Origin of the sequence: Vibrio sp. B181a, assembly GCF_030248375.1 — a bacterium.
GTDB classification, from domain to species: Bacteria; Pseudomonadota; Gammaproteobacteria; order Enterobacterales; family Vibrionaceae; genus Vibrio; species Vibrio campbellii.
Map to the genome: position 1 here is coordinate 1 of NZ_JAHGAD010000019.1, position 115343 is coordinate 115343.

The following is a 115343-nucleotide window of genomic DNA, read 5'->3' on the forward strand; positions in this document are numbered from 1 at the left end:
ACCGAAGGCTCCGATCGCTCTGCCATTGCCAACATGCCGTATGACCCGTTCATCTTCGCCACACCAAATACTTATCATGGTGAAGGGCTTCCATTCCAACCTGGACGAACATTGGAGATCCACCTGCCAGGCCAGGCTCCTACGGAACAATTCGATACGAGTTTATACGGTATCGGTGTCGATGCTAGCTTGAATGGCTCCAACAACTACTTTAAAACCGCTACCTACCTGCCTTGGGCACTGCTCATCGTTGAAGATTGGGAATGGCCACTGGAGCGCGTTGATATTGTCGAAGCCTACCCTGAGTTCCAAGATTGGGCAGAATCCGGCGGCACAACAAACCAAAACTGGCATCAATCACCTGCCACTGACAAAACTTACGATCTACCATAGGGAGAGGATACGATGAAATATATAATTGCAATTCTTATGGGGGTTATCCTACTCGCGCTCACCGCCTGTGGGGGCGGTGATGGCTCTGGCGGTGGAAGCAGCGATGACGACAGCTCTACTCCGCCCCCTGTTACCATTGTTGAACCAGATGAGCCAGATGATCCGACAACAGCGCAGGACTTAGTTGTCCCTGAGGGCTTTGACTACAACCCAGTAAAACCGGGTACACTGAGTGTGGATATTAGCGGCTTTTCGACACAACGAGCACAGCTGAGTTTGTACAAGCAATTTAGCGAAGACAACGCTGGTAACTACCGAGCTCATTACGCAAGTAAAGTGGTTTCTGTTCCATTAGCCAGTGGGAAAGTGGATTTCGACTTTAATGTATCTGACAGCCAGAAAGACTTGCTGGTCGAGATTTGGTTTTATGATGGCTCAGAACCGGTAAAACGTATTATCTCTGTCAATGACACTAGCTTGAAGCTGTAAGGCTATCTAGCTATCTGGCTTTCTAGCTCTACGGGCAGTTAAGCACCACTTTAAAAATCGCATGCTTCTTCCGAACATGCGATTTTTTTTGAATTGGGAGAATACATCATAAATTAGGATATCGCTCTCACTCGTAGCAACTTACCGTAACTTCCAGCAAGTCAGTTCCGATTATCCTTCAAAGAGCCAAATTCACATCAGGCGTGTTCATATGTGGCGAATGGTTCATCGTCAGAATTAACATTTAACATTCGCCACACACATAAAAATCAACCACACATTTACCAACAAAATAAACCTCAATAAAACCCCACCAGCCTTTAATAACAATCACATCAGTTATTATTGATATTACTTCTCAGTTGCACTAACATTCGCAACTTCTTCCTGTATGGACACACTTCCTTACAAATCAAAACTTCATAACGGAATAGTTAAATGGGCCTTATCCATAGAGCAATCGCATTGGTGCTGTGTACTCTCACCTCATTTGGATCTTTCGCGACTAATGAACGTTCGGTCACAGATGAAAGAGGAACGTTCACGATCACAGGGACACCTCAACGCGTCGTTGCTTTGGAGTATTCTTTTGTCGACGCCCTAGCCTCTGTCGGAGTTTCTCCTGTTGGCGTTGCGGATGATAAAGATGTAAACCGAATTCTTAAATCGATTCGAGACCAAGTGGCACCTTGGACTTCTGTTGGTATGCGCCCCCAGCCAAGCCTAGAAGTTATCTCTCAATTGAAGCCTGACCTTATCATTGCCGATGTTCAACGACATTCGTCTGCCTATGACGCTCTGTCTAAGATTGCCCCAACACTGCTTCTGAAAAGCCGTGGTGAGAACTATGAACAGAACCTAGATGCCGCAATGAAAATCGGTATTGTTCTAAACAAGGAAAAAGAGATGAAGTCGCGCATTGCGCAACACAAAAAGGTGATGGCTGAATTCAAGACGAAGTTTGCGAGCTCCGACACTATGCAGTTCGCGGTTGCAACAGAGAAAGGCATGTGGCTACATGGCCCAAAATCGTACGCGGGAAGCGTGTTAACTTGCCTAGGTATCCAGAGCCCAATTCCAAATGAGAAAGAGCGTGCTTACGTTGAAGTGAGCTTAGAGCAGTTGCTAAAAACCAACCCGGACTGGCTTCTGATCGGACCATACAGTGAGAAAACCATCGCAGACACATGGAAACAGAGCCCTCTTTTCAATCTCCTTAACGCACGCAAGCGCCAACAGGTTGTGAATGTTTCGCCACAAGCTTGGTCTCTTAACCGAGGTATGCATGCTGCCGAACAAATCGCACAAGATCTTTCTGAATTACTAAACAAATAGATGTCTTTTATTAATGTTATGCAAAGTAGAAAAACGCTATTTGGCTGTTTCGTTGTTTTTTTAGCACTCAGTTTGGGGACGGTTGCATCTATGATCAGCTACTCCTCTTTTGAGCTTAAGATCCACGACTTATTTGGGTTCTGGTTTAGCTTTGATGAAGCAAATATAAAACATCAGATTCTCTCATCGTTGAGAGCACCCCGTGTACTGGCCTCTATCCTGATTGGTATCAATCTCGCGATTGCTGGGCTTCTTATGCAAGGGCTAACAGCAAACCCACTGGCGTCTCCAAGCATTTTGGGGATCAACGCCGGGGCATCTTGTTTTATCGCTATCTCTTCCATGAATTTGGTTTTCTTGCCTGAATTACCACTTTCCGTTAATGCATTGCTTGGTGGCGCGGTAAGCGGACTGCTCGTACTTTCTTTAGGTGGTTTCTTTGCTGGCAAGTCACATCCAATTAAGTTGGTATTGGCCGGCATTGCCGTTAACGCCCTGTTAGTTGGTATTACGAGAAGTGCATTGATCCTAGCCGATGATATGGCCTATAGCGTTTTGAACTGGCTGGCGGGGTCGATCGCGAACATCACTTGGGAAGACTGGGCACAATTTTGGCCTGTGAGCTTGGTTGGAATCGTTTTGACCATATCACTCGCTCGTAGTCTTAACTTGCTGACTCTTGGCGACGATATTGCCACCGGACTTGGTGTGAACCTCAACCGTACACGTGTTATTGCTTGTATTTCCGTGCTGTTGCTAACCACATCGAGTGTCGCTATCGCGGGACCTATCGCTTTTGTTGGCCTACTTGTTCCTCATATCGCCCGCAAGCTTGTTGGCACCAATCACTTTATTTTGCTGCCTGTCACCGCGATGCTTGGCGCAAGCCTTTTGGTGTGGTCTGACGTTATTTCACGCATGGTCGGGTTCCCAGCAGAAACGCCAGTAGGGGTTATTACTGCATTGATTGGTTCGCCATTCTTCATCGCACTGGCCGTTAGGAGCAAAGTGTCATGAACCAGACCAAAGCAATCGCGTTAACCATTTTATTAATTGCTTGTGCGATAGGCAGCTTATTCGTCGGTAGAGTCTCCCTTTCCTTAAGTGACGTGGTAACCACATTACTTCACGGTGGCGACTTCGATTTCATTATTAATCAATACCGACTGCCACGTTTTATCTTAGCGATTGGCGTTGGTGCTGGACTCGGGCTTTCTGGAGCATTGATCCAAGGAGTCTTGAGAAACCCTCTCGCCTCACCAGATTTAATGGGTATCAGCGCGGGTACTGGTTTTGCTGCAACCTTGCTGCTTGTTTATGTGCCAGACGCATCATTGCCGTTACTCGCCTCTGTTGCCATTGCCGGAGGGGTTACCGCCGCGCTTGGTATTATTGGTATCAGCTATAAATACAACCCCACCCCAGCAAGGCTCGCATTGATTGGCATTGCAATCAGCACCTTCATTTCTAGCGGTATCGATTTTCTGCTGATTGTTAACCCGGTAGAAATTAATACGGCAATGGTCTGGTTAACCGGAAGCTTATGGGGGCGTAACTGGTCACAAGTGCCATTGATTTGGATATCACTGGCCATCTTACTGCCTCTTGCGTTGCGACTGGCTTGGAAACTCGACTTAATGGGGCTTGGGGAAGAAGCTGCCACCACAATAGGTGCTCAACCAGAGCGCACACGCTTTATCGCATTGGTTCTTTCCGTTCTCCTTGCCAGTATTAGCGTTGCAGTATGTGGGACGATCAGCTTCGTGGGCTTGCTATCTCCTCATTTAGCTCGCTTATTGTTTGGACACAATCACAAGTACTTGCTCCCTATGTCTGGTGTGATTGGGGCTTTACTTGTGGTTGTCGCAGACGCCGCCGCTCGTGGTATTGCTCCCCCACTTGAACTTCCGGCTGGAGTACTGACTTCGCTCATTGGTGCACCTTACTTCATCTTCTTACTTCAACGCTATAAAGGTTGGAAATAATGCTTAAAACACATCAGCTGTCTATTTCTTATGGCAAAGAAAACATTATTCATAACCTCGATCTCGACATTCCAGAAGGAAAGATCACAGCATTAATTGGTCCCAACGGAAGTGGTAAGTCGACGTTGCTTAAAACCTTATGTCGCATCAACAAACAATTTGATGGCTCACTCACTGTCTACGATAAGTCGATTAAAGATTACGCCGACAAAGAGCTGTCTCGATACATTTCATTGCTGCCCCAAGTGTTGACAACGCCAGAAGATATTACGGTGAGAAGACTCGTTGAATACGGTCGCTCGCCCTATTTATCTTACTGGGGGCGTTTGACTCAAGACGACCACGAAAAAGTAGACAAAGCCATTGCCGAAACACAGATAGAGGAATTGGTCGACAAGAAGGTAGATGCTCTATCCGGCGGTCAGCGCCAACGTGTTTGGATAGCGATGGTTTTGGCACAAGACACACCGATTGTCATGCTTGATGAACCGACCACTTACCTCGATTTATCTCACCAAGTAGAGCTGATGAAGTTGATTCAAAAGCTAAATGCGGCAGGAAAAACCGTGATTGTCGTTCTTCATGATTTGAACCAAGCCTGCCGTTACTGCGATCACTTGGTGGTACTGAAGAAGGGGCAAGTTACCCATCAAGGTGCACCTGAAGAGATATTCACTCAATCGTTGCTCAAGGATGTTTTCGATCTTGATGCAATGATCATGAATGACCCCGTTTCAAACAAACCTATGTGTATAAACCTATAAAAACAATCGACATAGCCTTAATTTAAATACTCAAGACAGGATATGAAAATGAGTAAACTTCCTTTCACTCTTTCAGTATTAGCACTTTCAATCGCGAGTGCACACGCTGAGACAGATACGCAAAACGAAGGCGTACAAGAGATGGAAACCATGGTGGTAACAGCGACCCGTTATACCCAAACGCCAGATAAAATTGCAGGTGCGGTCACCGTCATCGATGCTGAGGATATTGAAGAACAATCTATCATCTCTGACGACCTGACCAGCATTCTTGCTACCTTGGTTCCGGGTATTACACCAAGTCGCCAAAAGATGTCTAACCAAGGCGAAAACCTGCGTGGTCGCCAAGCGCTCATCATGATTGATGGTGTACCTCAAGTGAATCCTCTTCGAAACGGCAACCGTTACGGCTATACGATTGATCCATCAATGGTTGAACGAATCGAGGTCGTGAATGGTGCAAGTGCGGTTCAAGGTATGGGAGCTACAGGCGGTATCATCAACTACATCACGAAAGGTGCAAAACCGGGTGATGATTGGAAACAAACGGTTGGTACTCGTGTGACTTCAAGTTTCGATAACGACAGCACTGGCGGAAAAGTTTTCTACAACGTCAGTAAGTACGATGACGAATTTGACCTGTTCTTTGGTGGTTCTTGGGATCAACAAGGCCTTTACTACGATGGTAATGGTAACCCTATTGGAATGAACGACATTCAGGGTGAAACGCAAGACAGCACAGCGACGGACCTTTTCTTTAAAGGTGGCTACAACTTTGATGACGGTAATCAGCGTATCGAATTGACGGCTAACACCTATACGATCGAGGCCAATGGTAACTATAAAGGTGTCAAAGGTGATTTCGAGAATGGAATTCCTGGGACTGTAGAGCCGGGCTCTCCTTCAGGTGAACCAGTGAGCAATGAAGCTCAGTTATTCAACCTACAATACACGAATTACGATCTGGGCAATGGTATGCTTACCGCTCAGATGTTCTACCAAAACTACGATGCGGTGTTTGGTGAAGCAACGTGGTACCCAACCGAAACCAAAGTTAACGACCAAGGCGCTATCTCTTCTCAAAAGACTGGCTTTAAAGTCGGTTACGAAACCTATGACCTGCTCGACCTCGATGATACTTGGGTATTTGGCTTAGATGGCCTACATGATCAAACGGAGCAAACGCTCGATCAGTCAGGTTTGAACGTAACGCCTCTTATGGAATATTACAGCCTAGCGCCGTTCGTTCAAGGTGACTTCCTAGTGACGGATGCGCTCCGCCTATCGACCGGCGTTCGCTATGAAAGCATCCGAGTAAAAGTAAGCGATGGTCAAACTATCTATGGCTACGGTGTCGATGGACACAACTCTGAGATCATTGGTGGCACACAGGATTCTTCAAAAGCGGTATTCAACGTAGGCGCCGTTTATACTTTTACAGATGAATTCAGCACGTTTGCTAGCTTCAACCAAGGGTTTGGCCTACCAGATATTGGCCGTATCCTACGTGGTAACTGGGTTGGTAATGCAAACCCTGGCCAAAACGGTACGCCAATTGATTTCAATACAATGCCAGCTGTAGAACCGGTTGTAACAGACAACTATGAGCTAGGCCTTAACTATCGCGGAGACAAGTTGTTTGTTAGTGCAAGCACCTACATGTCTATTGCAAAAGATGGCGCTAACCTAGCACTCAACAACAATGGTACCTACGATGTAGAACGCCAACGCACCGACATCATGGGTTACGAACTGACCTCAACCTACCAAGTGCTCGACTCAACTAAGCTGAGTGCTATGTACGCGCACGTTGAAGGTGAAGTCGATACTACAGGCAATGGCAGTGTTGACTCTGACATGGATCTAAAAAACCTGACACCAGATCGCCTACTGCTTGCCGTTAACCATAATTTCTCTGATGTGCTAGCGAGCCGAATTCAATACAACTACCTATTCGACAGCAAGAAAAGTGCAAACAATGTTGGCGCAGAGCAAAACTTTGATGGCTACGGGTTGGTTGATTTCAGTACGCATTACGACATGCGTGATAAAGGCCGTATCGCCTTTGGTATTGAAAACGTAATGGATGAGCAATACATCAACTACTTCAGCCAAATTCGTAATAACAGCTCTTACTACTTCTCTGGTCGTGGCCGAACATTCAGCTTAAGTTACGAGCTTGATTTCTAACTCTGATTTTTCTTATAAGCACTGTCCCACAGACAAAGAATGAAAATCAAAAAAGGCGAACCACATGGTTCGCCTTTTCAATTTAAAGCTAGTTGATTAGTTCGCTTTAGATGCGGCGTGCTGCGCTGCCATAAACGAAATGACTTCTTCGTTTAAGCAAGATTTGCTGATGTATTGGCGTTGTTTACCAAGATGAAGAATGAAGCCCAAATCGGTTTGTTCGAGCTGGTCGATTTCTTTCCATGCTAGGCTGCGATCGATTTTACCGCTTTTGTAGCGCACGCCATCCGCATTCACTTCAAACACCACTTTGCTGCCACGGCTTGAGCTGATGGTCTGACGCCACAGCCACCAAGTTCTTTTGAAGTAAACGCTGCATGCTTCAATCACACTCAATACGATAAAGAACCAACCGACATAACCGTTAGGTAACAGCTCGAACTCTAATAAGACCACACCAAAAATAAGAAAGAGCAATCCTTTCAAATACGCTTGTGGGAACTTAGTCGGCTGGCTAGTTTGGTCATAACACTCAGCAAAGAAAGGCTTGTCGAGTATGTATTCTGTGGTGAATTCGAAATCTTTAGACATGTATGGTTACTTTAAGGTTTCTGTGAATGAGTATTCTCGGTTGCGCTCTTGCAACACCTGCATTGTAGCGCTTCTCAGACGTTATCTTTAGCAATTTTGATTCTGTTTTGTAAATCAATAATAACGAAACATTCGAAGACCCTGATGCACTTGCCAAGATCAAACAAGGCGAACCATTTTGCTCGCCTTATTGTAATTTACCGATGTGACTTCTTGAGTTTTCTACTTTAGAGGGTCGTTGTCTGGCAACGCACTGTGTATCCATACTGCCAGTCGGTGTTTGATGCTTGCACCGTCTAGCTTGCTTTCCGGTAGTGGTGTGATCTGTTTTGCATCGACCAAGAATAGATAAATCGCTTTTACTCTTAGAGGCTGTGGTGACTGAGGAAGGTCAAAACCTTGTAGTTTCGCCATCTTCCCACCTATCTCTAGTGCCTTCTTAACCAGTTTGTCTTCATTGTGAAGCTTGGAGCTTTTTGACATTGATAAATCCTCTTCTTCGCTTCAATTAAGAATACATTAAGTGTCACGCATGGCATGTTAGTAAGCTCGCATATTGATAAGTTTATGCGTTATTGCCAAGTAACCGGTTGAAAAACCAACTTAATTCTTCATCATTAACATTGCATACATAATCACCAATATACCATTAAAAAATGGTACACCCCCGTGCTTCCCCCGAGTGGGCACAAATTTGTTTAAGAATGCTTTATGCTGAGCAAAGATCATGCTCGCCGTACACGAGCCATTTCGGCAAATATGCGGCTTCTGGGATCGTCCAGCCATACTTATCGTATGCCAATGCAGCAAGACCAGTCAGTTTCAGAGAAACATTGCCTTTTGGCGAATAACGAACATCTTCATTCATATAGAACTGGTAATGCGCCTCTAACGCATCTCTCAGTGCTTCTTGATAATGTGCCTCATCGCCATCGATAATGGCAATAAACACATTCACAAATGGAATAAACAAAGAGTGTACATATGGCACTCTGGTTGATTCTAAATATTGTGGGGAGGATTTCTCCATCACCGTTTGCAATAACTCAGGTAACGCTGATGAATTGCTAAATACACCGTTAACGAACTCGACCAGCGCAACATCGAAAGGATCTTTTAAACGCACTAACGACTCATCCATGATGGTCATCAGCTCTACACAGCGCCAATCTCTCGCGGCCATCGCTAAACAGATTTCATCCAACCATGCATCCATTGTTCCTTCTGCAATAGAACGGTTACCCACTTCCGAAAAGTGTCGGTGCCCAACGGAGAATTCAACCACTTGGTCTGAATGATTGGCCAGCAGGTACACGTTATTCAGTAACTCGAGCGCCCTTTTTATATAAGCTGGCGAGGCCTGGTGTTGTCCGTATTTTGAAGCGGTAAAGAATACCTCAAGCGAATCCCAAGCATCGCCTTTCATTCTTTTCAGAGGGTGCTTATAAAAAGATTGATTGTCATCAAGCATTCTTTCCCAGAAGCTGTAAAAATTTTCATCTTCTTCACGAAAAATACGCAATTTTCTTTCTTCAGGTATATCTAAATAGTGATTTTTTATTAGTTCCATCAATTCCTAGCCCGTTATAAATCGTTATATTTTTGTACTGCAACAACGCAAAAATTTAAAGTTCAGGCTGAGAATGATGCCGACATCAATTGATAATATCAATGCTTAATCAGTTAGTTATAGAGAGAATGCCAAACCCAACCCGACCGAAAATCACTCGCATTATTGTGTTACATTGATGTCTTAATCGTTGAAAAATCTTACTGCCAAGGAGAACAAATGCAGATGAAAACCATTAGTAAAGGAATACTGGGCACTGCGTTAGCAGCGACGTTGGGCATCAGCCCTTTGGTACACGCAGAACAGCCGGTCTACGTGCAAGCGTCTAAAGGCAGTTTTAATGACGCCGCTATCACTCAGTTATTTACCCAGCATCCAGAACTCAAAGCGCCTGTAGATTTTGCAGGCACACCGACAAATACCTTTAAAATGGCAAACGAACGCGGCGGACTGGCCTTTAGCGCCGTAGAAAACTCAACCATTGATGGGCGTCTAGTACAGGCGACAGTGGAAGCCTTTCAGCAATACAAACCTGTCGATTTGAAAGGTTTTATCACAACTCCAATCGAAATGTGTGTATTAATGAACACCGAAGATGTGAAAACTAAGCAGCCAATCACAATAATTGCTTCTCACCCCGCTGCGTTAAAACAAATCAATTTATGGAAAACAAAGCAGACCAAAGCCAAAGAGCTTGCTGTACCTGAAGGCACTGCTGCTGCGGCAAAACAGGTGTCTGAACGTCAACTCCCAGCGGGCAGCGTGGCGATTGGAGCGTGTGTACTTGAATCGACGTATACCAACTTAACGGTCATAGAAAAAGGAGTACAAGACAATAAAGACAACAAGACATCATTTTTGCTGATGGACATTAGCAAGCGTGAGACGCCGATAACAGAAGCTCAAGCACGCAAAGCCTTGATTGCAGCAATCAAACAGGGAAAAGCGTTGGCTAAGTAAATACGAAAAGAACCCCGTAGATAGCTTAGCGAAAAGCCTCCGTCTTGGCCTTTCGCTAATGAAATACGCAACAGCAACTTACTCTGCTTCAGGTCGAATACTTTTGTTGGTCAGCTTTGCGATTAACCCACCTATCTTTCTTCGCATATCACGTCTCTCGACAATCATATCTAATGCGCCATGCTCCAGAAGGAACTCACTTTGTTGGAAACCATCCGGCAGTTTTTCTCGCACGGTTTGCTCGATTACGCGACGCCCTGCAAACCCAATTCTTGCCTCTGGTTCACCGATATTGATATCCCCCAACATTGCGATGCTTGCCGATACGCCACCAAACGTTTGATCGGTCAACACCGAAATATAGGGCAAGCCCGCACGGGATAAGTGATCCAACGCCGCACTGGTTTTGGCCATTTGCATCAATGCCATCAAAGACTCTTGCATCCTTGCACCGCCGCAGGCAGAAAAGCAGACTAAGCCGCGGTTTTCTTCAATGGCAATATCGACGGCCTCAACAAACTTTGCCCCTACTACCGAGCCCATTGAGCCAGCCATAAAAGAAAACTCAAATGCGCAAGCAACGATGGGTAACCCTAATAGCTCGCCTTTCATCGCAACCAGTGCATCTTTCTCTCCAGTGCTTTTTTGAGCAAGGGCGATACGCTCTTTATAGCGTTTCTTGTCTTTAAAATTGAGCACATCTTTCGGCTCATACTCGCAGGCAATCTCGCTTTGCTTCTGTTTATCCAAGAAGCTGTCCAATCGATGGCGCGCAGTCATCCGCATGTGATGGTTGCATTTAGGGCACACTTCCAAGTTTTCTTTTAGCGCTATTCGATACAACACTTGTTCACAAGACGGGCACTTGGACCAAACGCCTTCGGGGATCGATGCTTTACGCGTGTTAATAATGTTGTTTTTATCTAATAACTTTTCTAACCAACTCATAAGAAACCTTTATCCAGAAACGACGTTGGTGAGCATTGTACAAACCTTATTTTGGTAATAAAGTGGGCTTAATTGGCTTTATAATCCAACAAAATGGGATTAACTGAGATGCTTGATAAGATAGACCCGCAATGGCTTAAGAGTTTCCACTGTGTTTACGAGAACAACAGCTTTAAACGAGCCGCGGAGTTCTTGTGTTTACCGACATCTAATATCAGCCGTCACATTGCTCTACTCGAAGAGCAACTTGATGTGCGATTATTTGATAGAACCACAAGACGTATTTGCGCTACCGAAGCCGGAGAGCAACTCTACCTTCGCACGCAGCCATTGTTCGACAAACTCAATGACGCTCTTGAAGAGGTCACTCAGCACTCGCACGAAGTCATGGGACAACTCAATATCCTGATGCCTGATTCACCAGAACTGGCTAAAGCTGTTGTCTCGTTTTGTACTCAATATCCTTCGATTACATTAAATTGCGAGACCAACCTGAGCCCGAAAGAGGACTTGCTGGACGGGTTTGACGTGATCTTAAGTTTTCATCGAGGGAAGTTAGAAGACAGCAATTGGGTTGCCAAAGAAATTAAGCGCTGGCCAAGTGTTGTTGTGGCATCGCCGAAACTGCTACAAACTTGCCAAAAGCCGTTTCAGGTTACCGATTTAAAACACGTCCCTTGCATCAGCAGCTTTACCGCCTTGAAAGGTACACCATGGGTTTTCAAAACAGCAGATGGCTCCTTGATAACTCAGAGAGTGGCATCGTCATTTAAGGTCAACAGCGGACAGTTCGCTAAAACGGGGGCACTGGCTGGACTTGGGTTTGCAATACTGCCCACTGGCTTTTGCCATCAAGAAATCGATTCTGGTGAGCTAGAAGTGATCGAGCTGGAATACGAACCAGAAGATTTGGTGCTGTATGCCTTTTACGCGTCGCGAAAACATTTAGCGAAGAAGATACCCGTATTTATCGAACACATTAGAAAGCAAGCAAATGAATAGCAAGGGTTGAGACAATACCAACCTTGTTATTTAAAAATATCGAATAATAAAGATAAGAAAAATAAAAGCATCCCAAATATATTAAACAGCCGACACAGTGTGCCGGCTTATATTTCTATTTGATAAAAAATGCTATTTAGAAAAAGGTGTAATTGAGCGACAAATATGCGGTCATGCTATCTGTTTCTGAAAGGATTGGGCTTTTTTTCAAATCATCTTCAAGGCTCACGTAACGAACGCTACCTGAAATACTGATTTTTTTGGTCAAGAACATATAGCCATTCAAGCCAATGAAGTAATCACCCTCATAGTCCATGGAATATTCATCAAATCGAGTACGAGTCGCCTCTTCACGAGATACACCGTAAAGGTGATTATTAAGATCTGCGCTGTTTATTTGATAACCGATTGAAGGTGTGATACCAAACGAACCCATTATTATCGGATAGGCCGCTTTGATCTCTCCATAATGACCATTATGAACTCCACTGATATCGGTTGCGATCGTGCTTTCTAGAAACGCGGTGGTTCCGGGAAAGTTGAATCTCACCCCTGCTCCACCCATGAAGGATGTCTTACGCTTGTCTAGCTTCTGCATGTCTAAATCACTCGAATCCGAAGGTCGCATAATCCTAGGATCGAAGCCCACTTTCGCAAAGTACTCAATCGGTGCGCCTCGGCCATTAAAGCTGTAACTTGCTGTCGTACCCTCAACGCTCACGTGCTTATCTCGATAAACAATCGAAGGTAAAGGTGTAAACTGCGTATCCATTCCAATATATGGAGAAGGAGAATAAAGCGCACCAATACCAAGAGACAAAGAGCTATCGGCGTGAGAATAAGCGCTAAATAATAATGTCGGTACAAGTAATAAGGTTTTATTCATGTTGAGCTCCAATTTTTAATTGGCCGAGATTCTACGAATAATTAAAACCGACTCAACAAACTTTATATAATTTTATCTAAATTGTTAGTTTGTTTTATAAATGCATTTTAGGTTGAAAAATGTCGTTATTTATCAGAGCCCTCCCTATAAAATTCAGAAATAAATCATAGAAACAGAGCCAACAAAACTTGAATAAATAAACCAGAGATGCTCTTAATCTCGTGCTTGAGTACGGTTATGTACCTATGCTTTTAAAAATAAAAAAGTCCGACATGGTCGTTGCCATATCGGACTTTTTTCCAATGCACTTTGGCTCCTAATGTACTTTTGTAACTAATGTACCTTTCGTTCCCAAAATGCCTTTGTTCTCAATGTGCTGTGAAAAGCGCTACAGGATTATTGCCCTGCCGCCAACTGCATCAATAGACCGCTAATGTAAGCACCGTATGTGCCAAGTGCATAACCTAGTACGGCCATTAGAATGCCCACTGGCGCAAGTGCTGGGTGGAATGCCGCCGCAACAACCGGAGCAGAAGCCGCACCGCCAACGTTCGCTTGGCTACCTACAGCCATAAAGAACAACGGCGCACGAATAAGTTTCGCAACAGCGATCATCAGTACTGCATGGATGGTTAGCCATACGATGCCGATAAAGAAGTAACCTGGGTTGTCGAAGATTGCGGTCACGTCCATTTGCATACCAATGGTCGCAACAAGGATGTAGATAAAGGTTGAACCGATTTTAGATGCACCGCCATGCTCAAGGCTGCGTGTTGATTTAAAACAAGAAGCAATCAGCGCAAAAGTCGTTACCAATACGATCAACCAGAAGAAACCTGACGTTAGGCTGTATTTCGCCAGTTCTGGGGCATTGGTTGAAATCCAAGGCGCAATCATATCGCTGAAGTAATGAGCCAGCCCCGTTAAACCAAACGCAATCGCGGCAATTTTAACCAAATCTGTTGTTGTCGTTGGACGATCGTTTTCTTCTTGATACTTAGAAACGGTTTCTTTCAGTTCGTCAATAGATGATGTGTCTGCTTTTAGCCAAGCGTCGACTTTCTTTTGACGACCAACCATGATTAGCAAGATTGCCATCCAGACGTTGGCACAGATAACGTCCACAGTGATCATCGCCGAGAATAGCTGGTCGTTCACTTCGAATACTTCTTTCATCGCTGCTTGGTTAGCACCACCGCCAATCCAAGAGCCTGCGACTGTGGTTAGACCGCGCCAAACATCACCAGAAACAAGATCCGGAGAGACTTGGTCGATAATAAGAATCGCCAATGGACCACCGATGATGATACCCGCCGTGCCCGTTAAGAACATGATGACGGCTTTTGGGCCAAGGCCAATGATTTTGCGAAGGTCAGCAGAAATGATCAGAAGTACCAGTGCACTTGGCAACAAGTAACGGCTTGCTACGAAGTACAGCTTAGAGTTTGACGCATCAATAATACCGAAACTGTTTAGTAGTGACGGAACAAAGTAGCAAAGCAAAAGACCAGGAATGATCGAATAGAATTTTTTTAGTGCGCTGTTTTGGCTGCTTTCCGTAATGAAGATACCGCCAAGTATCACCGCTAACATGCCCATGATTACTGCATCATTAGAAATCATTATAGTTCTTCCTTTAATTTGAGCGTAAATGTCTACTTTTTGAGAGGGAGAACCATACAGATAACGCATTAATGTTACAATATGTAACAGCAGAAACACTTTGAAATATCCTTGCAACATCACAACAATTGCTCGCAAACCCTTTATTTATAAAGCGATTGCGTTATTTTCATTTAACTCAAAAAAATTTCCTCATTATCGCCTTCCTATGTTTCGTGGTTTATAGCCAAGCATTAATGTTTATAAGCAAGACATTCATTAGGTAAATATTGATAAGTTTTTGTATGGCAAAAGTCCGACTCGTTTTCGGCCAAAGCTAGCTTAAATAGAACCGAAAAGCTGCTCACCGAGTTCGCCCTAACTATCAGCAATGAGCTGGTTCAAAAGCTAAGGGCATGAACTAAAATCAACGCCAATGCGTAATAAAGAAAGGTCTTAACTAGAGGATTTATGGATGTTTTCTTTTTTCAAAAACAATTCGGTTAAAAAGCTCAAAAAGCGTCACTCTATACTGTGTGAGCAAGCCATGCAGGCACAGCGTCGCGGTGATATTAAAACGTACTCGTTGTTAACTGCAGAAGCAGAAGAAGTATTTGAGCAAATCAAAACACTGAACACGCCACAGAACTAATGCCTTGCTAAACAGTTGAAATAACAAAGCCCAGCGAGCACGCCGGGCTTTGTGAGTTTAACGCTTTGGACCTTTTATAATTTGTATAGCGTTTATAGTTTGTATCGCTTTCAAACGTTTTGGCTATAAAGCTTCACGTTGTCGCGGTTGCTTAAAGGTCTATCTATCGCTCTTGTGATTTAACGAACGTTTTCGTGCAATCAATCCAGCTAAGAGAACGATCAACCAATGCCAGCCGATAGTGCCGCCTGACGACTCTGAATCTTCCGCTTCTTGAGCTGGGGTGAAATTGAGTTCGTTTGTAATCAGCTCATCGGTGTACGTCATATTTTCTATGGTTACCTTACCGTTGTGCGCAGCGCCCAGACCACCTTTCTTGTACATAATCATAAAGCTGTTATCTGCGTCTCTGACCATCGGTAAATCCACTCTTCCCGAAATCTCACCCGGAACCTGAACCACTTGAAAACCATTGATATAGATTTCTAAGATGTCGTGGTCCTCTTCTGCAAACACTGAAAGATCCATCGATACGGTACCAGTGGGAATCCCTTCAACAATCAACGCCGCTGACCCGTCGTGCTCTAGAACTGGCGATGAAATTGAAGCTTCTATGGTTGTCCACTTTTGAGTGCTGTACACACCACTATTCGGGAAATCGACGAGGTCACTCACCTCCCGCTGAGCTGCGTTCGCCCCCAAAACATAAGCTCTTGGCGTAAACGTCGTTAGCAACGAGTTGGTATGAACTTGCACGCCAAATTCATGCATACCGACTGAATCTAGGTCGTAACCGACACTTACCTCGCAGCTTTCACCAACTGAGAGTGTCTGACAGTTGTTATTGGTGATACTTGCACTCATATTATTAATGGTTGGCGAGTTATGAACAAATGATGGCGAAACCTTTGAGATTTCAATCTCTTGATCTGAATTATTTGTAAGTTCAAAAGTGTGTGAGATTAAACCAAGAGAACGGACGCCCAGTACCTCTTTAGCACGGTAATTTAGACCCACTGTTTGCTGTTCGATCCAATCCTCAAAATAGCTCACGTTCGTGTAAACCCCATAGGCGTTGGGCTGCGCGCACCCTTCCCCCCAACTCACAATACCCAGTTGTTCATATTTTCCGTTATTAGGGAGCATTAACGGACCGCCGCTATCGCCACTGCAAGCATCTCGCCCCCCTTCTGTATAGCCAGCGCAGAAAGCATCATCGCCGATCTCAGCATAACCATCATGAGGGACTTGAGTACATTGGTCCTGGTCAACAAGGGGAACATTGACTTTATGTAACTCACTGGTCTGGGAGACTTCTTCTTCTGACGGGTTCTGATCTCCCCAGCCCATTACCGTGAGTACCTGACCTACTGCCAGATTTCCGCGAGCATAACCATCAACGAGAGTCACTTTAGACTCCGACGGAGCCTGAGCAAGTTCAATAATCGCGATATCATTGCTAACAGGCTCTTTGCTGTAACTCTCATGGGCATATATATGTTCGACAGCGTAACGATGTTTCGCTGTATCTGGGGAGGACAGATCCGATACGCCAATCACTACTTCCACGCCTTCATGACTTTTCGCTTCAATACAATGTGCAGCGGTGAGTACATATCGGTCACCAATAAAACTCGCGCCGCAAAAGTGGCCTTTATAAGCGTCCATATTTTTCGAAACCAGCGCCACCATAAATGGCCAATTGCCTTGTGTTACCTCTTCACCGTTTATGATTTTAGTTTTAATCTCCGCCAATACAGACGGAGAAGACAGACTTACTGCGCAGATACCAAGCGGTAACCATTTTGTCTGATTTGTGTTCATGATCTAGCCTTTTATACACACCCAAAAAGTCGTGCAGGCTATTTTATAAAGTTAACATATGAAACACGATTAACACCAAAGTGTGACAACGCTCTACTTAATTACAGGTAATTGTCTTTCACGTGGTAGAAACTAAAGATTTGCGTTTAGTCCCTATACATAGTTACTTATCGAATCAATGAATAGTCATGATATTGCATTTCAGTTTCGAGCAATATCATGTTCCGCCAACGAGCGAGGTAGAAAAATCGATGGATTGGATATGTTCATATATGCTTATTCTTGTGAACTGCAATCAATAAGACTTCACACATTCTATAAATAACAACAAAGGACTGTGTTATGCCACAAACGTTAGATCAGGCTGTTCAGGTTTTAGACCGAGATTTAGAGGAATTTCTACTTCGCTTCCCACTGTCCATTACGAGCGCGGGCCAATCAAAAGGTGCTATGAGGTTTTACCTGTATAGTCTTGGGGATACCGCTTTCGGAATAAACCAAGGGGTTAAGATGAAGGAGATGCGTTTCCGCCTTGGCCCAAAATCGTTAGCTAAAAACGCGAAAGCACTTCAATGTATTCATATCCCTGTCTCTCCTTTTGAACAACTTAAACCCGACTCCATTTCTAAAGTCACCCACTATGATGCAGCGGACTACTTGGTCACTACTCAATTGACCGGCTGTACCTTTGCTATCCGTAAAGCAAAAGGAGGCGGGCTTGAGTTTTTGCATGTGCAACCAAAGGGGGACTTTAACGGCATGGAAGTACAACGTGCTGTCCAAAAAGAATTTCAAGTCTCTTTTGGCAGAGGAACTGGTAAGGACAACACCACTTACGGTGAAAATACCCGAGTTACGGTTATGGGCGCACGAATAAATGGGCTATGGACCGTCTATGCTCAATATCAAGATTCGAGTGGCAGCGTGACAAAAGTAGACTGCATTTACAAAGAACCAAGCTCTGTGGCTTACGTTGATTAACGTCCGTTAGGCTCAAGTTCGTATCAGCTGAAAACGTAGATAAAGTGAGTTGGCCTAGCTGGCTAACTCACTCTGATTACCCACCTTTTTGATAAATTTACAATCAAACAGACCCTGGTTCTTTTCCACAAAGGATCCTCTGCCCATTGCCATAGACCTCTGGTCTCCCTCTTAAAAGTCGCTTACTATGCCTGTTACCTATAACGCTTTGTGAGCCACTCATGAGCAGAAAAAATAATAAAAATCTCAGCATTCTTCTAAAACTCAACACCTTCATTTCGCCTCATAAATGGCGAGTTGCCGCAGCTTTGGTTGCCCTGTTCGCAACAGCAAGTCTAACGCTATCCGTGGGTTACGGCGTTCGTATGTTGATAGATCAAGGCTTCGCCCAACAATCACAACAAGAACTCACTAACGCGATACAGTTCATCATCGGCGTGACACTGTGTATTGCTGCGGGCACGTTTTTCCGTTTCTATCTGGTTTCCTCGGTCGGCGAGCGCGTGAGTGCGGATATTCGTCTTGCGGTGTTTAACCATGTAATGACACTGCACCCTAGTTACTTTGAGACTAATAGCAGCGGCGACATTATGTCTCGGCTCACCACAGACACAACGCTATTGCAAAGCATTATCGGGTCCTCATTTTCGATGGCCATGCGCAGCGCAATCATGTGTGTTGGTGCCATCATCATGCTGTTTGCGACTAACTTTAAGCTCACTTTGATTGTGCTGGCCTCCGTGCCGTTTGTTTTGGTTCCTATTTTGGTTTTCGGGAGACGAGTACGCGCCCTATCTCGGAAAAGCCAAGACACGATGGCAGATGTAGGCAGCTACGCTGGTGAAGCGATTGAGCATATCAAAACCGTGCAGAGCTTTAGCTCAGAGCAACATGAGCGCGCGGCATTTGCAGTAGAAGTAGAGAAAGCTTATGAGGTTGGCAGACAGCGAGTCAAACAACGCGCGATTCTGATTTCCGGCGTTATCGTGATCGTATTCAGTGCTATTGCCGGGATGCTTTGGGTCGGCGGCAGTGACGTTATTCACGGTAAGATGTCGGGCGGCGATCTAGCGGCATTTGTGTTCTATGCCATTATGGTTGCATCCTCTACAGCGACGATTTCGGAAGTCATGGGCGAACTGCAAAGAGCTGCAGGTGCCACAGAGAGGTTGATTGAGATTCTACAAGTGGAAAGTGACATCACGGCACCAACTAATCACATGCCGATCACCGACACTATGCCTGCGGAAGTAACGTTTGATTCAGTGAACTTCAACTACCCTTCCCGCCCAGACCAGCCTGCAGTGAAAGGATTAAACCTAACGGCTGAACGAGGTAAAGTGTTGGCTCTGGTTGGCCCATCAGGTGCAGGTAAAACGACGTTGTTCGAACTACTACAACGCTTTTATGACCCGCAGCAAGGGCGAGTCTTATTCGGTGGTGAAGACATTCGTCAGTTCGATCCAAACGATCTTCGTGGTCAAATGGCATTGGTGCCGCAACAACCGGCTTTGTTTAGTCACGATGTTTTCCATAATATCCGCTACGGTAATCCGGATGCTACTGACGAGCAGGTCATTGAAGCAGCGAAGAAAGCACATGCTCATGAGTTTATCGAAAAGCTACCGGATGGTTACCACAGCTTTTTGGGCGAGCGTGGCGTGAGATTGTCTGGCGGACAAAAACAGCGCATCGCCATTGCTCGTGCCATTTTGAAAGACCCTAAAATCCTATTGCTTGATGAAGCCACCAGCGCACTAGACAGTGAAAGTGAACATCATGTTCAGCAGGCACTTGAGGCTCTGATGAAAGACAGAACGACGCTAATCATTGCCCACCGACTGTCGACTATCCAACATGCGGATAAGATAGCCGTGTTAGATGGTGGAGAGTTGATTGATATCGGTAACCACCAATCGTTGATGCAAAGCTGTGAGTTGTACCAGCGCTTAGTGGCGTTACAGTTTAAGCACTTAGAGTAACCATAACACAAAGCCCGCTATCCTTAGCGGGCTTTGTGTTTCTCTGTCGATAACTATAACCAAGTCGCACTTTGTAAGCTTAGATAAAAGCTGCGCGATCAACCGATCGACGGCATCTTAACGCAACGCTTTTTCCATCGATAAGTGCACAATTCCAGCCGATAGAAACTCATCACCAAAAGGCGTAAAGCCCAGCTTGGCATAGAAATCAATCGCATGCTTTTGCGCACCAAGATAAACACGGGGATAACCCTTATTCTGTGCTTCTTGAACCAGAGACAACACAATTTTTGCACCTAAGCCCTGACCTCGGAAATCACTAAGGATTGCGATACGTCCAATGTGGCCGTCAGTTAAAATTCGTCCGGTGCCTACGGGTTCACCATTACACAGAATCAATGAATGCATTGCCACATTATCGAGTCCATCGAATTCAATTTCCGGGGAGATAGCCTGCTCGTTGATAAAAACACGTTCACGAATGGAACGAATATGCTGTTCATTTTCACCTTCAAAAGTGACGTTTACTACTTCAATCATCATTTACCTTTTTATTGCAATAACGCGGGGAATGCTGAGATAAAAGCAGCTTGTAGCTCCCCGCTTGACGCCACTATACATAGCCTTTAGGTATTTTATAAGTGCCTAAAAACACAATTTTTGTTGAATACGTTTGAGCCCGTGTAGCAATGAATGAAGCACCCAAGGCTTTGGAGAAATTCAACGTATTTACGTCGCTATTTTCTTAAGAACACTTCCATGTTTTATCCGTTTCACTAACTAGAGGTTGCATGACATTTTTAACTTCGATATCACGCCCTGTAAGCGTGCACAAAACAATTCCAGGCTCTCTTATATCGGCACGCTCAATGCGTTCACCTTGTGGATTCCAGATCGTACTCTTACCACACGTCTCCCAACCACCTGTTTTTGAAATGTGATTACTTAAAAGCACTGGTATTCTTTGTTCCACCGCGATTTCGGATAAGATAATTGAATCTGGTGCGTAGCCGCCTTCAGAAATAAGAGCACTTGCGATATAGATATCAGCCCCTGACTCTCCAGCCCGTTTGGCATGATCCTTATGAACAAAATCCGCACAGATGGCTAATGCTGCTTTGTGTCCATTAATATTAAAAAAGTAATCAGAGGAGCCAGACGAGCAATACGTTTGTTCACCTTCATGCAGATATTGCTTGGCGTAAAAGGATACACGGCCATCAGGGAAACAAATCACGGCTCCGATTGCTGGCTTTTTTGTATTGGCGTACTTGAGAGGGCAACCCACGATGACAATGATCTTGTTTTCTACAGCGGCTCTGGATAATTGTTGAAAGTTTTCAGGTTCCGGCGCAAGAGCAAGCTCCTCTGCGAGATCGAGTTCATAACCCGTCAGTGATAGCTCAGGAAATACGACGACATCAGCACCATTACACGACGACAACGCGATCATATTGAGATGACTGGTAAGATTGTACTCAACCTCTCCTCTTTCAACAGGAATTTGAGCCAGACTGATTGTTACTGCGGTTTTCACATTCTTTCCTTAATAGCTTAAGCAGCGGTAAAGTATGGTTCGAGAGAAAAAACGGCGGATAGAAGAGACGTATACACTCTCTATCCCAGCAGCAACAAACGTTGCAACCATGATTTTTTTACTCAAAATGCTTACCCTGCTTGTTTAACCCAAGTCACATTTTCGCTGTCCGTTGGAATCTCGAACCAAGACCAAAATAGGTCCAGCATTTCTGGTGTCATATGATAAGACTTACTGTTTAGGTCTGCGTTACGCAAAGAGGCTCTTTGCTTACATGTATCAAAGGTACGTCGAGATAATGAACTTCACTCTCAATACCAATGTCTGATGCCCATTTGATAAAGCTTTCGCGACCTGATCTACGCCAGAAGCCGAAATCAAAAATAACAGGGACTCCGAGAGAAAACAGTTGTTGCGCTGATTCTTTGAAGAGGTCTTGCAGTGTCGCCAATCGTTTATCGAAGACTTCACGCTCCATGTGTTCGCCATACAAAGGAATCATCCATTCATCGATAGAGAAACGAAAAGCACCATGCTTTTCTGCAAGGGCTTTTGAATACGTTGTTTTACCAGAACCAATAAAGCCACATACGAGATAGATTTGGGTCATACGCTCCCCTCAATGAACCGAAAAACACCATTAGATAACAATTTAATGCCATACTAAACAGTTGCTTTATGCAAAGTTTTCTAGCTTGTTATCTTCTTTAAGTAAGTTAATCAACGGTAGAAACAGTGGCTCTGGTAAATCATCTAACCGACACCATTTCCATTGCTTACATTTATCCGGCTCAGTGACTTGTGGTTCGCCACTGCTACTCGATGCAACTACAAACAAGGTGACGTAGTGCTTACCTTCTTTCTCAAAGATATCATTCGTAAAAGTGAACTTTTCAATTGAATCAACGATTAGGCCGGTTTCTTCAAGCACTTCTCGCTTCGCACAATCTTCTATACTTTCACCGAGTTCAAGGTGCCCGCCGGGTGTAGCCCAAGTATTCGCACCATGAGATCCAACTCTCTCACCGAGTAATATTGCCCCATCACGAAGGATGATGGTCGCCACTCCAACTCTTACTTGTTTATTCATGTATCGTCCATTTCAAACCGCTACGTCCACTTTATTGGCTTGTCGAGCGTAGCATTTTAATTCGTTTATTATTGCGCTACCGTTTTAGCGTTAGGCTCTGGCTTGGACCATTTTATGATCGCTCTCAAATTCATCGAGAAGAAAATAACGTTAGCGATGATCATAGCGACACTGCCCGTCAAATAGCCAACGGCCACCCAACTAGTATTGCCGCACATCATCAATATGAATCCAATTTTGTTTTTGTTACCGATCTGCCAAATCGCGAGAAATGTGAGCACCATTGCTACCCAATCGATGCCATAGTATTGAAAGTATTGCATGTGATATTTTCTTTTTGTAATAAAGCCAATAATCACTCATTGATTTTGGCTGTTGGTAACAAGAATTTTTCTTTAAGTATCTTTATCTATTGCTCACTGATTGCGACTTTTCCTGCTAATCCAATAAGTAACGCACCTGATACACCTTCTAGCGCTCGTGTGTAGATCCGAGAATTTGGTCGGTTGAAAACCCAACAACCAACCGAGGCGTATAACACGTTACAAGCTGTCGCTAATGCGCTAAACACCAAACCTAGCACAAATAATTGTGTCGATACTGAGCCTAAAGAAGGCTCAATAAATTGTGGTAAGAAAGAGAGAAAGAAAAGTGCCACTTTCGGATTCAATACACTGACAATGACGCCTTGAACGAACACATTTTTGTTGGCTTCAACGCTTTCATCAAATTTTAAGTTACTATCACCACGCCACATAGAAAAGAGCGACTGGATGCCCAAGTACATCAAGTATGCCGCTCCCATCCATTTTACAATGCTAAATGCTAACGCCGAGCTAAGCACGATAGCAGAAAGACCCAAGCATGCTGCTAAAGTATGGGCGAAATAACCGACACCGAGCCCTAACGCAGCTTTCATGCCACTGGCCATTTTCCCTTTCATAGTATTAGAAACGATATAGATAACATCGGGCCCTGGAATCATATTGATACCAAGGCAAGCGACGGCAAACAGTAAAATTGAGCTCAGATCCATTTTTTACTCCATGAGACTTTATAAAACATGTACTATTTATCAGGGCTATAGTGCCGATCAAATTAAATAAACTCAAGCTATACATTAATAATTTAAACCATTAATATCAGACACTTAAATAACAATAAGCACATTAAGAGATATCTTTTTTGTTCGAGAAAAATAGCTGAAAAACATTGAAGTCACGCTTGCAGCATTGAAATATTATGTTACATTCATACTCAGCTTGATCACAACCAAGTGCCGGGAAAAGCCGACCTTGCGTAACACTCCTCTCCATTACGCAACATCCCACCAACAAAACCTAACTCATACTCAATGCCCCGTTTTGCGGAGCATGTATTTCTTGTTATTAGAATAATCACAGTGGATTAACTATGTTTTTCATATCTCATGAGGGAAAGTGGTTTCGATTTTTAATGGTGTTTATCTTCCTTGGTGCCGCAATGGAGACGGATATCTATTTACCAACATTTCCCGATATACTCAGCGATTTCAACACCAATGCTGTTATGGTTCAGCGCATTTTGAGCTACAACTTTATTGGTATCTGTCTCGGCTCTTTATTATACGGTCCTCTATCCGATCATTTTGGCCGCAGAAAGGTGTTAATGTTTGGTTTTAGCATTTTTCTTACCGCAAGCATTGGCTGTATCTTTTCGACAAGTATTGAACAGCTGCTGGCATTTCGACTATTGCAAGGCTTCGGAAGCTCAGCATGTGTGATAGTGGGTACGGCAATGATCTTCGATTTATTCGAGGAAGAATCAGCAGCAAAACTCATTTCAGACTTAAACACATTGGTGGTTAGTCTCATGGCTTTTGCTCCACTCATTGGTGGATGGATCAGCTTACATATGGGCTATAAAGCAAACTTCGTTTTTATCGCAGTTCTCGTACTTATTTCCGCACTCAAATGTTTCCTGTTCTTGCCAGAATCTCTCGCTGTGAACAAAAGAAAGAAACTAGCACCAAAGCGTATTCTCAGTGATTATAAGACGGTCTTATCTTCCACTGAGTTTTGGTACAACACATTAGTCACCAGTTTGATCCTTGGTGCCTACATGATTTATGTGTCAAACATGTCCTTGCTGTATATCGATAAGTTGGGGGTTAGCCCAAAGCAGTTCCCGTTTTACCAAATGGCGACACTCGGCACATTTGTCTTGGTAAGTTTGAACAACTCACGCTTGATAGATAAGTTCGGTGTTGAAAAGCTTAAAGCAACTGGCCTTGGACTGATATTCGCTAATACCCTGATATTTTTCATATCACCGTCGAATTTACTGGATTCACCAGTATTCTTAACGGCAACCATGTGTTTGTTTTCGATTGGTGCAGGATTATCGATAGGTTTGTTTTTTGCAAAGTCAATGCAGGTATTTCCAGAACTCACGGGCATTGCGGCATCTCTAGTGACAGCGATAAGACTGTTTATAGTATCTGCCGCTATCGATATTGGCAGTAATGCTTACAAGGGAACATCGCAGTCAGTCGTCCAAATCATGACGCTTGTCGTTCTCGTTTTGGCTACCCTTTGGCTGGCGAATTATGTGCGCGTGAAAACAACGTCAGGTTTATCAGACGCCAACTAATCACTCGTAAATAAAACAAGGAGAGCATGTCAACGCTCTCCTTTTCACTGTAGGGTACTTTTAGATTCTTAATGATCTACTTGGAACGATGTTGGGAATAAACTCGCTCTAGTTTATCCAAAAACGTATGGAGCTTCTGGTTCATTTCTTGATAGTCATGGTTCAACAATACCTCTGGCTCCTCAACGAATCTTTGGTATTTTGCATCGCTGAGGTCGTCGTTTTTAATGAGTGCAGCAACGATTTCTTTATTCAGCTCCATGTGGCACTGAAAGCCAAACACCCTGTCGCTGTAAGCAACAATTTGTCTTGGGCAACCTTCACTGTGCGCGATAACCCTAGACTTATCCGTTAAGCCCGGCATGTCGTTATGCCAGTGCCCAACCTCTATTACACTGCCAAAATGCTCGAACATAGGATCTGTTGTGCCCTCCTCGGTTAATGTTATCGGGAATTTACCAATCTCACGCTCAGGGCTGTGCTCATATTTCGCCCCCAAAGATTCACCAATAAGTTGAGCTCCCAAGCAGACACCCAGCACAACTTTGTCGAATAAGACCGCCTTTAAGATCACCTGCTGTTCTGCTTTGGAATCAAAATGGGCGCATTGTTCACGTGTCACACTCGGATCCTGTGGTCCTCCCATAATAATAAGAAAATCGATATCTTCTATTTTCTGAGGTAGCGGTTCCCCTTCGTACACACGCGAATAAGTAATACTGTGGCCACGCTGTTGTGCCCAAGTTTCATAGGCTCCGGGGGCTTCAAAACTTTCATGGATAATAAAGTGAATACGCATCTCTTTTCCTTTTTATATAACGTTTCACCCCAGATGTTATATAAAATCCCAATGACCAACTTTATACTAAATGACCATTAACATAGATAAGCCGCCAAACATGCAAGCAAACGAACTCATACGACTTAACGCAGATAAACAGCTGATAACCAAAGCCACAACTATGGTGGCTGGCTACATCGATGACGTTCATACCCATCCTTGGCATCAGATAATCTTTCCCTTGAAAGGCTTGTTACAATCAAGCATCGACGACAAATGCCTGATCCTTCCGCATAACGGCATGCTTTACATTCCCGCATACACCATCCACAAATCTATTGCGGTAACGGAAACACAATTTCTGGCGATTTATCTCAACCCAGATAAGTTTGTGCAATACGCAGAGACGCCTAAATACTGCCTAGTGAAAGCCTTCATTAAAGAGCTGATACTTTTGCTGTTTGAAAAAGAGACGGTCTCACAACCTGAATCGAATATCACGCATTTACTCACCGTATTGAGAGACCAAATTGGCGCCTCCGACCGTTACGAGTTGCCCCTACTGATTCCGAAAGATAAACGTCTGCTGGCCATCTTTTCACAAATTAGGCAGCAACCTGATCTGCCCTTTACATTGAAGCAATGGGCGACAAAAGTAGGCGCATCGGAACGCACTTTGTCTCGTATATGCGCGCGAGAATTCTCTCAGTCATTTTCATTGTGGCGACAAAATTTAAGGCTAGTGTTATCGCTACAGTTGTTGGCAACAAACAAGAGTATTCAAGAAATTGCGTTAGATCTGGGGTATGGTTCTGACTCCGCCTATATCTATGCTTTCAAACAAATTTTTAACCAGACTCCAAGCAAGTATCGGAATGAGAGCTTAAAATATGACGCGGTTATCAGTACACTCTTGAACTGATAATCGGGGTCTTATATAGACAATCAGATAAAACAAAGGCGAGCTAAAACGCTCGCCTTTGTAATGTTGAATTTGGCAACCCAGATTAATCTTGTGGGTTTTCTTTCGCGTTGATCTCTGCGTATGTGTGCAGAAGCTCTGTCAGAGTTTTCACCCAAGCGAAAACATCTGTTGGTGTGTTTTCTAGTAGCTTTTCTACTTGTTCACAATGGGTTTCCAATGTGATTGCTTCTTCAAGACGGAATGAAATTGCGTAGAAGTGCCAAAGGACTAGACGCGTCATTCGCTCGCTGTTTTGCTTCGCGTTATCCGATTCATCAAACGCTTGTTGAATTTCACTTAGCGCGATTGCTGTCATACGTAACATCGCATCTAGGCGCGCCGACAACATGCGGTCTTCACTGTCTACTTCTTCTTGATCAAAGGTAAACAGCTCGTTCATCACGTCTTCTGGTACCATTTTGCCGATCATGCGCGCACTGAACTCTTCCAGTTCATGGCGTGGCATAGTCACTAGACAATCGAATGTGTAATCACGAAGCATAAAATCACTCTACATTAGTTATCACTTTTAGGGTGCGCATTCTAAAGACTGTGGCTTCAATTACCAGCGTTTATTATCTTTGATGTAAATACAAACGCAGATAACAGAGGTTAATCGGAAGATTTGCTCTTCTGAAAATACTGGAAAACTTTCCAAACAAGGAACCCCGCAACGCCAACAATTAATGCTGAACGAAGCAGAATAGGTGCATCGTGTTCTAGCTGGCTAGCATGAGGGACAATACTTGCAAATAAACGACTGGTAAAAAGCAGCCCCATCACCAACATAATAATTTTGTTCATACGATCTTCCCATTCCAATACAAGCACAGCAAACAACGATCAATCTACTTGCCAACAAGGGCAAACCTGCTCTGAGTGAGCGTAAAAGAATGCGCGTCTTGGGGTTAGCCGTCAATGCGTGGACGAGTAAGCTAATATTGCAAATGTGGGGGTGCGCTTAGCGATTTTGGCTACATAAATCTTAAGTGCCGCACCTTAACTACCAAAAAACTCATCTCGCCGTTCTTCGAGCCACAAGTCATAGTTTTTCATCACTTTGGAGAACTGAGAGCTCTGAATGTAACCGTTCAACCACGCTTTTAAGTTCGGGTATGGACTTTGACGAAAACATTGCTTGTCGATGCGAGCGTATTTTCGGATGAATGGCAGTATCGCAATATCAACTAAGCTCTCTTGGTTTGAAAGTAGAAAAGCGTGCTCCGTTAAACGTGATTCAAGCTTTATGAGTTCGGCTTCACACACTTGTCGCAGCTCTGCGACGTTGTCTTCATGGTAACGCTTGGCACACCCAAATGCGTTCATTGCGGGAACAAACTGAGTCTCGAACAGTTCGATGATCTCCAGCATACGAGGCAAAGCATCAGGGTTATCACTTCTCATCAAGTTATCCGGATCATTCTTGCCCAATGCCCAAATCATGATATCTAAGCTTTCTTCAAGTACTTGGTTAGGAACCGAAGCATCCTTTTGCTCTGATTGAGAAATCACTAGTACAGGCACACTTCCTTTCGGTGAAGCTTCTAACATCTCCGATGGTTTGTTATCGAGCTTAATGGAACGCATTAACACGCGTTTCTGGGCTTTGAACAATGCAAGTCGAGCTCGAATCGCGTAGGGGCAATTGTGCAATGAGTAAAGGATCGGCACAGAATCATTGTTGCTCTTGAGCACCATCTTTAAACGTCCTTCTGAATACTATCCCGCCTTTAGAGTAGCAAAACTTCCCAGCCCTATTCCATATAGAGACCCAAAACCTTCATTTGAAACCATTAAAACTTCAAAAAGAGGAAATTACACTGCGGAAACTTCACCGCGTTTTGTGCTCATTGCTGTGCTTAAAATAGTAACGAAACCAATGCCGGCCCCCCCCCCCCCAATAACACGTGAGTGAGAACGACATGAATAGCGATGCGAAACAACTACTTGAACATTTGTGCCACCAATACGACAAACTGTCACAGGACCTAGAATCTCGCCCTTTCCCTGAGTTTTCAGAGACCATTTCTCACCCATTGTGGAACTGCTTCGTTCATTGTTCCGTCGGCAGCCAACGCTTCTCGATTGTTTCAGTTAACTTCGCTCCCAAGATCAGAGGACAAGGTGTTTTTACATCATTTCTTAGTTACGTTAGAAATCACCCGTACCAGTATCAAGGCGTTGAAGTCGCTATCATTGAAAACCAACATCTGGCTAAGCGGTTACTGTCGCGGGGATGGGAATATAAATCTCTATTTAGCAGGCTATTTTTTTCGCACAAACCGACTCTGATTAAAGACTTTCAATACACGTCGTAACTTGTGGTGTCGTTCGGTTAATCGCCTTTCAACATCTCGATAAAAGCTTGCCTTGATTGCTGAGAGCTGTCGCGATGTGTGGTGTATTCTACATGCGTACCTTTATCGGCTGTCTCTGATAACTCAATCCCCCACAGAGCGTTGAACTCATTTGGTACGATAGAGTAACGCACGTCAATGACTCGCAATGCATTGTTTGGGTCTCCGGCGATGAAGCCATCAGAAAACCAACGAAATCGTTCAATGTCTTTGGCTTGCTGCGATGCAGGATCCAACCATGGAAAATCTGCAGCCACATTCAACTTGGCAATGGACTCTCCGGTATACGTTTTTATTGACCTCCCTGCTCTTATGGCATCAACGTGGTAATAGTGTTCGGTTTCGTAGATGACTTTCCAAACCAAGGTATTTGCGAACGTGGGTTTGGCTTCTAATCGTTGGGGTGTATGCCGCCTTGCTTCAGCTAACGCCCAACCTGCCTCTTCTGCTCGGTCTCTTTGATACATGCCAAATGTGAGATAAACAAGCGCCCAAACTACAGCAATACGCGGATACCAAGGGTTACGCTTCATCAGGCCAAGTATCAAAGTGAACAAGATTGGTAAGGTAAAAAGAGGGTCAATCACGGAAACCGTACTCCAAGAATAACGGGTATTGGTGAACGGCCATAAGAGCTGGGTCCCGTAGCTGGTACATGCGTCCAATAAGCCATGCGTAGCGTATCCTAATGCGCAGTACCACCAGCTTTGTTTGAAGGATAATCCACCTTTTTTAGCAATAAGTGGATGCAATATCAGGGCACAGATAAAGCTTCCAATAGGGATAAAGAAAAGTGAATGAGTGAACTGTCGGTGAAATTCCAAAAACAGCAATGGGTCATTGGCTGATCGGATCAATATGTCCAAGTCTGGCGCCATGCCTGCAAGTAAGCCAAGTGCTCCAGCGGCCACTAGATGCTGCTTTTTACTCGCTGACAGGGACAAGGATGCCCCAACTAATCCCTGAGTGAATGGATCCACGGTTTGTTCACTCTATTGTGCTTAAAAACAAGAAATCTTTGCCCCATAAAATCTCCGTATTTAAATAAAGGGATCGGCTTTAATCAGTCACACCGAAAGCGATTGAAAAATAACGCGTTAGTTTTAGTGTAGATGGATTAGGTTTGTTCGCGAGTTTGTCTTAAATACGACTCAGAGGTAGGGTTTGACGTTTCAACTTATGTCAGTCTCTCTATGAGTCCTCTAATCAGGTATAATCCCGCATCCAATATTTGGAGTATAAACGTCCACATCACTCAACCTGTACCATTGTCGAGGCATCTCTTGCAGCTAACCAGCTTTAAATACAGAACGCGTAAAGGCCCTGATTATCGTCACGGCGACCAAGTGTCGTTCATCGATATTAAAGAGACGTTTAGCATCGGTGGTATTCGTATTGGTAAGTGGGTGAACAAGGAAGAAAAAGATCTCGCCGCGAACTTGATCTTCGATTCTTTAGCAGACTTGGCCTTTATATTGGCACTGCCACCTTCAGCAATTGGTCTTCGTGGCAACCTGAATCTTGCTTTCGGAACTGGAGGACGAAAAGGCGTTCAAGCGCATTACGCCCCGAATCAGCGCGAGTTGGCACTAGCGAAAAATGCAGGAGCCGGAGCACTGGCCCATGAGTTTTGGCACGCATTTGACCATTACATTGCTGAAAAGGCGTTTGATATTGGCGACCGTTCCGGCCCTCAGCGTAAGACGATTTTCGCCAGCGATTGTTGGCTCCAAAATGCCGATCATTTTCCGCACCCACTCAATGAGCGATTGCTTAAGATATTTGACGCCACATTGCTCACGCCAGACGGCCAAGATAGACACGATTATGTGTCTCGAAGTGTAAAAGCAGACCAAGCAATGGGATCGAGCTACTTTTCACAGCCTACTGAGATGATGGCAAGAGCCTTTGAGGCCGTCGTAGAGTCATGCTCTGGCATAGAGAACGCTTATCTAGTTTCGGGTACAACCAGGCCTGATACCTTGCCCCTCTATCCCGATATAGCGCACAGACATATCATTAATGACGCACTGCAAGCGTACTTTCGCCCTTTGGGAGATGCCCTAAGTCGTTGATACGTGAATAGCGACTATTCATCATTATCTCGCGCAGTTTGAGCATAAACCTTTCCCATCAATCTCAAAAAGGTTTATACATAACATTATGTTATTCAAGCTACTGAATATTTCATGACGTCAAAAGAAATTCTAAAAATTCGCAATGTCCGCTGTTTCCTTATGTTCCGAACCAGCTATTTTGCGCGCTTCTATTATCCCGTATTTACCCTGCTCTATTTGGACTACGGGTTAACACTTTCTCAGTTTGCCATGCTCAATGTCGTGTGGGCGGCGACCATTGTTTTAGCTGAAGTACCGTCTGGCGCCTTCGCTGATACGCTAGGTCGTAAAAGACTGGTGGTTTTATCATCGCTCGTCATGTTCATCGAAATCGCAATGATCGCCTTTGTCCCAACCGGGAACCCCACTTTTGTTTTCATTGTGTTTTTGATTAACCGAGTATTGAGCGGCTTAGCGATGGCGTTGGCAAGCGGCGCGGATGAAGCATTGGCGTACGATACGTTAAAAGAACAAGGCAAAGAGGAGCAGTGGCCACGTGTGTTGCAGATTCAACTTCGCCTTTCGTCAAGCGTTGGTATTGTTGTCACACTATTGGGGGCAGCCATGTACGACGTTAACTTTATGGCGTCGGTGTATCACTTCCTTGGACTGGCAGAGCCAGAAACGACCCAAGACATCATGCGCATCCCTGTTTACGCGACATTGCTTGTTGCGTTGATCGCCATCTACGCGGCGCTGGGCATGAGTGAAGCAAAAAGGGTTATTCCTAGCAACGAGAATAAATTAGCTTCGACCATAGCAAGTATGAAACTGACGCTCACAACAGCGAAATGGGTACTGTCTACGCCTTACGTACTGTTTATCTTGCTTTATTACAGTTTGTTCGAACACACTTCGCGTATGTTTTTAACCATGAACAGTCAGTACTATCGCGCAATTGATATTCCAATTATTTACTTCGGTTTTATCGGGGCTGGCATTAGCTTATTGCAGATCATCTTGGCTGGTCAAAGCCGCCGATTGGCGGAAAGCATGGCGCCGAAGACGTTCATCTTAATGATGGGGATTGCCACAATGGCAACTTACTATTGGATTAGTATGGGCTGGTCGATTTATGGGGTGATTCCTGCGCTGATTCTGATCTTTATTATCATGACGATGAACATCTTCATCAGCTACCACCTGAACAAAAAGACCGAGTCACATAACCGAGCAACGGTATTGAGCTTCAAAGGTTTGATGTTCAACCTAGGCTACGGGTTGATCGGTATGCTCTATGCCTACTACTACAAGCTGCTATCGCAAAACTACACCGAGGAACAGATAGAACAGCACATTGATTTTATCGCGTCCCTGTCTTCATTCTTCTATTACTTTACGTTCTTATTTGTCGCAATCAGCGTCTTTTTCTATATCAAAGACAAAAAGCAGGCGATCTTTTAGATCGCCTGTTGGTAGGAAGGTTCAAACTACCACTTTCTATCTAAGTCTTTTGCATACAGAGAGATCGCACGCTGATACGCTTTAATGGCTTCACTGTTCGTGGTTGAAACCAATAACTCTAGTAACAACGACGTTGCTTCTTTATGACGACCGAGGTTGTATAAACACATCGCGTAAAACGGCTGAACTTCTACCGCATTAGGGTATTCGTTGATGGTTTGCTCGAAGTAACTTAGTGCTTCTTGGTACTCTCCAAGACTACGGTAAGTACTCGCGAGACCAAATAAAGCATCAAACCTTTCATCAGCAGAAAGTATCCCTTCAAGAGACGCCGTATAGTGCTTAATGGCTTCTTGTTCTTTACCTTCATTATCGTAAGACCATGCAATATGCAGGTGAGCTTTCGCCGCGTAATTCTCATCACCTAATAGCGTTGTGAGCAACGCTCTAGACTCTTGGTAGTTGGACGCTTTGCGTAGCTCAATGGCCTGCTGGATGACTGATTCCATCATTTTCTTCCTTTGAAATTGCATCTATTTATATCTGTAGCGATTCGCTCTACGTGTTTGGCCGCATTAAAACACGCTATCATGCCAACTTTGGCTTTTTGAAGTAATAACGGTAGTAGCCCACAAGGTTGCTGGAGATAAATAGGACTTCCATTAGCACAGCGGTTGGTGAACCAATCAGGTAATTATGAAGCAACCAGAAGGAAGTGCCGACAATCATCAGCTGACGTAAGCGGCGATCATCTTCTTGAAACGCCGCCATTGTTTGAAAGACAGAGCCGAAGCAACTTACGATGCTCGTTACGCCCGTAAACGTCACACCTGCCGCAATAACCGACGCGCCACAGAATAAATACTTTAGCTTTGAAGAGGTTGAGAAGATGCTGATCAGATAACGCACAGTAGCGATCCCCATTAGAGAGGCACCTGTCCATTGCTCCAATAATGCGAAATGGCTAGATATTAAAACGCCGGCACAGAATAAACTGGCAACAATCTTCTTTCTCTCTTTGAATTGAAACGACAACAAATCGAAGCAAATGGCAATTGCTACGAGTACCTGTGACAAGAAAAACGCATCCATACCTACACCTACTGTTACAAATTCTTACAACTGGCGCAGCGTATGATCGACTTCGAAATGACACCACTATCTTCGTGCCACAGCATAGAAAAATGTGAATGTCGATCACATGTATGGCGTACTACATTCAAGCCAACGAATGGTCAGAAGCCTCTCTCAAGGCCTCAACACGCCAAGGTGGATTCTTTCGATTTTCCCCTGCCCAATACAGCTTAATTTCGTTACCCGAGGGATCGGTCAGCATCGCCTCTCTCCAAAGATACTCTTTGTCAGTTGGCTCTTGTACAAACTCGATTCCTCTTGTCTTTAACTTTGCGACTAAAACATCAAGCTCTTTGTGCTCAAAATAGATAACGCTGTTATTTTTAGACTGTGACTCACCGAGATAAAGTGAAAAGGTCGCTTCTCCTTCAGGGCATTCAAAACGCGCATAATGGTCTGCTTCCACGATCAATTTAAACCCCAGCTTTTGATAAAACTGGATGGACAGTTCGATGTCTTTTACGGTTAACAGTACTTGATTTAGATTCATAGAAATTCCTTTTCCTAGTTCTTACTTAAAGATTTGTGGTTCGTGTTCTGAAAGTATTTGAAGGTAAGACCTCAAGTTAACCTGAGGTCAAGAAGGAATTTCACGCTTTGTTAAAGACTCAAGATAAATGAGAATTAAAAGTCACAACGCTATTAGATCATACTTCCGCTCGGACACCCTTGGGACAAAACACTTCCGTAGCTTGTCGTCGGAGTAAATAACATGACTAAATCTGCTGGCAAGAACACTACATCAGTAACCAAAGACAAAGGCATATCCACAAATGAAATAGGATATAAAGCATATGACACTGCAGAGCCATCCAAGAAGCATGGCTGGCGCGCAACTGACAACGCCGTACCGGAGAATGGTTTACCGTAACCACCTCTAGCATGGGCATCCATAGATGAACATCCCACCGTCAAAGAAGCCATTACTATAACGGTAAGCACTTGTAGTTTTTTAAGAAGATTGTTTTTCATGTTCGATAGGTTCCAACTGATTGTTATTGATATACATTATTATTCGGCGACATTAACGCCTTATGTATTTATAAAACAACCTATCTAGCTAATTTAATGGGTAATAAATCAATTTTTGTGATGAATGCATTGTTTCTTTTCATCAAGGTATTCATGTTTGCCACCCCATTTATAAGCAAACATAAAGACGCGTCCCCAAAGCTCAACTTGAGGAAATAATAAAGATGTTTAGCGGAGCGTTATAGCAAGTTGATACCAAACTGTTTAGCTATCAAGTTGGTTATAGCAAAGCAAACGACAGACACGATGCAACTGATCAGTAAAGTGGTCCAAAAGGAATACTTACTGAGTAGGTAAGGGAAAAGAAGAAACATTGGCAGTGTTGGCACAACAAACCAAAAAGTATAAAACGCATGATTAGACAGTTTCTCCGTTCCCTGCCCTTCGATATACATCCAAACCAACGCCAGTATGGTCACGGTAGGCAATGCAGCAACCAATGCGCCTAATCTATCGCTTCGCTTTGCGACTTCAGATATTAGTACCACAATAGCAGCGGTTGTCAGGTACTTGGTTACAATCCATAGCATGTCAATCCTCCTGATCGATGATGCGCTCGTCCATAATCACTCAATCCCACACGCAGTTAATTACTGGTCATGTGTGAGCTATCAAATCCACTATTTGCTCTGGCGTCATTGGCCAGTCTAGCGCTGACACATTCACCTTTATGAGTGCGTGATTAACGCCCTCGTCATGCCAAGTAGTCGTACAAACTACACCGGATACGTACCTGATTTACAAGGCGATAAAGCCATATCTGTGAGTGCGACACTAAATCACAGTGAAACTCTGTCACCCAGAGGCATTCGAACTTCAACAATAAGCCCACTCCACCCCGCGGTAAATTCCACTTATTTTCATAATCTTACAATAACAATAAAAACAATAAATTTTTATAAAGATGAACTTTGAGCTTTTTTCCGTAGCTTTCCGCGCAATTCGTTTCTCTTTTTGTTGATAAATCTCTAGCTTGACCACCACTTTCACAACGACATGAAAGGCAACGATGATAACCGCTAATAACAAGTTATCAATCAGCAGCTATAACACTGGGAAACACATAATGAAAAATAAAACTGCAGCACTTTTCGCTCTAACAGCATTAACAGCAGCAACAACGTTCACCGCTAACGCAGCGGCAAAATACGAGTCGTTTGTTGGTATTGATGCTGGTACACGCTTAAGTGGGCAAGCTGAATCCAAATATGACGGAAAAGAAGATCACCTAGACCTAAAATCATCAATGGTATTTGGCGTGGAAGGTGGTGTAATCCTTAACCAAGCGCATCAGTTCAGCATCGGTTACGACTACCGTGGAGTGAGTGTTGACTACACTGATGACGATCTTGAAGTTGGCACGCTATACACACAGTACGATTACCTTGTACCTATCACGCAAAAGCTGGCGTGGACTATTGGTGGCAAGCTTGGTTACGAGATGTATAACTCAGATTTTGATAATGCAGACGAGCTAAACGGTGTCGTATTGGGTGCACAAACAGGCCTAAACTACCGCTTTAACGCTTGGAGCGTAGGTACTGAGGTGAGCTACCTTCACCACACACACGAATTCGAATCTTCAGAGACCTACAACGGTCAAACAGAAACTTCATCATATAAGATCGGTGACGAAGTTCTGCTAACAGCAAACGTGAAATACCACTTCTAATAACAACAATCTTAGTTGGCTTTTTCTCCCGGGAAACCGGGAGTTTGTTCGTTTTAAAAGAAGGTAATTACCAAACTCGGCTTAGCATTAAGTGGTTTCGCTCTCTCGCGATCACATCAAGGTTTTCATCGTGATAGATGAGTTGGTTCTTAGACGTACCAGAAAGAAACAATGAGCTGTAACTCGCCGCTTGGTAACCATCTAGCACTTTGGTGGTTTGAATGGGCTCAGTCGTATAAGAAAACTCAAACTCCCCATTAAATGAATTGTTAATTTTCCCCGTCACCGCAAAAAGCGCAACACCCTCTAACCCATTTCCCTCTATGGATACCGTTGATTCGAGGTTCTCATTATTTAAATCAACCTCAATGCGCTCTTTCCACACACCGCCGTCCGCTGAGTATTGCTGTACTGTGGTGGTGTATCTACCACTGAGCAAAAGCTTCTTTTCACTCACATACACAGAAACGCCGTAAAGGGTGAGCGAAAGTAGGAACAGCCCAATCCAAGGTCTCAAGCTACGTTTCATCCGAGCTCCTTAATCAGCTTTGGTAACGTGTCCATTTCGAACAGATAGTTTTCACTGCGTTGGTGTGCGTTCTCATAAACCGACAGAGTATAAATTCCTTCGGTTTCCGCCACAAAATAGAAGCAATCACATTCCGAGCGATGAATCATAGACTCAAGCTCTGGCGGTATTGTCGTCGCTTTTTGTTTTAGAACTTTATGATGGTTAATCTCGATGAACTCATAGTCTTCGTGGAGGTAGGAAACCAAATGTGTGTTGGTTACCCTAGAAAAATTGAAGAAAGACAACAGCACGAGCACAAGAGAAAAGAATGCCAGAGAGGCTTTCGCTAACGTAAGTGAGTTAAAAGCGCGACGATTTGGCGTTGATACCTTAGCTCCCGCACAACTGCAATAGAGCATGTACCCGACACCCGCAATGGTTCGTAGCTCTACGCAATCAGAGATGGCAATGGCAAGCCTCAGCTTTTGTACCGACTTTTGCAGAGAAGAATCCGTTACGATCGTATCCGGCCACCCTGCTTGTTTGAGCGTCTCTTTATCAATAACTTGGTTTGCATTGTCCAGAAACGCTTTGAATAAAAGACATTCGTTGTAATTCAATGAGCGTTCAAGGCGGCCTGTGCTGACGCTCATCTTTTCGATGTCGAATATCAAATCGTCACAAGTGTACTGTTTTCTCACTTTTACTTTGCCTATGAACGTTTTAGCTAAAAGGCCTACAATTATAATTGATATACAAAGCCACTATCAACCCTTGACGTAAACGCGGTTTCTACCGGTTTGCTTAGCTTTGTATAGCGCTTCGTCGGCCTCTGCCAGGGCGATCCTTACATCATCAGCAGAATGAAAATGGGCAACGCCGATACTCACCGTAATTTCTATATTCAAATCATTAATAAGAATTGGAGTTGCAGCGACCTCTTGTCGAAGCTCTTCACAGAACAACACTGCTTCTGCTCTCGTAGCACCTGGCATAAGGAGAACAAATTCCTCGCCACCAGTACGTGACAAAGTAAAATTCAAATCGGTCTTCGCCCCACACAGCAAAGCAAACTGAACCAGAACCACATCGCCAACTTCATGGCCGTAGGTATCGTTGATGGCTTTAAAGAAATCGATATCAAAAACAGCAATAGAGCCAAAAACCTGTTGTTCTTTTAAAGTGTAAAGTCGATTTTCCAAACCTCGTCTATTTAGTAATCCTGTAAGAAAGTCTGTGTATGCTTCGTTTTGTAAATCGAAACGTTGTTTCTCAGACCGGCGATATTGATTAAAAAACTTTACGGGGGACATTATCAAAAGCAAGGAGATAAGCAACGTCGAGAAAATAAGAACTCTGGCCAGTACTCCTGAATCGCTCGGCGAAATAGATACCTGCCAGTTGGTGTTAAATATTGTCACGATGCTAGTGTCAGCATCGCAATCAACCTCACCTTTACTACTGATCACTTTTTCATGAAAGTTGCGATTATCTGGATCGAATCCAACGATCGAATAATTAGAGATATTTTTATCTTCTAGAATATTCTCTAGCGATTGTAAAATCGTTTCTAAATAGATAACCGAAGAGGAAAAGCCCACGAATCCAGATTCATTGGTAATTCCTTTACGCAGGATAAAAGCTTGCTTGCCATTTTGAACCAGCGTTACCGGCCCAATTACCATGTTTTTACGGCAATTAATCGACTGCTCTGCTCCTAGCCTTCTGCTTTGATCTTGAAGCACATTGTGACCTAGCGCCCGTTTATTTTCTTCATATGGGTAGACGAGCGTCACAACGCCCTTTGGCAAATATAGCAAGGAATCAACGTTACTATAGGTAAACAACAAAGTCCGACTCAGTTTGTTAAACGCTTCAAGTGAGATTTGGCTATCTTCAGAAAGTACTACGACTTCCTTCAATACTTCTGCGGTAATCAAGGCATCGTTGAACACCTTCTTCATCTCTTTGTTTATCGCATTGATGACATTAACTGACTCTTTTTGGTTATTGATTCTACTCAGTTGAGTCGCTAGTAATTCGGTTAATATCATTACCGAAATGACTAATGCTACTTTGATGCTTTTGTTCATGATAACAATCCCAGTTCGTTTGGTTCTCCATATCCATTACTTGGTTCTAAAAATTCCATCTATATGTCAATAATTTCTTTTCTTATCGACGTTATTATGTTCGAGAAATTCAAGAAGCAGGGATTATACGCATAATTGAATAACGGTCGATGCCCAATGGGTATCGTTAAGGAAAAACTTTTTTATCAAGATTGATTAATTTTCTATCGATCGACGGCGGTGATCGACACGATCGATTATCTTGATTAAAAAGATTGATCTAGACGGAAAATATTTTCGCGCAAACTTGTTCAATGGGTAACCAAACAATCAGCATTGCCAATAAAAAGACTAAGACGGAAATAAAAAAGACGGCAGCGAGGCACCGTCTTTTAGTTGGCTTTAACTACGATATATGACTAGCCAGTCTCTATGGCAATAAAACCGTGTCGATAACATGAACCATACCATCTGATAATCGGTTATCGATATCAAGCAACCCAGCTTCTGAGTTGGTTGCGATGATCAACCCTCCTTCAAAATTGACCGTATTGCCTTCGAGCATGACAATCATTTTCGCTCGCACCTGTATCGTTATCTGTGCCGGTGAGCATATAGAATGCGTTATCATTCGGCGCAAATAACCGTTAAGTCAGTGCCATCAAAAGCCTCGACAACGCCTGTAGCGATCAGAGCGGCAACCAAAATATCGAGTCTCCACCGTTGTCATCAAAACCAAACGGTTCGCCGGAAGCACCAACGGCAAATTCCACAATCGAGGCATCGATCTGGTTTGCCCATTTTGGTTTCTCGGAATAGCTTACTGCACTAAAAGTAAGTGCGAAGGAAGCTATCAGTGTGGTGAGTGAACGTAGTAAAAGTCCCATTTTCAGTCTCCCTTTCACGAGCGTGTTTAAAACACTTTCAATCGCACTGATGCCTACGCACCAAATTATTCAATCGATCAATTTATTTGGAATTTTGACTGGAATTCTTTTACACATCAGCCCGGGAACTAAGAGTGATTTTTCTGCTCCGCATCCGCGATTGTTTTAGATATCAACAACTCAAAGTGCTCCAACTGGCCAGCAGGTATCAACTGGTTTTGAATTTCGCGTCGCTTATCAGAATCGAACAGACGCTCTGCTAGCCAACCAATGAGATACATGAGTGATAAGCAACCACCTGCTGTTGCAATATTGCCTTCTACAACGAGAGGAGCATCTTGAACATCCCCTCCCATGCTTTCCAATACTGGTTTCGCATCTGGGTTTGTTGTGAGCTGTTTACCATCAAGTAAACCCAATTCATGCAAGATAAAAGAGCCGGCGCAAATCGAGCCAATCAGTTGCTTTTCAGGGGCAAGCTTCATTGCCGACATAAACTCTCTATCTTGGAGTGCTGCTGGGATCCCTTTCTTGCCACTTGCGATTAGCACAACGTCTTGTGCAGCAGCTTCAGAGATATGGCCATCCGTTTTTACCGCCATACCTAGGTGAGAAATATGTTCTGGCTTGGTTCCTAACACTTTGACAGTCCAACTGTCTTGGGTTCTTCCCAACAGGTCATACATCAAGAAAAAGTCTACGTCAGTGAAGTCATCAAACAACACAATGCCAACGGTATACATAAGCCAACTAACCTAACCAATTATTAAACAGTGCGAAGAGTGTAACGACAAACCAAGCAAGTCGCGAATTGTTCATTAGAACTAAGCTCACACATTCGTACATACTTAATAAGCCCTTGCTAATTAGCGTATTTTTGACATTCAGAGCAGACACAACATCAGTTGTATTGATATCTACTTATGATAATTGCGCGGTCAATCACATCGAAAAAATCATTGAAATCAATCGATTTAATTCCTTATTAACTTTTATAAATCCGAACTACTATCATGTAGAACCATCGCTCAACATAAATAAGGTTAACAATAATGAAAAAGGCTTTCTCTACTCTAAGCATCGCAGTCGCACTGTTTTCTAGTGCCGCATTTGCTGCAGACAACTACACGCTTGATTCCGATCTCTCTTCCCTAAGCTTCGCAACAATCAAAAAGCAGTATATTGTCGAGCCCGCGACCATTGATGCCCTATCCGGAACACTCAACAGTGATGGGCAATTCGATGTCGCTATCGACCTAAACAGCATCAATACAGGGATTCCAATCCGAAATACACGCCTGAACGAGATCTTCTTTGAATCTGCAAAACACGCACCAGTAAAAGTGGCTGGCAAAGTGGATTGGGCCGCTCTGGGTGAAGGCTCACACAAGGTAAAAGTACCGGCAGAAGTGACGTTGTTTGGTAAGACGAAATCCGTAGAATTCCCTGTTGTGGTACTCAATGCAGGTAATACCGTAATGGTAAGTTCAAGTGCACCTGTCATCATCGGTGCTAGTGATTTTGGTATCCCAACGGAAAACTTGACCAACTTGGCGGCAACGGTTGGTGGAATTAAGATTTCGGATAGAGTTCCACTTACTCTGAACCTAACCTTTAAAAAGTAGTTTAGTAGCCCAAAAGCGGCTTGCTAACTGGAAACAAAGGCTTGGATAGGCTCACCAAGCCTTTTTTTATGCGCCATCAAACAAACCTTTCTTTAAGGTTTATGACCGACTTAGCTTGGACAAGTTAAACGCCATACTTCTTAAGACATCATTCTTATTCACGAAATGATGTTTCAGAGCGGCCAGTGCGTGTAGCAAAACCAAGCTTGCCAAAGTCGCGCAACCAAAACGATGAACCATAAAAAAGAACGCATTCACTTCAGCATTTGAAATTGGGTTTGGAATAGTAAACAGCCAAAAGAATGGGTACTCGTGCTTAAGCATTAAAAAACCGCTAACAAACACAACGAACATCACTAGATAGAGAGTGCCATGTGCAAGTTTGGCCATGCTTTTCTGAGTGTTTGGAATTGTGTCTGGTAGCTCTGGTGTCTCACGAAAAAATGACCACCCCCACCTCACAATTAATAGTACCGAAGCGATCGTTGCAAACGACATATTAAGCGTCGATAAAACGTGGAACAGTTGCGGCATATCCATAACGAATAACATGCCGTAGCCTGCAATCGTTGCATAGATAATAATCACTGCCATAATCCAGTGTAGCCATTTGCTGAACGCGTCGTATTGTTGAGTGGATGTATTTTGGACGTGCGGAATCGCTTTCTGGTTCTGACCAGAATCTAATTTCGACATATTGTCACCACTGACTTTTATTTGAGATTGGCATGGGAATACGGCGAGCAAGAGCGTTCCCATGATGAAGATTGAAGAAATAACGGAAGGCATAAGAGCCTTCCGTCGTTCAAGTAGATTACAAGATGAGGTGAGTACTACTTGCTTACGCCGATCATGTCGTTAAAGTAGTCCACTTGCTCTGCCATGCTCAAACCTTGGTTGTTTGAACCCAACGTCCACATAAAGAAGCCACCATAACCGTTATCTTTCTGCCATTTAGCACGGTCTAGGTTGTTCTGGCGTGTTTCGACAAAGTTACCACCTGGTGCCCACTGACTGTTGATCGTATTACCTAAAACAATCTTCGACTTGTCTCCAATGTATTCAGCATAGTTTGCCATCGCCACTTCGTATAGGAAGTTTCGACCCGCGTCGTATGTCATCACGTTGAAGAAATCAAAGTCATTCTTGGTCGCTTTCAACAAATCAATCACTTCACCGTGGTGAGATGAGCGGCCAGACTCTTCAATGTAAGAACAGTTTTCAAATACGCTCGCGTCCATACATTCAACTGGATCTGCGCCTACGTGGTAAGTCGTCAGAGACAGAACCTTCGTATTGCCCACTTTCTCACGGATCAGTTTGATCAAAGCCGTCAAGTCCTGATTCTCTTTGTCCGTGATTCGTGCCGCTTTCTCGAAGTCGAAATCTAAACCATCAATGTGCACGTAACCCGCTAATTGGTACTTGCTGTAGTCACAACTACCGTCTGAATTTGTTGCAAGACACTCGCCTTCCATCTCTTCAGGTTTTAGGTTCTTTTTGTACACTGGGAATGGTGTATGCACCAAATCAACCAAACCTGTCGCAACCGATTCACGGCTTTCAGGCGTACTGATAGCCGACCAAATGCTTTCGTAAGTTTGACCACCAAACGCCACCATCATAGTGACATTTTCATTGTCATGCTTGAGCGTTGACCATGCTAGGTACTGTGTTGGCATCCAGTCCGGGTTGTAATCCGGTGGCGTAAGCATGCTATCAGAGATCGTGATATTACCGCTTGCGTCCCACTTACCAAATGACAATAGGTAACCATCACCTTCTGAGTTGAATAACTCTTCGTAGTCATTCAAACCCCAAGACGTTAGGTAACTGATAGAGCGGTCAGGGTTATCGACTAAGCCGCCACCACCTGTGCTTTCTTTCACCGTAATGTTAGACGTTGCAGACGTTTGCTCTTGGTTGGCCGTATTCACCGCTTTTGCTGTGATAGCGTATGTACCCTTTTGAGCACCTAGCCATTCATATTCATAAGGTGCTTCAGTGTCTTTAAACAGCTCGCTGCCATTCGCGATGAAGCTAACCGAGGAAATATCGCCTTCGTAGCTCTTCGCGTCTGCTTTGATCGAAATCGCACGACCTTCGAAGTAGCTTGAACCATCGACAGGAGATGTTAAAGAAACAACCAAGTCTTTATCGGTAATCGCTAAAGAAATTGGCGCCGCCTCTGCACTCGCACCTTGATCATCGTAAGCAACTACCGTCAATGTGTATTGGCCTTCGACTTGAGCAGGCACCGTGATGGTGTAAGTATCTCCTTGTGAAGGCGTGTTTGATGTTGCAACCACTTGACCATTCAATTGAACATCAACGCGGGCAACTTCAGTGTCATCCGTAGCATCGACAACCACGTCGAATGCTTGGTTAGGTGCGATTTTCTGTCCATCTTGCGGCGATTGAACGTCCACCACTGGTACTGGGTTTGGATCACACTCACCAACTTCATTCCATGCATCTTTCCACGCATCCGGGTAATCAGGGTGACCTGTTCCCGGTGTCCATACTGGGTTGCCACACCAACCAGCTACCGTACACGAGTAGATATTGCCAATGTTAGTGACTTCATCACCGACTTGATAAGCCACACCATCTTCGTACTGAGGTATGTCACCACAGCTTGTGCTTGTATCTGTCACCGTGATGGTTAAGTTCTTACTAGAGACATGTTGCTCGTCATCTTTTGCTTCCGCACGAAGCGTTGTAGAGCCTGCTGTTTGCGTTGTCCAGTCACAAGAGAAATCTTGCGTCGCTTTCGCATCAAGAGAACACACTTCTGCATCGTTAGCGAAGAACTTAACGGTCGCTAAGTCATCATCTGCATCCGTCACATGCGCTGAAATTGTGATGCTGTCACCTTTTTGGTGAGAAGAGCCTGCGTCTGGCGAGATAAACTCAATTACAGGTGGATTTGGCGCCGTCGATTCTGACTCTACCGTCACTTGAATCGCTTTCTCTGTGAGTTTGTCACCATTGTCATTGAACGCCATTACAGTGATCGACGCAGCACCAACTTCTGTTGGAAGCCAAGCTTGCTGGTATTCTGTTGTGCCTTCTACAACGTTTTGCTCGCCCAATTTGGTACTGTTTGCCCAGAATTCTAGTTTGCTTGCACCGTCACCTTCGACACCCGTGATGATGTCAACATTCGTACCTGTGTAAACCACTGAGTTTTGAGCAGGCGCTAAGATATCCAGTGAAAACTCTGGTGGCGGAACAACTTCGCCATCCACTTTCACCACAACAGAATTCTCAAACGCGTTCAGGTCATTCAATTCGCCACCGAAAGAGATAGTCAATGCCGCAGATTCACCTGAGGCCAGCTCACTATCAACCCAAGAGCCTTCTGGGAACGTCAATGTCACCGAGTTCAATACACCATCCGCTTGCGTCGTATGAGAGATTTTCCATGATGGGTAAGAAAGATGGTTTGACGCCCAATTGATTTCGTTAATCGCTACCGGCAATAAAAATTCGATCACGGCTTCACGCATGTCTGCGCTATCTGAGCCTGTGTTTGTGATATCTAGCTTATAGGTGCTCCAGTATTCACTTTCTGACTGAGCTACCGCATCGGTGCTGAACTCTGCGGCCATGGCTTGTGAAATTGGATTCAACAATAAGCCAGAACAAAGCATTGTTAGCCCTAACGTACGATAACCAATGGAACTGGTCTGATTAGCACTGCCCTTTCTTAGATACATATTTAAGTCCTTAGTCTTATATTAATTATTTAGGTACTGTACAAAAACCTGCAATTGGCAATTCAACGATTCCTTGCAAGCACACTTAATTTATAAATAAAAATAACCAAGGCAAAAATTCATTTTCACTTCTGGGATAAATATCAAAATTTATCTATTTATGGGAATAAAACCACAATTTTATAAACCATATGATTATATAAGAGCTAATTAAATACTATTTATAGAATAAACTTAATTAGCCACCTTTAATTTAGCGAAACAAAAGCTATTGAATTTAGCAGGAAAGGAAAGGTTTCAACGACATAAAAAGAGACTATAACAAGCCGGTCAACAAAAGAATAAAAACCCAATATAACAACAACTTAAATGATACAGCTCAATAAAATATCATATTTAAAAGAATAAACCACTTGATTGCCATGTAGTAAATTTCGCACAATAAATAAGTCACATGAATGGTTATTTCATTTCAATATCACTTTGAAATATGAAGTAAAGATGCAAAATTAATAAAAAACTGAAGTCAACATTTGCTTTTATTTGGAATTAACGTCACACATTTTTCATGGGCTACAGAAATAATAATTATCCTACAACATCTAGAGTATTAATTCTATTTTCAACTTAATAGTTCAATTAACAATCTAACTATCATTCTAATCCTTTCACTTTTTCTAATATAGCTCGACCTTGACGATAATGTATTTACGCTTGTTTTGTGTTTATTTTACCCACTATTTCTCCAAGTATTATAATCAAAAAAGGCAAGCCGAAGCCTGCCTTTCACTGCGTATTGCACTTTTTATCTGAGATTAGGCTCAAGAAGTCCGTTTTTCCTCTTTCGCGTCCACATTGCTCGCGTTTTGCTCTGTGGCAACCATGTCATCAAACTGAGAAATTCTTGCCAAGAATGCAGGCTTGTCTTTACTTGGGATCGAGCTTGCAAGTGGCAAGTCTGCTTTCATTGAATCGACCGCTCGATTTCGTACCAGTACTTCGAAGTGCAGGTGTGGGCCTGTTAGACGGCCTGTCGCTCCGGAAAGCGCAATCTTCTGCCCACGCTTAACATGGTCTCCTTTCTTAACTAAGAAACGGCTCAGATGCAGATAACGCGTTTTGTAGACACTGTTATGCTCTATTACCAAGTATTTCCCCGCATAAGGATGGTTACGAATCGCAATCACTTTACCATCGCCAGTAGAGTAGACTGGAGAGCCAACAGGCGTCGCGAAATCCGTGCCATTATGTGGTGAGATACGCCCTGTCACTGGGTGTTTCCGATAAGGGTTGAAAGGTGAGGTAATACGACGGAACTGTTTGTCGACTGGGTAACGATTGAATGCTTGCTCAAGGCTGTTCCCATCTCGGTCATAAAAACGCCCATCTTCCGCCAAAAACGCCTCCACATCTTTGCCGCGCATCTTGATTGCAATGCCTTGTACTTCTGTATTGCCAGTTAAATGATCATCAACATATTGGCGACGAACCAACACATGAAAACTATCACCAGCACGAAGTTCGCGAGCAAAATTCACTTTATCGCGCAATACACGTGTGATGTTGGCAATCTGGGTCGTAGTTAAGCCTTGTCGATGAGCAGACGATGAGAAGCTACCGTTGATCGTCCCTGAGTGCATTTCCTCACGCCATTCACCCGGCTCTTCCACAAAGTCATACGCAAAAGTACCATCGCTGTTTTGCGTGTAGATCGCGCGTTCAACGAGACTCTCATGAAAAATCACTTGCTGTAAGGTTTTAGTGTCTCTATCCACCACAAACTCGAGGTGGTCGCCTGGTTTAATGGTATCGAGCTTAAGTGAGATTAAGTCAGCTTCAAGAAGCTTCTGCGTCGTTTCGTACGGCACACCCCATGAAGAAAAAATGGTGCTAAGCGTATCGCCGACTTTGACGAAGTAATGAATACGAGCAATGTTGTCATGACCTTGAGCGGAGCGGTCATTCTTTTGTGTCGCCTCCGTTGATTGAGCGCCAGACTTTGGAGCGCTCTCTAACTGAGAATAAGGTGTCACCTTAATGGTGATTTCTTCAGGTTTCGTTTCTGCTTGATAGGTGAGGTATGCTGCGAGAGAGAATGCGGTAGCAGCGACAGCAATGAGTGAATAACGAACAAACTTCATAATACTTGGATTGACTGAAAACAATAGTTGTTATGTTATAACATCATGCAGTCACAATGAAAACATTACGTATTTGAGAACTTTGTTTCTAAGCTTTATTGGGTTCTATAAGCCGCTCTTTTGATCAGGAAAGCTTATAGAAAAAAAGGCCAAGTCAACCTTGCCCTTCTCTATGATTACCAAATCGTGTTTTAGTTCATCGGACTGACAAAACTTCTGCAAATTCGTCTTAACGGCCCCTCTATGAGCGGAAATACTGGCCAATCATGGGACCACCTTTTAGGCTTTCGAGTATAAATTGCACTCGTTGTTCGACGTTAAGTGTTGGAACCTCAATCAGCGTATATCCAAATCGTTCGTATGCTGCAACCATCAATTGATAAGTTCTCACGGCTTCCGAAAAGTTTTGCTTTCTCTCTTCATCGTTGACAAAAATGGCCTCCCAAGGTGGGAAGATGAAAATGTGTTTGGCGTATTGTTGTTCCTCACAGGCATTCGTTAACGATTGCGGGATAGGTAAACTTTCGAGTTGGCTATAGCCATATGAATCCACAATACCGCGGTCAAAGAAGACGAACTCCTTATGATGCTTGTGGGCTTCATAGTTGTTTTGCTCTTCGCGCACCATTTCATCACGAAAAGCGATTTTGTTTTTCCAAGGTAAAGCGTCACCACCAAGTGCCACTTGATGTTGGATCACCTTACGCCCAGTTTCTGGTGCGCAAACGTAACCAAGCTTAGTAAGATGCTCAATCACTGAGGTTTTGCCCGAACCCGGACCACCAGTAAATACGATTAGGTTATTCATTTAGACCTCAATGGTTAAAAATAGAAGGTTAAAAATAGAAGGTTGAAGATAAAGGTTAAAGGTAAAGGGTTGTCTTATCGCCGCTTATTCCGACTTAAGGGCGTTAGTGGCATTAACGTAGAAACAACGAGAAAAAATGGATGTCATGACGCAAAGTTGGTCTTAGACGACATTATGCGGGGAAGATTAGGATAACGGTTCGAGAGGAAATCAATAGAAGTGCACAAAAAGGCGCTAGAAACTGCCTCTGCATTATAAACGTACTGACGTAAAATGCACGGCTGTAAATTACATTACCCTCCCCTAAATCTGTGACCAAGCATGGCAATCCTCTGAATAACAGACGAAATGAATCGGCTTTTTGAGTATAACCATTGAGCATCAGTTGTTAGTCGCAACTTACTCAGTAAGAAACACCACGTTTACGTTGCCAAAGAATTTAAGACATACGAAGGATCTTATGACTCGTTTCGCTCCGCTAAAAGCCGCTAACCACCAGCTCAAAAACCGTCTAGTTGTGCCACCCATGGCTTCCCAAACCGCGACGACCGATGGCATTGCTACACAAACCACCATTCAACAATATGACAAACTGGCGCAATCTGGTGCGGGTCTTGTGATGGTGGAATACAGCTTTGTCGACTTTACTGGTCGAAGTGAGCCAAACCAATTAGGGGCATACAGCGATAATTGTATCGAGGGAATGCAAGCGATCGCAGCAGTCATTCATGCTCGCGGAGCAAAAGCAGGCTTCCAAATTACCCACTGTGGCGGTAAAGCCCAGTTAGATGTTTGCCCAGAATTAATGGGACCTTCCGGCATAACCGTGCCCGCTTTCGATCGCGTGTTACCACAACCAAAAGCAATGACACAGGAAGACATACTTGTTTGGCGTCAGAACTTTATTGATGCAGCCCTGCGTGCCGACAAAGCTGGGTTTGATTTTGTCGAACTGCACTGTGCCCACGGTTATGGTTTAAACCAAGTTATTTCTCCGGTCACAAACCAGCGTAATGACCAATACGGCGGGTCATTAGAAAACCGCGCTCGTTTGGTGGTCGAGATCATCGAAGCCATCAAAGCTCAGAGCCATATTGGCGTGATGGTTCGCATCCCCGGGCAAGACCTCTACCCAGAAGGGTTAACGCAAAACGACATGGTGAAAGTGTGTCAGTTACTCATCAAAGCGGGTTTAGATGTTATCGACGTTTCATCGGGTATTGGGGGCTGGAATCGCCCTAAAGACCGCCGTGGCGAGGGCTATCTTGTATCAGAGTCAACCTTCTTAAAACAAGCAGACTTGGGTGTTCCAATCATCGGTGTGGGTGGAATTGAAAGTGCAGAATACATCGATCAAGCGGTAAACAACGGCTGGCTCGATTTGGCAGCCGTCGGCCGTGCCGTATTGAAAGACCCTCTCGCTTTCAACCAGCAAATCATGCAGCAAGAAGTCAGCGCATAACCTCCCTATTCAAAAAACAAATGCCGAAGTGAGCTGCATCACCTCGGCATTTTTTGTTTTTGTTTTTGTCGTTGTTTCTGGTTATCTATATTTTCTCGCTTATTTTTAATCACGATTAAAGCAGTAGAGGATTTACCACTTAACGATCCCCAACGTCACTTTGACGCCGCCAACTAACGTTGAACCACCATAGTCTTTTGCTAGGCGCAGCAAGGTGTCATGAAAGCCTAAGTTTGGAAAAGCCGCTTCAACTTCTGCGATGGTTTCTTTACTCACCCCTTTGCGAACACTGCCTTTGGTCGCATCAATCCAGTCTGCTTTTCGGCATGCTTCGATGACTTTCTGGTGCGGCCCTTTATAAGGCGAAATCTTATGGTGCCAATGAATCGCGCCACGTAATGCATCAGGATCTAAACCCCATTCAAAGTGTTCATTGTCAGCTAACGCTGTAGCTTCAGAGGGTTCGAGATAAACCAACTCATGGTCAGTCCACAAGCCAATGTCGTGATAAACAAATGCCGTTTCTACTAACTGCTCGTACTGCTCATCATTGCCGAGGAAATGCATCGCATAAGTGATGGTTCGATAAACATGATTACGATAGCCCGGAAAGTCATCTCCAATTTGATCTTTATATTTGGCAAACAGCAATTCGACGCGTGGACGCTCCAATTTAATTTCGATTTGCGACATGTTTGGTTTCCTCAGATAAAGTCTTTAAAGAATTATAGACTTTGTCTTTTCGTCGGGAGTTATCACCACCGTAAAGCAATTGCGCTCCCCTTGATGTGATACAGAAAACCCGTTTGTCATTTGGGCTATGAGCATCAAACCTCGCCCTGAAGGCATCCAACTCTTTTCGTCGAATAGATTTGGCGTCTCAATTTTCTTTGAGGTGTAACTTTGGAAGGTTTCATCAGAAATGCGATTACCATAATCAAATACACGCACTTCTATGTTGCGCTGATCACCCTGTGTTAGTTCGCATTCTAACTCAACCGTCTTTCCTGCTTGTTCTTGGTAGGCATGAATAAACGCATTGTTCATGAGTTCTACCACACATAACTCCAATGCTTGCATGGCATGAGAAGAAACCGAATGTTGTTGAAGGAACTCAACCAATTCGAGACTCGCTTGGCGCGAAACTTCTAAAGATGATTGATAGGATTTCTGGAACACCACCCTCGGCGAATTAACGGCTTGCGATTGTGCACAGCCCAACCATCGCACTTTCAACAAGCTCACATCATCGTCGAGTTCTGGTTTTCCTTGCCAGTTTTGCACTTGCTTTAAAACAGCATTGGTTTTTGCTTTTTCTGGCATCGCTTTACTCCTTTCGATGTTGGCTAACAGTCGGTCAATGTCGTAAAGCTCCTCGCCTTGCTTAGCTTCCAATAAACCATCGGAGAAAAACCAAAGCGCGTCATTAGGCTTGAGTTGGATGCGCCCACCTTGGTACATCATCGGTTCCAATGCCCCGACGATGAAGTTGTTGTCACCAACAAGTTCCAAGCGGTTTTGTTCCGTCTGTTGCCAAACAAATTTAGGGTGTCCTGCTGTGCAATAATTCAATTCACCGGTTTCGGTGTTCAACACGGCGTATTCGATAGTGAAATAAAGCTTGCTGTTCTGCGTTTGCTGGTAGCGTCGATTGAGCCTTTCAATCACAGCGGCAGGCTCACTGATGTGGTACTCATTGTCGCTCCAGTCTAACGTTATCGACTCCGATTTGTTACGTTGTGACAAAGTTTGTTGAATCGAGAACGCCATTAACGCCGAAGAAATACCGTGCCCGGAAACATCGAAGACATAAAACGCAACATGCGATTCATCAAGCTCGACATAACCCAACATATCCCCACCGATCTTGGTACAAGGGACATAAGTGAAGCTAAATTGTGCCGTATGAATTTGTTCTTCAACGGGCAACAGTTGCCCCATTAACTCTCCAGCAGAATCCAGATCCTGCTGAATGGTTTGATACGCTAAATCGAGCTCTTGGTTTTTTGTCGTGAGCGTATTGTGCAGTTCTAAAGTACGAAAACCCGCTCGAATTCGCGCTTGCAGCTCAGCGACAGAAGTCTTCTTATCAACAAAGTCATCGGCACCTGCATCCATGCCTTTGATGATGGATTCTTGATCGTTATATGAAGAAAGGAGAACAAAGAAGATATAACGAGAAAACGCCGACGACTTAAGCTCACGACAAAGCTCAATGCCACTAATACCCGGCATCATCAAATCACTGAGGACAAACTGAATGTCAGTTCGGTGAGTCAGCACTTCTAACGCAGACTCACCATCTTCAACGGCAATGACCTCGTACCCTTGCTTTTGCAATGCACTGGTCATGTAGAGCAGAACCGTTTTACTGTCGTCAACCAACAATATGGACTTCATGCGTCTCCTTGCCCGTTTGTTCTATTGCAGCACGCTATTCATGGATTGGGCATCTCTAAAACGGCTGTAATCTTCCGCTAAAAGTTGGTGTTGATAACGGGTGTAAGATAATGCCTCATTCGAGATGACAATTTGGTTTTCTTTTTCCACCAGTTGCCCACGCAGCCGTTCAATTTGTTGATGTTGCTGAGTGTGACTTTGATACATGGCCACGAGCCCGCACACAGACGCTACGAGCAGCGTACACAACACGCCATTGATGGTTTTACTTCGAACACGCATAACCTCTCCTTGTCGCTTGGTGTCCTTCATTACTTGGTGAAGTCCAATAATGATTGGGACGTCTACAGACTAAGAACGTAACGTTCTAAAACGCCGTGAGAGCCAATTGAGGTTGTTACATTAACAAAGTTAATTATAGGAGAGAGGCTGAAAAAAGAGAAAACCCTAGAAAATTGAAGATCTTTACGCTTAAAACGACAAAAAGCAGCGAACTCATACAAGCTTCACTGCTTTGTTGATGCAGACTAAGCCTCAATCTTGGAATGCCTCACGCACCGATACTTGTTCAAACCAACGCGCAATACTTGGGTAAGTTTCGAACACTTCAATACTCAAACCATTTACGGCAAAACCAACAAAAATGTAGCCAGTAATGTCCACGATAGTGAAGTTGTCCGTCGCGATGTGCTCACTTTCTGACAAGCGCTTATCTAGCGTAGGTAGGAACTCTAACACGCGAGATTTCGATTCGTCACCCCACGCAGCAACACAGTTTTCACGATCTTGGTAAATTGCTGTGATATTGCGAAACGCCTGAAAAGCCGTGTACAAGCCTTGGAATTCGACAACGCGATGCCACATTTCCACCTGAGCACGTTCGAGCTGGTTAGCGCCAAACAGAGCCAGATCATTTTCAAACGCTTCATCTAGGTAGCGACAAATCGCCACGCTTTCACAGATCGTCGTGCCATCATCCAGTTCCAGTAAAGGTACTTTGCCGTTGACGCTTTTCGATTTATACGGTTCAGATAGGTTATCGCCCTCGCGCACATTCAGCGCAATTCGCTCAACCTCGCCACCGATTTCCTTTAGAAAAATGCTAACTCGCTTACAACTTGGAGTCATTGCGGTTTCATACAGCTTCATTTCACATCCTTTTATCTTTTTCTAACCGATTGGTTAGGATATACTGTAGCCAGTTTATAAACGATCAGTCAAGAACTTCACTATCAAAAATTTTCAAACAGTTGTGGGTCTGTTTGCTGAGCGAGATTTTTGATGCCGTTTGTGAGTTCACATGAATTTGGGGGCTGATACCCAAGAATAGATGGGTATTCATCATATTGGTTCAGTTCGAACGCTAGAGGTTCTCTGTACCATCCCTCCAAAGCAATTTAATTACCCGATAAGCAGACCCAGGCAGGTAATTTATGGCAAGAAAAGCCAATTTCGACCGAGATGAAAAGCTTCTCGTGGCTATGGATGTGTTTTGGCGTAAGGGCTTTGCGAACACGTCAATCTCGGATCTCACCGACGAGTTGAACATCAACCGCTTCAGTCTTTACAACACCTACGGTGACAAGCAGCAGCTCTACTACGAAGCGCTCGATACTTACTTGAAAAAGGTCTCGCTACCCTCACTGAATGATTTGGAAAAAGACGACGCGTCTTTACCTGAGTTGGAATCGTTCCTTAAATCTTTTGCTGAACTGCAACGCAAACGCAACTGTGGGTGCTTTATCCAAAATGCGTTGATTGAGCACGCTGGTGAAGACGATGATGTACTGCGCAAAGGGCATTTTTTGTTTGACCATCTTATCGACATCATTGCAGATGCGCTGACCAATGCGCAAAAAGAAACCTTAGTGCCCAAAACGCTGAAACCAGAAGAACTCGCTCGTTTTGTTCTCAACAACATGCAAGGTATGCGCGTACTTGGCAAAGCCAAACGTTATGCCGACTTGGATACCGCGCTTTCCTGCTTGCTGGTTTTGATTAGGAAGTAATATGTCGATTGAAGTGATAGCAGTACGTCTTACCAAAGGCATGGACTTAAAGCTGAGCCTAGCGAAATTGGTCGAGCAGCATGGTATCAAAGCAGGCTCGATTGCCTCATGCGTTGGCTGTGTCTCTGACCTCAACCTTCGTTTGGCAGGTGCAGAGAGTACGTTAACCAAACATGAGCCATTTGAAATCGTCTCTGTGATGGGAACACTAACGCCTGAACATCAACACGTTCATATCTCGGTGTCTGATCGTGAAGGACGAGTTTGGGGTGGGCATTTGCTGGAAGGCACAGTGATTGATACTACCGCAGAGTTGATCATCCATTCGTACTCAGAACTTGAGTTCACTAGAGCGATGGACGACTCGACTGGCTATACCGAACTCCAAGTGAATCCTTCCAAATAACAAAAAGCTCCAGAGCGATACTGTGCTGTCTCTGGAGCTTTATTCGCTTTTCTCTTATGCCAATAATTTATTCATATCGAGCAAGCTAATTTCGAGGATCATTCTTCGAGTAAGTAACAAACCTGATTATCGTCGACCGTTACTTGCCAGGTTTTTAGACAGTGCGCTTCGTCTTCTAAACACTGCCCGCTCTTTAAGCTGAAATGCTGTTTGTACAGTGGTGATGCAACACACATCTCACCATCGATATCACCGACAATCCCTCGACTCATCACATAAGCCTTACCAATTGGGTCCCAATCTTGAACGGCGTAAACACCGCTATCTGGAATGTAGAATAACGCGACATGCTCGCCTTCAATCAACACCGTGGCACCGATGAACGGCATTAGGTCATCAAGCTGACACAATTTCACTTTGGTTAACGCTGCCATTTACACCTCCTGTTTCACTGGAATACGCTGACCGCGCACACGTTGATACGGCAAGACTTTGCTGCCCGACGTGCTGTTCAAGAAAGGACGGAAGCGTTGCAATTTTTGAGGATTATCCAGCGTACTCTTCCACTCACATTGATAGGTATCTACGACGCGCGCCATTTGTTCATCCAAAGAGTCACATAAGTTGAGAGAGTCATCCAAAATCACTTGTTTAAGGTAATCTAAGCCCCCTTCCATGTTCTCCATCCACACTGACGTGCGCTGCAAGCGATCAGCGGTGCTGACGTAGAACATCAAAACCCGGTCGATCATGGTGATCAACTCTGATTTGGATAGGTCGGATGCAAACAAATCAGCGTGTCTTGGTCTCATGCCGCCATTCCCGCAAACGTATAGATTCCAGCCGTTTTCGGTGGCGATCACCCCAATGTCTTTACTTTGCGCTTCTGCACACTCGCGAGTACAGCCCGATACGGCAAACTTAAGCTTATGGGGCGCTCGCAATCCTTTGTAGCGGTTCTCTAACTCAATGGCTAATCCAACTGAATCATCAACACCATAACGACACCAAGTAGAGCCGACGCAAGATTTCACAGTGCGCACCGATTTGCCGTAGGCGTGCCCTGTTTCAAAACCAGCATCAATTAAGGTTTGCCAGATTTCAGGAAGCTGTTCTAACTGCGCGCCAAATAAATCCACGCGCTGACCGCCAGTGATCTTGGTGTATAGATCGTATTGCTGAGCGACTTCACTAAGTACGATAAGTTTATCTGGCGTGATTTCGCCGCCCGGAACACGAGGCACAATCGAGTAAGAGCCATCTTTTTGCAGGTTAGCCATAAAAGCATCGTTAGAATCTTGCAGAGATTGATGCTGTGGCTCCATGATGTGTTCATTCCACAAAGAAGCAAACACAGATGCCGCTGTTGGCTTACAGATATCACACCCATGCCCTTTGCCATGCAGTGCGATTAAGGTGTCGAAGTCTTTGATCTGTTCCACTTGGCAAATATGGAACATCTCTTGGCGACTGAGCTCAAAGTGCTCACAAAGGTGGTTGCTAACCTCTACCCCCATGGCTGCTAATTGAGTATCCAATACCGACTTGACCATATTGCTACAGCCACCACAGCCAGTACCGGCTTTGGTGTTGGCTTTAAGGTCCGTCAGGTTGGTAGTGCCAGCTTGAATCTCAGCAACTAAGTCGCCCTTTGTGACGTTGTGACAAGAACAGATGATGGCGCTGTCTGGCATCTCTCCATCAAGCATTCCGGTATCAAACAGCAGGTTCGCCGCGTGGTCTGGCAAGACTGTTTTGTTCAAATAGCACTGTAAGAGCGCATCGTAATCGCTGTTATCACCGACGAGAATCGCACCAAGTAATTGGGTGCCGCTCGCATCAACCACCAGCTTTTTGTAGATGCCTGCAACCGCATCTTGCAATACCATTTCTTGTGCACCTTCGGTTTGCATTTGTGCATCGCCGATAGACGCCACATCTACCCCAAGCAGCTTAAGTTTAGTGCTCATGTCTGCACCTTTAAAACCATCGCTCGGCATCCCAGTCAAGACATCGGCAGTGGTTCTCGCCATGGTGTAACCGGGTGCGACTAAGCCAAAGATCTTTTGCTCCCAAAGAGCACATTCGCCAATCGCATAAATATTCTCATCGCTGGTTTGGCATTGGTTGTTAATCACAATACCGCCTCGCTCGCCTACTTCCAGCTCAGCCATTTTTGCCAGCTCATCTTGAGGGCGAATACCTGCGGAAAAGATAATCACATCCACTTCGAGAGGATCTTTGTCTTTAAACACCATACGATGCTTAGCCGTTTCACCATCGCAGATTCGTTCCGTACCCGTTGAGGTGTGAACGGTTAGCCCTAGCGCTTCAATCTTCTCTTTTAGCACTAAGCCAGCACCATCGTCTAACTGCACGGGCATCAGGCGGGGTGCAAATTCAATAACGTGAGTTTCTAACCCCAATAGTTTGAGTGCGTTTGCCGCTTCTAAACCCAACAAACCACCACCAATCACTGCGCCTGTTCTTGCGCCTTCGCATGCCTTTTTGATTTGTGAAAGGTCATCAAGCGTGCGGTAGACAAACACGTTGTCGCGGTCTTTACCTTCAATTGGCGGTACAAATGGGTACGAACCGGTCGCGAGCACGAGTTGGTCGTAACCCAGCACATCTTCAGCATCAAGCAGAATGAGCTTTTGCTCTCTGTCGATGCCTGTTACTTGGCTGCCAAGTACGAGTTGAATGCCATGCATGTCGTACCATTCTTGGTTACTCAGCATCAAATCATCATGAGACTTACCCGCAAATAAAGAGGACAACTGTACACGGTCATACGCGATAAAACGCTCTGCACCGACCACGGTAATTCTGTGCTCCATATGCGCGTTTTTCTGCACTAACTGCTCGACGAGATGCTGCCCGACCATACCGTTACCTACCACAACGATGTGGCTCAATGCGTTCTTTACTGGAATCGTTAAAGGACTGTTCATTGCTGCCTCCTTATGCCGTTTGCGCTGCGGTTTTGGGTTTGTCTTCTTTCGAAGCAGGAATCTCGACTTTGGATTGCTTCTCGTAAAGGAACTTCAGCACCGCTTGTCGACACTTCTGATACTGCGCATCATCTGCCAGTGCGACACGCTCGCGAGGACGCGGTAGATTCACTTCTAACACTTCACCAATAGTTGCAGCCGGTCCGTTAGTCATCATCACGATTTTGTCGGATAGCAGCACGGCTTCATCCACGTCGTGGGTAATCATGATGACAGTGTTGTTTAGCTCGGCTTGAATCTTCATCAGTGCATCCTGCAAATGCGCACGAGTTAACGCATCCAACGCACCAAATGGCTCATCCATCAGCAGAACCTTTGGTTGAAGTGCCAGTGCTCTCGCAATGCCGACGCGCTGCTTCATACCACCCGAGATTTCATCCGGCTTTTTGTGCGCGGCATGCTGCATTTGAATCAACTCCAAATAGTGGTTCACTTGCTCCTGAATCCACGCTTTGCCCTTTTTGCCGGCAACTTGTTTTACTGCGAGCTCAACGTTTTGATACACAGTGAGCCAAGGCAATAGTGAATGGTTTTGGAACACGACTGCGCGGTCAGGTCCCGGTCCAGCCACCTCTCGTCCATCGACGATCACGCCGCCGTCTGTTGGCATGTGTAGCCCTGCGACTAAGTTCAATACCGTTGATTTACCACAGCCAGAGTGACCAATTAGAGACACAAACTCGCCTTTATTAATTTGTAAATCGACGTTCTTTAGCGCGATGAATTCTCCATCTGGCGTTGGGAATCGCATCCCTAATCGCGTTAGATCTAATAGTGCTTTTTCCATGATCTTTTCCCTTATCTCAACGCTTGTTGTTTATTCCAAGACAACCACTTTTGAAGTTGCAGCATGCCTCTATCGAGCATCAAACCGATAAAACCAATAGTAATGACTGCCACCATAATGCGACCCAATGATGCTGAACTGCCGTTCTGGAACTCATCCCAAACAAACTTGCCTAATCCAGGGTTCTGCGCGAGCATCTCTGCCGCAATCAACACCATCCAAGCGATACCTAAAGAGAGACGTAAACCGGTGAAGATCATTGGAATGGCAGAAGGTAAAACGATAGTGCGAATGTGCTGCCACCACGAAAGTTGAAGCACTTTGCTCACGTTGACCAAGTCTTTATCAACGCTCGTTACGCCCACGGCGGTATTAATCAGCGTCGGCCATAAGCTACACAGCGCCACTGTGATCAGAGAGTTAATGAACGACTTAGCAAACATCGGGTCATCACTCACATAAGTGGCACTTACAACCATAGTGACGATAGGCAGCCAAGCTAAAGGTGATACGGGCTTGAGCAGTTGAATGATTGGGTTGAACGCTTGATACAGCCCTTGATTCAGACCAAGCACGATGCCAAGCGGAATCGCGATAACCGTCGCCAGCAAAAAGCCCGCAGTTACGGTCACTAAGCTTGTTATGATTTGGTCGAAGAACGTCGGTTTACCTGTGTAGGGACGAATCTTCACTTCCGCATCTGGATTCTTCGCTAACTTCGCAGCATTACGTTTTTCCTGACGTTCGATAAACGCTTGTTCCTTTTCTCGCTCTTGCCAATGGTCATCGACAAGGTGGCTGAACTGCTGAAAAGTTTGCACAGGTCCCGGTAGCGTACCTAATGAAGTTTGCACTTCTCTCGCTGCTAAGTGCCACATTGCCAAAAAGGTCAGCAAGCCAATGACGGGCAAAAGCACCAACCGACTTCGGTTCACTACCTGCTTAGCAGGAAGCAGGGAAATGACATTACTAGACATACTCACTCCTAAGAAATTTACATCCTTGTTGCCACAAGCGAATCCACTCACCTGTGGCGTTTATCGTTATGGTTAAACCTTGTCTTTTCCTTTAAGCCCGATAGAGAACTTCTCTAGATATTTATTTGGCTCACGACCGTCATAAACGATGTTGTCGATAAAGTGTGTTTGTGGCGCGCGAAAACCATCTTCAGCGCTGAAATCTGGGAAGTCTTTTTTGTTCAACACACCATCTTCAATTAGCGCTTGAGCTGCTTGTTGGTAGATATCTGGACGGTAAACCTCTTTGGCCACATCCATGTACCAATCATCGGATTTCTCGCTTGAGATCTGTCCCCAGCGACGCATTTGGGTTAGGTACCAAATCGCATCGCTGTAATACGGATACGTGGCGTTATGACGGAAGAACACGTTGAAGTCTGGCACGTCTCGTTTGTCGCCTTTCTCGTATTCAAATGTGCCCGTCATTGAGTTGGCGATAACTTCGGCATCCGCTCCAACGTATTCGCTTTTTGATAGCATCTTCACTGCTTCTTGGCGGTTGGCATTGTCGTTTTCATCCAACCAATGTGCCGCTCGAATCAAGGCCTTCACTACACGAATGTGCGTGTTTGGATATTTCTCAGCCCAAGCTTTAGAAACACCAAACACTTTCTCTGGGTTGTTCTTCCAGATTTCGTAGTCGGTCACGACTGGCGTACCAATGCCTTTGAATACGGCTTGTTGGTTCCATGGTTCGCCGACGCAGTACCCTTTAATCGTGCCCGCTTCCATTGTGGCTGGCATTTGTGGTGGCGGCGTAACACTCAAAAGAACGTCAGCATCCAACTGGCCACTATTGTCACCTGATTCTGGGGCATAAAAGCCTGGATGAATCCCTCCTGCCGCTAACCAGTATCGCAACTCATAGTTGTGCGTCGATACAGGGAACACCATGCCCATGTTGAACGGTTTGCCTTTATCCAGATAGCTGTCGACCACAGGCTTCAGTGCATCCGCTTTGATTGGGTGAACAGGTTTGCCATCTGGTTGTTTTGGAATGTACTGCTTCATCTGTTCCCAAGTATCATTGGAAACCGTAATTGCGTTGCCGTTCAAATCCATACTGAACGCGGTAATCACTTCTGCTTTTGTGCCGACACCAATCGTTGCGCCCAATGGCTGACCAGCAAGCATGTGCGCGCCAGCAAGCTCACCATCGATGACTCGGTCTAAAAGCACCTTCCAGTTTGCTTGCGCTTCTAAAGTGACGTACAAGCCTTCGTCTTCAAAAAAGCCTTTCTCATAAGCAACCGCAAGCGGTGCCATATCGGTTAACTTAATAAAACCAAACTTCAGGTCTTCAATTTCTGGCTCACCCAACTCTGCCTTTACGCTGACCGTGGTGAGTACCGATAACGAAATTGCTGACACTTTCAGCATCGAACTCCATTTCATTGGTTTGCTCCCATAAAAAAAGCGCCACTACTCCGAAGAGCAGTAGCGCCGTTGCTAAGTCTACAATTACCGCCGTTGATAATTGAGATAAGCGATTCAACAATAAACCCAATTCTAACTTTTTCACTATTAAGATAATCAATTACTGTGCCAACTTATTTTTCACAGTAAATACAATAGATTAGTATATCTTGCCGTTTGTTATTCCCTGTTATTGCTTGCTGATAGTGCAACACGCACCACGTTAGAAAATGCACCCTAACCCCAAAGTGGTAGAGCAACTAATCAAGCACCTCCAAAGTAGTTATCAAATTCTTGGCAACTTGTGCGAGCGTTTGGCTCGATTGCATAGCTGAATTTCTGAGCGCTTTATAAGCTTGTTCTTCATCAACGCTGTGCATCTTCATCAGCAGACCTTTGGCTTTTTCCACCAGCTTGCGCTCTTCAATCTTGTGGGTCAGCGATTCAATTTCCGATTGCATACTTTCGAATTTCGCTCTCACTAATGTCGCATGTTCAATCCAAGGTTGAAGTGCAAACTCACTATCATGCGGCATGAGCACATAGTCCATTTTTTCTGATAACCGATTGATATCATTAGATGATAACTGCTTTAAGACGATAAGAAGTGGTGCCGATTTTCTGCGGCAGAAATCGACGATCAAACGCAGTTCCGCGGTTGGCTGCTGCCATCCAACCACAACGCTTGCCGACGGTTCTCGTTGCATTAACGTTTCTAGTTGTGCCAATTGGCAGCCGATGATGTTGTCGTAATCTTTGCTCAATAAGCCGGACAATCGAGCCTGCTCTTCGAGGCTATCACAGCATACTATGATGGGTGTTTTTGACGTTGATTGAGTCATGCACATTCCTTGTTTATATCTCACTCACTAAGAGGACATAACAAGGAATGTGCCAACTAAAGTAGACGCGTTTTAACTAGAGGCGAGATGTTCTTTGAAGAAGCCGAGTGTGCGTTCCCAAGCGAGCGCCGCTTCTTCCGGTGCGTAGCGTGCCGTTGAGTCGTTATGGAAGCCGTGGTTGACGTTCTCATACATTAACGCTTGATACTGTGCGTCGGTTGCAATCAATTGCTGTTCATAAGCAGGCCATGTGTCGTTAACACGCTTATCGAGTCCTGCAAAGTGAATCATCAACGGCCCTTTGACTTGCTTTTGGATCTCTTGCGCCGCAGGTGTTCCATAAAAAGGCACACCTGCATCGAGCTCATCGGGCATCACTGCTGCAAGCATGTTGACGATGTATCCACCGAAGCAGAACCCGACCGCCCCCAACTTACCATTTCCATCCTCATGCTGTTTGATGAAATTAGCCGCCGCAATAAAGTCTTGCTCGATCTTAGCTCTGTCCATCTCTTTCTGCATGGCGCGACCCTCATCATCATTCCCCGGATAGCCGCCGAGTGGATAAAGTGCGTCTGGAGCGAAAGCAATAAAGCCATCTTTTGCAAGTCGTCTTGCGACATCTTTGATATAAGGGTTCAGACCTCGGTTTTCATGGATCACCAACACGGTCGGCGATTTTAAGGTCTTCTTCTGTGGCATCACCAAATAACCACGCCCTTCTCCATGCCCATTTGGAGATGGAAAGGTTTCGTAAGTTGCTTTGATGTCAGGATCGTTAAATGAAACTTGTTCTGCAAGTGCGTAATTCGGGGTTAACGCATCGACCAGTGCTGTCATGCTAAAGCCAAGCACCGCAAGGCCACCCAGCCTGTTAAGAAACTCACGGCGCGAGATTTTTCCGTGGGCGTATTCGTCGTACCAATCGAAGGCTTCTTGCGGGATAGGATGAGAAGCCTTTTGTTTGGTAGTGGTATGCTTTAGAACCATTATCCATGTCCTCTACGTCTTACCATATGTTTATTTCAAACTCTCAGCGGCGAAACGAAGTCGAACGCGACTGATTCTTGAACGGTGGTTTCACCCCTGATACGGAACGCGGCGGTGAAACACATCACTGGTGAGCTAGGATCTTTACCTTCTTCAAACAATAGATAATGGATTCAGATTCAACAACTTTGCGTCGTCGGTTTTACATTCATTGACAATAGTACGTTATTGCTGGCCGCAATAGGCTTGCCAGTAAGAAAAAGCACGTTCAAATGCTTTTTCCCTGTCGTGCATTTGTGCAAACAAGACCACTGTCATCGTAGCGAGAACCGTATTCGCCATTTGGTTCATATCATCTTCTGACGTCCCAAATGGGCAGTTTGCAGGCATTGGCACCTCAGACAGCATTTGCTCCGTCCAGTAGTGCGATGTCACGCCCCTTGTTTGGCTTAGCCATACCGTTTGGCTTACTTTTGGGTTGTACTCTGACTCACCAGATTGCCCTTTGAATGACACAACGGCATGAGCGGTTTGACCAATCTCGTATTCGACTTCAGCATGAAGTTGCTGGAATCCAGGATGGAAACTACCACGAATACCAATCGTTGCTTGCCCCGGGTTCAATGCTCGAACCACGGTATTAATTGGCGTTCTAAGCCCATAACGATTCTTCCAACCGATCATGGTTTCTGCTTGAGGGGCAAACGCACTGAGCGGTAGATACACGATGTTTTGTGTTTCTAACACACGCTTTGCGTCTTCTGCTGATTCCGCTTTCTCGATAGCAAACTTGTCGAGGTAATCTTCTGCGTGTAAACGACCAGATTGACGGTCGTGATAGCCGTGCATCAGCACTTTATGACCATTATCGGCAAGGATCTTCGCTGCCAATAGGTGCCAAGGCTGACCTGCTGCTTCACGTTTGCCTGCATAACATGGCCAATCAATATCTGCACCAATAGCTGGCATGCGGGATTGGAATGCTTTCACAAAGCCAGCGATTTCTTGTTGAGTCTCGTTTTGTACACGGATCAGCATCAATAACATCGCCATCTGATCGTCGTCGCACTCACCGTTTAGGTATTCATCCATAACTCGAAACGCTTGGTCAAAGTTCAGTGGTTTTCTACCACGTTCGCCACGACCGACTGTTCTAATACATTCCAAAATGCTGCTCATATTCCCTCGTATTCCGCCACTGACTGTACGGTTTCTATTAGTTGTTCGCGCAGTTTGACAACTTCTCCCATCACAATCAATGCCGGGCTCACGCCTTTAAGTGTAATCGATAAATCATTGAGCTGATTGAGTTGTGTAACGTGCACTTGCTGTTGAGGACTGCAACCATGAGTGATGATCGCTACTGGGAAATCTGCTCTCAAACCGGAATTGATTAAACCCGTTTGTATTTGCGATGACTTTTCTAAACCCATATAGAAGACTAACGTTTGTCCGCTTTGCATCAATTGGCTCCACGCTTCAAATGCGCCTGTTACCACTTGCCCTGTCACAAAGGTAACGCTGCGAGCAACGCCACGATGAGTCAGCGGAATCAAGCTGTTTGCTGAACACCCAATCGCAGCGGTAATACCCGGTATGACTTCGTACGCGATCGAGTGTTTGACGAGCGCTAACGCCTCTTCGCCTCCACGACCAAATACAAAAGGATCTCCCCCTTTTAAGCGCACAACTCGCTTTCCTTGCTGAGCGAGCGATACCATCAAGTCACAGATTTCTTCCTGACCAATACTAGGTTCTCCGCATCGTTTGCCCACGTAAATCCAATCGGCTTGTGGCGAAGCCAACTCCAACATATCTTTGTTAACCAAACGGTCGTACAGCAGAACCTCTGCCGACATAATCGCTTTCACAGCCTTTACCGTTAACAAGTCAGGATCGTGCGGCCCTGCTCCGACAATCGAGACAAAACCTTTGTGGTTCGCATCTAGATCTACCGAATGGTCTTCTAAAAACTTGTTCAGTTTGCTCGCTTGATCATGCTTAGAAAAGCGAGACGAGCGTTCTTGTTTCTGACTCGCTTGTCCTTTCTTAAACCAAGACTTTTGATAAGGCGCTTCCATGTGCTTATCCTCTTTATGACTTACTTTATTTGAATAGCCAAACTTTGCTGGTTCGCTTGCTGTTTGCCCTTTTGATACTGATGGCTGTCGACCATTTGTTTGATTTGAGAGACGCACGAGCCACAGTTAGTACCGCACTTGAGCTTGTTTTGAAGTTGGGTCACTGACGTGCAGTCTTGTTTCTCCATCGCGTCATTTATTTGTTTATCGGTGACGCGGAAACAACTACAAACCAGTTTGGCGCAGCTTTGCGATTGAGTGATGGTAAGCAGTTGCGATAGCTCCATCGGTTTGCCAATCAAGCCAGTAAAGTTGGTGTAGTCGGTTTGAATCGGTTCACTAGACACCACTAAAACAGAGCGAATGATACGAACGTCTCCAACAAGGTCGTAATCCACCGCTAGCCAACCTTGGGCAATATCTATCGTAATTCTGCGGCTCTTTTCCGTTCGACAAAAACTCTGCTTCTTTGGTCGCTTATCGTGTGCAAAGCGCCAGATGCCCAAATTACTTTCTGCTTGAAATGCGCTGTAGAGAAACTTGCCGGAATCAAACTGTGTACCGATGAACATACCATAGGTTTTTACCGCCGCGTCTTGCACTTCAACATAAGACGACTTAAACGCAGGCTGCCCAGAAATAGGGTCTTTCGCGCTGTTTACTATTGCGTTAACACCGCTTTCACCGCCATATCGACCCGCCCAGTGCATTGACATAAACAGCTCCTGAAAACCTAACCCCTCATCAATGGCAACTTTGGCATAAATACTGGTGTTTGAATTGGGCTGGAACAGCTTGGTGAGTTGTCCTGCTTTTAAGCGATTTTGAGTAGCAGAGAGTGTGTTCATGTACACGGTTGGTTCTAATTCAGAGGCGGCAAGGTGTGCGATATGCCCTGTGCGCGTCATGGTATGCCATTGATCGCGTTGTCTGCCCGTATTTAGCCACCAGCCTTTTGTTCTCTCTAAGCGTTGAGGCAATTCGCTGGTCACGACAAAACGCGCTTTTCCATCTGGGTGTGAATAGACGCCATCAGAAAAAGGGCGTACTCCTCCCCATTGAGTAGGCTTCCAAGCTTCGTATTCTTGCTCGGTTAAGTTCGCGTGTTGAGAAAGATCTAGCTTCAATGGCGAATCTGCATTCATGCCTGTCATCGCCGCATACTCCCTGAATACCGCGTGTTCTGAGGTAAATGCAAAACCACTCTTGGTCTTCTCTAGTTCACACAAAGCTTGCCCAACTTGGTTTATCGCCCACCAATCTGATTTTGCTTCACCCGGAGGCGTTTGAAACTGGCGCTGCCTTGAAAGTCGACGCTCAGAGTTGGTTACCATACCTTGTTTCTCACCCCAACCAGCGGCGGGTAGCAACAGATCCGCAAAATGCGCGACATCCGAATCCGCTGTGATATCGGAAACAATCACAAACGGACAAACCTCTAGTGCACGTTTTACCAATTGGTTGTCTGGCAAAGACACAACGGGATTGGTTGCCATGATCCACAGAACTTTAACCCCACCGCGCTCTACCGCCTCAAACAGCTCGACGGCTTTTAATCCGGGCTTAGTGGCAATTTCTGGTGAATCCCAAAACGCTTGTACCTGCTTGATAGACTCTGCGTCAAAAGCGCGATGAACCGCTAACTGGTTTGCCAATCCACCGACTTCTCGCCCACCCATCGCATTTGGCTGACCAGTTATAGAAAAAGGACCGCAACCAGCTTTCCCAATCTTACCTGTCGCCAAATGTGCATTAATAATGGCATTGCCTTTATCGACACCATTTTCAGCTTGGTTAACCCCTTGGCAAAACAGCGTGATTGCGTTTGGACTTTGTGCGAACCATTGGAAGAATGTCGTGAGTTTTTCTTCTGAAATCCCAATGGAAGACGTTAGATTAGTGACATCGTAACGCAAGTCAGAAACTTCTTCTGCAAGCGCATCAAACCCGTCGGTACAAGAATTTATGTACTCAGAATCAACGCATTGCTGCTCAACAAGAAACTTAAGCAGCCCATTAAAAAGTGATACATCCCCATCATTTTTAATCGGTAGATGCAAATCGGCTTGCTGTGCTGTGACCGTTTCACGCGGGTCAATGACCACCAGCTTGAGATTAGGATTGTTCTCTCTCGCTTGTTGAATGCGTCGAAATAAAACAGGGTGCGTCCAAGCGGTATTCGAACCGCAGATGATCAACAGCTCGGTATTATCAATGTCATCGTAGTTGACGGGAACGACATCTTCACCAAATGCTCGTACATGAGCCGCAACCGCCGAAGACATACACAAACGGGAGTTCGTATCGATGTTTGCGCTGCCAACATAGCCTTTCATGAGTTTGTTGGCGACGTAATAGTCTTCCGTTAGCAACTGACCTGACACGTACATCGCGACGGAATCCGGTCCAAACTCCGCTTTCGCTTGATGAATCTTTTCTGCAATCAGATCTGTGGCTTGTTGCCATTGTACTTCTTGCCCTTGAGGTCGCTGCTTGGTGACAAGCTTTGGATACAGCAAGCGAGAAGGCATATTCAAGCTCTCTGCCAGCGCGACGCCCTTTACGCACAGTGATCCCGCATTTGCAGGATGACACGCATCCCCAACGATTCCTTTCGCATTGACCTCGACACCACATCCAACACCACAATAGGGACAAGTGGTTTTTTTGCATCCTTGCGACATTCCGCCCCCTGATTCTTTCCTTAGAATGACGAGCTACAAGCGAAAAAAACCTCTCCCGAAACGAGAGAGGCTGCATTGCCTATAAAAGCTCAAAAAAGTAATACCCTATCCGCTTAACCGCCTGCTAAGGGAAAGCGGCGCATCGAGTTAACGATGAACACAATCTAAATTGCAAACCCGATGCCAATTTTATATTGCACTATATTTCAATAACTTAGCAAAACCAGCTTACACTTTATCATTGGCAATGCACTGATTAGGTGCGAGTTTGAATCACAGAAGTGCAAGATTAACGGGCTAGTTCCATGACCAATCTTGCCTCTCCATCACCAAAGTAATCTTCTTCTCTTTCCAGAACCTTAAAGCCTAGCGAAGTGTACAACTTGCACGCAGGCACATTGTTCGGGTCGACAGTCAGTTTGACAACAGAACCCGCGCTGGCTTTAGTTAGAACCGCTTGTACAAGTAAACGCGCAATCCCTTTGCCTCTATGTTGGCTATCAACCGCAAGTGACAAGATCCATTGTGTGTTTCGCTCATCACTTGTCGCCATCAGTACATAACCCGTAATTTGGTCTTCTTCTTTGGCAATCAACAAACCTTGCGGCCAGCAATCAAATACTTGTCGAAAGAAAAACTGAGGGTAAGCGTGATGACCAAACAATACGTGTTCAAGTGCGTGTACTAACGCCAAATCCTGTTTTCCTGCTGGGGTAATCTTCATTAAAACGGTTCCTTTTGAACTTAAGAAGCGGAATATAGTAGCGAAAAGCGATAAAACCTAATGATTTCATACCTTTCCTAGCAATCTGTTAGAATAATCACACTCAGTAGATTGGTAAGACCACTTCTCATTGATGAGAGGTAGTTTTGATTAATGGAACGTCGTACCAGTTTTTATTTGATTGTTGCTTGTTTTTTGTAGAATAATCGCCGCTCTCATAAGCAGAAACAATAACAACAATAAGGGCGAACTCGCCCACCATGAGCCATTGCGCTCCTTTAGCTAGGCGAATCATTATAAAAATGAGGCTCTCGCATTATTAGTGCAGAGACTTCAATTACGCTGTCATAATTAGAGTTGAATAATGTCGATGTCTGGACTCGAGCAAATCAGCCCTTTGCTCGATTATAAAAATAAAAAGTGGTGGCAGTTTTTAGGGACTCAGATCCTAATCTTTTGCGCAATACAAGTTAGCTATAGCCTCTCCAATTTCTATGTGATTGCGCAAGATCGCGTTCACGTGCTCTCTTTTACGGCCGCTTTCGTTGTTGCAGTTACGCTCAGATACAATTTTAGGGTACTGCCCACGATCATCGTGAGCTTGCTGTTTTACTACACCATTTGCTCTGAACGTCCATTTGATATGGCGCTGATGTTCGCTCTGTTCCTTCCTGCGCTTCCATTATTGTTTTGCCAGCTCTATCGCTCGGCTTTGAAACATGTTGCTGCCTACAACTTTACTGTAAAGCTAAGCTATTTCGCTCTGTTTATCGGTATTCTTTACCCAATCGCCAATACGGCTTTATTGTTGTTAATCAGTGTGCTACTCGGCGGTAACCCCAGCTTTTCATTTGAATTTATCGCCTATTCGGTTTTAAGTGCGGTTCTGACACAGATGGTACTAACTCCCTTATTGAGTCTAGGGTTGAGTTACGTTCTCGATGGAGAAAATGCCCCATACCTAAAGCTCGACCGTGCAATGATGAGCGCACACTCTAGTCCATTTCACTTTCGTATATGGGTGATGATTTGTGCATTATTCCTAGTCGGGGGCATATCAACAAACAACCCACTCACACTGAACACGCTCAGTTTGATTCTGCTCTGCTTGGTTGGTATGGGATTGGGTAAGTTTGGACTGATTCGCCCTATGTTAGTTGGTGCTGCAACATTGCTGATTTGTGTTTTTAGCATCATTAATCGTTTTAATGCCGAACTGCTTTCACGTGAACAAGTTTATGCGATGCTTCTGGTGTTGTTCGTTCTCACCATGCTCACGTTTATGTTGGGCGCGCACACCATTAAAAACTATGTCACAACACGCAATGCCATTCGCAAAGAACGTATCGACAGCTTTACGGGTTTATATAATCTCGCCCAGCTAAAAGAGGATGTTGCCAAGCAAGCCAATGCAACCGTGATATATATCGACCTAGAACCAACGCTATCCAAACTCAATGGTTTAGGCCACCAAGGTAGGGCTCAGCTAATGAAACAGCTCAGCCAATATCTTGCCTCCAACACTGAGCATTTAAAACGCGCCTATTTACCCCCGTTTGCCAGCGGCTTGCTGTGTATCGCTCCGCGCCTACCTGATATGGACGCTGAGTTAGAAACCCTTATCGCTCTGTTAGATCGTTTTTACTTTTACTTTGATGATAAAGCGATAAGCTTGGTAAAGCGTACCATACAGTGTGCTTCGGTTTACGGAGACAAAAGCCTCGATCCATTAATTTCTAAACTGTGCGAACAGCAAGGTCACGAACATCGCTGTGTGAACTGGATTACTCAGGATCAAGAGCAAAAGAATACACTTGATCAATTAAGTTTTATTCAGCAGTGTTTTCGTAAAAACGAGTTCGAGCTCTACTGCCAACCTTACCGCGCACTTAGTGAGGCACACCAAGCAGCGAACTTTGAGATACTTTTACGTCTTAGACCCAGCGAAGATACGTTGATGTCACCGGGGGAGTTCTTTCCGCTGATTAACGAATTTGGTTTAGAACTTGAACTGGATAACTGGGTAATTGAGCACACCTTTCTCTCACTAAAAGCACAAATTCACGATTGGCGTTCAGTCGGTCGTTGCTCTATTAATCTAACGGCAAAAGCGCTCAACTCAGAAGGTTTGGCAGAGCAGATACAAACAAAAGCCGCACTGCACGAAATTCCGATGAATAAGCTCTGCTTTGAGATCACAGAATCTGATGCCCTTTGTAATGAGCCGATCGCCATCCTGAACCTGAACTTACTACGCAAAGCGGGCTCAACTATCGCACTTGACGACTTCGGTACAGGGTACGCGAGCTTTGACTATTTGCGTCGCCTTCCACTGGATGTACTAAAAGTGGATGGTTCTTTTGTCAAAGATATCGTTGCTAGTGAAAACGACAGAATTATCGTCCAAGCCATTAGCCAAGTAGCAAGGAGCATGAACCTCGTGACTGTTGCTGAATTTGTAGAGTCAGAAGCTCATATAGAGACATTAAGAGCATTAAATATCCAGTTTGCTCAAGGGTTTGGCGTTTCTAAACCGATTCCGCTCTCTGAACACCTTACAATGTTATCGAACAAAGCTTAACCACAACATCTAAAACCATAAAATCATAAAATTTCGCGATATTATTTCAATTAATACACACCAAACTGAAACTATATATCGCTTTTTTCAAATTTTCATGGTTCGATAGTTTACACCACCACCTTTTCACTAGCACGATTCACCACAAACTCGATGTGATAACAATCACTAAAACATATACCATCCGCGCGATTATTATTTTTATAAAAGCGAGTTTTAAGTGAAAGAATCTCGAGATACGTTAAACTTTAGTGAATTAAACACCACAAATACTTGGACAAAGCACGATACACACTGGCTATTAAGCTTGTTTGGTACTGCTGTTGGTGCAGGTATTCTATTTTTGCCGATTAACCTTGGTATTGGCGGCTTTTGGCCTCTCGTTGTCATGGCGGTTCTTGCATACCCAATGACTTACTTAGCTCACCGTGGTCTTGCCCGATTTGTCCTGTCCTCAAAGATCAAGAACGCTGATTTTACCGATGTGGTAGAAGAACACTTTGGCGCGAAAGCGGGTCGTTCAATTTCGCTGCTGTACTTCCTCTCTATCTTCCCAATCCTACTAATCTATGGCGTTGGCATTACCAATACTGTCGACAGCTTTATGGTCAATCAAGCGGGTATGGAGCCATTACCGCGTGCCCTACTGTCTGGCGTATTAGTGTTTAGCTTAATTGCTATCATGATGGCGGGTGAAAAAGTAATGCTGCGTGCCTTTGCCATCATGGTTTATCCGTTGGTGGCGATTCTGGCGTTTCTATCATTCTACTTAATGCCAAACTGGAGCATGCCAGTAATGGACGCGCCAGAAATGTCGTCTTTTGCAAGCACCATGTGGCTGGCGATTCCTGTCGTCATTTTTTCTTTCAGCCACGCGGCAGCAATCTCAAGCTTTGCCAATGTTCAACGTCGTCACTATGGTGAGGCAGCGGATGCGAAGTCTGAGCTTATTTTACGTCGCACTAGCATCATGCTGATCGCTTTTGTGCTGTTGTTTGTCTTCTCTTGCGTGCTTGCGCTATCTCCGGAACAGCTGGCAGAAGCAAAAGAGCAAAACGTATCTGTGTTGTCTTACTTAGCAAACGCTACGGACAATCCTTTTATTGCAACGTTAGGTCCACTTGTCGCATTTGTCGCGATCACCTCTTCTTTCCTTGGTCACTTCCTTGGTGCACGTGAAAGCTTGAATGGTTTGATCACTAAGCATTCTGATATGCCAAAGCAACGCGTAGATCGCATCAGTGTTGTTGTACTGTTTGTGTCTATTTGGATTGCTGCGATCATGAACCCTAGCATCTTGGGGATGATGGAAGCCCTGTCGGGACCTGTCATCGCAATGATCTTGTTCATTATGCCAATGCTAGCGGTATACAAAGTAAAAGGACTGCAGAAGTATCGTGGAAAAGCATCGACCTACTTTGTACTTATGACGGGAGTTATCGCAGTAAGTGCGTTGGTTTTTAGCTTGTTGAGTTAAGAATAGAGACTTAGATAGGATTTTCAGGGGAATACCTTATTTTTTGTTAAGGTAATTCCCTGAATTTTGCCATATTTTCTTAGCAGTACTGATGAACTACCGTCTTATTACATAAGAGTGAAAACACCTGCGATCATAAGTACTGAAGCGATACAAGTACGACCGATAATACCAAAGCGAGAAGGTTGAATCATTTCGTTGTGCATAGGCAATCTCCTTTTTAGTTGGAACAACCAGTTTTTCATGGCTTAATAACACTATGTCTAAAAAGATGTTTTTTCACAAGACATACCAATATTAAATATTTATGACAGCTAAATGAAATTTTAGAGATCGGAGGATTTTTTACGAGCTGTTACCCCATCGTTTATCCTCTTTATGAACAGAGTTACCTACTCATCTTTCCCCTACTCTATTGTTAAGATTCTTATGGCAACAGCCTTTAACGAGAAAAGCAGAAAGACATCCGTTCAACCGGGTACTTTTGAGCATTTTGTGTTAAAAACGCCGGTATTTCAGTGGCCTATTTTCACTCATTGAACAGTTACTTTTAATGTACAGATAAAACAACTAAATCTGTGGTTATTCATAGATGAGAAATGATAGACTTCTTGCGTGTTTCACTTTGAAGAGTTCGCTTTTATCAACCGTCTAAAGCTTATACCGTTTAAAACGTTATGGTATCTATTTCCGATTGTGTTTGGCGCGATGTGTTCAACCAGCAGTTTCTCTGCAGACCACGCGAACAAAGAAAGTTACCTCAGACACCATATCTCGATAAAAGACGACCCGATGTTGGAATTTTATTTCAACTCTATCGGTAAGCCTCGCTCAATCAAATCAAGCGACTTCACATTACCCGCGGACGCGTCTCCGGATTCACAAGCACTTTATTACTTCGCACATATTTATCTTGAGCGTTACGAAGGCGTTCCAATTCCAGAGCTCCCTGACCTCGTTGAATTCGGCAAACAACATGATTTGCCTTGGGTGATTGCAGAAGCAAAGTTAAACCAAGCCGTCGAACTGATAGAAGCAGACGAAGTTTGGCAAGGCGAGCTTCTTCTGCACGATGTCATCAATATCTCTCGCCAGATTGGCTATAACTCTCTTCAAGGTCGAGCTTACCGCTGGCTTGGAAATGCAGAGGTTCAGCGCGCTCAAGTACAAACCGGTTTAAAACATTATCGAACCGCTTATGATTTGCTTGAAGGATCTGAGTTTGAAATCCAGATTGCGATGACACTCAACAACATCGCTTCACTTTATATGGAACTGTCGGACTGGGATCGGGCAAAAACCTATATCGATCAAGCGATAAACGGATACTTAAACAGCGATGATAAGTATGACAACAGCTTGTTCCTTGCCATCATGTATGCGAACTTAAGTGTCATTAACTATGGCATGGAAAAGTACGAAGAATCAGAACGTTACTTTGAGCAAGCAGCCCAACTTTCCATGGCAACGGGCTCAGTCAGAATTAAGCATAACTCCGTTTCTAACTTATCCCAACTTCTTAGCACACTAGGTAAGATGGAAGAATCTTATCAACTTGCACAGACATGTTTAGAACTTCCGAACCCGCAAAACTTAAAAGGCCTAAAAGCCGCCTGCCACGAAGCTTTTGCCGAAGCCTACCTTAAGGATGGGAAGTATGAGCAAGCGATTGAGAGTGCAAAAACTGCATTAGAAGGCCTAAGTGAAACGGCAAGTGCAGAGACTAAGCAGCAAATGGACCTGTATTTAGTGCTCGTGCGCGCCAACCAAGAATTAAAACATTTTGAAAAAGCATTCGATAATTTGGGTCGTTTACGTAACTTAGAAAAAAGCTTTGATAGCCATGTTCATGGCGATGAGATGATCAATATCAAACTCGACTTAGAGGCGAAGCTGGCTCAGAAAGAATTGACCCTTCTCGAAGCGAAGAATGCGCTCCAAGCTTCTGAGCTTGAATCCCAACGCTATCGCGAAATCTTCTACTTCCTTATTGTGGCCGCTATCGGTTTTTGGCTTTTCCGTTACATTCGCCAAATGAACAAGATCAACGAAGAATTGGCGCAGCAAAATACCACTGACCCGCTAACGAAGGTACATAATCGTCGCTATCTGCCTAGTTGGCTGGATCAAATGGCGCGTCGAAGCCCTGATCGTAAGTTCGCCCTTGCCGTTATTGACATTGACCATTTCAAAGCCTTCAATGACCAATATGGCCATGACCTAGGCGATAAAATGCTGTTGCACGTTGCACGCGTTCTCGACGAGGCGACGCGCGCCGGAGACTTACTCGTCCGTTGGGGTGGCGAAGAGTTTGTGCTGCTGTTCGAAATTAGACACGCTGATGACTGTGCAAAAACGTTAGATCGTTTGAGACTTGCAGTTGAAAACAACAACCTTGAGGTTGACTCTGAATCGCTAGGCGCGACAATCTCACTCGGCGCAGTTAACGAGCTAAGTGCGCAAAGCATCAAACAGGAGTGGGATCAATGGTTCTTTGCCGCTGACCAAGCTCTGTACGATGCCAAACAATCTGGTCGAAACCAGTACCAAATTCACTCGACGTCATAGAAAAACACAATGAAAAAAACATGGATTCTCGCTGCACTGTCGCCCTTAGTATTGGCCGCGTGCAGCAATCAGCAAGCCGCGCAATTAGGAATGAGAAGCAGCAGTGTTAATGTGTACGCTCAGCAGATGAGCAACATGCAGTTATGTGAAACCCTGTATTACAACCGCGCATCAAATCAAACCCGCGTGGCAATTGGTGCCGAATTCAACCGTCGCGGTTTGAACAAGCGTTGGTGTGATAAGGAGTATAAGAAGTTTTATGTAGAAAAAGTGGTTGACGGTCTGCTGTCTCGTAAAGAACAAGCCCCTACAGAACCTGCGGCAACCATACAACCTGCCATATAAATCATCCCATTCCATAAAAAGCAGAAAAATTCTCTAGTTTTTCTGCTTTTTAAACATGCAATCTTTCCTGCAAATATCTAGATTCCAATGTGACTTCAAGCACTTATCGTCAAGAAAATGTCGTGCGTCGAAAAACAAAAGTAAATAAGATGTAAACAGTTTTCGTTTCCATTCTAAGCCGCTAGCTTTGTTTAGACCTGTTTAAAGGAGTATCGAACAGGGACAAAAATTCCAAACAAAGACATGAGGTCACAAATGGAAACACGCATTAATCGCCTATTCGCTGCAATGTTAGCAGTAGGCCTTTCACCTGCCGTCTCGGCTTATGATCCGCTCTACTCTGAGCAATGGCACCTAGACAACACAGGCCAAACTGCATTTGCAGCAAACCCTGCCGTTGCGGGTAATGACTTGAACACCAAACTGACACAAGCGATGGGCATTGCTGGTGTTGGTGTAAAAGTTGCCGTTATTGACTCTGGCGTACAGATCGATCACCCAGACCTTGCAGGTAACGTAGTCGCAGGCAGTAGAAACTTCGTTGAAGACTCTTCATTCCCAGCCGATTACCCAGTTGATACAAATGGCCACGGTACCGCTGTTGCTGGCCTAATCAGTGCAGTTGGTAACAACGGTGAAGGCGTTCGCGGCGTAGCTTCTCGCTCTTCTCTAATGGGCTTTAACTGGCTCGCGAACCAAACACTGGAAGGTTGGTTGATTTCTCACGGCGTGGACGCTGCAACCAGCGATGTTCGCGTTTTCAACCAAAGTTATGGTTTTAGTCCAATCTACCCTATTCCATTCGATGAGAACGATCCGCAGTTCAAGCTTGAAATGGATGTAATGAAAGACGTCAGCGAAGGCAATGCTTGGGGTCGTGGTGCTGTCTTCGTAAAATCTGCTGGTAATGGTTACCGCTACTTCAACACTGGCCGTTTCTTCGTGCTTCCTAGCGACTTCTTCGCAGGCGGTGGCAATAAAGGCCTACCAATGCATAACGCAGCACAGTCTTACGACAATGCGAGTTACTACAACCTTGTAACCAGCGCACTTCGTGCTGACGGAACTCGCGCAAGCTACTCATCTGTAGGTTCAAACGTGTGGGTCGCGGCACCAGCGGGTGAATACGGTCAAGACTTTCCAGCAATGGTAACGACAGACCTAGTAGGCTGTGAAGAAGGTCAAAACACCAGTGCAGATTTAGGTATTAACGGCCTTCACGGCGGTACTGAGCAAGATCCGAACTGTAACTACACCAGCACAATGAATGGTACGTCTTCAGCGGCGCCAAACACTTCTGGTGCAATTGCGGCGATTATGTCAACCAACCATGCGCTGACCGCTCGTGATGTCCGTGCGTTACTAGCAGAAACAGCAAGCGTAACCGACAAAGACCACCCAGGTGTTCAACTTGAGTTCGTTAATAGCCAAGGAGACTTGGTCAGCTACGAAGCGATTTCACCATGGCAGACAAACGCAGCTGGCGTTGACTTCCATACCTTCTATGGTTTTGGCGCAGTTAACCTAGATGAAGCAATGAAACGTGCTCGTATGACAAACAATGTTCTACCAGCACAAGTTATTACACCTTGGGCAAGCAATGCGACGGAAGTGAGTGTTCCAGACGCAAGCTTGGCGGGTGGTTCTTCAACGATTGCTGTTACCGATGACATTACTGTTGAGTCAGTACAAGTGAAACTGACACTTGAACACTCGCGTCTACCAGATTTGGCAATTGAGCTCATTTCTCCATCAGGTACACGTTCAGTTCTGCAAACACCGCGTAATGGTCTCGTTGGTCAATCTCTTGATCCAACAGTAGCGGGTTATGAAAACCAGTTGATGCTTTCTAACCAATTCTACGGTGAAAACGCGAAAGGCGAATGGACACTACGAGCGATCGATACCAACGGCGATGAAGTGTTCTCATTCATTGCATATTTCAATTCTTCAGCTATCTATGATGTACCGATGGCTAACAACGCAAAACCAGGTGTTATCAAAAACTGGTCTATGCGTATCTTCGGTCACTAAGGAGTCATTCACATGAAATTTATGACATTTTCTATTCTGGCTCTATCGACAATGGCAGCGGCTGTACAAGCAGAGCAACAATTGGCTCAGCAACCGACACCTGAACTGTTTGTTGCATCTGATGCCGTACAAATTAACGGCCAAGATTACCGTAAGCTTTCTGTTGATAGCCTTGCCGAAGCGGCAGAGCTACACGCTGGTGACGAGGTGTTTAAGAATGCGTTTAGTAACGTATCTAAAGCAACTGGCCTTATCTTTGTTACGGTGAAAAGCCCAGCCGATGCTAAGGCAGTAGCTAAAGAGCTCAAACTTGACGTCGTCTTTGCACAAGGTGAATCAGCCGTGTTCAAAGCTGCGGAAGGTCAAGATCTACTGGGTATCAGCGATTACCTAAATGCTGACAGTCGCGTAAAAGCGTCTAAAATTGAACTAAACAGCGGTAAATACCGTGCACAATAATTCTCTAACAAGAGAAGTTGGCCTATAAAAAATGCCTCAGCACATGCTGAGGCATTTTCTTTTCGCTTATGAGAAACGGACAGTTTAAATCTATAGAGTTGAGAGCCTACTGAATAAAGCTGATTAACTTCTTCGCGATGTCAGTGTTATTTTGCGAACCAACAAACTTATCCGCACCTTGCCCATAAGCAAACACTTGGACGTCAATAGCAGTATGGCCTTTTGTCGTCCAACCAGTGTAGCTCTTCTCATTAATGATCGCTTTCACTTCCTTGTAGAGGGCTTTAGCTGGCTCTTCACTCAATTTAGCGTATGCCAGCTTTCGACCTTGATCTTTAGATAATGACCAATCGACCGACTCATCCCATGTCGCGATCATGTCATGGGATTGCGCAAGAGACATCGCTAAAGGCCATGCTGTTTTGTGAACACCCTTAATCACCTCGGTGTCCCACTGATACTGACCATTCGAGCCAATTGTTAAGCCACCAGTTGAGTGGTCCGCGGTAATCACCAATAAAGTATCAGGGTGAGCATCGACATACGCTTTAGCCAACTCAATGGATTTAGCAAAATCATTCATTTCTGCCATTGCACACGCAATATCATTCGCATGCCCACACCAGTCGATCTGGCTACCTTCAATCATCACGAAGAAGCCATTGTCTTGACGTTGTAATAAAGAAAGCGCTTTGTTGGTCATCTCTTCTAGGCGAGTGGGATTTTCATCTAGTGCGAACGGAAATGCCTTATCCGCGAACAAGCCTAAGGCGGGTAAGGTTTGCAGTGCAGGAAGCTGACCAAAGTCGGCAACGTATTGGTAGCCTTGCTGCTTAAACTCCTCAACTAAGTTACGATCTTCACGCTCGAAATAACGAACACCACCGCCCAAGAGTAGATCGACTGGTAATTTCTCACCCACTTTATTGTCGATGTAATCATTGGCTATATCGTCATAGTTTCTGCGAGATTCATTATGAGCGGCAAAACTTGCAGGTGTTGCGTGGTTAATTTGCGATGTAGCCACCAAGCCAGTGGTCATGCCCTTCTCTTTCGCCATCTCTAACATCGTTTTGATCGGCTTCTTATCCGTATCCACTGCGATAGCACCGTTGTAGCTTTTGACACCAGTACTCAGAGCGGTGGCACTTGCAGCGCTATCAGTAACGTAAGTCACATCATCAGGATACGTCTTCGCCATGCCAACCAAAATAGAATCAAAAACCGTCGGCTCTATATCATCTGTATTTGGATCATCATGATAATAGCGATAAGCGGTCGTAAAGGCTGGCCCCATGCCATCACCGATCATATAGATAATGTTCTTCGGCGCGTCACCTGCGTAAGAATGGGTAGCCAAGAGGCTCGCGGTAATTAGGGAGTATTTAAGTCTCATATCTCATCCATGACATAGTGCGATGGCACCATAAAGGCACACATCAACTTGAGTATCGTTCTAATTTGTATACCAATACTATCATGCACTTAGGATGAAACATGGCGTTGCTTCATAGTTTTACAACGCACATCATTTCTTAAACACAATCACCTCAGTCAACAAGTCTGCTTTGTCAGTGTCATTTGGGTTATTAAGGTAACGTTCGATGCCCAACGGTTTGGTCTTCACTTTGATGCCATTGTGCCGAGTAAGATTCATCGCATACGACCATGCATTCCCCAAAAATTGATACTCTCCCTTGTGTTCAATCACATAGGTGTCACTTTCGGGAATGGTTCCGGCAACAAACTCACCAGTCGCGACAACGCCAGCTTTGACAGGCAAGCAAGTAATGAACTCAAAGTATCCTTGCTTCATGTCCATTGATAGGTAGTAGCAAAATAGCTCACCAGTGACAGGCAGATTTTCTTGCTCTGCCATCTCATACAATCGCGCCACATGCGATTGCATCATGGGGCCAAGATCAGGAATCGTACCTGCACCGGATAATCCAATGTAGCTGATTTCATTTTGTTTTCGGGAACCCAAATCAGTGAGCAGGGATAACACTTGCCCTGTTTCCAACTGGCTTTTCAACATACGTAAGCCACGGTCATAATCCATCTCGATCATGGACTTAAACACGTTTTTTAGAAAGAACAAGAACCAAGGTACACGTGATTGCATTAGCCACTCGACGGTACAACCAGCTTGTGACGGCGTCACTATTAAAGTAACTTTCGCATGAGTTTTTAAAGGCCGAAAAAAGTGAAGTTCCATGTCCAATCGATGCTCTTGAGTACTTTCGAGAACCATGGCACCAGTACCAATTCGTTTTCCGTTCCATTGGTACCCTGCTCCTACCACACCTTGCTCATCACTGAAAGTTAGCTCACAGTCTGGCTCGAGAATGATCCACGGCGACCACTCAGGCCAACGAGTAAAATCTTTTAGGTAGTTGATGATTTCACTTTGTGTTTTTTCTATCTCGATACTTCGATTGACCTGATATGAGAGCATAGCCACTCCTCTGAATTCACTTTGACTCTTTTGAGTCTAATCGATATCGAATTTATTTCTTGTTTGACTGGCAGTTAGATGCAAAAAAGCCAGAGTATGTTCTCTGGCTTTCAAAACGTGCACACAAGGTTTAGGAATAAAAGTCGACCTTGGCAGTAAACCTCATTCCATCATCATTGAGTTCAAACGGCCAGCTCATGCGTTCACAAATACGTTCAACGATCACTAAGCCACATCCATAGCCGGCGTTGTAGGTCTCATTGCCATCGTGACGGTTCACTATGGTCAATTGAGTTCCATTAAGGACAATTTCGATATCTCCGATACTGTAACTGAATGCGTTCTTGATCAGGTTGTTGATCACGATCGTCACAAAGCTTTCAGGCGCATGCACCATACCACTATTAAGCTCATCCAGTTTGTACTCTGCACCTTGTTTGGCAAATAGTGGTGCCAGTTCCGCTAATTGTTGATTCAAGCACCCTAGTAAAGCGTGATCCGCGTAATGTTGATCTTCAACTTTCTCTTTGCCCAACAAGAGGAACGCTTCAGTTAACACTCGCATCTCGTCACAAGCCGTTTGCATTCGTCTCACCGCCTTTTGAGCCACCGGAGGCTGATCCGGCACACGAGCTAAAATATCGGCAGAGCCTTTGATTACCATGATTGGCGTACGTAACTCATGAGAGGCAAAGCGGCTAAACTCTTGTTCACGGCGGAAGTAACCTGCAATCTCATTTTTGCTGTCGAGCAACGTCTGCTCAATATGGCGAGTCTCACTGAACTTGGTATCAACATTAAACGTCGGTTGATCCGGAGGCATGTGACCAATTTTGTCTTCGATCTTAGCTAAAGGTCGAGACAAAATCCGCACCATGTATACGCCATACCCGACCATGATAATGGAGAACAAGCCCCCTAAGAAAAAGGTAAACTGGTGCAACGAGCTTTCGTATTCATCCAAATAGTCGTCTGAGTCATCTTGGAAAACGATGTACATCAAACCTTTTCCAGAAGGATGCTCAAACACCACGAAGTGCTTATCCTCTTCCCCTAAAAGATACTCGTAGAATCCAGGAAACTTAAACGACAATAACCAATCCGGCGTTGGCGCTTCACTCCAATAAGAATCAAACTCCAGCACATTGGGCAATGGTGCGTCCCACCCTTGTTTTTGGTAGTTTTCTTTATAAAGCTCAACTTCTGTATCTAACCAATGGTGCAAGCTCAATACTTCAAGTTTGTTCTCTGCAACGTAGATCAACGACCAAAACAACGTAAACATAGCAAAGGTCATCAAGCCAAAACCCCAGCGGATCTTGCGATATATACTTGGGTATTCTTTATGCTTTGAGTCGGTAACCTTGTCCATGAATCGTCTCTAATCTGGAATCATCAAAACCCTTGTCGAGTGCCGTTCTTAAACCATAAATGTGGCTTCTCAACGCATCACTTCCCGGCGGCTCATCACCCCACACGTTCTCAATCACTTCATTACGAGAAACCGCTGAGGGAGCGCGTTTCAATAATAGCTTCAGGATTTTGGTTTGAATGCGACTGAGCTTGATGTGTTTACCCATCCGAGTCACTTCATCAGTGCGGGCATCCAAGCTAATATCAGCAAACTTCAGCGTTCCGATGTCTTGTCTTGGGCCTCGATTAGCCAGCGCGTGAACTCTCAAGCTAAGCTCTTGCATCGCAAAAGGCTTCATCAAATAGTCATCGCCACCCGCATTAAAGGCAGCCACTTTATCATCTAAGGTATCTTTGGCGGTTAAGAATAAAATTGGTGTTCCACATAAGAATTCTCGACGCAGCTTTTCAACCGTACTAATGCCATCGAGTTTTGGCATCATGATGTCCATAATGATGACATCATAGTGATTTTCTTGAATTAAATTTAGCGCAGCCTCTCCATGGTAAGCGCAATCTATCGTCATCCCTTCCAGTTCTAGATAATCAGCAATAGTTTCTGAAACATTGTGATTATCATCGACAATTAATATTTTCATAGGCTCACGTTTCTTCACGAACACTTCACGATACGCGTCATAAGATACAACCAAATTCATAAATAAGCTTTCAAAAATAGGTCGATATCATGAAAAAATTAGCGCTTGTAGCGGCAGTGGGTTTGGCATTATCTGGTTGTGGCGGTTCTGGAGACGGTGGTAGTTCTTCACCTCAACCGGCGGCAAAACCAAGCTCTGCGATTGGCACGGTTGAATCAGTCAACGAAGCGAAAAGCACCATTACAGTAAACGGCTACACCTACCATGTTTCTGAAGTCATGTATGGTTCAAAAGAAACGAATCTAGGTGCTGTTCAGCCAAACATGATGGTTCAGGTTGGTTCTGGAACAGAGAAATCGGCAGAAGAACCAGTAGTCGTTACGCTAGAGCCAACCATGACAGGTACAGTGACGGCAATTAATCATGTAAACAAAACCTTCACTGTTAACGGTGTCGAACTTCATTTTGAAGGTTTGAGTAATGAAATCGACCAAGGCGATTGGGTTATGGTGTCCTCACTGCCAACCGCTGATGCTGGCTACAAAGTGCTATCCGTTGTGAAGTTTGACTTCGACTACAACGGTCCTGATGAAATCGAAGGCCGTATCTCAAGCATTGATGCAAATAACAGCACCTTCAAACTGGGTGCAAACACAATCGTTTCTTACGACCGTGTTGATGGCTTAGAAGTTGGTCAATGGGTTGAAGCTGAAGGCTCAATGCAAGGCGACCTATTTGTAGCAACCGAAGTAGAAGTTGAAAACTATGACAGCCTTGTTGGCGATAATGATGTGGAAGGCATCGTGACATGGGTTGCGAACGATTACAGCCAATTCTCATTAAACTACCGTGGTAACTTCGCTGTCGACAGCGCAACACGCTTTGAAGATGGCACCAAAGCCGATCTTAAACAAGGCCAAGAAGTTGAAGTGACATCGGTAATGAAAAATGGTGTTCGCACAGCGACAAACGTTGAAATCGACGGCCCTGATTTCGATGGCGACCACGACAGCAACTGGCAAGGTAAAGAGTTTGAATGTGAAGGTGTGGTATCCAACTACAATATCAACACTGAGACTTTCCAAGTAACGCGTTGTGAGAATGACGCTGACCAAACTATGTCGAACAACACGGTTGTGATTGACGCTCAAACTCGTTTCGAAGGTTTAAGTCAACACAACCTAAATGGTTCTCGAGTTGAAGTGGAAGGTGTGATCATCAACAACCAAAACATCGCGCGTGAAGTGGAAGCAGAAGGCCACGACGACTAACGCAATGTAAATACACGCAAATATTTAAGAAGCATCACAGTTTGGTGCTTCTTTTCCTTCCGTATCGACTTTTCTTCTATCCTCTTTAAAACAGATACGTATGACCAAATGAGGGATTAATAATGCGTAAAATAACACTACCTCTAATTATGCTTTTCGGTGCTTGTATTTCAGCAAGCAGTTTCGCTGCGACAAATGCTCAGGATGCACCAGAACGACTAGAGTCTTTTGAGTGTACAGGCCTTGTAAACAGTTACGACGCAAACTCCCGAACTTTCGTACTGGCTTGCCAAAACGAACACGGACCAGACTTCCAAACCAAAACTGTCGTGATTGATAGCAATACTCAGATTAACGGGGTGCAAGAAGCGAACTTAGACGGGGCCACCATCGAAGTTGATGGCGTGGTTATGAATGATCAAAATATCGCAAGAGAAATTGAGCTCGCTAACGACTAAACTTCCGAAAATACAACAGAAACTCTCAAGTGTCGCGTCGGCGGCACTTTTCTTTTCCTGCAAACTCACCGCTCTCAGTTACACTTAATTAATGTTTACATGAATACGGTAACTGCAATGAAAAAACGTAACCTTGCCCTCCTCCTTTTCTTGTTCGGTTCAACTGCGAGCTATGCGGGTGTCATGGATCCAGATTGTGATGCTGAAAAAGCCGCTAAGGCCACAGCGACTAAAGCGGTTGTTGGTGTTGGCGGTCGTTGTACACCAAAAGAGGCGTTGAAAGACACCACCGTCGATGCAGGGAAAGAAGCCCTACCCGATGATGGACTGGCTGGCAAAGCGGTAGACGCAGCCATGCCAGAGCAAGAGAAGAAACCACTCAAAAACACAACCAAGAAAGTCATCACGGATTAACTTCTGATTGCTGTGAGTATCCGGTTGCTGTGAATAATAGATATATAGCCAATAAAAAGAGCGTCCATTTGGACGCTCTTTTGTTTTCAGTTTAAAAGCTAACGTAATAACACTCTTCGATTCGTGTTTAGATCAATTAGCCAAAACCCATTCAACTCATAAGAACCGACCAATAACACGCTCTCGCTGTACCACCGGGCAACCGAAATCGAACCAAGTAGGCTCGGGCTTGCTTCACTGTCCGCAATAACAGCAGTCGACTTGGACACCAAGTCATAGCGATACAAACTGTCATTAGTGTAATTCTGATAAATAATCCCTGTGGCATCTTGATCCCAAGAGATGGAACCCTCGATATTCAATGCAATGGCTTCTGACTCATTAAGGAAAGTGCGCACACCAGTCTCTATATCCACTGAGATAAAATACGTTCGGCCAAAATCACGGCGTTTCTGTGAGTCCACAACTAAACGATTATTCAACTCATCGACTAATAGCCCTGTGACACTGTAAAACTCAGCATTGGGGTCATTTGCAGATACGACCTCAACACCGCCATCCTGTAGGTCGTACTGCTTTATTTCGTCTCCATCGATGAAGTAAATGGCCTCACTTCCTGATAGTGCAATAAATTCAAATTCGAGCCCAATTTTAGGATCAACCAATACTTGCAGTTGTTCGGTAGCGGAATCAAAAACACTTAATGTTCCAGAATCATCCCCAATATACAGTTTCTCTAGACTCTCATCCCAAGCCAAAGAAAGCCCTTCGCCACCTAAGGTATAGAGCAAAGAGAGTTGACCCGTTTTAAGGTCGTAGGCATTTAATTTATAGCCATCAATAAACAGAACGCGCTCTCTCTGGCGATCAACGATTAGGCTTGTAATCTCATCAATTTCCCATGGTTGACCAGAAAAACCCTTGATTTCGAGAGAGTCAAAGGAGTCTGTCGCTTGATCGTACGATATTGGCCCAGAATAAAAACCAAGGTACATCTCTCCCGTATTTGGATTGATATCAAACCCTTGTAGCGACTCACGCTCAGCATGCAGGTCGGATGGTATTCGGAAATATTCTTTCAAACATCCAGCCTCAATATCCATTTCATAAACCACGCCGTGGTCTTGGTTCGACACCAAGTACCATTCAGAGTCTGCACGTGCATTGCCTTCTGATAGCTCTAAGCTGTCTAGCTGAACACACTGCTCACCCGCCGTCATTGGAACTTTGCGAATTTTACCTTGTTGATCTCCAGAGAGCGCTAACGAATAGAGACTAGTGTCGTCATTAAACCCAAGCCCCCTGTCCAGTAGATAAAGCTTATGTTCCGCGTCTGAGTATTTAACTGAATCAACACTTCTCAAAATTCCATCATCGCTCGCCAATATCGTATCTGCGATGAACACCATTTGTTTTGATGCGATATCAAAATCGTAGAACTCTTCATAATTCTGCCAAGAGTTTGGTCCCACCTGTTTAGCACCAACAAACACGATGAACACTGAAGCGCCATCCTGAGACATTGTCATTCTGGACAGCCTGATGTTGTCATTAGTTAAATTGTAAAGCAGTTGTGCTTCATTATTTTCCATATCGAGAAGATACAGCTCATTATCACCACTGTCTGGATTAACGACATGGCCAACAACAGTTTGCCCCGACACCACATAGGATTCCGGCGTTGCTGGTAAACCTTGGACAGATTGGGGTGTGAACTGCTCTGTTTGACCCGAGGTCAAGTTAAAACTCAATAAAGCATCACGACGGTAATCATTAACCAATATTTGACCATCACTAAGATACGTAAGATCTTTGCTTCCGTGATGCAGCGGCCCTTGATACTTAAAGGTTCGGATAAATGTGGACGTCTGCGTTTCTGTTTCTACAGTAATCTCAAAGCGATTATTTTCTTCTGTTAGGCTCAGATTATCTTGCCAAAAACGAGGATCCGAGACCTCAAACTCTTGCCCATTAATCACCAAACTCTGAACATCCACTTCAGCATTCATCGAATATGGCATGTCGGCGTTTTCTGAAATCGCATCGACTGGTGGAAAGAACGTAATACCATCAATCAAGTCGACGCTCTCGCGTTCACTAAATACTAAAATTGCTGCGGGAGAGGAACTGTTTCCATCATCTGCCAGAACATCGATTCGATAAACATCGTCCGCGATCTGAGGTTTCTCTAAAATCAGTTTTTCATTTTCAAGCTTGCATGTAATACCTTCGTTACAACTCGATACCGAAAGTGAAATAGCATTCCCCTCTTTGTCGGAAACGTAAGGTGATAAGTCAACCTCCAAAGTACTGTTTAGTTGCATAGTTTGCGTCGGAATAGAGGTCCAAGTCGGGCTGTCGTTGACCTCTGTGACTTCTAAGTTGAAGGTATGCATTACTTTGGCACTGTTTGAGTCCGTGACGGAGACTGTTACCGCGTTTTCAGGGCTCGAATATTCGCGGTTTGGAATCAAATATAACATCTCCCAAATGAGCAAACATTCTACATTACTAGGGCATGACTCAACGTTGTAAAGCATTTCATCACCGTCGATATCATAAGAAAAGCTCCAAAGATTGAGCGAGAAAATTGAATCCTCTTCAGTAGACTGATCAGGTATCATTAGCGATGGAAGGTCATTTTTCGGCAAAACAACAACATTCACCTCTTCTGACTGAGAAAACCCAAATGTATCTTTTGTCGCCACTAGAATTGAATTATCTGCACCGTTATAGTTCTCACTAGGGGTTAGGCTGAGAACGCTCCCTTCAAGCTGACAGGTTAGGTTTGAGGCACATTCATTCAAGTAGAACTCAACTGGTATGTCTTCAACAGAATGGTACCAATCTGCTAGGTCAATTGATTTACTGGTATCCTCATTGATTGAGATTTCCTGAGCATTGAAGCTTGGCATGTCATATATCGAGTTTATATCGACATTGAACGTGACATTACTTGAGGCGCCATCATCATCACTAACGCCTATTGATACAGAGTTAATTGAACCAAAATAGTTTTCTTTAGGAGTCACGGTTAAGCGCTGAGCATCGATCGCACATTGCATATTTTCCGCACACGATTCAACAGTGAATGAAAAGCTATGACTATCGACATCTTGCACGAAAGGCAGGAGTTCAATCGTTACCCTATCATCTTCATTAAGAACAATATCGCTTAACTCCAATGAAGGGGCGTCATTAACTGCTTCCACCGATACTGTGAACTGACCTTGTTTTTGATTCCCTTTACCATCCTTCGCCGTTATCGCGATTGAATTATCGGGGCCAAAATAGTTAAGAGCGGGTGTCACCAATAAAACGTCATCTTTAATTGAACACGTCAAATAGTCAGAACAATGCTGGCTCACTTCGATGGTCAATGCATCTTGTTCTGGGTCACTCACGTAGTCAGTAAGCTTGATGGATAAAGGGGTGTCTTCCAGAGTTGAAAAACGGCCAGATAGGATTTCTGGTGATGAATTGGTATTTGTGTTCGTGTCGTTGCCTGTGCTTCCAGAATCTGTTTCGCTTCCTGCGTCAGTTCCTGAATCAGAGCCACCACATCCACTTAGCAGCAACAACATAGCTGCTGATAGCAGTGTATATCTCATGAAAGTATCCTTACTAAACTCGCCTAAATCTGCAATTCTTTTCTGTAGACTCCGCTACCTGTGCTTCAGATAACCCAACGGTTCTGAATATAAGCGCATAGGATACCAATAACAAAGGCAAATAAATTAATTATATTTCTATAACTTAGAGTTATTTCTCATAAAAAAGAGCGTCCACCTGGACGCTCTTTTGTTTTTAGTTCGGAATGCTTAAGCCGCTTCGGTTTGACCAATCCAGTGGTAATGGTGGTTGGCTTTCTTACCGACTAAGCCAAGTTCGGCTAGTTCTTCAAACACTTTGTCGACCTCTTCTGCCGAGAGTCTGAATTGCTTGGCTACTGCCTTTTTAGTGCAAGTGATTTGGTGACCTTTTAACGCATCACTCACCTGCTCTAATAATGTTTTTGGCTCTTCTGGCTCAAGCTCTTGTTGCGCTTCAGGCTCAGCTTCCTCTTTGATATGAGGTAGGTATCCTGCTGGCTCCGGCTCAATATCTCGAACGTTTGCTAGCGTTATACCATCGTTACGACGGAAGAAATGGCGGAAGCGGTTCTCTTCACCAATCAAACCCACAAAGAAAGCAGCAAAGAAATCCAACAAGATAGATAAGAACACCACCAAGCCCAACTGCGCTTGGGAAGATGTCGTTCCAAATGCTTTCGCTAAGCTGTCGATCAAGCCAATCACGGAACCTTGCGCCACTGGCGGTAAGCTATCTCGCTCTGTTGCCAAGCGTTGCTGCTCTTCACGTAGTTTCCTGTTCTGCTCTTGAATGCGCGTTACGCCTGTCGCGATGCGCTCCATCTCGATGTACTTTTGCGCCGCCATGTTGTTCAGTTCAATCTGCTTATCGATTGACGCAATCTGACGGTTGTACGCTTCCACTTTCGCTTGTTCTACAGAGATATGACTTTGGGCGCTGTTGGTCGCACTGTTAATACCGCCGATACTACCGCCAATAGAAATGGCAGCCAACACCAAATAGAACACTAACGCCGTTAGGGCCCCGGTGTAGTTTCTGTGTGCACGACGCTCACCGTATTCATACCAAGCGTAAAACTTACCCGCTTCAAAGATGATAGCCAGACCGCCAAACAACGCCTGCATCATTGGGTTTTCGTCAATCGACAAAAACAGTAAAAGAGAAAAAATAGTCGATGCTAAAATCGCAGCGCCAGTAAACGCGTACACGCTCACCATAGCAAATCGACCTTTAGGATATCGATATCCGATCTGTTGTTCGTATTTCATTGGAGAAATTTCTTAAGATTCCGCAGCCCTTATATGACGGGCGCTTCAAGCAACTACAAAGGTGCGGAGGATACCGTATCCTTTATTAAATTACTGTCATAATTCCGTTAATGGAAAACAAGTGAAGAATAGATAGTCACTTTGAATCGAATAAGCACGATTCTAGCACGCAAAACCACCAGCTAAATTTGAAACATTCAGTTCAACAATGATTTGGAGCCACAGCCAGATAAGGGTATTTGCGATTTCGCGTCTCAGAACAAACCACCATAAAACAAATAAAACACACTCACATCACCGTTTTATAAACGGATAGTTACAATTTATTATTCGTTTGTTAGTATCGCCGCGTTAAAAATTCTCACTATCGCGTCGTATGGATACATTCAGAACACAACAAGGAAAAGTGGCAGTAAGCGCAGTCGCAATAATCATTGCTGTGCTGTTTCAGTTGTACCTCACATCCAACGTCGCCCTCAATCCAACACAAATTCACCGTGATAACTGGCTGAGCCAAGTCCAAGACGAAAAAGTATTGCTGTGTACCGCAGACGGCTTTAAGTGGGTGGATATCAATGAGCTGATTGAAGCGAACGCTCTACCCAACTCTGACTTCATCCAAGGCCTCAATCTGCATGATGGATTTCAATTTGAGTGTCCGCTACTGCAAGCGGCTCAGTTCTTTATTTCTGTCGCGCTAGGGCTTTATCTTGCTACGCTTTCTTGGCTAAGGCGCAGTAAGAACACGCTCATACATTACCAATTCGCGAGTTGTGGCAAACAAGTCTACAAACACATCGCACCCAAGCAATCGCCACCTTGTGCTTTCCTTGCCTAATACCATCTGTATGGCACATGAAAACAACTGATAAACCGATCTTTCGAATCGGAGAAGCTAAATTTCAAAAGGAAAATACCAATGCTTAAAACAATCAAAACAACAGCTATCGCCCTTATCGCTTTAATGCTTAGCCCACTGAGCCTTGCTCATGAATACGAAGCAGGCAAAATTCACATTGATCACCCATGGAGCCGTGAGGCACCACCAAATGCACCTGTGATTGGCGGTTTTTTCCAGCTAAGTAACCTAGGTGATGCTGATGATGCTCTGATTGCAGCCTCAACGCCGATTGCAGATCGTGTGGAGATTCATACTCACACGAAAGAAGACGGCATGATGAAGATGATTAAAATTGATGAAGTCGTGGTAGAGCCTCAGCAGAAAGTGGAATTCAAGCCAGGCAGCTTCCATCTCATGATCTTCAACCCAACCCAAACGCTTAAAGAAGGCGACCGTTTCCCTGTGACTTTGACGTTCAAAAAAGCCGGTCAAGTGGAAGTCGAAATGGCGGTTGAGAAGAAAGACCACATGGAGAAGCATACTCACCATCATTAATCGCTTAAACGAAAAGAGCCCGCTACTTCAGCGGGCTCTTTTTCTTTTGGTAATTAAGACTTTAATTATGTGTACTTGAGAGGTTCCCTACTCGCTCGTTCCTCGCTCTAGGGAATGACCCTATTTAATCTTCTGCGAAAGTTTGAGTGGCTTAGTTCTCAGCACATTAGCCAAACTCGACCCTCGTCATTCCGACGAGCCTAGGCGAGATCAGGAATCTAATATCAGCTAACTCAAGCTTACTTAAAGCAAACCTCTGCCCAGCGCGCTAGACCTGCGGTGACCGAACCAAAGTAGTTACCACTCACCACCGGAATGTTTGGCAGCACGGTCTGCACTGCATCACGCAAAATAGGTGAACGTGCCGAACCGCCTGTCATAAAGATCGCGTCCGGTTTCACACCTGCTTGCTCTACTGCTTCAGTAACCAAAGCAGTCATCTTATTCTTCGGTGATTCAATCGCTTCAATCATCTCATCACGTTGAACATCGACTTCAATCAACTCAGACAACAAGTTAATGCCCGCACGGTAAGTCGCTTGGTCAGACAACGCGACTTTGGCTTCTTCTGCGCGACGCACGATGTTGTAGCCTAGCGACTCATGGTAAACCTCTAACAAACGAGCCAGTTTCTCAGGCTCTTGCGCTTGCTTGTGCAGCAGTTTCAACGCCGATAAGTTTTCACGTGAGTAGAAATCGCTTTGCGCTTCCACATTGTTGATCGCAATTGGGTTCCAGAACTGCGTGGTTGGCATCATGATGCCCGATTCCATCTTGCTCTCCATACCGAATGGGAACATCAGTTGTTTGAACGCCAAGGCGATATCCAAATCGTTACCACCAATACGCTGACCACTGTGCGCCAACAGACTTGCTGTACGATCGGCTTTACCTCGCCAAGATGGTCCCATCTGAATCAAAGAACAGTCTGTCGTACCACCACCGATATCGACCACCAGAATGGTTTTATCTTCGGTTAGCGTTGCTTCGTATTCTAGACCTGCCGCTACAGGCTCAAATTGGAATTCGATATTCTGAAAACCAGCGCGTTTTGCTGCTCTCAAAAGAATGCCTTCTGCTTGAATGTTCGCCGTCTCACCGCCACGACCGTGAAAGTTTATCGGACGACCAATCACCGCATCAGTAATAATTTGCTGTGCACTGTTCTCTGCCTGCGATTTGATGTTGTCCATCATGGCGCAAACCAGATCTTCAAAGAAACTCAACTGAACATCACGCAAACCAGAAGCACCGAGGAAAGACTTTGGTGATTTCACATAGTAGATATCGCGAGGATCTTCCAAATAGCGATTCAGTGCCGCTTGGCCAAACGCCATGTCTTCTGGCTCAAGTTCAATGCTTTCTTCACGATTAAGGTTGATAGCACGACGCAAAACCTGCTCACCAACCTGATCTAAAGGTTTAATGCTACGATGGCGGAACAAGTGTTCAGACACCGACTCACGCGTTGGCGCAGCAAGGGTGGAAGGAATGTAAGGGCTATTCCCTTCAAGGTTTAAAAGTTGCGGTTCACCTTGTTCCATTTTCGCCACCGAACAGTTCGCGGTGCCGTAGTCAAAGCCAATATACATAAGTCCTCCCACTGACGAAAAAAAGGTCGGCGATCCTACCTCAACCTCAGTGGAATTACTACCGCAACTCAATGAAATAAGTGGTGCTTACTCTTTTTCAGCTGGTTCTTTCTTCACCGATGGCAACACAACCGCGAGCAACAAAGCCAACAGCAGAAATACCGGAGTGAGCGTAAGCCCATGCCAAATGGAGTATCCGTCGTGGAACAACCAGAAAATGCCGACTGTCAGCAAGTACGCAAAGTAACTGCAGAACACCAAACTGATCGCGACAAATCGAGTACGATTGATGATCAGGATTCGCACCAAATACTGACTCATGATCCCAGCGCAATGTACCGCCATTTGCCAATTAATGATGAAACATGCCAGTGCGACAAACCCAGATACGACCAAGGCATCATGAGTATTGAGGATAAAATAGCTGCCAAAGCGACTGATGATGATGGAATAGTCCCCTTCGTAGACGATCGACCAAGAAATGGCGTTTGCTGCAGCCACAAAGTTGGCAAAATAGGCGATGGCATAAAAGGTGGTTTGAGAACTGAACGGCTGAAAGACTTCGGAACAATAGCCCTGCCATTCTTTTTGATTCGACGTGGGTCCAACCCAGTTACGCTTTTTGTTTGGCACTCGCTCAGCAAATGCAGGACCATTGCGAAACAACAGCCAAAAAATATACAGCGCAAGTGCAACTAAGAGTATTGTAAGCATACCCTTCCCCCTCCAGAAATGTCCTTTTCCACTGCCATTGGCGTTGGGGTCGTAAACTGCACTTCCCTGTTTTTGTGCTTAATCTTGTTTTAATGCATTGTTAAACATCTTAAATGTACTCACAACGGCAGTGACTACTTTATCACTACCGTTATTAAGGTTTAGCACACGATGGACGGAATTGCTGAATCTAGATAGGCCACAGGGAGGGAAGAAGTGGCCTGTACTAATGATTTATGCTTCGAGCTTTTCTTCAAACACGCCAAGTTCACGTCCCAACCAAATCGCACGCTCGGTATGATCACGTAGCTCATTGTCGCTGACTGGATGAATTAGGACTGAAAAGCCACCTCTAATGGTATCAAGCCAAGCAAGAAACTCATCACTGACCGATTCAATATGCAGTTCAAACATTGGCATCTTGTGCGGGCCGACTAATTTGCACACTAACGGAGATACTCGCAAAACATCTTGGCGCTCCTGACGAATGATCTCATTGAGCGCTTGAGCTTTATCTTGTTGTTGAAGCGGAAAGTAAACATGAACGTGGTACATAACTTCTCCATGTGTATCACAGGCTTTAATTTTTCGTCACACTACCTTCATTCTATGACATTGGGAAGTCACAAGTGTCGTTCGATCGTCAAAGCGTGACAACGAGATTAACGTGTTACGACATTATCGTCTCAAACTGCTGATAAATCGTGCAATGTGTAAAATTTCACAAAACAATTTTATTACAAATTTCGTGTCAAGCTCAGTGAATCCCTTCAACTTTGAAATCGTACAATTCTTAAAAGCAGTGTTTTATCCTAGAAAAGTACGGTGTAAGCGAAATTTTACTGATGAAGACAACTCAAATTAAAGCACAATTTAACAATTTGTTTACACTTACTATATCTGGTTATACCAAGATTCATCACTGGATTAGGCGGTGTAAACAGCAGTATTAAACGACGCCTTGTGTTTTACCAGAACACAGTTTTGCTAGAGAGACGGAAAAGAGGTGCGTCGATAACTAACAAAAACAACTGCAATCCTAGGTATGGCCTTTTGCGCTGATATCAAAGACTGAGTACCCATACAGACTTTGATTTAACAATAAGCAGCTGCAGTCCAAAAGACCCGCAGCTTCAAAAGGAGCTTGAGATGAACGTTCAGGCATTACCCATGCATCGGTTTATCGACCATGATGGGAACCTCGTCAGCCAACTACCCAACTGGGCTGACCTAGAAGTACTGGTCGGTTTTTACCAAGACATGGTATTAACTCGCACCTACGATAACAAAGCCGTTGCCCTGCAACGCACCGGTAAATTAGGCACCTACCCTTCACACCTTGGCTCGGAAGCTATTGGGATTGCGGTTGGCAGAGCACTAAAAGCCAGTGATGTCTTTGTTCCTTACTATCGCGACATGCCAGCGATGTGGTGTCGTGGTATTGGTATGGAAAAGAACCTGCAATACTGGGGAGGCGATGAACGCGGTAGCGACTTCGCACCAGAAGGCAGCCCATTCCCTAGCCGAGATTTACCTTTCTGTGTTCCTATCGCCACCCAATGTACTCATGCGGTCGGCGTTGCATCTGCACTGAAGATCCAAGGCAATCATGAGGCAGCTTTAGTGATGTGCGGTGACGGCGCGACATCTAAAGGTGACTTCCTCGAATCCGTCAACTGTGCGGGCGCTTGGAACATTCCATTAGTCTTTATCGTGAACAACAACCAGTGGGCAATCTCCGTGCCGCGCACCTTACAATGCGCCGCGGAGTTTTTATCTGAAAAAGCCAAAGGTGCAGGTATTCCTGGCATTACTGTGGATGGTAATGACGTCGTTGCGGTGTTTGACGCAACAATGACTGCCCTCGACCGAGCCAGGAAAGGCAAAGGCGCGACGTTAATAGAAGCCGTCAGTTACCGCTTGAGCGACCACACCACCGCCGACGACGCAACCCGTTATCGTAACGAGGATGAAGTTCAAACGGCTTGGCAATATGAGCCCGTCCGTCGCCTTAAAGCCTTTCTCACCAATCAAGGCGTTTGGAGTAACGAGAAAGAGCAAGAGTGGCAAGCCCACTGCAAAGAACAAGTTGAACTCGCCGTTGAACGTTATCTCAATATGCCGAATCAAGCGCCGGAAACGGGCTTTGACTTCCTTTATGAATCCCTACCCCAAGAGCTTCATGCACAAAGAGATGAACTGATCAACAAAGCAATGCGAATGCAGGGAGGGAAACATGGCTGAACTGACGTTAGTTGAAGCAGTGAACCTCGCACTGCACCATGAAATGGAACACGACCCGAATGTCATCGTCCTTGGCGAAGATGTGGGTGACAACGGCGGTGTATTCCGCGCCACTGTCGGGCTCAAACAAAAGTACGGCCTTAAGCGCGTTATCGACACGCCATTGGCCGAAGCACTTATTGGCGGTGTCACCGTCGGGATGGCAACGCAAGGCTTAAGACCTGTCGCAGAGTTTCAATTCCAAGGCTTTGTCTTTCCTGCGCTGGAGCATTTAATGTGTCACGCAGCGCGAATGCGTAACCGTACTCGTGGTCGACTCACCTGCCCTGCCGTATTCCGCGCGCCCTTTGGTGGCGGTATTCACGCGCCAGAACATCACTCTGAAAGTGTTGAAGCTCTGTTTGCTCATACAGCGGGTTTTAAGGTTGTGATTCCTTCATCACCGCAACGTGCTTACGGTTTGCTCCTTGCAGCCATACGTAGCAACGATCCGGTGATGTTCTTTGAGCCGAAACGTATCTATCGCACTGTGAAATCTGAAGTGGTGGATAACGGCGAGGCACTTCCTCTAGATACTTGCTTTACCTTACGCAAAGGTCGCGACGTCACATTAGTGACTTGGGGCGCATGCGTGGTTGAATCACTGCAAGCAGCTCAAACGCTGTCTAATCAGGGTATCGAAGTTGAGGTAATTGATTTAGCCAGCATCAAACCCATTGATACCGCGACCATCTTCCGTTCACTTGAGAAAACCGGACGCCTCTTGGTGGTACATGAAGCCAGTAAAACCTGTGGTGTCGGCTCAGAACTACTAGCCAGAACCGCCGAACATGCGATGTGTCTACTTAAAGCGCCACCAAAACGTGTCACAGGCATGGATACCATTATGCCGTACTACCGCAACGAAGATTATTACATGGTTCAGGAAGAAGACATTGTACTCGCCGCGCGCGAACTCGTGGAGGATTGGAAATGAAGACGTTTAACTTACCCGATCTCGGCGAAGGTCTCGCTGAGTCAGAAATTGTGAAATGGCATATTAGTGTTGGCGATATGGTCCAACTCGATCAAATAGTGCTTACCGTAGAAACCGCAAAAGCGACAGTGGATGTCCCAGCTCCTTATGATGGTCGCATTGTCAGCCGCCACGGCGAAGAAGGTGATGTGATTAACATCGGTGCTCTACTTCTGGAAATCGATGAAACTGGGGCAGAACAAGCAGCAACAGAACAAAAGCAAACGGCTGATGCTGCAACCGTGGTTGGTAATGTCTCCCAGCACGCGCATAGCGTGAATGTCGATGACTTCTGGATTGGCGGTGAACATAACCCCTCTCTCGATAATCTCATTAGCGCTCTACCCTCGGCGCGTTTGTTAGCGAATAAACTAGGGGTCGATTTAGAGTTGGTGAAAGGTAGCGGTCCTGACGGTTTGATCCTTGATTCAGATATCTACGACGAAGCTGGCAAACAGCGCCCAGGAACAGAGGTGCTGAAAGGTGCACGTCGAACCATGGTGTCGACAATGGCGGAATCTCACCATAATGTCGCAGCAGTAACCATTACTGAAGAAGCTGTCTTAGATGGCTGGAAGCAAGGTGAAGACATCAGCATTCGTCTCGTCCAAGCTATTGTGCATGCTTGTCAGGAAGAACCCGCCATGAATGCATGGTTTGATGCGGAAACCATGACACGCTGTGTCCACAGCACGGTGAACATCGGTATTGCGGTCGATAGCCGACATGGTTTGTACGTGCCTGTTCTACGACATGCTGACGAGTATGAGCCGCAAGAGGTGCGCCGTTGGTTAGATCAAACCGTACAAGGCATACGCGAACGCAAAATTGGTCGTGATCAGCTGCAACACGCCACCATTACGCTTTCGAACTTTGGCGCGATTGCTGGTATTTACGCAACGCCTGTTGTAACTCCTCCGCAAGTTGCGATTGTCGGTGCGGGTCGAATCATTGAGAAGGTCGTAATTCGAGACGGACAAGCTGTAGCAGTGAAAGCCATGCCGTTGTCGATTACGTTTGACCACCGAGCATGTACTGGTGGTGAGGCAGCAAGGTTCACAAAAGTACTGGCAGAGCACTTGAGAAAACCGAGTGTTTAAGCAGCTTTTGCCATTATTAGCGAAGGGCTTCCAATCGGAAGCCCTTTTGTTTTGAGCGTGAATTTGAAAAAGAGATTCCCTACCCCCTCATTCTTCGCTCTAGGGAATGACGCGATTTGGACTGTACTCAACAAAAAACGCCGTAATAACCTGATTCTTCAAAGAAATTCTAGCGCGTCATTCCAGCAAGCCCAGGCGCGACTAGGAATCTAAGAACAACGAACACCGAAGGTCTTTCGTAGCAAGAACCCACAGCGCACTTTGACGATAGATTCTGAATCACGCTCGTTCCTCGCTGTTCAGAATGACGGCTTAAAGTAGTGAGTAAGGAAGAGATTCCCTGATCGCTCATTCTTCGTTCTGGCGAATGACGCTGTGTGGTGTGTACTCAAAAAGAAGCACCGTAACAACCTGATACTTAGAAGGAAACTCTAGCGCGTTATTCCAGCAAGCTTAAGCACGACTAGGAATCTAATGGCAACCAAAGCTGAAGCAACTTCATAGACATAAACCCACAGCGCACTTTGATAGCAGATTCTGAATCACACTCGTTCCTCGCTGTTCAGAATGACGACTTAAAGTAGCGAGCAAAAAAAAGATTCCCTACTCGCTCATTCTTCGCTCTAGGGAATGACGCTGTTTGGTTTTCACTCAGCAAAAGCGCACTAATAATATGATTATTAATAATGAACCCCAGCGCGTCATTCCAGCAAGCCTAAGCGCGACTAGGAATCTAAGAACAACGAACACCGCAGGTCTTTCGTAGCAATGAACCCACAGCGCACTTTGATAACAGGTTCTGAATTACGCTCGTTCCTTGCAACTCAGAATGACGCCCGAAAAATATCGAACTTACACCTTCTCCAGCAACTCCGGCATAATCTCAAACAGGTCGCCAACTAAACCATAGTCTGCAACTTGGAAGATTGGGGCTTCTGGATCACTGTTGATTGCTACAATCACCTTGGAGTCCTTCATCCCTGCCAAATGCTGAATTGCACCAGAGATACCCACAGCAATGTACAGCTGAGGCGCGACAATCTTACCTGTCTGCCCAACTTGCAAATCGTTAGACACAAAACCCGCATCGACCGCAGCGCGAGACGCACCAATAGCGCCACCAAGCTTGTCAGCAAGTTGTTCCACCAGCGCAAAGTTCTCTTTGCTGCCCAACCCACGACCGCCTGACACAACGACGTTCGCCGCCGGTAGCTCTGGTCTTTCACTTTCCGCTTTTTGTTGAGAGACAAACTCACAGTGTTCTGCCTTAATTACCGTTTCTAACGTGGCGACATTCTCAACTACTGGAGAATCAGACACAGCAATTGCGTCAAACGCAGAGCTTCGAATCGTCATCACTTTGGTAACATCGTCCGAGCGAACTCTGGCTAACGCATTACCGGCATAGATTGGACGAACAACCGTATCAGGCGATTCAATCGCAATCACATCCGACAGCTGCCCAACATCCAGCAATGCAGCGACACGAGGCATTAGGTTTTTACCAAAAGTACTCGCAGGAGCTAGGATATGAGAAAAATCCTTACCAACGTCGGCAATTAATGTCGACAGGTTTTCTGCCAACGGATGCTGATATTCGGCAGCATCAATCGCAATGATCTGCGAAATACCTTGTACACACTTCAACTCGCCCAATACTGAACTGCAATGATGGCCGATGAGCAACGCCGTTACAGGCAAAGGTGTACCGTCTTGTTGAATATCAGAAGCCGCACTCAATGCGCGTAATGTGTCCACTGAAAGTGATTGGTTATCGTGTTCCACAATGACCAAGGTTGCTAACGGTTTGTTTTCCATGATTATGCCTCCTAAATCACTTTCGCTTCATTTTTGAGCTTGTCGACTAACTCGCTCACACTGCCTACCATTTCACCTGCTTTTCGTGCAGACGGTGTCATGACTTCAAGTACCTGTTGGGAGCGTTCAACATTCACATCAAAGAAGTCTGGTGTCATCACAGACAAAGGCTTCTTCTTCGCTTTCATGATGTTCGGTAGAGAGGCATAACGCGGCTCATTAAGACGTAAATCTGTGCTGATAATGGCAGGCAAATCCAGTTTGAGCGTCTCCAAACCGCCATCGATTTCTCTCGTAACTAAAGCCGTTTCCCCTTCAACTTTCACTTCCGATGCAAACGTCCCTTGAGGACGATTCGTCAATGCAGCCAACATTTGCGCAACTTGGTTGTTATCGGTATCGATTGACTGCTTACCCAAAAGCACCAGTTGAGCCTGTTCTTGCTCCATCACGACTTTGAGCAACTTCGCTACCACAAGAGGCTCTGGCGGCAGCTCGACATCGATATGGATCGCACGGTCTGCACCCAGCGCCAGTGCTGAACGTAATTGCTCCTGACAGCTAGTATCTCCAATCGAGACCACTAGCACCTCTTCCGCAACGCCGGATTCTTTTAGGCGTACAGCCTCTTCCACCGCAATTTCACAGAACGGATTCATCGTCATTTTTACGTTGTTGGTTTCCACGCCGGAACCATCCGATTTCACCCTAACTTTCACGTAAGGATCAACTACACGTTTAATCGCAACCAGTACTTTCACATTCCCTCCTAGCAGATCGCAATAGCGATACGCGTCCTAGCAATTGGGTCATACGTGACCAAGATTTTAATTAAAGCTAAGCATTTTCATTGTGTTGCTTGCAAAAACCATATAGTGACATTGTCACTTAAAAATCTTATCACGCCCTTTGACGTTACCATTTGAGCTTAGTTTAGTTTACGTTTACGTCAACTGGACTATAGTTCTTTATACGAGCACTGCTTGTTAAAAGAAGCACCTAAAACACAAAGAAAGGTTTCACACAAAGGAAGCAAGATGATGGAACGAGAATGCATGGAGTTTGATGTGGTGATTGTTGGCGCAGGACCTGCTGGGTTGAGTGCCGCCTGCAGATTAGCGCAACTCAATCAAGAGCGAGAGGATGAGCCGCTTTCTATTTGTGTGGTTGAAAAAGGTTCAGAAGTTGGCGCCCACATTTTATCTGGCGCGGTATTTGAGACTCATGCGCTGGATGAACTCTTTCCAGACTGGCAGAGCATGGGCGCGCCTCTCTCGGCATTCGTAAAAAACGACGCCTTCTTATACCTAACGACAGAGCTCAACCACGTCCGCGTGCCTCACTTTCTGACACCAAACCCAATGCTTAACGATGAAAACAACTACGTTATCAGCTTGGCAAACTTGTGTCGTTGGTTAGCAGAGCAAGCGGAATCGCTCGGTGTCGAGGTCTATCCCGGCTTCGCGGCTTCCACCATAAACTACGACGAATCAGGTGCAGTAACCGGAGTAAATACCAGTGACATGGGCTTGGACAAGCAAGGGGAAGCCAAACCCAACTTTGAAGCGGGTATCGAGTTAAAAGCCAAATACACTGTATTCGCCGAGGGGTGCCGAGGCCACCTTGGTAAAGAGCTCATCCAACGATTTGGTTTAGACGATGATAAACAACCGCAACATTATGCGCTCGGGCTAAAAGAGATCTGGGAGTTACCTGCTGGCGCCAAAGATCAATCTGGCAGCGTGATTCATTCTGCAGGGTATCCACTGAGCGAATCGAACACCACAGGTGGCGGTTTTCTTTATCACATGGAAAACAATCAAATCGCCGTTGGGCTTATTGTCGACTTAAACTACAGCAACCCTTACTTGAGCCCATTTGACGAGTTTCAACGCTTTAAGCACCACCCTGCAATCGAAAAACACTTGAAAGGTGCTCAACGCATCGCTTACGGAGCAAGGGCTATTGCCAAGGGTGGACTTTCTTCTCTGCCGAAACAACAATTCCCCGGCGGTCTATTAATTGGTTGCGATGCAGGCACCTTGAACGTCGCCAAAATCAAAGGCAGTCACACTGCGATGAAATCTGGCTTGCTAGCGGCAGAAGCCATAATCGAAGCATTCACACAAACAAATCCAGAACCGGATTACCAAAGCCGATTTGAAAGCTCATGGTTGTATGAAGAACTCAGCGAGACGCGTAACTTTGGTGCGAACATTCATAAGTTCGGCAGCCTACTCGGCGGTGCACTTTCCACCTTTGAACACAATATCTGGCAACCACTAGTCAAGAAACCAATACCATGGACAATTACCGATACTTCGCTCGATCATGAACAATTAAAACCGATTGACGCATGCCAACCCATTGAATACTCGAAACCTGATGGCATCATCAGTTTCGACAAGCCCTCATCGGTGTTTTTGTCCGGAACACAGCACGAAGAAAACCAGCCATGCCATTTGCAACTCGCCTATCCTCATATTCCGATTCAAGTGCATTTGAAGAAGTTTGATGAGCCGAGCCAGCGCTACTGCCCTGCTGGTGTATATGAAGTAGTAGAAGTAGAGGGCGAGAAGTTATTCCAAATCAACGCCGCAAACTGTGTGCATTGCAAAACCTGTGACATCAAAGATCCGTCGCAGAACATCACTTGGAAGGCACCAGAAGGTGGCGGTGGACCGAGTTATCAGAACATGTAACCGAATGAATGACTAGCGCAATGGCACAGCTGTTGCGCTAGCTTAATGTGTCGGCCAGTCTAAGAGTCAAACTCCTTACTCAAAAATTCTTTAAGCGGCATAGGCTTAGCAAACAAGAACCCTTGTAGATAGCTTACGCCCCTCTCCTTTAAGTACTCCGCTTGAAACTCCGTTTCTACCCCTTCAGCGACCACATCCAACGACAAGTCATGAGACAAAGTAATCATATTCTGCAATAAGTGGCCGGTTATCGTATCAACGCCAATATCTCGGACAAACGTTTGATCAATCTTAAGATAATCTAAATCGACTTTACGCAAGTTGACCAAAGAAGAATGCCCTGTACCGAAATCATCAATTGCGATTTTACAACCCATGCCTTTTATCTGAGTGAATATTTCATCGGTTAAATCGCAGTAATTTAACGCCTCTCTCTCCGTGAGTTCTAAGACCAAGGTAACGTCTTTAGAGTCAACAATATCGATGAACTCTTGGCAAGCGCTAACAAGCGTCCCTTTTGAGCAATGTTGCGGTGATATATTCACACCGACATGAAAAGGTTTTGGTAGCTTGTCTTTCCAAAGGCGAATTTCTTTCGCAGTATGTATCATCAATTGATGTGTGATCGGGCGGATCAACCCTGAGCGTTCAGCTTTAGGAATGAAAAGATCCGGCCTTACCGTCCCTTGCACTGGGTGCTGCCAGCGCAAAAGGATTTCAATTCCCTGAATCTCTCTGTTTGCACTGTTCAAAATAGGTTGCGCGTAAGGGACGAACTCTTTGTTTTCCATCGCCCTCTCTATCTCTAGGTATAAGTTTGATGGACGTCTTGATAGCCACAGAAGGTAAAGCGCAAAGAGCGTCTGAATGATTAAGATAGCAACAATATATTGATTATCTTGCTCCCAAAACGCAGAAAGCATACCAGGGTAATCAAACCCCGAATACACGCTATAAGGAAAGTTAGCCGATGACACTTTATGCCAAGCGATCAGCTTGTCCGCTGGGTTAACTTTAAGCACAAGGTCTTTACTATCGAGCCACTGTTCACCTACAGCCAAGTATGAGTGCAACTTGTCGTGAGGCTCTAACAACTGCCTTAAGTACAGGCTGTCTATCCCACTAAATGCGGTATCCTCACCCAACTCAGACCGAACCACAATAAGAGGATGCTTGGCATCGACTTTACTGCCATGCATTAAGCGTAAACGCCCGGAGCTGTAATCTGCTAGATCGTACTGGTAATGGCTGTCTCCCCAGATCGAGGTACAGTAAATCACATTATCTTTGGCTAAGTTGGCACTTCGTACATACGGTACTGTCGCAACCAAATGGCGCAAAGCCACACTGTAAGCCTCACAGCTATCGGGCTTTTCCAGAAGCATTAAGGATTGGTTGTTAGCCTCTTCACCATACTCCAGAATCTCATCGACCTCTTGGACCACACTCGACGCTTTTAACTGAGATAATTCATCAAGTGACTGACCAAAGCTGAAATACAAAAACGCCAGCGCGAAAAGACTCGGAAGAAAGGAGAGCAAAACTAGATTCGTTGAATTTTTCTTATTGTTTGCAAACATGAAAGGCCTAGTTAATGGGATATATGTTTAGTTTGTAGCCTGCCTTCTCAGAAGTGATAGCACTCAACAAACTTATTGGAGCGATTTAATGTATAGATATCAGTATATAACGTGACCTCTACATACCATGTGAGACTAGCTTTCTTTTTGCGCATTGCATTCTCAACTTTGAGAAATTGTAACATTATGATGTATTTTTGTATAAGTAGCTCTTGAACTCATCGAACACAAAGTTTAAGTGCAGGACTATAATTAGGACGTTAACTTACCTTCAGAAAACGATGAGCGTACTGTCAAATCTTCCCGTGACAGAGAGGAATAAAGGAGGCTAAGTGAATACATCACTGGAGTCCGCTATTTCGAAACACCCCCTCCCACTGACGTTACTTTCATCACCATTCGAAAAATTCAGATAAAAAAGCTAATAGTTCCGGTAGTTTAACTACAGTTTTATTTTGAAAAATTGCGTAAACTACTGCAAATCTATTCATTGTTGCTCTATTCCTTGTCGAAACAGCATTCACTAACGGCAAGGCAATTGAGCGCCTAAAACTAAAAAGAAAATACTTCGAAAAGGATTCATATATGAAGGCGTCAGTGGTAAACCAAATCTGGTTATCCGGTAAAATGGTGATGGCAACGAGTAGTTTGGCGTTATCCGGTTTTGCTTATGGTTCCACTCCAGAAACCATTGGTGACATTCAGTTTGTCGACCCAAACTTTGCTGATTGCTTTTCTGGCTACGAAGCGTCTTCACCAAACATTTTGACCGAACTCGACTGCTCCAACAATAACATTACCTCAGTGGAAGAAATTAAATATTTCCCTGCACTAGAAGACTTGATTCTCCTAAATAACAATATTAAAAGCGTCGATACTACACATAATCCAAAGCTCAAACGCCTTATCTTGGCGAACAACCAATTGAGAGATATCGACCTCTCTCATAACCCAGAGCTTGAAACTCTGACTATTTCAGAAAACAACCTGACACAGCTCAACATCAATAAGAACTTGAAGCTGAAAAGTCTCTACGCCTACAAAATGCCTATTGCAGAAATAGACATACGCCATCTATCACGGTTGCGTGACCTTGGATTCAGTGCCCATAAACTGACAGAACTTAATGTTAGCCAAAACTCCGAACTAAAGACGCTCTTTCTTGGAAGTGGCAGCCTAACTACGATCGACTTAAGCCATAACCCAAAGCTTTCGCACGTATCTCTTCAATCAAACCAATTGCAAGAGATTGATTTATCGAAAAACGCGAATCTTAAGCACCTTAACGTGCGCAATAATAAGCTCACCAGTTTGGACTTAAGCCAACAGACCCAGTTGCAAGAAGTTAAAGCAGACTACAACCAGTTAGCCGAATTCCAATTGGGTAAAAACCCGAATTTAACGTCACTAGAGCTAAACAATAATAAGTTGACCAAACTGGACCTGACTCAACAACTGGCCTTGAAGAAGTTCATAGCATTCAACAACCCACTTTATGATATTACATTGGCTAAAGGTCATGAGTTTGATCTGTTTTCAGTCGAGGGTTCACCTTATGCCGCCGCTCTAACGACGACCTCTCAAGCAAGCGAAGAGAAAAACATCTCAAACCTACTATCTCCTCGTGTCAGCATTATTGAAGGTGGTGTAATAACGCAAGAGGGAAAAGAGTACACCGTGACTCCAACACAAATGGTGATGCCAAAACTCGGCCAATACATTGGCTTTCGATACTCGGTTACGTTGCCCAAGAATGCGCAGGGTGAAGTAGAGCCTAGCCTTGCAAAAACCAACAAATTCCCAATCACCGTCCGGATGACACATCCAAAGATTGTCGATCCTAAAACGGGCAAAGGGTTCACCGAATCTACTTGGCCTGACACCATGTTTAAGCATGATCGTAACCTCGCGATGTGGTATTTCGGCGATAAAAGCGAGCTGGTGTCTGGCCGTTGGCAACTCGAGATACTTTACCGCGATAGCGTGGTGGCAAAAAAAGCCTTCCAGCTAGTCAATATGGATGATCCGAAAGAACTCACTTCAATCAAGGAAGCTCTGGTCATGCAAAACTTATTCAGCAAAGGTTCTAGTTATGTTTGTAAAGAAACCGCCTTTCAGCGCTGTTTTGGGTTCGATAGTACTAGTAAATGTGAACAAGCTCTTGAGCCTTACACCGAGAGCTGCCAGTCATTAATGGCACGAGAAATCAAAAAACAAAAGGACAAATTTGACAGTAAAGACGCTCTGAAAAATGCGTTTCTCTTTTATACAGGGTGTTTAATGGGAACCTACGCAGAAGAAAATCATTTCGAGCGAACAGAAGTACTTCAATGTATGAAAAGTAAATAAGGTATTTTTGAATAGAGCCTCCCATCAAGTGAGGCTCTAGTACCGTTAAACTTCTACCCCTGCTTCATCTTCTTCTACGATATCCGTTTCTTGGTTCGCCTCTTCCAACCATTGCTGTAAAGATTCACTTGCTAGTACCTTCTGTTGGTATGCCTTAGCACCTTCCGATAACTCGATGCCATAAGTTTGGAAGCGCAATGCCAAAGGTGCATACATGGCATCGGCGATAGACCATTCTCCAAATAGCCACCCGTTCGGATACTGCTTGGCTTGTTCTGTCCAAATAGCATCAATACGCGCAATATCCTTACGCGCACCATCCGTTAGATCGACTTTTCTGCGTGCGCGGATGTTCATTGGGAGTTCGTTTCTTAAATCAAAGAAACCCGAATGCATTTCTGATGCAATAGCGCGTGCTTTAGCTCGTTCTACGGAGTTGCTTGGCCATGCTCTACCTTGCAAGTACTGCTCGTTAACGTACTCCAAAATCGCTAATGAATCCCACACTGTTGCATCGCCATCCACCAAGGTCGGTACTTTCGCCGTTGGTGTTATGCCTTCCAAGGTCTTGTAAAAATCTTCCGTGAACAACTTCAGCTTGGTGACTTCCACATTCAATTTAAATTGAGAAAAGATCAGCCATGCGCGAAGTGACCAGCTCGAGTAGTTTTGGTTAGCAATAAACAGTTTCATGACGCCTCCATGCGGTTCGTGTTTTGATTACCCATTAACAATATCTGATTGTATTTAAGGGGACTAACGGATAGTTTTGATGGAACACTTCAACAAAAACGATGGATGAGTTTTAGATATGGATATCGATGCGTTACGCAGCTTTCTTGCTTTTGTAGAAACGGGAAGTTTCACTCGTGCAGCCAAGCAGATCAATCGCACCCAATCAGCGTTCAGTGCACAAATGCGTAAGCTGGAAGACGAACTCAGTGTCAGCTTATTTGAAAAAGAAGGTCGCAATCTTGTCTTAAGTGAAGCGGGATTGGCACTACGCTCTCATGCAGAGCAACTAGTCAGCTTGCATAATCAAGCGCTGAAACAGGTGAAACGCTATGAAAATAAGCGTCCTCTTCGCTTAGGTTGTCCAGAAGATTACAACGACAATATCCTGCCTAAAGTCATTCGTGTATTACAACAATCTGAACCCACGTGTTCGATTCAAGTCTTCAGTGAGCCCAGCATCACCTTGAGAGAAAAGCTGGATGAAGGAAAGCTAGACGCCGCTATTGTGACTAGAGCACCGGACAGTGAAGAAGGTTATTGGCTAGCAAGCGACAAAGGCGTGTGGATTGCTCACCCTGATTTTAACATCGAGACCGCCCAACCTCTCCCTCTTGCCCTTTTCCAAACCGACTGCAAATACCATGCGGCAGCGGTAGACGGATTAACCAAACGTGGTATCCCTTATCAACTACTGGCGTGTTGCAATACAGCATCGGCACAAAGAGCGATTGTACGTTCAGGCATGGCTATCGGCGCTATGGGCAGTATTAGCGTTAGCGATGATCTCGAGATCTTAAACGATATGCCATCGCTGCCTTCCGTGGATATTGTGCTGGTCACGGGTGTCGAGCCTCATCCAATACTGGATAAAGAATGCTTGGCGCAATTGGTGGAGTTAATGGCTTAGCCGGATTAGCTAGCCAATCACAAAGTTAAATTCGCCCGTTAATCGCCCGTCGATTCGTATAGTTTCAAACTGTAGAGAATCACGGGCTTTGCCGCCCCACCATTCATCACCAGTATTGCCTTTTAAGTACAGCTGAGTGGTCAGCAGCTCTTGGTTATCACGCCACAACTTGACGTGAATGTGCGGCGGACGAGAGGCATAAGGCACAGGATACAAGGTCTGAAACAAGTAGCGACCATCCGATTGGGTTTCTGCCGCGCCAAAGCCTGCAAAGTGAGCATCAAACTTATCATTATTTGGCTGGTTAGGATGATCGTAAATCCCCTGTCCATCGCATTGCCAGATTTCTACTTTGATGCCTGAGAGAGGATTTCCCATTGTAACCACGACTTTGCCTTGCAACACGATAGGTTCACCGACCAAGCCTTCTGATTGCAGAATCAAGTTTTGACGAAGAGGAATATCTACTACTGGATAAAATGGCCCTTCTGTTTGTGCTGGCGTTGGCCGCATTGGTGTTTTCGCTTTTAAAGAGGGTGCGAACAACAATGTCCACAGCGCTAAAAAGTGTCTTCTTTCCATGGTGCCACCAATACAATTGCGTTGAATTAAGTTTGGTGGAACTTGAGGGATTTGCCATGACGAATATAAAAAATGCCCCTGCAAGAGAGTCATTCGCAGAGGCACTGTGGAACTAAATGATGAGCGTTGATTGAAGGATTATGCGGCTTCGAACGCCAATGCTTTCTTCTCTACCTGACGGAAAACGAGAGTTAGCAGACCATTTACCGTTAAATAAAATGCGCCTGCAATACCAAATACCGTCAACGTATCGTAAGTTTGTGCGTTAATGCGCTGTGCGTAACCCATCAGATCCATGATCGTAATCGTGCTTGCTAGTGACGTGCCTTTGAAGACCAAAATCACTTCGTTCGAGTAAGCCGGAACAGCACGACGAATAGCGTAAGGCAGTAGCACTTTCAGCGTTGCGGCTTTGTTCATACCTAATGCACGACACGCTTGCCATTGACCGGAAGGAATCGCGTTAAACGCCCCTTTGAACAACTGAGTACTGTACGCCGCGGTATTGAGCGCTAGCGCTAACATCGCACAAAACCAAGGTTGGCTTAACCATGTCCAGAATACGCTTTCTCTTACGACATCAAACTGACCTGGTCCGTAATACACCAAGAAGATCTGCACCAATAAAGGCGTACCAGTAAACAAGGTGATGATGCCACGACTTAACCAATGCAAACCCGGAGTACGTAAGATCAGAGTCAGCGTCATCATCAAAGCTAAGAGACAGCCCACCACCAAAGAAGCGGCAGTCAATTGAAGGCTAGTGCCTAAGCCATCCAGCATTTGCCAAACGTGTTGTTCGTTCATGCGGTTGCCTCCTGTCCCATGCTCATGCCTTGAATTGAGAACTTCTTATCAATCAGTTTGACGGCACGTTGCGTAATCAAAGTAATGCCTAAGTAAATCGCAGCAGCAGTTGCATACCATGTAAACGCTTCATGGGTCGCTGCAGATGTTAGCTGCGCTTGTTTCAACAAATCCGTTACACCAATCAGTGATACAAGTGCGGTGTCTTTCAGCAGAACCAACCATTGGTTAGTTAAACCTGGTAGCGCGTGTCTTACTGCTTGTGGCAAAACAATGCGAACGAAAGCGTGTGCTTGACTGATGCCGAGTGCACTTGCTGCTTCTCTCTGCCCTCTTCCAACGGCTTTTAATGCGCCACGTAGAGTTTGAGAAGCGTACGAAGCGAAGATCAATGACAACGCCACCACGCCAGACAAGAACGGGCTAACTTCAATAAAGTCGCCGGTGATTAAAAACAGAACCTGCGTCGAACCAAAATAGATGAACAACACGACAAGGATTTCTGGCAAGCCACGTACAATCGTCACAAACGCCGTCATTGGCCATTTAACGAAAACGCGGCGAGACATTTCACCACTGGCGAATACCACTGCCAGAATCAAACCGACTAGAAGGCTTGTGAATGCTAGCTGGACAGTCATCCAACTAGCTTGAACAAGCGATAAAGAGTAACCCGTTAGTGCCATATTACTTACCGAAGTACTTGTTGTAGATTACGTCGTATTCGCCGTTCGCTTTCACTGTTTTCAGTGCCGTGTTCAGCTTGTTTACTAGCTCATCATTACCTTTGTTTACTGCGATACCGAAACCGTTACCGAAGTATTTAGGGTTAGTGACGTGCTCACCCACATACGCTAGGTTGTCTTCTTTCTTGAACCATTCTGCTACAACTGCTGTGTCACCGAATACAGAATCAATACGGCCATTCTTCATATCGATGAATGCGTCTTGGTAGCTTGAGTAAGGAACCGCTGTTACGCCCGGCATTTGCTCAATCAGGTAGCTTTGGTGTGTTGAACCGTTTTGAACACCAACACGCTTACCTTCTAGTGCTTTTTGGTCAGCCACTTTTTCTTTGATAGAAACAAACGCTGCTGAGTTGTCGTAGTAAGGGTCAGAAAAGTTCACTTGCTCCAAACGCGCGTCAGTAATATCCATTGCAGAGATAGCCGCATCGTAGCGCTTGAATTTTAATGCAGGGATTAGGCTGTCAAAAGATTGGTTGTGGAAGGTACATTTTGCTTCCATTTCTTTACATAGTGCATTCGCCAGATCCACATCAAAACCTTGGATTTGGTTGTTTTCATCCATGTATTCGAACGGTGCGTAAGTCGCTTCCATCGCAAATTTGATCTCTTCTTGTGCTGCTGCGTTTGCTGCCATGGTTGCAGAAGAAAGGCCGATTAGTGAAGCTAGTAAAATCTTTTTCATTGCAATACTCCGTGTGTACTTAGTGGGCTGACACTCGCAATGACAGCCGAGCTTATCTGTTAAATAGACTGAACTTTAAAAACGTAATTTAGTGATTTAGGTAATCAGCAAACTGAGTGGTTTGCGGATTAACAAATGCGTCGTGCGTGCCGTGTTCTACGATGTGTCCTTGTTCTAGGTATAGAACATGGCTAGCGATTTTCTTGGCGAAATCCACCTCGTGGGTCACAACGACTTGTGTAATTCCGGTTTCGCTTAAATCATTAATGATTTTGACCACTTGGTTCGTGATTTCAGGGTCAAGCGCCGCGGTAGGCTCATCAAAAAGCAAGACTTCTGGTTTCATCATCAGGGCTCGGGCAATCGCCACACGTTGTTGCTGACCGCCAGAAAGTTGCATCGGCCATGCATCCGCTTTGTCTGCCAAATGCAGCGTCGCGAGAATTTGCATTGCCTGCTTCTTCGTTTCTTCTTTATCCATGCCAGAGACTTTTACCGGAGCCTCAATCAGGTTCTCCATCACTGTCATGTGTGGCCATAGGTTGTACTGTTGGAACACCATGCCCACTTTACGACGAAGCGCTAAACCTTGCTTCTCTTTGATTTCAGTTGAAAAGTCGAATGCGTCATCAGCGATGTTTAACTGGCCGTTATCCGCCCCTTCAAGAAGGTTAAGAACACGTAGTAGAGAGCTCTTCCCTGCACCACTTGGACCGAGTAACACCAGCGTTTCACCGCTTTCACAATTAAAACTGACATCGTGTAGAACTTGGGTATCGCCGTAAGACTTATTGATACTTTTAACTTGAATACTCATGCTGCCATACTGCATTAATTGTCATTTGGGGCTTATACTAGCAAGAAAGAGATTTTATGCAATAAAAATGTATAAAAATTTAGATTGTTAATTTTTTGTATAAGAAACAACCAAACCAGTAGAGTATATGACTGGTGCAATGAGTGAGGTTTTAACCGTATTTGTTGATCAAAAAAGTCCATAATTTCGATAGCTTAGAATTCCATTGGAGACTCAAGCCAATGCTCTTCAGTGCCACTAATTGAGAGCATTATTCCGAAAGGCAGTAACTGGTTGTATAAGCATTTTCCCCTCTCATTTTGAGAAAAAATCTCGCGTAGCTTTTCTTCACTTCTTCAAGGCTCAAAATTGAGACAAACAGGATTCATTTTGTAAAAATCTGATTTGCTTAGCGTATTCATCTTATAAAGAATTTATCAAAAAAGAGATGTTCTAGTACTTTCTTGAATTGGTCTGACCGATCGCCAATACTTTCTTCTAATTTGACTCGCAATTTGAGTAATCGAAGTTTTTGATTGGGACAACTCAATAATGAAGCCATATCGTTCTGCGCTGCTTGCGCTGGGTTCTTTGAGCCTGTTGTTTACACCTGTGACATGGTCAACCACAGCAATCGTTTTACCGGGGCTGCATGAACAAGGTGTTGATCTACAAGATGCACCGGTTTCTGCAGCGGCAGCGCTTGAGTGGGAACTAGATAATGCCGATGTCGTTTTTGGCGCATATGAAAATAAAAGCGATAACGAACGCGTGAATGCGATTGGTTATATGTACAACCAAAAGCTGGAACTTAACTCAGGTTGGCTGGAAAACGATATACGTAACCAAGCAGAAACAAAGAACATCGATTATGAAGACTTTTTTCTTCATTTTTCGGAAGACACTATCCTCGCTGAAGTCGACTCAAGCCATGGCGAGAATACCCTACTCAATCGAAAGCCAATGATTGTTGGTTATACGGCTAGTGCTGACCACGCAGGCTTTTGGTTATATCAACAACCACCATGGGACGCTGACGTATTTGGTCAGACGAATAATGGTGGTGCTCTCTATGTTTATCACTCAGAGAAGTTCGACCGCTTAACCTTTAAGTTCTCCCAGTTTGCTCAAGGCGGCAGCTTCACGATTGAATACCCTTCTGCCATAGACTCATTTGGTCAGGTATCTGAGTGGAAGCCGTTTGATGTTAAGAAAGATAAAACGCTGAATATGACCAAAAACCAAACGGTAAACTGGTCAGTTCCTTCGGATTGGGTTCGCGCTACAACGCACTATGGCAGCGGAAAGACCTATGGCGGCGGTCAGTACTTTGGCTCCACCTTTTTACGCGATGGCGGCCGTCTTTACGTTGCGAAAATTACTTGGCATGACGAAAACATCGAGAATCGCCCTCGTCTAAAAGAAGTAAAGCTCAAAAACAGCTTCCAAACCGTTAAGTTGACCGACGCTCCAACGGCGACACCTGAAGGTCAAGCCATTCAACGCTGGCGCAAAATTCGTGGCTTCGACAAGTCTGCGGACCTAAACCAAGACAACTATCTTTCCTGGAATGAATACAAAAACCGTTCGAATAAGAATGCAACAGCACGATTTCGTTGGGAGTCACGTGTTATTCCATTTGGTCGTATGTGGAACCAAACCTCTTCTTGGGCATTAACCAATCTAGGCAACCCCGACTTTGCCAACGCAATGCACCACTATTACCAAGCTGAATGGGCGAAGCAAGGATTAAACGGTGCGTACAACGACGATACGAATAAGTTACTCGGAGCAAATCAGTTCTACGTTTATTCCGGTGGTACCGTGGATGAACTTGGTTTAGTCGCGGGTAGCCAAGCTGCTGAAGATGCTTACAAAGCGCAATTCTCGGCATTTTTAAACAAACTGGCGACGCTGGATGCGGATGCGTTAATTGGCCTCAACATCGGCACGGCAAACTTATTCGGCCAAAATGGACAAAACCACTTAGTTGAAGCTGGTTCTCTATATTTACGCGAGCATTACCTTTTCCCTTCTACTGGCTTTAGTGGCTATGCTGGCTTAGCGAAGTTTTGGGATAACTCTGCACTCGCCAAAGCGGGTCAGAAAGTGATTTATCAAGCAACCACGCGTTATGGTCGTGTTCAATACTTTGGCAACACTGAAAATAACTGGAAGCAAGACCAATACTCTACACTGGCAACGTTCTACTTAAATCATCACCCTGAGCGTAGCTTTTTTAATCAATGGAATAGTAGCTACTTATATGGCAGTAACAACACTACTGCCGACAACTTCTGGAAAGCTGGCGTACCAAAAAACATCGCTTATCAACCAAGTGCGTTACTCGCCGTCGACTTGGGCGAGCCTGCCAATCTAATACCTGAAGGTTCTGAAGCGATACCACTTATGATGTCCACCAGCACGCCGACAAAGTCCGATTATACAATCATTGGCGATTCCACCATGAATGAAGTCGTTCATGCAGATTTACCCGAAGACATTACTTACCTTTATCCCACTTATACATACTTTGCCTATCGTTCAAGCACAGATGTTGTCGCTCAAGGTCCATCAGAAATGGTGTTAGCACGCGAGTTCACCAACGGGCTTGTGCTATATCGCACCGACTTCTTTGGCAAAAATGCAAACTATTTCTCCGCACCTAAAATCACCATCACATTAGACAAGCCAATGATGCCCGTAGACAAAGACGGCAATATTGGTGACTACGTGTCGCACATTGAAATCGGCGGTTATGAGGGGATATTCTTACTTTATTGAATTGCAGCATCAATTGAAATTTGTCACTCACGCCTTCTGTCTAGAGTGTCCCAGATTCATTTAAGTGCAACTTTGTACTTTGAACGACACAACGGGACTCCAACAGCACCAGATACCAACTCGGTTGCTTATGCCGTTTTGACAAGGCATTATGAGGTCGACAATTTATAAAATAAAAATGGAGACGCTCAAGTGAGTGAAATAACGTCATTGGAAGCACTAGAAGCCCTTTATGGTCAGCCAAGTCAACGAGCAAAAAACAAAGTTATGTTCGAGCTAGATGAATATGCCCAGACATTAATCAATCACAGTCATTTTGTTCTCTTTACAACCAACGATGAACAAGGTTTTACTGATATATCCCCCCGTGGTGGACTGCCAGGGTTTATTAAAATTTTAGACAATAAAACCCTGCTAATGCCCGACAGCTCTGGTAATAATCGACTGGACAGCTTTAAAAACATTCTTGCAAATCCAAAGGTCGGACTTTTATTTATGGTGAACGGGATTGATGAGGTCGTGAGACTAAAGGGCGTTGCCAGTTTACACACAGATGAAACGTTAAAGTCAATGTGTCCTGATGGGAACAAGGTGCCTAAAATCGTCATCAAAATTCAAGTAGAAAGCTTATACTTCCATTGCGCTAAAGCCGTCATGCGTGCAAAGCTTTGGAACGATACGTACCGCGTCGATAGAAAAATCCTCCCTTCTCTTGCTCAAATCATGAAAGCACAGCAGAACAACCCCGACTTAGTGGCGGCCACTCAAGAAGAGATGGTCGAATATTACAAGTCAACGCTTTAACGAGCGCTTGTTTAAAAATGCCGCATCATGGCTTGATGCGGCATTTATCGTTGTATCAGAGTGTATTTAATCGAAAGCAATACCCAGCAAGCATGACTGCGCTCTGATGCAAGATACAAACATGATGAGTACTTTTACTCTGGTTTCGATACAACTCGCATGTTGTCCAGATAGTAATCAGGGATAGCACGTGGGTAGAATTTATCGTCTAAGCAATTAAAATAGAACGCATTTTTTTCTGATGATTCTGGGGCCAAACCACATGCTTTTAGCGCACGTGTTTTGTTAATAAACTCTGGTTTTTGGTTATCAAAGATCTCCTCAACAAAATAGAATTTGTTGCCTTTAACCACACCGCCGTTCGCACGTTCAAACATGCTTTCCGTCAAAGCAAAATTTGCGACTTCGTTGTCGTTCATATTGCTGTATATCTTCAATGTGTAGTGACTAACATCAGCATCAAATAGCTGATCTTTTGTCAGCACTAATTCTTGCTTGGCAAACATAATGTTTCGGTACACGATTGCTCCGCTGTTATGAGTGAGGATCACTCGGTACCCGCTCACATCCTGCCC

At 44.8% G+C, this 115343-nt stretch carries 107 protein-coding genes and 1 pseudogene (1 of these 108 running past the window's edge); 41 read left to right on the top strand and 67 right to left on the bottom strand.

What is annotated here, in order from left to right:
* The 7 genes from KIO97_RS08345 to KIO97_RS08375 all read left to right on the top strand — a co-directional run.
* Positions 1–393, top strand: a 393-nt coding sequence (locus tag KIO97_RS08345) for a DUF4842 domain-containing protein (RefSeq protein WP_285381881.1), incomplete at its 5' end; no start/stop codon positions are given.
* Between the two features lie 12 nt (positions 394–405).
* Positions 406–882 carry a hypothetical protein gene (locus tag KIO97_RS08350; protein WP_285381883.1) on the top strand — a complete coding sequence of 159 codons (477 nt, stop codon included), beginning with the start codon at positions 406–408 and terminating at the stop codon, positions 880–882.
* Between the two features lie 438 nt (positions 883–1320).
* On the top strand, positions 1321–2217 hold the full coding sequence (locus KIO97_RS08355; protein ID WP_285381885.1) for a Fe(3+) dicitrate ABC transporter substrate-binding protein FecB: 897 nt from the start codon (positions 1321–1323) through the stop codon (positions 2215–2217).
* Complete coding sequence (locus KIO97_RS08360; RefSeq protein WP_306417143.1) at positions 2218–3234, top strand: iron ABC transporter permease; 1017 nt, start codon at positions 2218–2220, stop codon at positions 3232–3234.
* Complete coding sequence (locus KIO97_RS08365; RefSeq protein WP_285381889.1) at positions 3231–4202, top strand: iron ABC transporter permease; 972 nt, start codon at positions 3231–3233, stop codon at positions 4200–4202. Before KIO97_RS08360 ends, KIO97_RS08365 begins: the two co-directional genes overlap by 4 nt.
* Entirely contained in the window at positions 4202–4966 is a 765-nt protein-coding gene (gene fecE, locus KIO97_RS08370; RefSeq protein ID WP_285381890.1) for a Fe(3+) dicitrate ABC transporter ATP-binding protein FecE, read from the top strand. Before KIO97_RS08365 ends, fecE begins: the two co-directional genes overlap by 1 nt.
* A gap of 48 nt (positions 4967–5014) precedes the next feature.
* The gene (locus KIO97_RS08375) at positions 5015–7156 is read left to right on the top strand and encodes a TonB-dependent receptor (protein ID WP_285381892.1); all 2142 of its coding nucleotides are present in this window, start codon (positions 5015–5017) and stop codon (positions 7154–7156) included.
* A 96-nt stretch (positions 7157–7252) separates the two neighbouring features.
* Here KIO97_RS08375 and KIO97_RS08380 read toward each other — a convergent pair whose 3' ends face one another.
* The 3 genes from KIO97_RS08380 to KIO97_RS08390 all read right to left on the bottom strand — a co-directional run bounded on the left by KIO97_RS08380 (position 7253) and on the right by KIO97_RS08390 (position 9317).
* Complete coding sequence (locus KIO97_RS08380) at positions 7253–7747, bottom strand: YcxB family protein (protein WP_005431282.1); 495 nt, start codon at positions 7745–7747, stop codon at positions 7253–7255.
* Positions 7748–7969: 222 nt separating this feature from the next.
* Positions 7970–8230 (bottom strand): DUF5062 family protein, encoded by a 261-nt coding sequence (locus KIO97_RS08385; RefSeq protein WP_005376453.1) that lies wholly within the window; start codon positions 8228–8230, stop codon positions 7970–7972.
* Positions 8231–8456: 226 nt separating this feature from the next.
* A complete protein-coding gene (locus KIO97_RS08390; RefSeq protein ID WP_285381894.1) occupies positions 8457–9317 on the bottom strand; it encodes an immunity 49 family protein in 861 nt (286 codons plus the stop codon).
* Positions 9318–9536: 219 nt separating this feature from the next.
* Between KIO97_RS08390 and KIO97_RS08395 the strand changes: the two genes are divergently transcribed.
* Entirely contained in the window at positions 9537–10277 is a 741-nt protein-coding gene (locus KIO97_RS08395) for a prephenate dehydratase domain-containing protein (protein WP_285381895.1), read from the top strand.
* Positions 10278–10355: 78 nt separating this feature from the next.
* On the opposite strand, the gene accD is transcribed toward KIO97_RS08395, so the two are convergent.
* A complete protein-coding gene (gene accD / locus KIO97_RS08400) occupies positions 10356–11225 on the bottom strand; it encodes an acetyl-CoA carboxylase, carboxyltransferase subunit beta (protein ID WP_285381896.1) in 870 nt (289 codons plus the stop codon).
* A gap of 108 nt (positions 11226–11333) precedes the next feature.
* Between accD and KIO97_RS08405 the strand changes: the two genes are divergently transcribed.
* On the top strand, positions 11334–12227 hold the full coding sequence (locus KIO97_RS08405) for a LysR family transcriptional regulator (protein ID WP_285381897.1): 894 nt from the start codon (positions 11334–11336) through the stop codon (positions 12225–12227).
* A gap of 136 nt (positions 12228–12363) precedes the next feature.
* Here the strand turns inward: KIO97_RS08405 and KIO97_RS08410 are convergent, their stop codons facing one another.
* Positions 12364–13113 carry a MipA/OmpV family protein gene (locus KIO97_RS08410; RefSeq protein WP_285381899.1) on the bottom strand — a complete coding sequence of 250 codons (750 nt, stop codon included), beginning with the start codon at positions 13111–13113 and terminating at the stop codon, positions 12364–12366.
* A 396-nt stretch (positions 13114–13509) separates the two neighbouring features.
* On the bottom strand, positions 13510–14736 hold the full coding sequence (locus KIO97_RS08415; protein ID WP_045382317.1) for a DUF819 domain-containing protein: 1227 nt from the start codon (positions 14734–14736) through the stop codon (positions 13510–13512).
* A gap of 454 nt (positions 14737–15190) precedes the next feature.
* Between KIO97_RS08415 and KIO97_RS08420 the strand changes: the two genes are divergently transcribed.
* A complete protein-coding gene (locus KIO97_RS08420; protein WP_285381902.1) occupies positions 15191–15367 on the top strand; it encodes a DUF6435 family protein in 177 nt (58 codons plus the stop codon).
* A gap of 159 nt (positions 15368–15526) precedes the next feature.
* On the opposite strand, the gene KIO97_RS08425 is transcribed toward KIO97_RS08420, so the two are convergent.
* Entirely contained in the window at positions 15527–17191 is a 1665-nt protein-coding gene (locus KIO97_RS08425) for a trypsin-like serine protease (RefSeq protein WP_285381904.1), read from the bottom strand.
* Between the two features lie 342 nt (positions 17192–17533).
* Between KIO97_RS08425 and KIO97_RS08430 the strand changes: the two genes are divergently transcribed.
* Positions 17534–18172, top strand: a complete 639-nt coding sequence (locus KIO97_RS08430; RefSeq protein ID WP_045395700.1) for a hypothetical protein — start codon at positions 17534–17536, stop codon at positions 18170–18172.
* Positions 18173–18393: 221 nt separating this feature from the next.
* Positions 18394–20154, top strand: a complete 1761-nt coding sequence (locus KIO97_RS08435; RefSeq protein WP_045454462.1) for an ABC transporter ATP-binding protein/permease — start codon at positions 18394–18396, stop codon at positions 20152–20154.
* Positions 20155–20271: 117 nt separating this feature from the next.
* Here the strand turns inward: KIO97_RS08435 and KIO97_RS08440 are convergent, their stop codons facing one another.
* From KIO97_RS08440 to KIO97_RS08465, 6 genes and pseudogenes are all read right to left on the bottom strand, one after another.
* The gene (locus KIO97_RS08440; protein WP_285382119.1) at positions 20272–20694 is read right to left on the bottom strand and encodes a GNAT family N-acetyltransferase; all 423 of its coding nucleotides are present in this window, start codon (positions 20692–20694) and stop codon (positions 20272–20274) included.
* A 205-nt stretch (positions 20695–20899) separates the two neighbouring features.
* Positions 20900–21691: a carbon-nitrogen hydrolase family protein gene (locus KIO97_RS08445; RefSeq protein WP_285381908.1), complete on the bottom strand. Its 792-nt coding sequence runs from the start codon at positions 21689–21691 to the stop codon at positions 20900–20902.
* 131 nt (positions 21692–21822) lie between these two features.
* Positions 21823–22301, bottom strand: a pseudogene (locus tag KIO97_RS08450) (AAA family ATPase).
* Between the two features lie 66 nt (positions 22302–22367).
* The gene (locus tag KIO97_RS08455; protein WP_285381909.1) at positions 22368–22781 is read right to left on the bottom strand and encodes an NUDIX hydrolase; all 414 of its coding nucleotides are present in this window, start codon (positions 22779–22781) and stop codon (positions 22368–22370) included.
* A 68-nt stretch (positions 22782–22849) separates the two neighbouring features.
* Positions 22850–23104 carry a hypothetical protein gene (locus KIO97_RS08460; protein ID WP_005533194.1) on the bottom strand — a complete coding sequence of 85 codons (255 nt, stop codon included), beginning with the start codon at positions 23102–23104 and terminating at the stop codon, positions 22850–22852.
* Between the two features lie 86 nt (positions 23105–23190).
* Complete coding sequence (locus KIO97_RS08465) at positions 23191–23817, bottom strand: LysE family translocator (RefSeq protein WP_010643905.1); 627 nt, start codon at positions 23815–23817, stop codon at positions 23191–23193.
* A 377-nt stretch (positions 23818–24194) separates the two neighbouring features.
* Between KIO97_RS08465 and KIO97_RS08470 the strand changes: the two genes are divergently transcribed.
* Positions 24195–25412 carry a multidrug effflux MFS transporter gene (locus tag KIO97_RS08470; RefSeq protein ID WP_285381912.1) on the top strand — a complete coding sequence of 406 codons (1218 nt, stop codon included), beginning with the start codon at positions 24195–24197 and terminating at the stop codon, positions 25410–25412.
* A gap of 76 nt (positions 25413–25488) precedes the next feature.
* Here KIO97_RS08470 and KIO97_RS08475 read toward each other — a convergent pair whose 3' ends face one another.
* Entirely contained in the window at positions 25489–26211 is a 723-nt protein-coding gene (locus KIO97_RS08475; protein ID WP_285381915.1) for a type 1 glutamine amidotransferase, read from the bottom strand.
* A gap of 100 nt (positions 26212–26311) precedes the next feature.
* Here KIO97_RS08475 and KIO97_RS08480 point away from each other — a divergent pair, with 100 nt between their 5' ends.
* The gene (locus KIO97_RS08480) at positions 26312–27115 is read left to right on the top strand and encodes an AraC family transcriptional regulator (RefSeq protein ID WP_285381916.1); all 804 of its coding nucleotides are present in this window, start codon (positions 26312–26314) and stop codon (positions 27113–27115) included.
* Positions 27116–27200: 85 nt separating this feature from the next.
* On the opposite strand, the gene KIO97_RS08485 is transcribed toward KIO97_RS08480, so the two are convergent.
* From KIO97_RS08485 to KIO97_RS08495, 3 genes are all read right to left on the bottom strand, one after another.
* Positions 27201–27659, bottom strand: coding sequence for a hypothetical protein (locus tag KIO97_RS08485; RefSeq protein ID WP_005431386.1), 459 nt, complete (start codon positions 27657–27659; stop codon positions 27201–27203).
* Positions 27660–27769: 110 nt separating this feature from the next.
* A complete protein-coding gene (locus KIO97_RS08490; RefSeq protein WP_038889301.1) occupies positions 27770–27961 on the bottom strand; it encodes a hypothetical protein in 192 nt (63 codons plus the stop codon).
* A gap of 195 nt (positions 27962–28156) precedes the next feature.
* Entirely contained in the window at positions 28157–28855 is a 699-nt protein-coding gene (locus tag KIO97_RS08495) for a glutathione S-transferase (RefSeq protein WP_285381919.1), read from the bottom strand.
* Positions 28856–29079: 224 nt separating this feature from the next.
* On the opposite strand from KIO97_RS08495, the gene KIO97_RS08500 reads away from it, so the two are divergent.
* Complete coding sequence (locus tag KIO97_RS08500; RefSeq protein WP_285381921.1) at positions 29080–29475, top strand: hypothetical protein; 396 nt, start codon at positions 29080–29082, stop codon at positions 29473–29475.
* Between the two features lie 17 nt (positions 29476–29492).
* Here the strand turns inward: KIO97_RS08500 and KIO97_RS08505 are convergent, their stop codons facing one another.
* Positions 29493–30494, bottom strand: coding sequence for a metal-dependent hydrolase (locus KIO97_RS08505; RefSeq protein ID WP_285381923.1), 1002 nt, complete (start codon positions 30492–30494; stop codon positions 29493–29495).
* Positions 30495–30797: 303 nt separating this feature from the next.
* Here KIO97_RS08505 and KIO97_RS08510 point away from each other — a divergent pair, with 303 nt between their 5' ends.
* Positions 30798–31589: a CLCA_X family protein gene (locus KIO97_RS08510; RefSeq protein ID WP_285381925.1), complete on the top strand. Its 792-nt coding sequence runs from the start codon at positions 30798–30800 to the stop codon at positions 31587–31589.
* 114 nt (positions 31590–31703) lie between these two features.
* Positions 31704–33035 carry an MFS transporter gene (locus tag KIO97_RS08515; RefSeq protein WP_285381927.1) on the top strand — a complete coding sequence of 444 codons (1332 nt, stop codon included), beginning with the start codon at positions 31704–31706 and terminating at the stop codon, positions 33033–33035.
* Between the two features lie 26 nt (positions 33036–33061).
* Here KIO97_RS08515 and KIO97_RS08520 read toward each other — a convergent pair whose 3' ends face one another.
* The 5 genes from KIO97_RS08520 to KIO97_RS08540 all read right to left on the bottom strand — a co-directional run bounded on the left by KIO97_RS08520 (position 33062) and on the right by KIO97_RS08540 (position 35731).
* Complete coding sequence (locus tag KIO97_RS08520; protein ID WP_050909675.1) at positions 33062–33544, bottom strand: tetratricopeptide repeat protein; 483 nt, start codon at positions 33542–33544, stop codon at positions 33062–33064.
* A gap of 79 nt (positions 33545–33623) precedes the next feature.
* Positions 33624–34127: a YgjV family protein gene (locus tag KIO97_RS08525; protein ID WP_045373364.1), complete on the bottom strand. Its 504-nt coding sequence runs from the start codon at positions 34125–34127 to the stop codon at positions 33624–33626.
* A gap of 127 nt (positions 34128–34254) precedes the next feature.
* Entirely contained in the window at positions 34255–34659 is a 405-nt protein-coding gene (locus KIO97_RS08530; protein WP_285381930.1) for a VOC family protein, read from the bottom strand.
* 152 nt (positions 34660–34811) lie between these two features.
* Positions 34812–35141, bottom strand: a complete 330-nt coding sequence (locus tag KIO97_RS08535; RefSeq protein ID WP_285381932.1) for a YceK/YidQ family lipoprotein — start codon at positions 35139–35141, stop codon at positions 34812–34814.
* Positions 35142–35380: 239 nt separating this feature from the next.
* Positions 35381–35731, bottom strand: coding sequence for a DUF3147 family protein (locus tag KIO97_RS08540; RefSeq protein ID WP_005431367.1), 351 nt, complete (start codon positions 35729–35731; stop codon positions 35381–35383).
* Between the two features lie 536 nt (positions 35732–36267).
* Here KIO97_RS08540 and KIO97_RS08545 point away from each other — a divergent pair.
* On the top strand, positions 36268–36873 hold the full coding sequence (locus KIO97_RS08545; RefSeq protein WP_285381933.1) for a transcriptional regulator: 606 nt from the start codon (positions 36268–36270) through the stop codon (positions 36871–36873).
* 67 nt (positions 36874–36940) lie between these two features.
* Here the strand turns inward: KIO97_RS08545 and KIO97_RS08550 are convergent, their stop codons facing one another.
* The 6 genes from KIO97_RS08550 to KIO97_RS08575 form a co-directional block, all read right to left on the bottom strand.
* Positions 36941–37402, bottom strand: a complete 462-nt coding sequence (locus KIO97_RS08550) for a hypothetical protein (protein ID WP_005431351.1) — start codon at positions 37400–37402, stop codon at positions 36941–36943.
* Positions 37399–38085 (bottom strand): winged helix-turn-helix domain-containing protein, encoded by a 687-nt coding sequence (locus KIO97_RS08555; protein ID WP_285381935.1) that lies wholly within the window; start codon positions 38083–38085, stop codon positions 37399–37401. Before KIO97_RS08555 ends, KIO97_RS08550 begins: the two co-directional genes overlap by 4 nt.
* A gap of 66 nt (positions 38086–38151) precedes the next feature.
* A complete protein-coding gene (locus KIO97_RS08560) occupies positions 38152–39477 on the bottom strand; it encodes a diguanylate cyclase (protein WP_285381938.1) in 1326 nt (441 codons plus the stop codon).
* 409 nt (positions 39478–39886) lie between these two features.
* A complete protein-coding gene (locus KIO97_RS08565) occupies positions 39887–40030 on the bottom strand; it encodes a hypothetical protein (RefSeq protein ID WP_285381940.1) in 144 nt (47 codons plus the stop codon).
* 115 nt (positions 40031–40145) lie between these two features.
* A complete protein-coding gene (locus KIO97_RS08570; protein ID WP_285381942.1) occupies positions 40146–40343 on the bottom strand; it encodes a hypothetical protein in 198 nt (65 codons plus the stop codon).
* Between the two features lie 128 nt (positions 40344–40471).
* A complete protein-coding gene (locus KIO97_RS08575; RefSeq protein WP_285381944.1) occupies positions 40472–41086 on the bottom strand; it encodes a DJ-1/PfpI family protein in 615 nt (204 codons plus the stop codon).
* A 309-nt stretch (positions 41087–41395) separates the two neighbouring features.
* Between KIO97_RS08575 and KIO97_RS08580 the strand changes: the two genes are divergently transcribed.
* Complete coding sequence (locus KIO97_RS08580) at positions 41396–41968, top strand: YceI family protein (protein WP_005431348.1); 573 nt, start codon at positions 41396–41398, stop codon at positions 41966–41968.
* Positions 41969–42067: 99 nt separating this feature from the next.
* Here the strand turns inward: KIO97_RS08580 and KIO97_RS08585 are convergent, their stop codons facing one another.
* The 4 genes from KIO97_RS08585 to KIO97_RS08600 form a co-directional block, all read right to left on the bottom strand.
* Positions 42068–42664, bottom strand: a complete 597-nt coding sequence (locus KIO97_RS08585; protein ID WP_086370711.1) for a cytochrome b — start codon at positions 42662–42664, stop codon at positions 42068–42070.
* Positions 42665–42801: 137 nt separating this feature from the next.
* Positions 42802–45690 carry an Ig-like domain-containing protein gene (locus tag KIO97_RS08590; protein ID WP_285381950.1) on the bottom strand — a complete coding sequence of 963 codons (2889 nt, stop codon included), beginning with the start codon at positions 45688–45690 and terminating at the stop codon, positions 42802–42804.
* An 821-nt stretch (positions 45691–46511) separates the two neighbouring features.
* Positions 46512–47831, bottom strand: coding sequence for a peptidoglycan DD-metalloendopeptidase family protein (locus tag KIO97_RS08595; protein WP_047477460.1), 1320 nt, complete (start codon positions 47829–47831; stop codon positions 46512–46514).
* 241 nt (positions 47832–48072) lie between these two features.
* Entirely contained in the window at positions 48073–48639 is a 567-nt protein-coding gene (locus KIO97_RS08600; protein ID WP_134977514.1) for an AAA family ATPase, read from the bottom strand.
* A 460-nt stretch (positions 48640–49099) separates the two neighbouring features.
* Here KIO97_RS08600 and KIO97_RS08605 point away from each other — a divergent pair, with 460 nt between their 5' ends.
* Positions 49100–50101: an NADH:flavin oxidoreductase gene (locus KIO97_RS08605; RefSeq protein WP_285381954.1), complete on the top strand. Its 1002-nt coding sequence runs from the start codon at positions 49100–49102 to the stop codon at positions 50099–50101.
* Positions 50102–50233: 132 nt separating this feature from the next.
* Here KIO97_RS08605 and KIO97_RS08610 read toward each other — a convergent pair whose 3' ends face one another.
* The 4 genes from KIO97_RS08610 to KIO97_RS08625 all read right to left on the bottom strand — a co-directional run bounded on the left by KIO97_RS08610 (position 50234) and on the right by KIO97_RS08625 (position 53650).
* The gene (locus tag KIO97_RS08610; protein ID WP_285381956.1) at positions 50234–50794 is read right to left on the bottom strand and encodes a phosphohydrolase; all 561 of its coding nucleotides are present in this window, start codon (positions 50792–50794) and stop codon (positions 50234–50236) included.
* Positions 50795–50818: 24 nt separating this feature from the next.
* The gene (locus KIO97_RS08615; RefSeq protein ID WP_285381957.1) at positions 50819–52501 is read right to left on the bottom strand and encodes a SpoIIE family protein phosphatase; all 1683 of its coding nucleotides are present in this window, start codon (positions 52499–52501) and stop codon (positions 50819–50821) included.
* Positions 52502–52522: 21 nt separating this feature from the next.
* Complete coding sequence (locus tag KIO97_RS08620) at positions 52523–52783, bottom strand: hypothetical protein (protein WP_285381958.1); 261 nt, start codon at positions 52781–52783, stop codon at positions 52523–52525.
* A 252-nt stretch (positions 52784–53035) separates the two neighbouring features.
* Complete coding sequence (locus KIO97_RS08625; RefSeq protein WP_285381959.1) at positions 53036–53650, bottom strand: glutathione S-transferase; 615 nt, start codon at positions 53648–53650, stop codon at positions 53036–53038.
* A gap of 284 nt (positions 53651–53934) precedes the next feature.
* Between KIO97_RS08625 and KIO97_RS08630 the strand changes: the two genes are divergently transcribed.
* Both KIO97_RS08630 and KIO97_RS08635 read left to right on the top strand, forming a co-directional pair.
* Complete coding sequence (locus KIO97_RS08630) at positions 53935–54510, top strand: TetR/AcrR family transcriptional regulator (RefSeq protein ID WP_005375904.1); 576 nt, start codon at positions 53935–53937, stop codon at positions 54508–54510.
* Position 54511: 1 nt separating this feature from the next.
* Entirely contained in the window at positions 54512–54916 is a 405-nt protein-coding gene (locus KIO97_RS08635; protein WP_285381961.1) for a PPC domain-containing DNA-binding protein, read from the top strand.
* Between the two features lie 98 nt (positions 54917–55014).
* Here the strand turns inward: KIO97_RS08635 and nirD are convergent, their stop codons facing one another.
* The 11 genes from nirD to KIO97_RS08690 form a co-directional block, all read right to left on the bottom strand.
* Positions 55015–55350, bottom strand: coding sequence for a nitrite reductase small subunit NirD (nirD, locus tag KIO97_RS08640; protein ID WP_025625975.1), 336 nt, complete (start codon positions 55348–55350; stop codon positions 55015–55017).
* Complete coding sequence (gene nirB, locus KIO97_RS08645; RefSeq protein ID WP_285381963.1) at positions 55351–57870, bottom strand: nitrite reductase large subunit NirB; 2520 nt, start codon at positions 57868–57870, stop codon at positions 55351–55353. It lies immediately after the preceding gene.
* A gap of 10 nt (positions 57871–57880) precedes the next feature.
* On the bottom strand, positions 57881–58717 hold the full coding sequence (locus KIO97_RS08650; RefSeq protein ID WP_285381965.1) for an ABC transporter ATP-binding protein: 837 nt from the start codon (positions 58715–58717) through the stop codon (positions 57881–57883).
* Positions 58718–58728: 11 nt separating this feature from the next.
* Entirely contained in the window at positions 58729–59694 is a 966-nt protein-coding gene (locus tag KIO97_RS08655; RefSeq protein WP_285381967.1) for an ABC transporter permease, read from the bottom strand.
* Between the two features lie 72 nt (positions 59695–59766).
* A complete protein-coding gene (locus tag KIO97_RS08660) occupies positions 59767–61131 on the bottom strand; it encodes a CmpA/NrtA family ABC transporter substrate-binding protein (RefSeq protein ID WP_285381969.1) in 1365 nt (454 codons plus the stop codon).
* Between the two features lie 281 nt (positions 61132–61412).
* Positions 61413–61994 carry an ANTAR domain-containing response regulator gene (locus KIO97_RS08665; RefSeq protein ID WP_206971197.1) on the bottom strand — a complete coding sequence of 194 codons (582 nt, stop codon included), beginning with the start codon at positions 61992–61994 and terminating at the stop codon, positions 61413–61415.
* Between the two features lie 72 nt (positions 61995–62066).
* Positions 62067–62984, bottom strand: a complete 918-nt coding sequence (locus KIO97_RS08670) for a dienelactone hydrolase family protein (RefSeq protein WP_285381973.1) — start codon at positions 62982–62984, stop codon at positions 62067–62069.
* A gap of 225 nt (positions 62985–63209) precedes the next feature.
* The gene (locus KIO97_RS08675) at positions 63210–64163 is read right to left on the bottom strand and encodes a glycosyl transferase family protein (RefSeq protein ID WP_285381975.1); all 954 of its coding nucleotides are present in this window, start codon (positions 64161–64163) and stop codon (positions 63210–63212) included.
* Positions 64160–65065, bottom strand: a complete 906-nt coding sequence (gene cobA, locus KIO97_RS08680; protein ID WP_285381978.1) for a uroporphyrinogen-III C-methyltransferase — start codon at positions 65063–65065, stop codon at positions 64160–64162. The genes KIO97_RS08675 and cobA overlap by 4 nt, the downstream gene beginning before the upstream one ends.
* A 20-nt stretch (positions 65066–65085) precedes the next feature.
* A complete protein-coding gene (locus KIO97_RS08685; protein ID WP_285381980.1) occupies positions 65086–67749 on the bottom strand; it encodes a nitrate reductase in 2664 nt (887 codons plus the stop codon).
* A 289-nt stretch (positions 67750–68038) separates the two neighbouring features.
* Positions 68039–68473 carry an N-acetyltransferase gene (locus KIO97_RS08690; RefSeq protein ID WP_285381982.1) on the bottom strand — a complete coding sequence of 145 codons (435 nt, stop codon included), beginning with the start codon at positions 68471–68473 and terminating at the stop codon, positions 68039–68041.
* A gap of 595 nt (positions 68474–69068) precedes the next feature.
* On the opposite strand from KIO97_RS08690, the gene KIO97_RS08695 reads away from it, so the two are divergent.
* From KIO97_RS08695 to KIO97_RS08720, 6 genes are all read left to right on the top strand, one after another.
* A complete protein-coding gene (locus tag KIO97_RS08695) occupies positions 69069–71054 on the top strand; it encodes an EAL domain-containing protein (RefSeq protein WP_285381984.1) in 1986 nt (661 codons plus the stop codon).
* A gap of 220 nt (positions 71055–71274) precedes the next feature.
* Complete coding sequence (locus KIO97_RS08700) at positions 71275–72531, top strand: aromatic amino acid transport family protein (RefSeq protein ID WP_045382424.1); 1257 nt, start codon at positions 71275–71277, stop codon at positions 72529–72531.
* A 615-nt stretch (positions 72532–73146) separates the two neighbouring features.
* Entirely contained in the window at positions 73147–75099 is a 1953-nt protein-coding gene (locus KIO97_RS08705) for a tetratricopeptide repeat-containing diguanylate cyclase (protein WP_285381988.1), read from the top strand.
* Between the two features lie 9 nt (positions 75100–75108).
* A complete protein-coding gene (locus KIO97_RS08710; RefSeq protein ID WP_012129209.1) occupies positions 75109–75444 on the top strand; it encodes a hypothetical protein in 336 nt (111 codons plus the stop codon).
* A gap of 255 nt (positions 75445–75699) precedes the next feature.
* Positions 75700–77478 carry a S8 family peptidase gene (locus KIO97_RS08715; RefSeq protein WP_285381990.1) on the top strand — a complete coding sequence of 593 codons (1779 nt, stop codon included), beginning with the start codon at positions 75700–75702 and terminating at the stop codon, positions 77476–77478.
* Between the two features lie 12 nt (positions 77479–77490).
* Positions 77491–77937 (top strand): hypothetical protein, encoded by a 447-nt coding sequence (locus KIO97_RS08720; RefSeq protein WP_045420611.1) that lies wholly within the window; start codon positions 77491–77493, stop codon positions 77935–77937.
* Between the two features lie 106 nt (positions 77938–78043).
* On the opposite strand, the gene KIO97_RS08725 is transcribed toward KIO97_RS08720, so the two are convergent.
* The 4 genes from KIO97_RS08725 to KIO97_RS08740 all read right to left on the bottom strand — a co-directional run bounded on the left by KIO97_RS08725 (position 78044) and on the right by KIO97_RS08740 (position 82407).
* A complete protein-coding gene (locus tag KIO97_RS08725; RefSeq protein ID WP_285381994.1) occupies positions 78044–79333 on the bottom strand; it encodes an alkaline phosphatase in 1290 nt (429 codons plus the stop codon).
* Between the two features lie 132 nt (positions 79334–79465).
* Positions 79466–80395: an SRPBCC family protein gene (locus KIO97_RS08730; RefSeq protein WP_050905952.1), complete on the bottom strand. Its 930-nt coding sequence runs from the start codon at positions 80393–80395 to the stop codon at positions 79466–79468.
* A gap of 130 nt (positions 80396–80525) precedes the next feature.
* Positions 80526–81767 carry a HAMP domain-containing sensor histidine kinase gene (locus KIO97_RS08735; RefSeq protein ID WP_047477536.1) on the bottom strand — a complete coding sequence of 414 codons (1242 nt, stop codon included), beginning with the start codon at positions 81765–81767 and terminating at the stop codon, positions 80526–80528.
* Positions 81739–82407: a response regulator transcription factor gene (locus KIO97_RS08740; RefSeq protein WP_285381999.1), complete on the bottom strand. Its 669-nt coding sequence runs from the start codon at positions 82405–82407 to the stop codon at positions 81739–81741. Before KIO97_RS08740 ends, KIO97_RS08735 begins: the two co-directional genes overlap by 29 nt.
* Positions 82408–82496: 89 nt before the next feature.
* On the opposite strand from KIO97_RS08740, the gene KIO97_RS08745 reads away from it, so the two are divergent.
* From KIO97_RS08745 to KIO97_RS08755, 3 genes are all read left to right on the top strand, one after another.
* Complete coding sequence (locus KIO97_RS08745; RefSeq protein WP_285382001.1) at positions 82497–83678, top strand: DUF5666 domain-containing protein; 1182 nt, start codon at positions 82497–82499, stop codon at positions 83676–83678.
* Positions 83679–83800: 122 nt separating this feature from the next.
* On the top strand, positions 83801–84136 hold the full coding sequence (locus KIO97_RS08750) for a hypothetical protein (protein ID WP_045382443.1): 336 nt from the start codon (positions 83801–83803) through the stop codon (positions 84134–84136).
* Between the two features lie 117 nt (positions 84137–84253).
* Entirely contained in the window at positions 84254–84550 is a 297-nt protein-coding gene (locus KIO97_RS08755) for a hypothetical protein (protein WP_043883431.1), read from the top strand.
* Between the two features lie 98 nt (positions 84551–84648).
* Here KIO97_RS08755 and KIO97_RS08760 read toward each other — a convergent pair whose 3' ends face one another.
* Positions 84649–88161 carry a tandem-95 repeat protein gene (locus tag KIO97_RS08760; protein WP_285382004.1) on the bottom strand — a complete coding sequence of 1171 codons (3513 nt, stop codon included), beginning with the start codon at positions 88159–88161 and terminating at the stop codon, positions 84649–84651.
* A gap of 210 nt (positions 88162–88371) precedes the next feature.
* A complete protein-coding gene (locus tag KIO97_RS08765) occupies positions 88372–89412 on the bottom strand; it encodes a Preprotein translocase subunit SecY (protein ID WP_285382006.1) in 1041 nt (346 codons plus the stop codon).
* Between the two features lie 376 nt (positions 89413–89788).
* Here KIO97_RS08765 and KIO97_RS08770 point away from each other — a divergent pair, with 376 nt between their 5' ends.
* Positions 89789–90250: a hypothetical protein gene (locus KIO97_RS08770; RefSeq protein WP_285382008.1), complete on the top strand. Its 462-nt coding sequence runs from the start codon at positions 89789–89791 to the stop codon at positions 90248–90250.
* A gap of 81 nt (positions 90251–90331) precedes the next feature.
* Positions 90332–90808 carry a copper chaperone PCu(A)C gene (locus KIO97_RS08775; RefSeq protein WP_285382009.1) on the top strand — a complete coding sequence of 159 codons (477 nt, stop codon included), beginning with the start codon at positions 90332–90334 and terminating at the stop codon, positions 90806–90808.
* Between the two features lie 239 nt (positions 90809–91047).
* Here KIO97_RS08775 and yegD read toward each other — a convergent pair whose 3' ends face one another.
* From yegD to KIO97_RS08790, 3 genes are all read right to left on the bottom strand, one after another.
* Complete coding sequence (gene yegD / locus KIO97_RS08780; RefSeq protein ID WP_285382010.1) at positions 91048–92400, bottom strand: molecular chaperone; 1353 nt, start codon at positions 92398–92400, stop codon at positions 91048–91050.
* Between the two features lie 87 nt (positions 92401–92487).
* Positions 92488–93114 carry a hypothetical protein gene (locus tag KIO97_RS08785; protein WP_005431501.1) on the bottom strand — a complete coding sequence of 209 codons (627 nt, stop codon included), beginning with the start codon at positions 93112–93114 and terminating at the stop codon, positions 92488–92490.
* A 234-nt stretch (positions 93115–93348) separates the two neighbouring features.
* Complete coding sequence (locus tag KIO97_RS08790; RefSeq protein ID WP_045395611.1) at positions 93349–93669, bottom strand: DOPA 4,5-dioxygenase family protein; 321 nt, start codon at positions 93667–93669, stop codon at positions 93349–93351.
* Positions 93670–94263: 594 nt separating this feature from the next.
* Here KIO97_RS08790 and pdhA point away from each other — a divergent pair.
* Genes pdhA through KIO97_RS08805 form a run of 3 tightly spaced genes read left to right on the top strand, consistent with a single transcriptional unit; the run spans position 94264 to position 97473 of the window.
* On the top strand, positions 94264–95358 hold the full coding sequence (gene pdhA, locus KIO97_RS08795; protein ID WP_005431459.1) for a pyruvate dehydrogenase (acetyl-transferring) E1 component subunit alpha: 1095 nt from the start codon (positions 94264–94266) through the stop codon (positions 95356–95358).
* Entirely contained in the window at positions 95351–96334 is a 984-nt protein-coding gene (locus tag KIO97_RS08800; protein WP_285382013.1) for an alpha-ketoacid dehydrogenase subunit beta, read from the top strand. The genes pdhA and KIO97_RS08800 overlap by 8 nt, the downstream gene beginning before the upstream one ends.
* Positions 96331–97473, top strand: coding sequence for a dihydrolipoamide acetyltransferase family protein (locus KIO97_RS08805; protein ID WP_285382015.1), 1143 nt, complete (start codon positions 96331–96333; stop codon positions 97471–97473). Before KIO97_RS08800 ends, KIO97_RS08805 begins: the two co-directional genes overlap by 4 nt.
* A gap of 852 nt (positions 97474–98325) precedes the next feature.
* Here KIO97_RS08805 and KIO97_RS08810 read toward each other — a convergent pair.
* A complete protein-coding gene (locus KIO97_RS08810; protein WP_285382017.1) occupies positions 98326–99291 on the bottom strand; it encodes an electron transfer flavoprotein subunit alpha/FixB family protein in 966 nt (321 codons plus the stop codon).
* An 11-nt stretch (positions 99292–99302) separates the two neighbouring features.
* Positions 99303–100052, bottom strand: a complete 750-nt coding sequence (locus KIO97_RS08815) for an electron transfer flavoprotein subunit beta/FixA family protein (protein ID WP_050906089.1) — start codon at positions 100050–100052, stop codon at positions 99303–99305.
* A gap of 279 nt (positions 100053–100331) precedes the next feature.
* Here KIO97_RS08815 and KIO97_RS08820 point away from each other — a divergent pair, with 279 nt between their 5' ends.
* Complete coding sequence (locus KIO97_RS08820) at positions 100332–101993, top strand: electron transfer flavoprotein-ubiquinone oxidoreductase (protein ID WP_285382121.1); 1662 nt, start codon at positions 100332–100334, stop codon at positions 101991–101993.
* Positions 101994–102052: 59 nt separating this feature from the next.
* On the opposite strand, the gene KIO97_RS08825 is transcribed toward KIO97_RS08820, so the two are convergent.
* Positions 102053–103573: an EAL domain-containing protein gene (locus KIO97_RS08825; RefSeq protein WP_285382021.1), complete on the bottom strand. Its 1521-nt coding sequence runs from the start codon at positions 103571–103573 to the stop codon at positions 102053–102055.
* 585 nt (positions 103574–104158) lie between these two features.
* On the opposite strand from KIO97_RS08825, the gene KIO97_RS08830 reads away from it, so the two are divergent.
* Positions 104159–105922: a leucine-rich repeat domain-containing protein gene (locus tag KIO97_RS08830; RefSeq protein ID WP_285382023.1), complete on the top strand. Its 1764-nt coding sequence runs from the start codon at positions 104159–104161 to the stop codon at positions 105920–105922.
* 45 nt (positions 105923–105967) lie between these two features.
* Here KIO97_RS08830 and KIO97_RS08835 read toward each other — a convergent pair whose 3' ends face one another.
* Positions 105968–106615 (bottom strand): glutathione S-transferase family protein, encoded by a 648-nt coding sequence (locus KIO97_RS08835; RefSeq protein ID WP_285382025.1) that lies wholly within the window; start codon positions 106613–106615, stop codon positions 105968–105970.
* Positions 106616–106733: 118 nt separating this feature from the next.
* Here KIO97_RS08835 and KIO97_RS08840 point away from each other — a divergent pair, with 118 nt between their 5' ends.
* Complete coding sequence (locus tag KIO97_RS08840) at positions 106734–107564, top strand: LysR family transcriptional regulator (RefSeq protein WP_029790706.1); 831 nt, start codon at positions 106734–106736, stop codon at positions 107562–107564.
* Positions 107565–107573: 9 nt separating this feature from the next.
* Here KIO97_RS08840 and KIO97_RS08845 read toward each other — a convergent pair whose 3' ends face one another.
* The 5 genes from KIO97_RS08845 to artP all read right to left on the bottom strand — a co-directional run bounded on the left by KIO97_RS08845 (position 107574) and on the right by artP (position 111201).
* On the bottom strand, positions 107574–108146 hold the full coding sequence (locus KIO97_RS08845) for a protocatechuate 3,4-dioxygenase (protein ID WP_285382029.1): 573 nt from the start codon (positions 108144–108146) through the stop codon (positions 107574–107576).
* Positions 108147–108284: 138 nt separating this feature from the next.
* A complete protein-coding gene (gene artM, locus KIO97_RS08850) occupies positions 108285–108953 on the bottom strand; it encodes an arginine ABC transporter permease ArtM (protein ID WP_285382031.1) in 669 nt (222 codons plus the stop codon).
* The gene (artQ, locus tag KIO97_RS08855) at positions 108950–109639 is read right to left on the bottom strand and encodes an arginine ABC transporter permease ArtQ (protein WP_005388570.1); all 690 of its coding nucleotides are present in this window, start codon (positions 109637–109639) and stop codon (positions 108950–108952) included. Before artQ ends, artM begins: the two co-directional genes overlap by 4 nt.
* 1 nt (position 109640) lies before the next feature.
* A complete protein-coding gene (locus tag KIO97_RS08860) occupies positions 109641–110384 on the bottom strand; it encodes an arginine ABC transporter substrate-binding protein (protein WP_005431576.1) in 744 nt (247 codons plus the stop codon).
* 88 nt (positions 110385–110472) lie between these two features.
* Positions 110473–111201 carry an arginine ABC transporter ATP-binding protein ArtP gene (gene artP / locus KIO97_RS08865; protein WP_285382033.1) on the bottom strand — a complete coding sequence of 243 codons (729 nt, stop codon included), beginning with the start codon at positions 111199–111201 and terminating at the stop codon, positions 110473–110475.
* A gap of 531 nt (positions 111202–111732) precedes the next feature.
* Here artP and KIO97_RS08870 point away from each other — a divergent pair.
* On the top strand, positions 111733–113964 hold the full coding sequence (locus KIO97_RS08870; protein ID WP_285382035.1) for a hypothetical protein: 2232 nt from the start codon (positions 111733–111735) through the stop codon (positions 113962–113964).
* A 192-nt stretch (positions 113965–114156) separates the two neighbouring features.
* Positions 114157–114768 (top strand): pyridoxamine 5'-phosphate oxidase family protein, encoded by a 612-nt coding sequence (locus KIO97_RS08875; RefSeq protein WP_285382037.1) that lies wholly within the window; start codon positions 114157–114159, stop codon positions 114766–114768.
* Between the two features lie 134 nt (positions 114769–114902).
* On the opposite strand, the gene KIO97_RS08880 is transcribed toward KIO97_RS08875, so the two are convergent.
* On the bottom strand, positions 114903–115343 hold the final stretch of the coding sequence (locus tag KIO97_RS08880; protein ID WP_285382039.1) for a hypothetical protein. The gene runs 1554 nt beyond the window's last position; only the last 441 of its 1995 coding nucleotides appear in the window; its start codon lies off the right edge, out of view; its stop codon occupies positions 114903–114905.

Coding starts and splice junctions, on each gene's coding strand:
- KIO97_RS08390 (WP_285381894.1), bottom strand. CDS start 9,317: ATGGAACTAATAAAAAATCACTATTTAGATATACCTGAAGAAAGAAAA.
- KIO97_RS08735 (WP_047477536.1), bottom strand. CDS start 81,767: ATGGACAAGGTTACCGACTCAAAGCATAAAGAATACCCAAGTATATAT.
- KIO97_RS08720 (WP_045420611.1), top strand. CDS start 77,491: ATGAAATTTATGACATTTTCTATTCTGGCTCTATCGACAATGGCAGCG.
- KIO97_RS08835 (WP_285382025.1), bottom strand. CDS start 106,615: ATGAAACTGTTTATTGCTAACCAAAACTACTCGAGCTGGTCACTTCGC.
- KIO97_RS08360 (WP_306417143.1), top strand. CDS start 2,218: ATGTCTTTTATTAATGTTATGCAAAGTAGAAAAACGCTATTTGGCTGT.
- KIO97_RS08365 (WP_285381889.1), top strand. CDS start 3,231: ATGAACCAGACCAAAGCAATCGCGTTAACCATTTTATTAATTGCTTGT.
- nirB (WP_285381963.1), bottom strand. CDS start 57,870: ATGAACAGTCCTTTAACGATTCCAGTAAAGAACGCATTGAGCCACATC.
- KIO97_RS08845 (WP_285382029.1), bottom strand. CDS start 108,146: ATGGAAAGAAGACACTTTTTAGCGCTGTGGACATTGTTGTTCGCACCC.
- KIO97_RS08790 (WP_045395611.1), bottom strand. CDS start 93,669: ATGTACCACGTTCATGTTTACTTTCCGCTTCAACAACAAGATAAAGCT.
- KIO97_RS08810 (WP_285382017.1), bottom strand. CDS start 99,291: ATGGAAAACAAACCGTTAGCAACCTTGGTCATTGTGGAACACGATAAC.
- KIO97_RS08650 (WP_285381965.1), bottom strand. CDS start 58,717: ATGGAAAAAGCACTATTAGATCTAACGCGATTAGGGATGCGATTCCCA.
- KIO97_RS08395 (WP_285381895.1), top strand. CDS start 9,537: ATGCAGATGAAAACCATTAGTAAAGGAATACTGGGCACTGCGTTAGCA.
- KIO97_RS08380 (WP_005431282.1), bottom strand. CDS start 7,747: ATGTCTAAAGATTTCGAATTCACCACAGAATACATACTCGACAAGCCT.
- KIO97_RS08690 (WP_285381982.1), bottom strand. CDS start 68,473: ATGAAGATTACCCCAGCAGGAAAACAGGATTTGGCGTTAGTACACGCA.
- KIO97_RS08480 (WP_285381916.1), top strand. CDS start 26,312: ATGCAAGCAAACGAACTCATACGACTTAACGCAGATAAACAGCTGATA.
- KIO97_RS08715 (WP_285381990.1), top strand. CDS start 75,700: ATGGAAACACGCATTAATCGCCTATTCGCTGCAATGTTAGCAGTAGGC.
- pdhA (WP_005431459.1), top strand. CDS start 94,264: ATGAACGTTCAGGCATTACCCATGCATCGGTTTATCGACCATGATGGG.
- KIO97_RS08610 (WP_285381956.1), bottom strand. CDS start 50,794: ATGTCGCAAATCGAAATTAAATTGGAGCGTCCACGCGTCGAATTGCTG.
- KIO97_RS08545 (WP_285381933.1), top strand. CDS start 36,268: ATGAAAAATAAAACTGCAGCACTTTTCGCTCTAACAGCATTAACAGCA.
- KIO97_RS08775 (WP_285382009.1), top strand. CDS start 90,332: ATGCTTAAAACAATCAAAACAACAGCTATCGCCCTTATCGCTTTAATG.
- KIO97_RS08740 (WP_285381999.1), bottom strand. CDS start 82,407: ATGAAAATATTAATTGTCGATGATAATCACAATGTTTCAGAAACTATT.
- KIO97_RS08425 (WP_285381904.1), bottom strand. CDS start 17,191: ATGAACACAAATCAGACAAAATGGTTACCGCTTGGTATCTGCGCAGTA.
- nirD (WP_025625975.1), bottom strand. CDS start 55,350: ATGGCAGCGTTAACCAAAGTGAAATTGTGTCAGCTTGATGACCTAATG.
- KIO97_RS08500 (WP_285381921.1), top strand. CDS start 29,080: ATGAATAGCGATGCGAAACAACTACTTGAACATTTGTGCCACCAATAC.
- KIO97_RS08770 (WP_285382008.1), top strand. CDS start 89,789: ATGGATACATTCAGAACACAACAAGGAAAAGTGGCAGTAAGCGCAGTC.
- KIO97_RS08760 (WP_285382004.1), bottom strand. CDS start 88,161: ATGAGATATACACTGCTATCAGCAGCTATGTTGTTGCTGCTAAGTGGA.
- KIO97_RS08820 (WP_285382121.1), top strand. CDS start 100,332: ATGGAACGAGAATGCATGGAGTTTGATGTGGTGATTGTTGGCGCAGGA.
- KIO97_RS08585 (WP_086370711.1), bottom strand. CDS start 42,664: ATGTCGAAATTAGATTCTGGTCAGAACCAGAAAGCGATTCCGCACGTC.
- KIO97_RS08765 (WP_285382006.1), bottom strand. CDS start 89,412: ATGAAATACGAACAACAGATCGGATATCGATATCCTAAAGGTCGATTT.
- KIO97_RS08475 (WP_285381915.1), bottom strand. CDS start 26,211: ATGCGTATTCACTTTATTATCCATGAAAGTTTTGAAGCCCCCGGAGCC.
- KIO97_RS08655 (WP_285381967.1), bottom strand. CDS start 59,694: ATGTCTAGTAATGTCATTTCCCTGCTTCCTGCTAAGCAGGTAGTGAAC.
- KIO97_RS08620 (WP_285381958.1), bottom strand. CDS start 52,783: ATGCGTGTTCGAAGTAAAACCATCAATGGCGTGTTGTGTACGCTGCTC.
- KIO97_RS08745 (WP_285382001.1), top strand. CDS start 82,497: ATGAAAAAATTAGCGCTTGTAGCGGCAGTGGGTTTGGCATTATCTGGT.
- KIO97_RS08665 (WP_206971197.1), bottom strand. CDS start 61,994: ATGACTCAATCAACGTCAAAAACACCCATCATAGTATGCTGTGATAGC.
- KIO97_RS08465 (WP_010643905.1), bottom strand. CDS start 23,817: ATGGATCTGAGCTCAATTTTACTGTTTGCCGTCGCTTGCCTTGGTATC.
- KIO97_RS08840 (WP_029790706.1), top strand. CDS start 106,734: ATGGATATCGATGCGTTACGCAGCTTTCTTGCTTTTGTAGAAACGGGA.
- KIO97_RS08615 (WP_285381957.1), bottom strand. CDS start 52,501: ATGAAGTCCATATTGTTGGTTGACGACAGTAAAACGGTTCTGCTCTAC.
- KIO97_RS08750 (WP_045382443.1), top strand. CDS start 83,801: ATGCGTAAAATAACACTACCTCTAATTATGCTTTTCGGTGCTTGTATT.
- artQ (WP_005388570.1), bottom strand. CDS start 109,639: ATGGCACTAACGGGTTACTCTTTATCGCTTGTTCAAGCTAGTTGGATG.
- KIO97_RS08575 (WP_285381944.1), bottom strand. CDS start 41,086: ATGTATACCGTTGGCATTGTGTTGTTTGATGACTTCACTGACGTAGAC.
- KIO97_RS08530 (WP_285381930.1), bottom strand. CDS start 34,659: ATGAATCTAAATCAAGTACTGTTAACCGTAAAAGACATCGAACTGTCC.
- KIO97_RS08725 (WP_285381994.1), bottom strand. CDS start 79,333: ATGAGACTTAAATACTCCCTAATTACCGCGAGCCTCTTGGCTACCCAT.
- KIO97_RS08535 (WP_285381932.1), bottom strand. CDS start 35,141: ATGAAAAACAATCTTCTTAAAAAACTACAAGTGCTTACCGTTATAGTA.
- KIO97_RS08410 (WP_285381899.1), bottom strand. CDS start 13,113: ATGAATAAAACCTTATTACTTGTACCGACATTATTATTTAGCGCTTAT.
- KIO97_RS08520 (WP_050909675.1), bottom strand. CDS start 33,544: ATGGAATCAGTCATCCAGCAGGCCATTGAGCTACGCAAAGCGTCCAAC.
- KIO97_RS08670 (WP_285381973.1), bottom strand. CDS start 62,984: ATGGTTCTAAAGCATACCACTACCAAACAAAAGGCTTCTCATCCTATC.
- artM (WP_285382031.1), bottom strand. CDS start 108,953: ATGAACGAACAACACGTTTGGCAAATGCTGGATGGCTTAGGCACTAGC.
- accD (WP_285381896.1), bottom strand. CDS start 11,225: ATGAGTTGGTTAGAAAAGTTATTAGATAAAAACAACATTATTAACACG.
- KIO97_RS08355 (WP_285381885.1), top strand. CDS start 1,321: ATGGGCCTTATCCATAGAGCAATCGCATTGGTGCTGTGTACTCTCACC.
- KIO97_RS08350 (WP_285381883.1), top strand. CDS start 406: ATGAAATATATAATTGCAATTCTTATGGGGGTTATCCTACTCGCGCTC.
- KIO97_RS08755 (WP_043883431.1), top strand. CDS start 84,254: ATGAAAAAACGTAACCTTGCCCTCCTCCTTTTCTTGTTCGGTTCAACT.
- KIO97_RS08805 (WP_285382015.1), top strand. CDS start 96,331: ATGAAGACGTTTAACTTACCCGATCTCGGCGAAGGTCTCGCTGAGTCA.
- KIO97_RS08495 (WP_285381919.1), bottom strand. CDS start 28,855: ATGGTGCTCAAGAGCAACAATGATTCTGTGCCGATCCTTTACTCATTG.
- KIO97_RS08565 (WP_285381940.1), bottom strand. CDS start 40,030: ATGATTGTCATGCTCGAAGGCAATACGGTCAATTTTGAAGGAGGGTTG.
- KIO97_RS08675 (WP_285381975.1), bottom strand. CDS start 64,163: ATGAGCAGCATTTTGGAATGTATTAGAACAGTCGGTCGTGGCGAACGT.
- KIO97_RS08415 (WP_045382317.1), bottom strand. CDS start 14,736: ATGATTTCTAATGATGCAGTAATCATGGGCATGTTAGCGGTGATACTT.
- fecE (WP_285381890.1), top strand. CDS start 4,202: ATGCTTAAAACACATCAGCTGTCTATTTCTTATGGCAAAGAAAACATT.
- KIO97_RS08730 (WP_050905952.1), bottom strand. CDS start 80,395: ATGCTCTCATATCAGGTCAATCGAAGTATCGAGATAGAAAAAACACAA.
- KIO97_RS08420 (WP_285381902.1), top strand. CDS start 15,191: ATGTTTTCTTTTTTCAAAAACAATTCGGTTAAAAAGCTCAAAAAGCGT.
- KIO97_RS08685 (WP_285381980.1), bottom strand. CDS start 67,749: ATGTCGCAAGGATGCAAAAAAACCACTTGTCCCTATTGTGGTGTTGGA.
- KIO97_RS08490 (WP_038889301.1), bottom strand. CDS start 27,961: ATGAACAAAATTATTATGTTGGTGATGGGGCTGCTTTTTACCAGTCGT.
- KIO97_RS08710 (WP_012129209.1), top strand. CDS start 75,109: ATGAAAAAAACATGGATTCTCGCTGCACTGTCGCCCTTAGTATTGGCC.
- KIO97_RS08560 (WP_285381938.1), bottom strand. CDS start 39,477: ATGAACAAAAGCATCAAAGTAGCATTAGTCATTTCGGTAATGATATTA.
- KIO97_RS08605 (WP_285381954.1), top strand. CDS start 49,100: ATGACTCGTTTCGCTCCGCTAAAAGCCGCTAACCACCAGCTCAAAAAC.
- KIO97_RS08525 (WP_045373364.1), bottom strand. CDS start 34,127: ATGGATGCGTTTTTCTTGTCACAGGTACTCGTAGCAATTGCCATTTGC.
- KIO97_RS08570 (WP_285381942.1), bottom strand. CDS start 40,343: ATGGGACTTTTACTACGTTCACTCACCACACTGATAGCTTCCTTCGCA.
- KIO97_RS08630 (WP_005375904.1), top strand. CDS start 53,935: ATGGCAAGAAAAGCCAATTTCGACCGAGATGAAAAGCTTCTCGTGGCT.
- artP (WP_285382033.1), bottom strand. CDS start 111,201: ATGAGTATTCAAGTTAAAAGTATCAATAAGTCTTACGGCGATACCCAA.
- KIO97_RS08470 (WP_285381912.1), top strand. CDS start 24,195: ATGTTTTTCATATCTCATGAGGGAAAGTGGTTTCGATTTTTAATGGTG.
- KIO97_RS08430 (WP_045395700.1), top strand. CDS start 17,534: ATGCCACAAACGTTAGATCAGGCTGTTCAGGTTTTAGACCGAGATTTA.
- KIO97_RS08625 (WP_285381959.1), bottom strand. CDS start 53,650: ATGAAGCTGTATGAAACCGCAATGACTCCAAGTTGTAAGCGAGTTAGC.
- KIO97_RS08830 (WP_285382023.1), top strand. CDS start 104,159: ATGAAGGCGTCAGTGGTAAACCAAATCTGGTTATCCGGTAAAATGGTG.
- KIO97_RS08785 (WP_005431501.1), bottom strand. CDS start 93,114: ATGCTTACAATACTCTTAGTTGCACTTGCGCTGTATATTTTTTGGCTG.
- KIO97_RS08600 (WP_134977514.1), bottom strand. CDS start 48,639: ATGAATAACCTAATCGTATTTACTGGTGGTCCGGGTTCGGGCAAAACC.
- cobA (WP_285381978.1), bottom strand. CDS start 65,065: ATGGAAGCGCCTTATCAAAAGTCTTGGTTTAAGAAAGGACAAGCGAGT.
- KIO97_RS08440 (WP_285382119.1), bottom strand. CDS start 20,694: ATGATTGAAGTAGTAAACGTCACTTTTGAAGGTGAAAATGAACAGCAT.
- KIO97_RS08595 (WP_047477460.1), bottom strand. CDS start 47,831: ATGAAGTTTGTTCGTTATTCACTCATTGCTGTCGCTGCTACCGCATTC.
- KIO97_RS08580 (WP_005431348.1), top strand. CDS start 41,396: ATGAAAAAGGCTTTCTCTACTCTAAGCATCGCAGTCGCACTGTTTTCT.
- KIO97_RS08485 (WP_005431386.1), bottom strand. CDS start 27,659: ATGCTTCGTGATTACACATTCGATTGTCTAGTGACTATGCCACGCCAT.
- KIO97_RS08860 (WP_005431576.1), bottom strand. CDS start 110,384: ATGAAAAAGATTTTACTAGCTTCACTAATCGGCCTTTCTTCTGCAACC.
- KIO97_RS08550 (WP_005431351.1), bottom strand. CDS start 37,402: ATGAAACGTAGCTTGAGACCTTGGATTGGGCTGTTCCTACTTTCGCTC.
- KIO97_RS08385 (WP_005376453.1), bottom strand. CDS start 8,230: ATGTCAAAAAGCTCCAAGCTTCACAATGAAGACAAACTGGTTAAGAAG.
- KIO97_RS08635 (WP_285381961.1), top strand. CDS start 54,512: ATGTCGATTGAAGTGATAGCAGTACGTCTTACCAAAGGCATGGACTTA.
- KIO97_RS08825 (WP_285382021.1), bottom strand. CDS start 103,573: ATGTTTGCAAACAATAAGAAAAATTCAACGAATCTAGTTTTGCTCTCC.
- KIO97_RS08800 (WP_285382013.1), top strand. CDS start 95,351: ATGGCTGAACTGACGTTAGTTGAAGCAGTGAACCTCGCACTGCACCAT.
- yegD (WP_285382010.1), bottom strand. CDS start 92,400: ATGTATATTGGCTTTGACTACGGCACCGCGAACTGTTCGGTGGCGAAA.
- KIO97_RS08455 (WP_285381909.1), bottom strand. CDS start 22,781: ATGAATAAACAAGTAAGAGTTGGAGTGGCGACCATCATCCTTCGTGAT.
- KIO97_RS08660 (WP_285381969.1), bottom strand. CDS start 61,131: ATGAAATGGAGTTCGATGCTGAAAGTGTCAGCAATTTCGTTATCGGTA.
- KIO97_RS08375 (WP_285381892.1), top strand. CDS start 5,015: ATGAGTAAACTTCCTTTCACTCTTTCAGTATTAGCACTTTCAATCGCG.
- KIO97_RS08460 (WP_005533194.1), bottom strand. CDS start 23,104: ATGCAATACTTTCAATACTATGGCATCGATTGGGTAGCAATGGTGCTC.
- KIO97_RS08405 (WP_285381897.1), top strand. CDS start 11,334: ATGCTTGATAAGATAGACCCGCAATGGCTTAAGAGTTTCCACTGTGTT.
- KIO97_RS08590 (WP_285381950.1), bottom strand. CDS start 45,690: ATGTATCTAAGAAAGGGCAGTGCTAATCAGACCAGTTCCATTGGTTAT.
- KIO97_RS08515 (WP_285381927.1), top strand. CDS start 31,704: ATGACGTCAAAAGAAATTCTAAAAATTCGCAATGTCCGCTGTTTCCTT.
- KIO97_RS08870 (WP_285382035.1), top strand. CDS start 111,733: ATGAAGCCATATCGTTCTGCGCTGCTTGCGCTGGGTTCTTTGAGCCTG.
- KIO97_RS08540 (WP_005431367.1), bottom strand. CDS start 35,731: ATGCTATGGATTGTAACCAAGTACCTGACAACCGCTGCTATTGTGGTA.
- KIO97_RS08435 (WP_045454462.1), top strand. CDS start 18,394: ATGAGCAGAAAAAATAATAAAAATCTCAGCATTCTTCTAAAACTCAAC.